This is a genomic window from Pseudomonas sp. ok272, from assembly GCF_900109995.1.
GTDB lineage: Bacteria > Pseudomonadota > Gammaproteobacteria > Pseudomonadales > Pseudomonadaceae > Aquipseudomonas.
Genome location: NZ_FOCB01000003.1, coordinates 57,376 through 169,985, shown reverse-complemented (window position 1 = coordinate 169,985; position 112,610 = coordinate 57,376). Strand labels below are relative to the sequence as shown.

Below are 112,610 nucleotides of genomic sequence, written 5' to 3'. Positions count from 1 at the left end.
AGTTGGGCTCGTGGAAAGAACGCACCGACCTTGAGCAGGAACTCAACAAGTGGATCCGCCAGTACGTGGCCGACCAGGAAAACCCCAGCGCTGAAGTGCGTGGCCGACGTCCGTTGCGCTCGGCCAAGATCGTGGTCAGCGATGTCGACGGCGAGCCGGGTTGGTACAGCGTCAGCCTGAGCGTGCGTCCGCACTTCAAGTACATGGGCGCCGATTTCACCTTGTCGCTGGTCGGCAAGCTGGACAAAGAGTGATCAGAGGCTGAGCCATGAGCGGATACGGCAGCCTGTTCGAACGCCTCAATGGCGAGGCCGGCAAACGGGCCGGCAGCCGCCGCGAGGCGAGTGCCATGGCGTCCGTGGCGAGCCATCTGGCGAAGATGCTCAGCACCCGTGCGGGCAGCGTGCAAACGCTGTCCGACTACGGCCTGCCGGACCTCAACGATCTGCGCTTGAGCCTGCACGACGCCCTGAACCAGGCACGCGGGGCGATCGAGGACTTCATCGAAGCCTACGAGCCGCGCCTGAGCGGGGTACGTGTGGTTGCCCTGCCGCGGGACCGCGATCACCTGCGGCTGGCATTCAGCATCGAAGGCCTGCTGGAGGTGGACGGCCTCAAGCGCTCGGTCAGCTTTACCGCGCTCCTGGACGGCAGTGGCCAGGTCCAGGTGGGCCAGGAAACATGAACACACCCACGCGCCACCTTGATCGTCAAACCCCCAGACAGGTAACCGTCGGTGTCCTTTAATCATTACTACCAAAGCGAACTCACGGCGTTGCGCCAGTCCGGCCGCCGTTTTGCCGAGCGTAATCCGGCGTTGGCGCCGTTCCTGGGGCAGGCGGGACGGGACCCGGATGTGGAGCGCCTGCTGGAAGGCTTTGCCTTCCTCACCGGGCGCCTGCGGCAGAAACTCGACGACGAATTGCCCGAACTCACCCACTCGTTGATGCACTTGCTCTGGCCGAACTACATGCGTCCGCTGCCGGCGTTCAGCATCTTGCAGTTCGAGCCGTTGCAGACGGTCGGGCCGGCGCTGGCGGTGCCCCGCGATACCGAGGTCGAGAGTCTGCCCATCGAAGGGGTGGGTTGTCGTTTTCGTACCTGCTACCCGATCCAGGTCCAGGCGTTGGCGCCGAGCGCGCTGACGTATTCCGTCACGGGCGAGGGCGCGTTGCTGACCTTGCGCTTGCACATGACCGGTGCCGGCCACCTCGGTGAGCTGGACCTCACGAGCCTGCGTGTGCACCTGGCCGGCGAACGCTACATCAGCCAGATGCTGTACCTGTGCCTGCTGCGGCATCTGGCGGGCATCGAACTGGTGCCGCTCGATGCCGACGGCAACCCGCTCCAGGGCCCGGACGATGCGCCGCTGACCTTGCGCCTGCCCGGCGAGCGCGTGCAGCCGGTGGGCTTTGCCGAAGACGAGGCCTTGATTCCCTACCCGCTCAACACCTTCCGCGGGTATCGCTACCTGCAGGAGTATTTCGCCTTCCAGGACAAGTTCCTGTTCGTCGACATCAACGGCCTCGACCGCCTCGACACACTGCCCCAGGCGGCCCTCAAACAGGCGCATGGCCTGGAGCTGCGGTTCGATATCCGCCACGCGGGCATCCAGCGACTGCGCCCGACGCTGGACAACATCAAGCTGCACTGCACGCCCATCGCCAACCTGTTCGCCCATGACGCCTTGCCGATTCGCCTGGACGGCAAGCAGGACGAATACCTGTTGCTGCCGGCCGGGCACGAGTTGAAAAACTGCGCGGTGTTTTCGATCCAGAGTGTCACCGGCTGGTCGTCCAGCAAGACCGGGTATCAAGCCTATGTGCCGTTCGAATCCTTCGAGCACGATGCCAGTTTCGATGTGTCGCAAAGCCGGCCCCACTACAGTGTTCGCCAGCGCCCGTCGCTGTTGCACGAAGGCCTGGACACCTACCTGGGCTTCGACCTGCGCCCGCAGACCGCTCACGAAACCCTGTCGATCGAGCTGGTGTGCACCAACCAGAACCTGCCACGTCGCCTGCAGTTGGGCGATATCTGTCTGGCCAGCGAGAAGACCCCCAGTGGCCTGCGCTTTCGCAACATCACCGCGGTGACGGCCAGCTACGCGCCGCCGATCAACCGCGACTTCCTGTGGAAGTTGATCAGCAACATGTCGCTGAACTACCTGTCGCTGGCCAACGTCGAGGCGTTGAAGGTGATCCTCGAAACCTACGACCTGCCGCGCTACTACGACCAGAGCGCGGAGAAAGTCAGCAAGCGCCTGCTGGGAGGACTCAAGGCGATCCAGCACCAGCACGTCGATCGGCTGCACCACGGCTTGCCCGTGCGCGGGTTGCGCACCGAGTTGACCATCGACCCGCAAGGCTACATCGGCGAGGGCGATCTCTTCGTGTTCGCCTCGGTGCTCAACGAGTTTTTCGCCTTGTACGCCAGTCTCAATTCGTACCACGAGCTACGCGTCAAAAGCACAGAGGGAGAGGAGTACCAATGGACGCCACGCATGGGTCAACAACCGCTGCTTTGAGTGCATTGACCCGCGGCATCCGTGAGTACTCGCTGTTTCAGGCGGTGTTGCGGGTGTTGGATCAACTGCGCGAGGCGCACCCCGGCCTCAGCGAAGAAGCACTCTACGATCAGCTGGAGTTCGTGGCCAACCCGAGCCTGGGATTCCCCGGCAGCGACGTGGACCGCGTGGAGTTCTTCCACGAGCACGGGCAGTTGCGCGCGCGCTTGCGCTTCAACCTGATTGGCCTGGTGGGCGCCGGTTCGCCGCTGCCGGCGTTCTATGGCGAACAGGCCCTTGGCGACCATGACGGGGGGAACCCGACGCGCGATTTCCTGGACCTGTTCCATGACCGCCTGCACCGCCTGATGCTGCCGGTGTGGCGCAAATACCGCTTCCACGCGAGCTTCCGGGTCGGGGCCCTCGATCCGTTCTCGTCACAGTTGTTCGCGTTGATCGGCCTGGGCGGCGATGACATCCGCAGCGCCGGCGATCTGAACTGGAAACGCCTGCTGCCCTACCTCGGCCTGCTGAGCCTGCGGGCACACTCGGCGGCCTTGATCGAGGCCGTGCTGCGTTACTACTTCAAGCACGCCGAGCTGACCATCGAGCAGTGCGTCGAGCGTCGCGTCGCGATCCAGGACGACCAGCTCAATGGCCTGGGCCGCGCCAACCATCGCCTGGGCGACAACCTGGTGCTGGGCGACCGCGTGCGTGATCGCAGCGGCAAGTTCCGCATTCACATCCGTCAACTCGACTGGCAGCGCTTTCACGAATTCCTGCCCATCGGCCCCGGCTACCAACCGTTGTGCGCGCTGGTGCGCTTCACCCAGCGTGACCCCCTCGACTACGACATTCGCCTGGTGCTGCGCCAGGAGCAAATCCATGAACTGCGCCCGGGCGAGCACAACGCCTGCCGCCTCGGCTGGACCAGTTGGCTGGGCCGCGAGCACGCCGATGGCGTGGTCACCCTGGGCAGTCACCGCATTAAGGACCTGAACCGATGATCCACGTAGACCTGCAACAACTGATCCAGGCGTTGGATGCGCCAACCCGCCGCGACCTGGAAGGCTCGGCCGAACGCTGCGTCGCCCGTGGCGGCAGCAAGGTGCTGGTGGAAGACCTGTTGCTGGGCTTGCTGGAGCGTGCGCAAGGCCTGCTCACCCGGGCCCTGCAAGACGCCGACGTCGACGCCGGCCAACTGCGAGCCGCGCTGCAAACCCAGGCCGAGCACAGCGCGTCGTGCAACCCGGTGTTTGCCCCGGAACTGGTGCAGTGGCTGCAAGACGCCCTGTTGGTCGCCAACCTGGAACTGCGCCGCAGTGACGTCGAGCAGGGTGCCTTGATCCTGGCGTTGCTGCGCAACCCCCTGCGCTATGCCGGCAGCCGCTATCAACCGCTGCTGGCGCGGCTGAACATCGAGCGGCTGAAAGACTTTGCCCTGTCGCAGCACCCCGAGACTGCGGGCGGCAACCCCGCGGCGCCCGGTGAATCGCTGTTGCAGCGCTTTACCCACGACCTGACCCAACAAGCCCGGGACGGCCGGCTGGACCCGGTCCTGTGCCGGGATGAGGCGCTGCGGCAGATGATCGATATCCTCGCTCGGCGGCGCAAGAACAACCCGATCGTGGTGGGCGAGGCGGGCGTGGGCAAAACCGCGGTGGTCGAGGGCCTGGCCTTGCGCATCGTCGCCGGTGAAGTGCCCGAGGTGCTCCAGGGCGTTGAACTGTTGTCGCTGGACATGGGCCTGCTGCAAGCCGGCGCCAGTATCAAGGGCGAGTTCGAACGGCGGCTCAAAGGGGTGATCGATGAAGTCAAAGCCGCGCCCCGGCCGATCATCCTGTTTATCGACGAAGCCCATACGCTGATCGGTGCCGGCGGCAACGCGGGGGGCTCGGACGCCGCCAACCTGCTCAAGCCGGCCCTGGCGCGGGGTGAACTGCGCACCATCGCGGCCACCACCTGGGCCGAGTACAAGAAATACTTCGAGAAAGACCCGGCCCTGGCCCGACGTTTCCAGCCGGTGCAATTGCACGAGCCCAGCGTCGACGAGGCGGTGACCATCCTGCGGGGCTTGGCGCCGGTCTACGAGAAGAGCCACGGCATCTACCTGCGCGATGACGCCGTGGTCGCCGCTGCCGAGCTGTCGGCGCGTTACCTGTCCGGTCGGCAACTGCCGGACAAGGCGGTGGATGTCCTCGACACCGCCTGCGCCCGAGTACGCATCAGCCTCGCCGCCGCCCCGCAACGCCTGGAGCGCCTGCGGGCCGAGCTGGCCGAAGGTGATCGCCAGCGCCAGGCGCTGCGTCGCGATGGCGAGGCGGGGCTGGCGATTGATCGCCCGGCCCTCGACGCCCTGGAAGCCCGACTGTTGAGCGCGGAAGACGAACAACAGCACCTGCACGCCCTATGGGTCGCGCAAAGGACCGAGGCCGAGCACCTGCTGGACCTGCGCCAGCAGGTGGCCAAGGCGCGTGCCGCGTCGGGCGACACGCTCGCGGCCTTGGAGCGCCAGCTCAATGACAGCCATCAGCGCCTGACCGCCGCGCAACGCCAGGAGCGCCTGGTGAGTTTCGAGGTCTGCCCACGGCTGGTGGCCGAAGTGATCAGCGCCTGGACCGGCGTGCCGGTGGCGCAGTTGGCCCGGGAACACAGTGCCCGAGTGACGAGCTTCGCCAGTGACTTGCGCCAGCGCATCCGAGGCCAGGAGCAGGCGATCCACGCCCTGGATCGTTCGATGCGCGCGACTGCCGCCGGCTTGAACCAGCCCGATGCGCCCGTGGGCGTGTTCCTGTTGGTCGGCCCCAGCGGCGTGGGCAAGACCGAGACCGCCCTGGTCCTGGCCGACTTGCTGTATGGCGGCGAGCGCTTTATCACCACGATCAACATGTCCGAGTTCCAGGAGAAGCACACCGTCTCACGCCTGATCGGTGCCCCGCCGGGCTACGTGGGCTACGGCGAGGGCGGCATGCTCACCGAAGCCGTGCGGCAAAAGCCGTACTCGGTGGTGCTGCTCGATGAAGTGGAAAAAGCCGACCCGGACGTGCTCAATCTGTTCTATCAAATCTTCGACAAGGGCGTGGCCAACGACGGCGAAGGGCGTGAGATCGACTTTCGCAACACGCTGATCCTGATGACGTCCAACCTGGGCAGCGAACGGATCGACGCGCTCTGCGCCAACGGTGCGCGTCCCACCGCGCAGGACCTGGAACAGGCGATCCGCCCGAAACTCACGGCGCATTTCAAGCCCGCGCTGCTGGCGCGCATGCGGGTGGTGCCGTACTACCCGGTCAGCGGCCCGGTCCTGCGCGAGCTGGTCGAGATCAAACTGGACCGCCTGGGCGAACGCCTGGCGCGTCGTCAATTGGCGTTCAGCTACAGCGCGCACCTGGTCGACTACCTGACCGCGCGTTGCACCCAAAGCGACAGTGGCGCGCGGCTCATCGACCACTTGCTGGAGCAGCATGTGTTGCCGCGGGTGGTCGATCGCCTGCTGGACGCCATGGCCGGCGGCACCGTTCTCACCAGTGTGCACGCGACGCTCGACGACAGCGCCGGTGTGACCTGCGAGTTTGCCTGAGATGCCCGATATGTTCGTCGGCATCGCGCAACCGCTGCGCTATGCACAGACCCTGCTGAAGCACTACGCCAACCTGTCGCGAGCGACCGATGGCGCGCTGCTGTTGAATGACTTCATGCGTGCCGCGACCGAGCTCAGTGGTTGTGTGCTGGGCCAGTTGTACGTGCTCGATGCCAGCCATACGCGCCTGGCGCTGATTGCCGAGTGCGAGCAGGGCAGCCTGACCGGCCGCGAGGCCAGTAGCCTGCCGGTCGACTACAACGCGGAGCAATTGCTGCAGTTTGCCCTGTGCCAGAACCGTGTGCTGTCCCTCACGGGGCTCGATGACAGCGTGCATGAAAGCCACTTTCTGCCGGTGCGCGCCAGGCCCTGGCAGTCGTTGCTGTGCGTGCCGCTGCTGGGCCGGCAACAGGCCGTGGCGGGGCTGTTGGTGTGTGCCAGCCACGAGCATGTCGAGTTGCAGGGCTATGCCGACTCATTGGCACCACTGGGGGCGTTTGCGCTCGGGCACTGGCACCTGCTGCAGCATCAGCGCTGGGCCGTCGCGGATCCCGCGCCCGCGCCCCAGACCGCGTCGCAGGCCATCGGCTACGGGCTGATCGGCAACAGCGCGGCGATGCGCCAGGCCTGTCAACTGATCGACCGGGTGCTGCACAGCCCCTACACCGTGTTGTTGTGTGGCGAGACGGGCACCGGCAAGGAAGTGGTGGCGCGGGCCATTCATGACTGTGGCCCGCGTCGCGCGCAGGCATTCATCGTGCAGAACTGCGCGGCGCTGCCCGAGCACCTGCTGGAGAGCGAGCTGTTTGGCTATCGCAAGGGCGCCTTCACCGGCGCGGACCGCGACCGCGCCGGGCTGTTCGATGCGGCCCATGGCGGCACCTTGCTGCTCGACGAAATTGGCGACATGCCGCTGTCCCTGCAAGCCAAGCTGTTGCGCGTCCTGCAAGAGGGCGAGATCCGCCCGCTGGGCTGCAACGACAGCCACACGATCGACGTGCGAATCCTCGCGGCCACCCACCGTGACCTGGCGAAGCTGGTCAGCGAAGGCAAATTCCGTGAAGACCTGTACTACCGCCTCGCGCAGTTCCCGGTCGAGCTGCCGGCCTTGCGTGACCGTGACGGCGACATCCCGCAACTGGCCCGGCACTTCGCCGACAAGGCCTGCGCCTTCTTGCAACGCGAGGCGCTGCGCTGGTCGCCCGCGACCCTCGATCACCTGGCCGGCTATGCCTTCCCCGGCAACGTGCGCGAGCTCAAGGGCCTGGTGGAGCGGGCGGTGTTGTTGTGTGACGGCGGCGAGTTGCTACCCGAGCACTTTGCCCTGCGCGGCCCCGTCGTGGCGCCCGCCGACACCTCAAGCTTGCGCAAGCGTCTGGAGCAGGTTGAACGCGGATTGCTCCTCGATTGCCTGCGCAAGAACCACGGCAACCAGACCCTCACCGCCCGTGAACTGGGCTTGCCGCGCCGCACCCTGCTGTATCGCCTCGGGCGCCTGAAGATTCACCGCAGCGACTGTCATGACTAACCCCCTCGATCCCATTCCTCACCCTGGAGACCCCCTGATGCCTGTTCGTTCCTGGCCCGTCGTGGCGCTGGCCCTGGCCGTTGTACTCGGCCTGAGTGGTTGCACCGGCAACTACCGCTTCAACGACACCACCTATCGCCCGCTGGGTGACCCGCAAGCGGCCCATCGCGGCAAGTGAGCGCAAGGAGCGACACGATGGAACTGGTTCTAGAGATACACCACGCCCCGCAATTCATTGCCCCCGGGGCCTGGCAAAAAACCTTCAGGCAGGCCGGTGGCGTGATTGGCAGGGGAGAGGATTGCGACTGGGTCATCCCCGACCAACAGCGCCACCTGTCCAAGCATCACGCCCGGGTCAGCTATCAGGACGGCGGGTTTTTCCTCACGGACATCAGCAGCAACGGCATCGTGCTGGGTGACACGGCGGTGCGCCTGAGCAAGGGCCAGCCGCAACGCATCGAGCACGGCAGCCGCTACCGCCTGGGCGCCTTCGAAGTCCATGCGCGACTGGTGCGCGAGCCGGCCACCTTGCACGATCAGGCGCAGCGCCTGCCGGCCGTTGGCAGCGGCATTCCCGACGATGTCTTCATCGAGCTGGATCCGCTCAAGGTGCTCGATCGGCAAGAACGACTCGGCACCTATTTCGATGACCTCGATAGCCCCCACGGGCCCGTCCCGTCGCGGGCCGACTACGCCCGCGTCGACCTGGAACATCTGCAGTTGCCGGAGCTGACCGACCCTTCCCCAGTCAAGCCGGCGACTCATCAGCGCGAAGACTTCTGGGCGCGTTTCGGTGCGGCCCTGGGCGTGGACCTCTGCGAACTGGATCACGAGCGCCGCGAGGCCCTGGCGATCCAGGCCGCCGCGGTGCTCAAGGAACAGTCCCGGCTGTTCGCCACCCTTAACCTCGACCCCCAAGGATGATGCCCATGCCTGGCTGCAACCTCGTCTCCCTCAAGTGGCTGGCCGCGTTCGCCGCGGCGCTGACGCTGGCCGGCTGCACCTCGCTGTCGCCGTACTCGACGCTGACCAAGCTCAACCTCACGCTGACGGCCAGTGATCAGCTCAACCCGGACCTCAATGGCCGGCCGTCGCCGATTGTCGTGCGGCTGATCGAACTCAAGCACCCGGTGGCCTTCGAGAACGCTGACTTCTTCAGCCTCTACGAGCGCGCCAAACACAACCTGGCCCCGGACCTGGTGGCCAGTGAAGAGCTGGAGCTGCGCCCCGGCGAGCGCGTCGAACTCAAACTCAGCGTCGATGGCGGTAGCCGCTACGTTGGGGTCCTCGCGGCCTATCGCGACCTGTCGGACGCCCAATGGCGCCAGGTGATCGCCTTGACCCCGGGCCGCGTGACCGACGCCTGGCTGACCCTGGACCGGGCCGCCATCACCCATCAGCACGCACGGCTGACCGAGAGGGACGACTGACCATGAACGCGCACAAAGTCATCTGGCAGGAAGGCATGTTGCTGCGCCCGCAGCACTTCCAGCACCACGACCGCTACTACCACAACCAGATGAACACCCGCACCCGGCTGCTGGGCAGTTACGCCTGGGGGTTCCTGGAGCTGGACATCGACCCGCAGTTTCTCAGCATGGGCAAGCTGATGCTGAGCCAGGCCTCGGGGGTGTTGCCGGATGGCAGCCTGTTCGAACTGGGCAGCCACACTGAACCGCTGGTCCTGGACGTGCCCCGTGGTACCGCCAACACACCGGTCTACCTGGCGTTGCCGCTGGTCACCGGTGACCATGTCGAGGCCCGGCGGGCGGACCAGGCGGATGTCCTGGCGCGCTACACGGTCTACGAAACACAGGTCAGCGACTCCAATGCCGGCGAGGGCTCCAGCAGCCCGGTCAGTTGCGCGCGTCCCAACTTGCGCTTGATGTTGGGCGAGCAACCGGGCGATCAGGTCTACGTGAAGCTCAAAGTCTGCCAGATCCTGGAACTCACCTCCGACGGCGCGATCAGCCTCGACCCTGACTTCGCCCCCAGCTTCATCCATGCCCACGCGTCGCCGTATGTGCTGTCGTGCCTCAAGGAAGTCATCGGCTTGCTCGGCCACCGGGCCGATGCCATTGCCGAGCGCATTGGCGCCACCGGCACGGCGGGCGGCACGCAGGTGGGTGATTTCATGATGCTGCAAATGATCAACCGCACGGAGTTGGTCCTGCGCCACTACCTGAGTCTGGCGCAGGTGCACCCCGAGACGTTGTACCTCACGTTGTTGGCGATGCTCGGTGAACTGGCGACATTTGCCCGCGACAGCAAGCGCCCGCGCCTGGACAGCTACTACCAGCACAGTGACCAGGGCGCGAGCTTTCGCGCGTTGATGGAGGCTATTCGTCAGGTGTTGTCGATGGTGCTCGAACAGCACGCCATCGAACTGGAGCTGCAAGCGCGCCAGTACGGAATCATCGTCGCGCCGCTGCACGATCACTCGCTGCTGGGCTCGGCCTCGTTCGTGTTGGCGGCGAGCGCTCACGGCGACGCCAGTGAACTGCGCCAGCGCCTGCCGGCGCACCTCAAGGTCGGCCCGGTGGAACAGATCCGTCAACTGGTCAACTTGCACCTGCCGGGCATCCGGGTCCAGCCCTTGCCCGTGGTGCCCCGGCAGATCCCGTTCCACGCCAACAAGACCTATTTCATTCTCGAACTGGGTCCCGACGACGTGGCGCAACTGGAGCGTTCCGGCGGTTTTGCCTTCCACGTATCCGGTGAGTTCGACGGGCTTGAACTGCAATTCTGGGCTATCAGGAACTGATCGACATGCACACGCAAACACCGCATCTCCAAGACGAAATGACCGTCCTGGTGGGCCTCAATGGCGAGGGCCCCCCCACGCAGCCGTTGACCGACGGCGCGGCCCCGCCCCGTATCGAACAGCTCGAAGCGCGGATGATCCACGCGGCCCAGCGACGCCCGGCCGAGACCTTCAACCTGAGCCTCAACCCCCTGGTCGGCGCCGCCTCGGGGCTGCTGTCGGAAGTGGTGCGGCTCAAGCACGGTGCCGCGAGTGAAAACGTGCAGGCGCTCAACCAGCGGCTGGGCAACGACCTGGACACGTTCGTCACCTGCGCCGAGCGCGCCGGTGTCGACAATAGCCTGGTCATGAGCGCGCGCTACGTGTTGTGCACCGTGCTCGACGAGGCGGTGGTCACCACCCCATGGGGCAAGGAAAGCCAATGGTCGCAGATGAGCCTGCTCAGCCGCTTCCACCGCGAGACGTTCGGCGGGGAGAAGTTTTTCCGGGTGCTGACCCGGCTGTCCAAGGACCCGGTCAAGCACCTGACGATGCTGGAGTTGATGTACCTGTGCCTGGCCCTCGGCTTCGAAGGCAAATACCGGGTGCAGGTCCGCGGCCTGCTGGAGCTTGAGCAACTGCGCGACGCGCTGTACCGGCTGATCCGGCAACAGCGTGGCGACGTGCCGCGGGAGCTGTCGCCCCGCTGGCAGGGCTTGCGTGCCGAACCTCGCGCCCCGGTACGCATCGTGCCGTGGTGGATGGTCGCGTTGTTCACCGGCGTCAGCCTGGGGGTGATGTATTCGGGGTTCGCCTGGGTACTGGGGCAGCAGCGCGAGGCGGTCTTGCAGCCGTACCTGGCGCTGGAGCCCGTTGTCGAGTCGTCATACAGCAAGGAAGTGAAATGAAGCAGGTGTTGAGCAAAATCGGCGCGTTCCTGTGCAAAACCTGGGTGTGGAGCCTGTGCCTGGTGCTCGCCCTGGCGCTGTGGGTGTGGTTCGTCGGGCCGCTCCTGGCGGTCGACGACTACAAGTTCTGGGCCGACGCGAGCGCGCGCGGGCTGAGCATCAGTGTGCTGTTCCTGCTCTGGGGGCTGGGCATGGTGTTTGCCAGTTGGCGCAGCGGCGTGCGCAAGCAGGCGTTGCAAGACAGCGAAAACGGCCAGGCGCGGGTGGAGCGCGACGCGCTGATCGAGCACACCGACAAGCGCCTGCGCGACCGCTTCAAGGCGGCGCTGCGGACCTTGAAAACCGCCAGCCTGTACCGTGGCCGCAACGAGCGTTGGCGCAGCGAGCTGCCCTGGTACTTGCTCGTCGGCCCACCCGAGAGCGGCAAGACCAGCCTGCTCGAACACTCGGGGCTGGAGTTCCCGATCAATCAGCGCGACCCGCAGGCGCCTCAGGCCACCCGCGATTGCGACTGGTACTTCACCGACCACGGGGTGTTGCTCGACACCGCCGGGCGTTACCTGACCCAACCGGACACCAACGTGGATCGCAGTGGCTGGGGCACCTTGCTCGAACTGCTGCACCAACGGCGCCGGACTCGGCCGTTGAACGGTGTGCTGGTCACGCTGCCGGTGGAGCGCCTGCTCTCGGCCGACGCCTCGGGGCTCGATAGCCTGGCCTTGCAGGTCCGCGCGCGCTTGCAGGAAGTGCATCAGCGCTTGCACGTCGACCTGCCGGTCTACCTGGTCCTGAGCAAGGCCGATGAGCTGCCGGGGTTTGCGGCGTTCTTCGAGCAACTGACCCGCGAGGAATGCGAGCAAGTGCTGGGCGCCAGCTTCGACAAGGCGCAGCGCGGCGCCAATGTCGAGCGGGTCCGCGATGAATTCCAGGCGCTGCTGCGCCGTCTCGACAGCCAGGTGCTCATGCGCCTGCATCAGGAACGTGATCCCCAGGACCGTGGGCGCATCCTCGACTTCCCGCAGCAGATGGCGCAGATCGGCGCGCCGCTGTGCCAATTCGTCGACAAAGCCTTCAGCGGCAACCGCTACCAGCGGGCCAGCCAGTTGCGCGGTTTCTACCTGACCAGCGCGGCACCGCCGAGTACCGCCCCTGACCAGGAGACCGCCGAGCCGCTGGCGGGCCAGAGCGGCGCACGGCCAAGGTTTATCCATCACCTGCTCGACCGGGTGATTTTTCCCGAGGCCAACCTGGTCGGCCTGGATACCCGCGAACGCCGGCGGATTCATTGGGGCCAGCGCACGGTGTACGTCGGCGCGCTGGCGGTCGTCGCGGCGGGCGGCGGACTGTGGGCGACGGGCTTTTCCGCCAACCATGAGCGCCTGGAGCAGGTGCGCAACCTGGCGCATACCTGGCGCCAGCAACGCGCGCAATTGAGCGACCAGGACGACGCACTGGCGGCGCTCAACGTGCTGGACACGCGCTACGCGGCGACCCAGGTGTTCCCGGCCGCCGGCAATGTGCCGTGGTTCGAGCGCACGGGCCTGGATCAAGGCCGCGCGAGCCAGCAGGCCGTCACCCAGGCCTACCAGCATGAACTGCGCAGCCAGCTGTTGCCGCGGATCAGCCAACTGCTTGAGGCTCAGACCCGCAGCCACCTGGGCGAGCGCGAACCCTTGCTCAACAGCCTGCGCGCCTACCTGATGTTGAACCTTGAAGCGCGTCGCGATCGCGCATGGCTCAAGGATTGGGTCGCCCAGGACTGGTCCCGCCGATACGCCGGCAATACGGCGGTGCAGGATGGCTTGGTTGCTCACCTGGAACGCCTGCTGGCCTTGCCCTTTGTCGAACCGCTGAACGAATCGCTGGTGACCCAGGCCCGCCAGGCGCTGCGCAACGAGTCCCTGGCCGGCGTGGTCTATCGCATGCTGCGCGAACAGGCTCGCGACTTGCCGGCGTACCGCTTCAGCCAGCACCTGGGTCCGCAGGCCCACTTGCTGGTGGGCACCGACTACGTGATTCCGGGGTTCTACACCCAGCGCGGCTACCAGCAGTACTTTGCGGTGCAGAGTCCGCTGCTGGTCACGCAGATCCTGCGCGACAACTGGGTGCTGGGCGAGGGCGCCACCTTGAGCGGCATGGACATGCGTCGGCTGCTGGTCGAGCTGGAGCAACTGTACCTGCGCGACTACGCCGACCATTGGGGCGAAGCGGTTGGCCGGGTGGCCTTGCAGCCGATCAACGATATCGGCGAAGGCGCGGAGCAACTCGCCGGCCTGACCTCGGCCCACTCGCCGGTGCTGCAACTGCTGGTGCAAGTGCGGGACAACACGCGCTTTACCTCGGTCATCGACAGCGTCAGCGACGTGGCCGGTGGTGTGGCCGGCAAGGCGGGTGTGGCCGGGGAACTCGCCAGCGCGGTGGCCGGTAAAGCCAACGAGGCCCTGGCCAGCCAACTGCCGGACACCGCCAAGCAGGCGGTACAACGGCGCTTCGAGCCCCTGCACCAACTGCTCGATGCCCAAGGCGGACCGGCTGCCGACCTGATCCCGGCCCTGAACGCGCTGAACGACCTGCACCTGCAACTGGCCAGCCTGGCGCGGGCCAGCGCCCCGGAACAGGCCGCTTATGAGTTGGCCAAGGGCCGCATGAACGGCCAGCGTGACGCCCTGAGCGCCTTGCGCACCACCTCGGGCCGGTTGCCGCGCCCGGTCAGTGCCTGGTTCAACGGCCTGGCGCATGACACCTGGCGCTTGACCCTCAACGATGCCTACCGCTACCTCGACCAGCGTTACCAGAGCGAGCTGTACAGCTTCTATCGCAAGGCGATCAACACCCGCTATCCGTTCAGTGCCCACAGCTCCAGCGACGTCGCCCTCAATGACTTCCGCGAGTTCTTCAAGGCCCAGGGCGTGGTCGAGCGCTTTTATGACAGCTACCTGCGCACCTTCGTCAGCGGCGTGCCGGGCAACTATCGGGCGCGCAGCATCGACGGCCAGAGCCTGCCGATCTCCCGGGCCTACCTCGACCAGATGAGCACCGCCCATGTCATCCGCCAGAGCTTCTTCGCCGAAACCCCGGGCGAGCCCCAGGTGCGCTTCACCCTGGCGCCCTACACCCTGGACCCGGCGGTCAGCCGTGCCGAGTTGCGCTTTGGCGACAACACCCTGGAGTACCGTCACGGCCCGATTGTGCCGGTGACCTACACCTGGCCCAACGAAGCCCACGACGGGCGCGCCAGCCTGGTGCTGGAAAGGACCGCCGAGCGTCCGATCGGGATCGAGAAGCACACCGGGCCGTGGTCACTGTTCCGGCTGTTTGACCTGATGCCGCGCGAATACCTCAAGGGGCGCGACGTGCTGGTGCTCAAGGCCGACCTGGGTGGCCTGCGCGCCAACTACCTGCTGACCAGCCAGCGCATGCCCAACCCGTTCGACATGGGCGTGTTGCGCACCTTCCGCCTGCCGGTGCAGCTCTGATGCCGTGGCGCAGCGCGGCGCGGACCGATCCGGGCAAGGTGCGGCCGCGCAACGAAGATGCCTTCCTCGACACCCCGCAGCACGGTGTGTGGGTGGTCGCGGACGGCATGGGCGGCTATCAGGGGGGAGATATCGCCAGCCGGTTGATCGTCGACAGCCTGGCGCAGTTGCCGGGCGACGAAGGTTTTGACCAGCGCCTGGAGAAACTGCGCCAGTGCCTGCACTGGCTCAATCGCCGCCTGGGCCAGGAACTGACCGTGAGCACCGGGCGCGCGGACGGCATCATGGGCAGTACGGTGGTGGCGTTGTTGGTCGAGCAGCAGCGTGCGGCGTGTGTCTGGGCCGGCGATAGCCGCTGCTACCTGTGGCGTGGGCAGCGCCTGTACCAACTGTCGCGGGACCATTCGTTGATGCAGCAACTGATCGACGAGCACCACCTGAGCGCCGAGCAGGCCCGCGCCCATCCACAAGCGGGAGCGTTGACCCGGGCGGTGGGGGCGAGCGCCCAGTTGACCCTGGAGGTGTTGGAGCTGACGGTGCATCCCGGCGATGTGTTTTTGCTGTGCAGCGACGGCTTGTACCGCGGCCTGAGCCGCGATGCGTTGGGCGCGGCCTTGGCTCAACCGTCGCCGCACCTGGCCGTGCAACGCTTGTTCGAGGGTGCGCTGCGCGGCCCGGCGCCAGACAACCTGACGGCCGTGGTGATTCACCGATGACGGCGCCGCCGGCCGGCCTGGATGAGCTGCCGCAGGTGCTGGTGGGACGCTACCGTATCGAGCGTCTGTTGGGCGCCGGCGGCATGGGAAGGGTGTATTGCGCCCGGGACCTGTTGCACGAGCAGTTCGGCGATCCGGATCCCTACATCGCCTTGAAACTGCTCAGCGAACCGTACGCCGAGGCGCCGGACGCCAGCGCCTTGCTCTTCAGCGAATTCGCCCTGACCCGGCACGTGCACCACCCCAACGTGCTGCGCCTGCACAGCTTTGAAGTGGACACCGAGTGCCGGCGCGCCTTCATGAGCATGGAACTGATGCGCGGGCTGGGCCTGGACCAACTGCTGTGCGAACGGCCGTTGGGGCTGCCGTGGCGGGAACTGCGTGACATCGCCCTGCCGCTGCTCGATGCCCTGGACCATGTCCACCGCCGTCGCGTGCTGCACGGCGACGTGAAACCGAGCAACGTGATGCTCACCGAAGACGGCGTGCGCCTGTTCGACTTCGGCCTGGCCCAGGCCGAAGCGGGTGTGCTCCCCGGGTTGGCACACCTGAGCCGCACGCGCTTCAACGCCTGGACACCCGGCTACGCCGCCCCGGAACTGCTCGACGGCGGCCCATTGAGCGTGCGGGCCGATCTCTATGCGGTGGCGTGCGTGATCTACGAATTGGCGGACGGTCAACACCCGTGGCGCCGCCTGCCGGCCAACCAGGTTCGCGACCTACGCCCGCCGCTTGAACTGAGCGTCCCCCGGCAACTGCCCAAGCGCTGCTGGCCAGCGTTGCGCTGCGCCCTGGCGTTCGACCCGGCGGCCCGCGACATCACGCTGGGGCAGTTGCGTGAGGTGTTGGCAGACGCGGGGACGTCGTGGCGCAAGCGTGGGCGCTAACCGGTTCGTGGAGGTGACTTGGTAGTCATCGTGCGTAAAAAGCGGCTTATCTTCTTCTAACAATGGGCAACAGTGGCATTCATGTTTGAACTCGATACACTGCGCCGGCGTTCATTTTTTCCATTGGGGCTCGAGCATGAAATTTCGTTTTCTTCTGTGGATGCTGGGCTGGCTGATGCGCAAGGCCAGCCGCACCAACCCGGCGTTTCAACAGCAACTGGGCGACAAGGACCTGGTGTTCCAACTGCAGACGCAGGACGGCAAAGTGGCGCGCCACTTCATCGTCAAGGACCAGCGCATCACCAGCCAATCCGGGGTCTACGCCGAACCGGCGTTCACCATCGCCTTCAAGGACGCCGCCTATGCCTTCGACACGATGCAGGCCAAGAACAAGCAACTGGCGTTCATGACCGGGATCCAGGACAAGTCGATCCAGATCAAGGGCAACCCGGCGCTGGTGATGTGGTTCCAGGGCCTGACCAAGTACCTGAAGCCGCGCAAGGCCAAGCCCAAGGCGTGAGGGAGCGCCTCAATCCCCGTAGGAGCGAGGCTTGCCCGCGAAGAGGCCGTATCAGTCGACCGTGATGTGTCTGGCACGGCGCTTTCGCGGGCAAGCCTTAATGCCAGTCAGTTAAGCGAAAACCACGTGGGAGCGAGCCTACTCGCGATTGTCTTTTAGTCGTGGGTGAACTGCGACGCCAGTTCGCGCAAGAGTACTTTACCGGTTGCCGAAGGGGATTCTTCACCGGCGCAGGTGTGTCTCTTCAGTCCTCTGATTGAGGCGGTTCGCCGGTGTCCAGAGGCTGTGCCGTGTAGGTCTTATAGATGCGCTGGACTTCGGGGTCATCCAGGCTCTCGTATCTGATGCCTTCCTTGTCCAGGCCATCCAGGCCACTGATGCCGCTGATGGTCTGCGGCCACTCGTCACGACTGGAGATGCCGACGATGAACGGTCTCAGGTAGTGATCGAGACGCTGTTCGCGAGGCTCTCGGATCTCTTCGCTGAGGGCCCGTAGGTAGTCGTCCTTGTTTGTCTTCGACCAGTCGATGGCGAACTTGGCGCGATAGCAGAGTTCCATGAAGACCAGCAGGATCGTGCGTCCGTTACCGTCAAGGAAGGGGTGTGCGAACGCCAACTGGCCCATCACTGCGCCAGGATGGTCCCTGAAGCGCTTCTTGTCCGCGGCGAGCTTGAGCGCATGGTCGACAGACAGCTTGATGGCGTTCGGGTGTTCGAAGACAGTGCTTCTAGGGTCATCGTTCGAGCCCTTGAAGACCGCCAGGTGCGGTACAAGCTCGTGCCGATCTTTGCCTGCCCAGTGATAAAAGCCACTGAATAGAATTTCGTGGACGCTGAGCACTGCCTTGTAGTCGAGTGGCTTCTTTTTCGCCAAATAAGCCAGCGCATCTTCAATGCTCAATTCGAACGAGAGATGTTCTGACTCTTTTACTTCATTGGGGTCTTTGAGTTGCAGTGAGTTTTGTAGATATCCCGCTGTTTCAAAGTCGCCGAATGGATCGAACGTCATGCGCTACGGTTCTGTGAGCGTCTTTCCTGAAGGTAGCGCCCTTGCAGCACCAGGGTCTCAAGCTTGCTCAGGACACCTTTTTTCTTGAGGTTGACGAGCAACTGCTCGACGCCATCCAACTCAACGACATCCCCCGCCATGCGAGTAATGGTCACCGCCATACGGCTCATGTCGTCAGGGTCCGCAGTGACCATGTGATCTTTGGCAAGCTGGCGAACTTGACGTGCAACACTGACAGCAGCTGTTTGGGTCATTGCAAAGCCCTCTGTTTGCAGGCAAATCATAGCAGGGCACCCGTTTGTTGTCCTTGTGGGTTGGTCAAGGGAGCGGCAGCGGGAGCACGTCGGACTCATCGCGAGCCTGCTCGCGATTGCCGTTTAAGCGTGGGTGAACTGCGACGCCAGTTCGCGCAAGAGCACTTCGGCTTCCAGTACTTTGCCGACGACGTCTTCGGCTTTGTCGCGGCTCAGGCCCAGGCGCTCGAACAGGTCGTCGGGGATGCTCTGGTCGGGGCCGGAGCCGATGCCGCGGGCGCGCAGCAGGCGCACGGCCAGGCACACCAGGTTCGCGTATTCGGCGTAGTCGCCGTCGTAGGCCGGGTCGTGCTGGAAGCGCAGGGCGGTGGACAGTTCTTCCGGCATGTCCCAATGGCGCATCAACCACGCGCCGATCTGTTCGCGGCTGATGCCCAGCAGGTGCTGTTCGACGTAGCTGTGGCACAGGTGCGGGTTGACCTCCAGGTGACGGCAGATCAGCGAGAAGTGCGGCGGGAAGACGTGGGCCAGTAGCAGGTAGCCAAAGTTGTGCAGCAGGCCGGCCAGGTAGGTCAGGCCGGCTTCCGGGCGCTGGGCGCGGGGCATGGCGCGGGTCAGGCCTTCGATGACGGCCGCGGTGTAGATCGACTGCTGCCAGTACGGCGTGGCCTGTTGCGGGTGGTCCTTGGGCAGGCTCAGGGTTTTACCCAGGGCCAGGCCCAGCGCCAGGTTGATCACCAGGTCAAAGCCGAGCACGCGCACGATGGCGTCTTCCACCGAGCGGATCTTGCCCGGCGAGGCGTAGTAGGGTGATGCCGCCCAGCTCACGACTTGCGCGGCCAGTGCAGGATCGGTCTCGACCACGCTGGTGATGTCATCGATGGTGGCGTTGGGGTCGACCCGCAGCGTGATGATCTTCTGCGCGGTTTCGGCCAGCGGCGGGATTTCGATGGTGGCTTCCAGGCGTTGCTGGATGCGTCGCGCGGTGAAGGCCTGCACGGCTTGGGTGATTTCCTTGCGGTCATCGTCCGGGCGGTCGAGGTTGGGGCGGATGCGGCTCAGGGCCTCGCCGAAGTTCGCGGCGCTGGCCTTGCTCAGCATGCCCTTGAAGGCTTCGCGGGTGATTTCCAGGAGCACGTTGGGCTCGTCGGAGTTGATCAGCAGCAAGGGTTGTTGCAGCAGGCTTTCTTCATACAGGCACGGTGAGCTGGTGAGCGCCGGCAGGCCGGGCAGCAGGCTCAGGCTGTGTTTGCCGAGCATCTTTTCCAGGCGCTCGGTGGAGACCGCCGTGAGGCGTCGGCCGGTGAGTTCGGCGAGGCGGTTGAGGTCCAGCAGTTGGCTCTGTGGGAACAGCACCATGAGTGCGCCAATGGCGTCGTCGAGCAACACCGCCTGAACCTTGCGCTCGGCGTTGAGGCCGGGGTGGTCAAGGATTTCGGTATAGCTGATGCCAAGCTTGCCGAGCAGCAGCCGGATAGCAGAAGGGGTGTGCGGGGCTTCCGTGGCGTGGGCAACTTCAGTCATGGTCTGCATCCGGTTTCCTACAATGACCGGGAGTATAACCAGCTTGCCTACGCCTTTGGTCGATTAACTGAGAGGCATTTCACACTTGACCGTATTGCTGGCCATGGCGCAACCAGCGGTCGAGCAGTGGGCTGACGTGGTCCGGCCAGTGCTCCAGCAGGGCCTGGGCCGCGTCGCGCACGGCGGGCAACAGGTCGGCATCGCGCATCAGGTCAGCGACCTTGAATTGCAGCAGGCCGGTCTGCCGGGTGCCGAGCATTTCGCCGGGGCCGCGCAGTTCCAGGTCTTTCTCGGCGATCACAAAGCCGTCGTTGGTCTCGCGCATGATGCCCAGGCGCTGGCGACCGATCTGTGACAGGGGCGGGTGGTAGAGCAGCACGCAGTGGCTGGCGGCGCTGCCCCGGCCGACCCGGCCCCGCAGTTGGTGCAGTTGGGCCAGGCCCAGGCGCTCGGGGTTTTCGATGATCATCAAGCTGGCATTGGGCACGTCGACGCCGACTTCGATCACGGTGGTGGCGACGAGCAGTTGCAGGTTGCCGGCCTTGAACTCAGCCATCACCGCGGCTTTCTCGACCGGTTTCATGCGGCCGTGGATCAAGCCCACTTTCAACTCGCCGAGGGCGGCGGTGAGGTCTTGGTAGGTGGTCTCGGCGGCCTGGCAGGTGAGTTCCTCCGACTCTTCGATCAGCGTGCACACCCAGTAGGCCTGGCGCCCTTCGGCGCAGGCGGCGCGCACCCGTTCGATGACTTCGACCCGCCGCGTGTCGGTGACCAGCACGGTGTTGACCGGGGTCCGGCCGGGCGGCAGTTCGTCGAGGATCGAGGTGTCGAGGTCGGCGTAGGCGCTCATGGCCAGGGTCCGCGGGATCGGTGTCGCCGTCATGATCAACTGGTGCGGGCACATCCGCCCGCCCATGCCTTTCTGGCGCAGGGCCAGGCGTTGCTGGACGCCGAAGCGGTGCTGTTCGTCGATGATCACCAGCGCCAGGTTCTTGAACTGCACTTCGTCCTGGAACAGCGCGTGGGTGCCGACCACCATCGGCGTGCCGCTGGCGATCTGTTCGAGGGCGGCGACGCGGTGCTTGCCCTTGAGCTTGCCGGCCAGCCAGGCGACTTCCAGGCCCAGGGGTTCGAGCCAGCGCTTGAAGGTGATGAAGTGCTGTTCGGCGAGGATTTCGGTGGGCGCCATCAGGGCCACTTGGTAGCCCGCTTCCAGGGCTTGCAGGGCCGCGAGGGCAGCGACCACGGTCTTGCCGGCGCCGACGTCGCCCTGGATCAGACGCAACATGGGTTCGTGCTGGCTCAGGTCGTAGGCGATTTCATTGCCCACCCGTTGCTGCGCGCCGGTCGGTGGGAAGCCCAGGTTGGCCAGGTATAGCGCGGGCAGTCGGCTGGCCTTGGGCATGGCCGGGGCGCGCAAGGACCGCATGCTCTCGCGCAGGCGTTGCTGCGACAGCTGATGGGTCAGCAGCTCTTCAAAGGCCAGGCGGTGCTGCGCCCAGTGATGACCGAGGGCGAGTTCGTCGACGTCGGCATCGGCGGGCGGGTGGTGCAGGTAGCGAATGGCGTCGTCCAGCGGCGCCAGTTGGTAGTCGCGCGCCAGTTCCTTGGGCAGCCAGTCGGGCAGGCTGCTGGGGCCGAGCAGGGCCAGGGTCTGCATGCACAGTTGGCGCAGGCGTTGCTGGGTCAGGCCCTCGGTGAGCGGGTAGACCGGGGTCAGGGTTTCATCCACCGGTGGCGGCTCGTCGCCGGTGATGGCGCGGTACTCTGGGTGGTAGATCTCCAGTCCCGAGGCGCCAGGCCGCGCTTCGCCGTAGCAGCGAATGCGCGTGCCACGCTTGAGGCCTTCTTTCTGCGCGTTGCTGAAGTGGTAGAAGCGCAGGCTCAAGCCGCCCGTGCCGTCCTGCAGGCGCACCACCAGGCTGCGCCGTCGGCCCATGACCACGTCGGCGCCGCTGACGGTGCCTTCGATCACCGCGTCCTGGCCCGGGCGCAGATGGCCGATCGGCACCACGCGGGTGCGATCCTGGTAACGCAGCGGCAGGTGGAACAAGACGTCCTGGAGGTTCTCCAGGCCGACCTTGGCCAGCTTTTCGGCCATGGCCTCGCCGACACCCTTGAGTGCCGTGACCGGCACGTGCGACAGCTCAGTCATGACGAACGCTTAACCTTCCGGGGTGGTCGGTTTGCTCACCGAGCACAGGCGGATCGAGTCGGCGAGGATTTCGATTGCCTTGGGCCGTGGGAAGCTGGCGCGCCAGGCGATGGCCACGGTGCGGAAGGGCACCGGTGGCGTCAATGGCCGCACTTCGAGCACGCCGGGGGCGTAGTGGTGGCTGTCGACGGCCGACAGCGGCAGGATCGAAATCCCCAGGCCCGAGGCGACCATGTGGCGAATGGTTTCCAGCGAGCTGGACTCGACCGTGGTGTGCTTGGCGCCGTCGCCGCCCTTGGCCAGGGTCGGGCAGGCTTCGAGTACCTGGTCGCGGAAGCAATGGCCTTCGCCCAGCAGCAACAGGCTCTTGTCGTTGAGCTGGCTGGCGTCGATGGTGGCTTTCTGGGTCCAGGGGTGCTGGGCCGGCATCAGCACGTAGAACGGCTCGTCGTAGAGCGGCAGGGTCAGCACGTCGGCTTCATGGAACGGCAGGGCGATGATGATCGCGTCCAGCTCGCCGTTGCGCAGTTTGTCGCGCAGGACGTGGGTGAAGTTTTCTTCGATGTACAACGGCATCTGCGGGGCAACCCGGTGCAGTTGCGGGATCAGGTGCGGGAACAGGTACGGGCCGACGGTGTAGATCGCGCCGACCTTGAGTGGGGCGGTCAGTTGGTTCTTGCCGGCCTGGGCCAGCTCACGGATGCTTTGGGCCTGCTCCAGGACCTTCTGGGCCTGGGCGACGATGCCTTCGCCGACCGGGGTCACGCGCACCGCGCTTTTGCTGCGCTCGAAAATCAGCACACCGAGTTCGTCTTCAAGTTTCTTCACACCCACCGACAAGGTCGGCTGGCTGACGTGGCAGCGCTCGGCCGCGTGGCCGAAGTGCTGTTCTTGGGCGAGGGTAACGATGTAGCGTAATTCTGTGAGGGTCATAGCGGGCGTCCATGAGGTTACGGCCAAGCATAACGGCTGCAATCGATAGACGCACGTTATCAGACTGAGTGCGTTGGGTGACACCAGGCAATGTGTATGCGGTTGGCAGGTGGGGCGAAGGCCTTGTGTTCAGCGCTGATCATTTATGTGGGAGCGAGCCCGGCTTGCCGGCGAAGGCGGAGAGTCAGCAACAAGGATGTTGCCTGACATGTCCTTTTCGCGAGCAGGCTCGCTCCCACAAGGGATTCACGTGGTGTTTAGCGCCGGCGTTTTTCCAGTGAGTACACAAACGGTGCAACGATCTCGACCGAGCCGTTGTTCAACAGGTCAGCCGGTGGCTTGGGCAGGGGCTGGGCGCGGCGGATCATTTCCAGGGTGGCCCGGTCCAGATCGGCATTGCCCGAGCGTCCTACCAGCTCGAACGACAGCACCTGGCCTTCGGCATCGACCACGAAGCGCAGACGGTTCAAGCCTTCCTTGCCACGTGCCTGGGCGCCCGGAGGGTACTTTTTGTACTTCTGCAGGTGCGCCAGCAATGTGCCTTGCCAGTTGACCTTGGCGGCATTCTGCGCGGGGCTCGGGCCAGGTGCCGGTTGCGCCGATTTGACCGGCGGCGTGTTGCTCGGCGGGGTCTCGGAAGGCGGTTCCTCGGAAGGTTTTTCCTTCGGCAACTCGGGCTTTTTCTCTAGCGGTTTGGGCGGTTGCGGCTTGGGCTTGGGTTTGACTGGCTTGGGCACCGAGAGGGTCGGCTTGGGTGCTTCGGCAAGTTTGGGTAACGGCAGTTCTTCTACCGGTGCCGGTGGTTGTGGTGGCGTTATCACCTTCGGCGGTGCCGGGGTCGGAGGGGCCGGGATCGGCGCCAACTCGACCAGCATCGCCATCGGCGGCAACTCGACAGGGGGCGAGGACTTCCAGTTGAGCGCGAGGATTACCGCGACCGCATGGACGCCCAGTACCACTGCCAGGCTACCGCCGTAACGCGTCAGCTTTTGGCGCGTCGTGATCATTTCTTGGCTGCCGTCTCAAGTCCCACCAGGCCGACTTTCAGGTAGCCGGCGGCACGCAACGCATCCATGACGTGCATCAGGTCGCCGTAGTCCACGCCTTTGTCGGCCTGGAAGAAGATGGTGGTGTCTTTCTTGCCCTGGGTGCGTGCATCGAGGGTCGCGCCGAGGGTCTCGGCTTTGACTTCGTCTTCGCCCAGGTACAGGCGCTGGTCAGCCTTGACGCTGAGGAACACCGGCTTTTCTGGCCGCGGCGCCGGCTTGGCGGTCGAGGCGGGCAGGTCAACCTTGATGTCCACGGTGGCCAGCGGGGCCGCCACCATGAAGATGATCAGCAGCACCAGCATCACGTCGATGAACGGCGTGACGTTGATTTCGTGGTTCTCGGCCAGATCGTCGTCTGCGCCTTCCTTTAAATGCAAGCCCATGGCGGATTACCCTACCTTGACCATGTGCGGTTGCGTGATGCGCTCGCTCGGCAGGTGATCGAGGTCGCGGCTGACCAGCAGCAGGACTTCGGCCGACGCGTCGGAAACCTGGGCCTTGTAGCCGGCGATGGAGCGGGCGAAGACGTTGTAGATGACCACGGCTGGAATCGCGGCCACCAGGCCCAGGGCGGTAGCGAGCAGGGCTTCGGCGATGCCGGGGGCGACGACGGCGAGGTTGGTGGTCTGGGTCTTGGCGATGCCGATGAAGCTGTTCATGATGCCCCACACGGTGCCGAACAGGCCGACGAACGGTGCGGTGGAGCCGATGGTCGCCAGCACACCGGTGCCGCTGCTCATGTTGCGACCGCACGCGGCGACCAGGCGCTCAAGGCGGAAGCTGACGCGTTCCTTGATGCCTTCTTTTTCACGGCTGTTGGCCGACAGGCGCATCTCTTCCAGGGCGTCGTGGACCAGCAGGTTGGCCAGGGTGCCTTGCTGGGTCGCCGTGGTGCTGGCTTCCTTCAGGGTCGTGGCTTTCTTCAGGTGGGCGATTTCACCCCGCAGGCGACGCTTGGCGCCCATCAGCTCAAGGCCCTTGGCGATCCAGATGGTCCAGGTAATGATCGAGGCGATGGCCAGGCCGATCATCACGATCTTCACGATGATGTCGGCGTTCTGGTACATGCCCCACGGCGACAGGTCGTGGGCCATGCCCAGGGTGTTGTCGGCTTCCAGCACTTCGGGTGGGTCAATCGAGTCTTGCACCGCCAGGGCCGGGTCGGCGGTAACCGGGGTAACGACCGGCGTGCCCTGCGCGACGTTGCCAGGGGCGGCATTGACGGCGGGTGCGCTGACCGATGCGGCTGGCGTGGCGCCGGTGGTGGGCTCATCGGCAAAGGCGGCGCACGGTGCCAGCAGCAGGCCGAACAGCAGGGCCGCCGTCGCGGCCAGGGAGCGGGCCGGGCGGACAGACAGGATTGACGAAGCGCAGAGTAGGTTAGGTTTCATGCTGGCCGGACCTGAGAAAAAAGAGGGTTAATGTCCTTCCAGGCCTCGTGGGCCGAGAACAAAAGTGGCGGGCATTATTGCAAGTAATTCTTGTTAACAGAAGCAATTGCATTGGTTTTTTTCCGACATGGCTAGCCGCTCGTCCACTGTGGCGGCTAGTCTGTGCCTTTCTGACGAGGGGATTTTGATGTCTTGGCCTTCTGTTTTAATCGCCGGTTGTGGCGATGTTGGCGGCCGTCTGGCCACTCAACTGTTGTCCCTGGGCTGGGAAGTCCATGGTCTGCGCCGTGACATTTCGCGCTTGCCCGAGGGGGTGATCGGGGTGGCCGGCGACCTGTTCAATGACGAGTGCCCCGCCACCTGGCCAATCGGCGGCGTGGACTACCTGGTGTACTGCGCGGCGGCCACCGATCACGATGAGGCCGGGTACCGTGCCGCGTATGTCCAGGGGTTGAAGAATGTCCTGGAGTGGTTGAACGACTACGGCCAGGCGCCCAAGCGCCTGCTGTTTGTCTCCAGCAGCAGTGTCTACGAGCAGCAAGGTGGCGAATGGGTGGATGAAACCTCGCCGGCGAAAGCGTCTGCGTATTCCGGGCGGGTGATGCTGGAAGCCGAGCAGGTGGCGCTCAAGAGTGGTATCCCGGCCAGCGTGGTGCGCTTGACCGGCATTTATGGCCCGGGCCGCGAGTGGCTGCTGACCCAGGTGCGCCAGGGCTATCGCGTGGCGATCGATCCACCGCTGTATGGCAACCGGATTCACGCTGACGATGCGGCCGGCCTGCTGGCGTTCTTGCTCAAGGCGGATGACCAGGGTGCTGTGCTTGAGGATTGCTACCTCGGCGTCGACGATGCACCGGCACCGCTGGCCGATGTGGTGGGCTGGCTGCGTGAGTACCTGGGCGTGACCGAGTGGGCCGAGGATGCCAGCGTGCGTCGCACAGGCAGCAAGCGTTGCAGCAATGCCCGGGCGAAGGCACTGGGCTGGGAGCCGCGCTACCCGAGTTATCGCGAGGGGTATGCGGCGATTCTTGAGGGGCGCTGCTGACTTCAAGGGCTACCCCTCTTCCCACAGGAGGAGGGGCGTTAGATCACTGCTTTTCCAGCGTCCACTGGCGATTGCCGGGGGAGAACGATGGCACTTCATCCGCCTGGGCGCTGTTGACGGCCTGGAAGATCTCCAACTCTTTGCCCTTGCGGGTGAAGATCCACGGATTGCCCTGGCCGTTGAGTTGCAACCAGACGGTATCGTTGCCGCCGCTCATTGACGCGCAATCGCCCGCCAGGCATAGGGCGTAGCGGTCAGCGCCGGGCAGGCCCTGAACGGCGCCATCGGCCTGGAACTGCACGGTGCTGCCTTCGCCCGGGCCATTGACGATTTTCCAGCCACCGCCCAGGTAGGCGGAATACAGGGCGCGCTCGAAGCTGGCACCCAGGGGTGCACCTTCGGGCGCGGGGTCTTTGGCACGGTCAAAGGCCTGCTCGGGCTCGTTGTCGTTGGCCACTTGCAGCAGTTGTTTGCCGTCGCGTTTCAAATCGGTGCCGGAGCTGCCGTAGATCTCGACTTTCCAGGTGCCGGACTGTTCGCCCAGGACCTTGCCTTCTACGGTTTCAAAACCATTGGTGTAGCGCGCTTGACCTGCGCGGGTGTTGACGTCCCATTCCAGGTTCGGGCCGTTGGCTTGCAGGGCTTCACGCAGGGGAACGCCTTTGGCGGCTGTATCGATTGCTGCCTGGTTGATCCAGGTGCCGCTGATGTCGCGGTCGGCAGGGTCGCTGGCACAACCACCCAGGAACACTGCGAGCAACGAGAGAGCGAGCGCTTTGCGCATGGGGGGAATCCTTTGGAAGCGGAGTCGGCGCAACCTGGCAGGTTGCGCCGCGCGTGTTACTCGAGGACCAGGATGGCGTCCATTTCAACCTGCGAACCCTTTGGCAGGGCGGCCACGCCGATGGCGGCGCGTGCTGGGTAAGGCTGCTCGAAGTAAGTGCCCATGATCTCGTTGACCTTGGCGAAGTGGCTCAGGTCGGTGAGGAAGATGTTCAGCTTGACGATGTCCTTGAACGAACCGCCTGCAGCCTCGGCTACCGACTTGAGGTTCTCGAACACCTGGATGGTCTGGGCTTCGAAGCCTTCAACCAGTTCCATGGTCTTTGGGTCGAGTGGGATCTGGCCGGACATGTAGACGGTGTTGCCCGCCTTGATTGCCTGGGAGTAGGTGCCGATGGCGGCCGGGGCTTTGTCGCTGGTGATAACGGTCTTGGTCATTGATGACTCCTTGTAATAATCGTTGGGCTAGGTGATGAGTTATGCACGCATGCGGGTGATGCGGATCACTCCGGTCAGGGCGCGCAGTTTCTTGATCACGCGGGCCAGGTGCACGCGGTCATGCACGCTGACCACCAGTTGGACCACGCTGATGCGACCGTCGCGTTCGTCCATGCTGATTTTTTCGATGTTGCCGTCGGCGGCGTTGACGCTGCTGGCCAGCAGGGCAATCAGGCCGCGCTGGTGTTCCAGTTCGACGCGCAGTTCGACATTAAATTCGCCGGTCACATCCTTGGCCCAGGAGAGCTGGATGCATTTTTCCGGGTTGTGGCGGATTTCGCTGATGTTGCGGCAGTTGTCCAGGTGCACGACCATGCCCTTGCCCGCCGACAGGTGGCCGACAATCGGGTCACCGGGGATCGGCGTGCAGCACTTGGCGTAGCTGAGCACCAGGCCTTCGGTGCCACGAATGGCCAGCGGGCCTTCGGCGCTGGGCAGTTGTTCGCCTTCGCCGAGCAGGCGGCGCGCCACCACGTAGGCCATGCGGTTGCCCAGGCCAATGTCTTCGAGCAGGTCCTCGATCAGTTCGAGGCGGTATTCGGCGAGCATGGCCTTGATGCGCTCGGCCGGGACTTTTTCCAGGGAACTGTCGAAACCATTGAGTACCTTGTTCAGCAGGCGTTCGCCCAGGCTGATGGACTCGGAGCGACGCTGCAGTTTCAGCGCGTGGCGAATGTGGGTGCGGGCCTTGCCGGTGACCACGAAGTTGAGCCACGCCGGGTTCGGCCGGGCGCCCGGGGCGCTGACGATCTCGACGGTGGAGCCACTTTGCAGCGGTTCGGACAGCGGGGCCAGGCGCCGGTTGATCCGGCAAGCGATGCAGCTGTTGCCGACGTCGGTGTGTACCGCGTAGGCGAAATCGACCGCCGTGGAGCCTTTGGGCAGCTCCATGATCCGGCCCTTGGGCGTGAACACGTAGACCTCGTCCGGGAACAGGTCGATCTTCACGCTTTCGATGAATTCCAGCGAGTTGCCGGCGCGTTGCTGCATCTCCAGCACGCCCTTGACCCATTGGCGGGCGCGGGCATGGGTGCCTTTTGGCTGCTCGTCGCCACTGGATTTGTACAGCCAGTGCGCGGCAATGCCGTTGTTGGCCATCTCTTCCATTTCACGGGTACGGATCTGGATCTCGATCGGTACGCCGTGCATGCCGAACAGCGTGGTGTGCAGCGACTGATAGCCGTTGGCCTTGGGGATCGCGATGTAATCCTTGAAGCGCCCCGGCAACGGTTTGTACAAATTATGTACAGCGCCCAGCACGCGGTAGCAGGTATCGACCTTGTCGACGATGATCCGGAACGCATAGACGTCCATGATCTCGTTGAAGGCCCGACGCTTGCCGCGCATTTTCTTGTAGATGCCGTAGAGGTGCTTCTGCCGGCCGCTGACTTCGCCCTGGATGCCGTCGATCGCGAGGCAGTGGCTCAGCGACTCTTCGATTTTGTTGACGATTTCCTTGCGGTTGCCCCGGGCGCGCTTGACGGCCTGGTAGATCCGCGCGGACCGCATCGGGTGCATGGCCTTGAAGCCCAGGTCTTCGAACTCGATACGAATCGCGTGCATGCCCAGCCGGTTGGCGATGGGTGCGTAGATTTCCAGGGTTTCCTTGGCGATGCGCCGGCGCTTTTCGCCGGACAGCACTTCCAGCGTGCGCATGTTGTGCAGGCGGTCGGCCAGCTTGACCAGGATCACGCGAATGTCGCGGGCCATGGCCATGGCCATCTTCTGGAAGTTTTCGGCTTGGGCTTCGGCCTTGGTCTCGAAGTTCATCTGGGTCAACTTGCTGACCCCGTCGACCAGTTCGGCCACGGTTTCGCCGAACTGCGCTTGCAGCGCTTCCTTGGCAATCCCGGTGTCTTCGATCACGTCATGCAGCATCGCCGCCATCAGGCTCTGATGGTCCATGTGCATGTCGGCAAGAATGTTTGCAACCGCCAGCGGGTGCGTGACGTACGCTTCGCCGCTGCGGCGGCGTTGGCCGTCGTGGGCTTGTTCGGCGTAGAAGTACGCTCGGCGGACCAGGTTGACCTGGTCGGTGCCGAGGTAGGCCGATAAGCGATCGGCGAGGGCGTCTATGCTCGGCATGATGACTCCTGCCGATGGCTGTGACCCCGCGCCGTGCTACGTCGACCAGGCATAGACTTAGACGGCCTCGTTGGACTCGTCCTCGAACGCTGCGAACAGCGGTTCGTCTTCGACGATCTCGGCGTTGGCGATGAACTCGTAGCTCATCAGGCCTTCAGCGATTTCGCGCAGGGCAACAACGGTAGGCTTGTCGTTTTCCCACTGGACCAGTGGCTCTTTGCCGCCGGTGGCCAGTTGACGGGCACGCTTGGTAGAGAGCATGACCAGCTCAAAGCGGTTTTCCACGTGTTCTAGGCAGTCTTCAACGGTTACGCGGGCCATGGTATTCCTCGGAGCGAATGCAATATGCGCGCTGCCCGGTTGGGCGAGCGGACTCAACAGTTTAAAAAATCACCAGCGATTAGGGAAGCGCTGATTTTTTAACCAAGCCCTTCAACGCGCTACAAGTGCCAATGTAAGGCCCTTGCAGCGGTTTTGGGAAGTGCTGTTTCAGCCCAGCAACTCGGCCAGTAATTTACCGTATTGCTGTTGTTGGCGTTTTTGATGCAACTGATTGGCGCGGAAAATCGCCTTCAGGTCGTCCAGCGCGTGGGCGAAATTGTCGTTGATGATCAGGTAATCGTAGTCGACGTAGTGGCTCATTTCGCTGACGGCCTCACGCATCCGGCCTTCGATCACGGCGTCACTGTCCTGGCCACGGTTGGTCAGGCGCTGGTGCAAGGCTTGCAGGGACGGCGGCAGGATGAAGACCGAGCGCGCCTGGGGCATCAGCTTGCGTACCTGATCGGCGCCTTGCCAGTCGATTTCCAGGATCAGGTCGTGGCCTTCGTCCAGGGTCTGCTGCAAGTGGCTTTGCGAGGTGCCGTAGAGGTTGCCGAAGACTTCGGCGCGCTCCAGGAAATCCCCGTGTTCGATCATCTTCACGAACTCGCTGCGTTCGACAAAGTGATAGTTCACGCCGTTCACTTCACCTGGGCGCATGGCGCGGGTGGTGTGGGAGACCGAGACGCGGATCTGTGGGTTGGCGTCGGTCAGGGCCTTGACCAGGCTGCTTTTGCCCGCGCCTGAAGGCGCGGAAATGATGTAGAGGGTGCCGGTGCTGTGGGTCATGTCGGGGTAGCCTTACTCAATGTTCTGCACTTGTTCGCGCATTTGTTCGATCAACACTTTGAGGTTGACCGCCGCCTGGGTGCTGCGCGGGTCGAAGGCTTTGGAGCCCAGTGTGTTGGCTTCGCGGTTGAGCTCTTGCATCAGGAAGTCCAGGCGCCGTCCGGCAGCGCCGCCAGACTTGAGCACGCGCCGTACTTCGATGATGTGAGTGCTCAGGCGGTCCAGTTCTTCGGCAACGTCGCTTTTTTGCGCGAGCATGACCATTTCCTGTTCCAGGCGCTGCGGGTCGAGTTCGGCCTGCATGTCGGCGAAACGATCGAGCACCTTCTGGCGCTGGGTGGCGAGCATCTGCGGGACCAGTTCACGCACGGTCGCCACGTCCTGTTCAATGCTGGTGAGGCGCTCGTTGATCAGGCGGGCCAGTTCCGCGCCTTCACGCTCACGACCGGCCTTGAGTTCCTTGAGACCCTGGTTGAACAGGGCCAGTGCCTCGGCATTCAGCGCTTGCGGGTCGCTGGCGTCCGCCACCAGCACGCCAGGCCAGGCCAGCACTTCCAACGGATTCAGCGCGGCAGGGTTGTTGATCAGGCTGGCGATGGTTTCGGCCGCGGCGACCAGTTGCGCGGCGCGTTCGCGGTCGACTTGCAGCGCTTTGCCGGTGGTTTCCTCGGTAAAGCGCAGCGTGCATTCGAGCTTGCCGCGCGATACGCCCTGGCGCAGCGCTTCGCGCACGTTGCCTTCGAGGTCGCGGAAGGATTCCGGCAGGCGCAGGTGCGGTTCCAGGTAGCGGCTGTTGACCGAGCGCAGTTCCCAGCTCAGGGTGCCCTGGCTGCCGGCTTTCTCGACACGGGCGAAGGCGGTCATGCTGTGCACCATGGAGGTACCTCGCGATTGGCCGGCGCCGAACCTGTGGGTTCAACGGACCGGTCTGATGGATGGAAGCCCGCGGGCTGACAAGGCGCAGGATTGTAGCGCAGTGCAGCGGATGCTCCCAAACGGCGCGTGTGACAAAGCGCTGCTGTTCGTCGTGCCGCCCGGTCCAGAGCGCTCGCCTGGGCCCCGGGTTTTTTAGAAGTGCCCAGGCGTGCCCGCTCGCCTTATAATGCTCGGCAGTTTTCCGTCCTCCGTACAGGTGTTCCTCTATGAAACGTCCAAGTGGTCGCGCTGCCGATCAGCTGCGCTCGATCCGCATCACCCGCAACTACACCAAACACGCCGAGGGATCTGTACTGGTCGAGTTTGGTGATACCAAGGTGATTTGCACCGTCAGCGTCGAGAACGGTGTGCCGCGTTTCCTCAAGGGCCAGGGCCAGGGCTGGTTGACCGCCGAGTACGGCATGCTGCCGCGCGCCACCGGCGAGCGTAACCAGCGTGAAGCCAGCCGTGGCAAGCAGGGTGGTCGCACCCTGGAGATCCAGCGCCTGATCGGTCGCTCCCTGCGCGCAGCCCTGGACATGTCCAAGCTGGGCGACGTCACCCTGTACGTCGACTGCGACGTGATCCAGGCCGACGGCGGGACGCGCACCGCGTCCATCACGGGCGCCATGGTGGCGTTGGTCGATGCCTTGAAAGTCATCAAGAAGCGCGGCGGCTTGAAAGGCGGCGATCCGCTCAAGCAAATGATTGCGGCCGTTTCGGTCGGCATGTACCAGGGCGAGCCGGTGTTGGACCTCGACTACCTGGAAGACTCCGCTGCCGAGACCGACCTGAACGTGGTCATGACCAGCACGGGCGGGTTCATCGAAGTGCAGGGCACCGCCGAAGGCGCACCGTTCCAGCCTGAAGAGCTGACGGCCATGCTGGAGCTGGCCAAGAAAGGCATGAGCGAAATCTTCGCGCTGCAAACGGCTGCACTGGCTGACTGAGTCGCTTGATCAATCAGCGTGCACAAAAAAGCCGACGGTGACGTCGGCTTTTTTGCATCCACGAAACGACGCTTAGATGGTCAGCGTCCAGTCGTAGTCGACGATCAGCGGTGCGTGTTGCGAGAACCGCGGCTGGCGTGGCAGGCGTGCGCTACGGACAAAGCGGCGCAGGCCCGGGGTCAGCAACTGGTAGTCGAAACGCCAGCCCAGGTTGAGCATCTCAGCCTGTTCGTTATCGGGCCACCAGCTGTACTGGTCACCTTCACGGCTGACTTCACGCAGGGCATCGACATACCCCATGTTGCCGACAATCTCGTCCATCCAGGCACGCTCAGGTGCCAGGAAGCCCGGGGATTGCTGGCTGTCGCGCCAGTTCTTGATATCCAGCTTCTGTTGCGCCACGTACAGCGAGCCACAGTAAATGTACTCGCGACGTTTGCGTCGCTGTTTATCCAGATAACGGGCGAAATCGTCCATTAGCTTGAACTTCTGGTTCAAGTCTTCATCGCCGTTCATCCCGGATGGGAGTAGCAAGGTCGCGATGCTGACCTTATCGAAATCGGCTTGCAGGTAGCGCCCGTAGCGGTCGGCCGTCTCGAAACCAAGACCGCTGATGACAGCCTTCGGTTGCAACCGCGAATACAAAGCCACACCACCTTGGGTGGGTACTTCGGCATCGCAGGCATAAAGGAAGTAGCCATCCAGTTGGAAGGCTGGATCGTCCAGTTCAAAGGCGGAGGCGCGGGTGTCCTGCAGGCAGATGACGTCGGCATTCTGTGCTTGCAGCCAACTGAGCAAACCGCGCTCGACTGCAGCCTGAATACCATTAACGTTCACACTGATGATCCGCATAAATGGCCCCAAAAATCGCGTGCGTGTATGATACACGGCGTCTACCTAATTAGCTAAATCCGTGGTATCTGGGGTTTTTTCATGCAAGCGTATCAGCGCGATTTCATTCGTTTTGCCATCGATCGCGGCGTTTTGCGCTTCGGTGAGTTCACCCTGAAGTCCGGGCGTACCAGCCCGTATTTCTTCAATGCCGGCCTGTTCAACTCCGGCTCTGCCCTGGCGCAACTGGGGCGTTTCTACGCTGCCGCCATTGCCCAGAGCGGCATTTCCTTCGACGTCTTGTTTGGCCCAGCCTACAAGGGCATCCCTTTGGCGGCGACCACGGCCGTGGCCCTGGCCGAGCATCATGACCGCGATCTGCCCTGGTGTTTCAACCGCAAGGAAGCCAAGGCCCATGGCGAAGGTGGCAGCCTGGTGGGCGCGCCGTTGACCGGTGAAGTGCTGATCATCGACGACGTGATCACTGCCGGCACGGCGATCCGTGAGGTGATGCAGATCATCGCTTCCCAGGACGGCGCCAAGGCCGCTGGCGTGCTGATTGCCCTGAACCGCCAGGAGCGTGGCAACGGCGAGTTGTCGGCGATCCAGGAAGTCGAGCGTGACTTTGGCATTCCCGTGATCAGCATTGTTTCGCTGAACCAGGTGCTGGAGTTCCTGGCGGACGACCCACAGCTCAAGCAGCATTTGCCAGCGGTTGAAGCCTATCGCGCGCAGTTTGGCGTGTAACACCGACTGGCGTAGGAGCGAGGCTTGCCCGCGAAGAGGTTGCCACATTCAACATTCTTGTTGGTAGGCAGATCGTTTTCGCGGGCAAGCCTCGCTCCTACGGGGATCGTCGGCAAAAAAAGACCCCGCTCAGCCAGGCTGAGCGGGGTCTTTTCGTAGGCGCCGGGGTTTATGGACGCTTGCGATTGCTGATCAGGGTGCCCACACCGGTGTCGGTGAAGATTTCCAGCAGGATGGCATTGGGGACGCGACCGTCGATGATCAACGAGCTGCCCACGCCGCCTTGCACGGCTTCCAGGGCGCAGCGGATCTTGGGCAGCATGCCACCGTAGATGGTGCCGTCGGCGATCAGTTCGTCGACCTGCTGGGTGGTCAGGCCGGTCAGGACAGTGCCCGACTTGTCCATCAGGCCGGCGATGTTGGTCAGCAGCATCAGCTTCTCGGCTTTCAGCGCTTCAGCGACCTTGCCGGCCACCAGGTCGGCGTTGATGTTGTACGACTCGCCGTTGGCCCCGACGCCGATCGGCGCGATCACTGGGATGAAATCGCCCTTGACCAGCAGGTTCAGCAGGTCGGTGTTGATCCCGACCACTTCGCCCACCTGGCCGATGTCGATGATTTCCGGTTGGGTCATGTCCGGCGTCTGGCGGGTGACGGTGAGTTTCTTCGCGCGAATCAGTTGCGCGTCCTTGCCGGTCAGGCCAATGGCACTGCCGCCGTGACTGTTGATCAGGTTGACGATGCTTTTGTTCACCTGGCCGCCGAGGACCATTTCCACCACGTCCATGGTCTGCGCGTCAGTCACGCGCATGCCGTCGATGAAGTGGCTTTCGATGGACAGGCGCTTGAGCAGGTCGCCGATCTGCGGGCCGCCGCCGTGAACGACCACCGGGTTGATGCCCACGGCCTTCATCAGCACGATGTCGCGGGCGAAGCCGGTTTTCAGCTCCTCGCTTTCCATCGCGTTGCCGCCGTATTTGATCACCAGCGTCTTGCCGACATAGCGGCGAATGTAAGGCAGCGCTTCGGACAGGACCTTGGCGGTGTTGGCGGCGGCTTCGCGTTCGATGGTCATTCAGGACTCCGGCGCTTCAAAAAGGCGCTTGAAAAAAGTCAAAACGGTAGTGGGATGTCAGGTGCAACACGTTTGAGCTGGGCGTGGAACACATCCTTGATGCGCTGCAGCTCGGCCTCGTTGTCGGCTTCGAAGCGCAGCACCAGCACCGGTGTGGTGTTGGACGCGCGAACCAGGCCCCAGCCCTGCGCATAGTCGACGCGCACGCCGTCAATGGTGGTCAGGTCGGCCCCGGCGCCCCATTGGGCGTCGTGCAGTGCATCAATGATGCTGAATTTGCTCTCTTCGGTCACATGGATATTGATTTCCGGCGTGCAAACGTCGTCCGGGAACGTCTCGAACAGGGCCTGGGCGCTGGCGGGCTCCTTGCTCAGGATCTCCAGCAGGCGCGCGGCGCTGTAGATGCCGTCGTCGAAACCGAACCAGCGCTCCTTGAAGAAGATGTGCCCGCTCATCTCGCCGGCCAACAGGGCGCCGGTCTGTTTCATTTTCTTCTTGATCAGCGAGTGGCCGGTCTTCCACATCAGTGGTTGGCCGCCATATGCCTTGATCAGCGGAGTCAGGCGCCGGGTGCATTTGACGTCGAAGATGATCTGCGCCTCGGGGTTGCGTGCCAGCACGTCCCGGGCGAACAGCATCAGCAGGCGGTCAGGGAAGACGATCTCGCCGGTGTTGGTCACCACGCCGACGCGGTCGCCATCGCCGTCGAAGGCCAGGCCCAGGTCGGCGTTGGTTTCCTTGACCTTGGCAATCAGGTCGACCAGGTTTTCCGGCTTGCCGGGGTCCGGGTGATGGTTGGGGAAGTGGCCATCGACGTCGCAGAACAGCGGGATGACTTCGCAGTTCAGCGCTTCGATCAGCTGTGGCGCGATCACGCCGGCAGCGCCGTTGCCGCAGTCGACCACGACCTTGAGGCGACGGGCGAGCTGGATGCCCTGGACGATTTCGTCGCGGTAGCGTTCGAGGATCTCTACCCGGGTGACGCTGCCCTGGCCGCGGCTCAGGTCGTTGCTCTTCAGGCGCTGGTGCAGGGCCAGGATCTGTTCGTTGGCCAGGGTGTCGCCGGCGATGACGATCTTGAAGCCGTTGTAGTCCGACGGGTTGTGGCTGCCGGTGAGCATCACCCCGGACGTGCCGGCCAGGACGTTGGCGGCGTAATACAACGCCGGCGTCGGTACGAGGCCAACGTCGCTGACGTGGCAGCCGCTGTCGGCCAGGCCTTGGATCAGTTGCTCGACAAGTTCCGGACCCGACAGGCGGCCGTCCCGGCCAACGCTGATGTTCGGTTCGCCCTGGGCCAGGGTCTGGGCGCCAATCGCGCGGCCGATCCAGTAGGCGGTTTCAGCGGTCAGGGTTTTGGGCACGACGCCACGAATGTCGTAGGCGCGAAAAATACTGTCGGGGAACGCGGGGGCAATGTCGCGGGTCACTGGGGTTGCTCCAACTGATGGCGTCTGTGCGGGGTTCATCCTGGAACGCAAAGCCGTTTGCCGGGGCTGGGCGGGGTGCCGGGCCCTGGCAGGGTGAAATCAGTGGCTGCCGGAATGACCGAAGCCGCCGGTGCCGCGCTGGGTTTCGTCGAACTCGTCGACCAGCTCGAAATGGGCCTGCACCACAGGCACCAGAACCAGTTGGGCCAGGCGTTCGCCGACTTCGATCTTGAATGCGTTCTGGCCACGGTTCCAGCACGACACCATCAGCGGGCCCTGGTAGTCGGAGTCGATCAGGCCCACCAGGTTGCCCAGCACGATGCCGTGCTTATGGCCCAGGCCCGAGCGCGGCAGGATCAGGGCTGCCAGGCCCGGGTCGCCGATGTAGACCGACAGGCCGGTGGGGATCAGCAGGGTTTCGCCCGGCTGGATGATGGTGTCCTGCTCCAGCATGGCGCGCAGGTCGAGGCCGGCGGAGCCCGGGGTGGCGTACTGGGGCAGCGGGAACTCACTGCCGATGCGTGGGTCGAGGATCTTGGCTTGCAAAGCGTGCATACGAGTTAAACCTGGTTCAGTCGTTCGGCGATAAAAGTGATCAGCTGGCGGGCGATTTTGCCTTTGCTGGTCTGGGCGAAAAGTGTGGCGTGCAACTGGCGGTCGATCACGCTGCAGGCGTTTTCCTCGCTGTTGAAGCCAATGCTCGGATTGGCCACGTCGTTGGCGACGATCAGGTCGAGGTTCTTGTCCTTGAGCTTGCGCGCGGCGTAATCGAGCAGGTGTTCGGTCTCGGCGGCGAAACCGACACTGAACGGACGGTCGGGGCGAGTGGCAATGGTGGCCAGAATGTCTGGGTTGCGTACCATTTGCAGGAGCAAGCCGTCGCCGTTCGTAGGGTCTTTCTTGAGTTTTTGTGGGGCGACGACTTCCGGGCGGTAGTCAGCGACCGCCGCGGAGGCGATGAACAGGTCGCAGGGGATCGCCGCTTCGCAGGCCGCGAGCATGTCGCGCGCGCTGACCACGTCGATGCGGGTGACCCGGTCCGGCGTCGGCAGGTGCACGGGGCCGGTGATCAGGGTCACGCGGGCGCCGGCTTCAACGGCGGCCTCGGCCAGGGCAAAGCCCATTTTCCCGGAGCTGTGGTTGGTGATGTAGCGCACCGGGTCGATGTTTTCCTGGGTCGGACCGGCGGTGATCAACACGTGCTTGCCGGTCAGCACCTGGCGCTGGAAGCAGTCGGCGGCGCACAGGACCAGGTCGTCGGCCTCCATCATGCGTCCCATGCCCACATCACCGCAGGCCTGGCTGCCGGATGCCGGGCCGAAGACCTTGAAGTCGCGGTCCTTGAGCAACTGGGTGTTGGCCTGGGTGGCAGGATCGCGCCACATGGCCTGGTTCATGGCCGGGGCCAGCGCCACGGTGGCGTCGGTGGCCAGCACCAGGGTGGTCAGCAAGTCGTTGGCGATGCCTTGGGCCAGACGGGCGATCAGGTCGGCAGTGGCCGGTGCGATCAGTACCAGGTCGGCCCATTTGGCCAGTTCGATGTGGCCCATGGCGGCTTCGGCGGCCGGGTCCAGCAGGTCCAGGTGCACCGGGTGCCCGGAGAGTGCCTGCATGGTCAGCGGGGTAATGAACTCGCTGCCGCCACGGGTCATGACCACGCGCACTTCGGCGCCCTGGTCGATCAGGCGGCGAACCAGTTCGGCGCTCTTGTAGGCAGCGATGCCGCCGCCGACGCCCAGAACGATGCGTTTCCGATACAGCCGCTGCATAGGTCTGCCTTTCATTTCGTTGATGACTGCATGGCGAAACCCCCTCCCCAGGGAACAATCGCCCGCAAAAAAGATGGGCTACGATATCACAGCGACCGCTACGGAACAGCGGCGCCCACACACATGGAGGTGCTATGAGCATTCGCAATTGGCCGGCGGCGGAGCGCCCGCGGGAGAAGCTTCTGGAGCAGGGTCCGGCGAGTCTGTCGGATGCCGAATTGCTGGCGATCTTCCTGCGCACCGGCGTGGCCGGCATGAGCGCGGTGGACCTGGCGCGACACCTGCTGCAGCAGTTTGGCAGCCTGCGCACCTTGTTTGAGGCGGACCAGCAGGCATTCGCCAGTCAGTTTGGCCTGGGGCCGGCGAAGTTTGCCCAACTGCAGGCGGTGCTGGAAATGGCGCGTCGGCACTTGGCCGAAAGCCTGCGTCGCGACTCGGTGCTCAAGAGCCCGATCGAGGTCCGCAACTACCTCAAGGCGATGCTGCGCCATGAGCTGCATGAGGTGTTTGGCTGCCTGTTCCTGGATTCGCGGCACCGGGTGCTGGCCTTCGAGTTGCTGTTTCACGGCTCCATCGACACGACCGTTGTCCACCCGCGCCAAGTGGTCAGGCGGGCGCTGGCACACAACGCAGCGGCCTTGATCCTGTGTCACAACCATCCGTCAGGTAATCCCGAGCCCAGCCAGGCCGACCGGGCGCTGACCAAGCGCCTGCAAGAGGCGCTGGAGTTGATTGATGTGCGCGTACTCGACCACTTCATCATCGGCGAGGGGGATCCGCTGTCCCTCGCCGAGTACGGGTGGATCTAGTGTCCTGTCTTGGAAATACGTTACCTTTTTGACGAGCATCTGTTGCTGCCAGGCAAGGCGCCGCGACGAGTCATAGCAGGGCTATGGCGAGGAGTGGCAACGCAGCATGGCGGCGACAGGTGCCGTCAAAAGGGAACAGCTTATTTCCGAGACAGGACACTAGGGGATTACTTGAAGTTGACCTTCGAGTAGTCCTGGCGTCCAAACGGGCTGACCGCATAACCCTGCACGTCTTTGCGCGTCAGGGTGAAGGCTGTCGGGTGGGCCAGGGGCAGCCACAGCGCCTGCTGCTGGATCTGTGCCTGCGCCTGTTCGTAGAGCTTGCTGCGCACGCCTTGCTCGGTGGTGGTCTTGCCCGCGCTGATCAGCTTGTCCAGGGCCTGGTCGCAGTAGCGCGCGAAGTTGGTGCCGGACTTGACCGCCGCGCAGGAGAACTGCGGGGTGAGGAAGTTATCCGGATCGCCGTTGTCGCCGGCCCAGCCCATGAACAGCAGGTCGTGCTCGCCGGCCTTGGCGCGGCGAATCAGTTCGCCCCATTCGATCACGCGGATTTCGGCCTGGATGCCGATCTCGGCCAGGTCGGCCTGCAACAACTGCGCGCCCAGGCTCGGGTTGGGGTTGAGCAGGCTGCCGGAAGGACGGGTCCAAATGGTGGTCTTGAAGCCATCCTTGAGGCCGGCCTTGGCCAGCAGCGTGCGGGCCTTGCCCAGGTCCCTCGGGTAGCCCGGCAGGTCCTTGGCGTAGCTCCAGGTGTTGGGCGGATACGGTCCATTGGCGGCCTGGGCGGTGCCTTCGAACACGGCCTTGAGGTAGCTGTCCTTGTCGAATGCCAGGTTGATGGCCTGGCGCACTTCTGGCTTGTCCAGCGGCGGGTGGGTGCTGTTGATGGCGACGAAGGCGGTCATGAACGCAGGCGTGCTCTGCACCTTGAGGGTCGGCTCCGACGCGGCGGCCTGGACGTCCAGCGGCTTGGGCGACAGGGCGATCTGGCACTCGTTGCGCCGCAGTTTCTGCAAGCGCACGTTGGCGTCGGGGGTGATCGCGAAGATCAGGGTGTCCACTGCGGGTTTGCCGGCGAAGTAGTCGCGGTTGGCCTTGTAGCGAATCGAGGCGTCTTTCTGGAAGCGCCCGAAGACAAACGGCCCGCTGCCGATGGGCTGGCTGTTGAGCTTTTCGGGCGTCCCGGCCTTCATCAACTGGTTGGCGTATTCGGCGGAGTAGATCGAGGCGAAGCCCATGCTCAGGGTCGCCAGGAACGTCGAGTCGGCGTGGTCCAGGGTGAAGCGCACGGTCAACGGGTCAAGTGCGTCGATTCTCTTGATCAGTGCAGGCAATTGCATCGATTGAGCGTGCGGGAAGCCACTTTGTGCGACGGTGTGCCAGGGGTTGGCCGGGTCGAGCATGCGCTCGAAGCTGAACTTCACGTCCTCGGCGGTCAACTCGCGGGTCGGGCTGAAGTAGTCGGTGCGGTGGAATTTCACCTGGGGGTGAAGCTTGAACACATAGCTCAGGCCATCCGGCGAGACGTCCCAGCTGTCGGCCAGGCTGGGCACGACCTTGCCGCTCGCGGTATCGAAGTCCACCAGGCGGTTCATCAGCACATCGGCGGACGCGTTGGTGGTGGTCAGCGAGTTGTACTGGACGACATCGAACCCTTCCGGGCTGGCCTCGGTGCAAACGCTCAGAGCGACGGCCATGGCCTGCGAGCTCAACAAGAGTGGGGCGAGCAACAGCGGTAGGACAGCGAGGCGCATGGGTGGATTCCTTTGCCGATCGGAGGCTCATCTGCGAGTGCAGTCTGGAAAAGGCTTACCCTAGTGGCCCTGATTGCAAATGACTATCCCAATTTACCCTCCAGTCGGCATTTTTTGCCTGGTGGGACGTTCCGCGCCGCACGAATCGGCGTAGAGTGGCGTGGGCAAATCGATCGAGCGCAGGTCTCAGTCGAAGCTCTGCGACGAGCGGTCGCTGCCATTGACAGCCTTTGTCCATGGCATCTGGCGCCGTAAATCCGGGGTTTTTGAAAAGTCTGTTCACACCGATAGTTGTTGCTATTGAGTCTTTCTGGTATAAAGCAGCGCTCTTTTCTAGGGGCCCGGTTCCTTCACTGTAGGTGTAGCCGGTAAGACCCTTAAAGAAACGCGGCGCCTGGCGCCAAATGACTGAGAGATTAAGCGGCCAACCCATGCCGGGTTGGGCATGTGGTTTTAGAGGGCTGAGGCATGTCGAGAGTCTGTCAAGTTACCGGTAAGGGTCCGGTGACTGGGAATAACATTTCCCACGCAAACAACAAAACCCGTCGTCGTTTCCTGCCGAACCTGCAGCATCACCGCTTCTGGGTTGAAGAAGAGAAACGTTTTGTACGTCTGCGCGTATCTGCCAAAGGCATGCGTATCATCGACAAGCGTGGCATCACTGTCGTGCTGGCCGAAATCCGCAAAGCTGGCAAGATCTAAGGGAGCTTTATCATGCGTGAATTGATTCGTTTGATCTCGAGCGCCGGTACTGGTCACTTCTACACTACCGACAAGAACAAGCGTACTACCCCGGACAAAATCGAGATCAAGAAATTTGATCCGGTTGTTCGTAAGCACGTGATCTACAAGGAAGGCAAAATCAAGTAATTGATTTTTCCTCCAAGAAAAAGGCCCGTATCGCGAGATACGGGCCTTTTTCGTTGGTCCCGGGAAAAGTTCGGCGCTTCAGCCGCACTGGATGCTGACAATGATGTTGTCGGCATTGGTCAGCAGGCTGATTCGACGCGGGACGCGCTTGCGGTCTGATGCATGGCGGGGCCCGGTAACCCGGACGGGAGCACCATTGGCCAGGGCGCGCACCTCTTGCAGCAACTGAGGGGTATACCGTTGGCCAACGGTGTATTGAGCGATCGTGATGTCGCATTGATCTGGGGTGTCAGGCATGTTGCCTCCTTGCAGTACGTGGGATAAGAACCCTATGCCAGGCAGGCTAAATCCATTTCGATTGAGCGAAATACCCGGCATGGCGGGTTCGATAGTCCTCCCGCGTGCGACACCCCGTGCGGTACATATCTACTACTTTTGCTCGAACGCCACGTAGACCTTGCGGCACGGCTCCAGCACTTCCCAGGTGCCCTTGAAGCCGGCCGGGATCACGAAGCGGTCGCCGGCCCGTAGGGTCTTGGCGTTGCCTTCGCTGTCACGCAGCACCGAAACGCCTTTGAGGATTTCGCAATACTCGTGCTCGCTGAAGCTGACGGTCCACTGCCCAACTTCGGCTTCCCACTCACCGGCATTGAGCTGCCCGCAAGGGCTGGCGTAGTGGTTGTAGAGCGTTTGCTCGGGATCGCCCTGGAGGACTTTGGCAGGGTCCGGGCGGTAGCGTTCAGGTTCTGTCGTGGCTTGGCTGAAGTCGACGACGTCGTGGATGTTCATTGTTGTTATCCCCCATGATTACGGCGTGAGTGGCTGAAAAGTGCCGAGTCTATGTTTATTAAAATGCACATCGCAAGGTCGTTTAGCGACCTTGTGTCAAATATATTGAAACTTCATAGGCGGCTGGTTTAGGGTGGCGGCTGCCGTGGGCCGATTTGCTGGCTGGCCGGGCAGAATTTATGACGGTGCCTGCCTAGATTGCGTGGCGCTCGTATTCAATAAGAGGAGGACACTCGTATGACCACCCTGACTCGTGCCGACTGGGAACAACGCGCCCGCGACCTGAAAATCGAAGGCCGTGCCTACATCAATGGCGAATACACCGATGCCGTTTCTGGCGCGACTTTCGAGTGCATTAGCCCGGTCGATGGCCGTCTGCTGGGCAAGATTGCCAGCTGTGACGCCGCCGATGCCCAGCGTGCCGTGGACAACGCCCGCGCGACGTTCAATTCCGGCGCCTGGTCGCGCCTGGCCCCGGCCAAGCGCAAGGCCACCATGATTCGTTTCGCCGGCCTGCTCAACCAGCACGCCGAAGAGCTGGCCCTGCTTGAAACCCTGGACATGGGCAAGCCGATCAGCGACTCCCTGTACATCGACATTCCAGGTGCAGCCCAGGCGCTGAGCTGGAGCGGCGAAGCCATCGACAAGATCTACGACGAAGTGGCAGCGACCCCGCACGACCAACTGGGTCTGGTGACCCGTGAGCCAGTGGGTGTGGTTGGCGCGATCGTGCCGTGGAACTTCCCCCTGATGATGGCCTGCTGGAAACTGGGGCCGGCGCTGTCGACCGGTAACTCGGTGATCCTCAAGCCGTCCGAAAAATCCCCGCTGACCGCCATCCGCATTGCCGAACTGGCCGTTGAAGCCGGTATCCCCAAAGGCGTGCTGAACGTGCTGCCGGGCTACGGTCACACCGTGGGCAAGGCCCTGGCCCTGCACAACGATGTCGACACCCTGGTGTTCACCGGTTCGACCAAGATTGCCAAGCAATTGCTGATCTACTCCGGCGAGTCGAACATGAAGCGCGTCTGGCTCGAAGCCGGCGGCAAGAGCCCGAACATCGTGTTCGCCGATGCCCCGGACCTGCAAGCCGCTGCTGAATCGGCTGCCAGCGCCATCGCGTTCAACCAGGGCGAGGTCTGCACCGCAGGTTCGCGTCTGTTGGTCGAGCGTTCGATCAAGGACACGTTCCTGCCAATGGTGATCGAGGCCCTGAAAACCTGGAAGCCGGGCAACCCGCTGGACCCAGCGACCACCGTGGGTGCGTTGGTCGATACCCAGCAGATGAACACCGTGCTGTCGTACATCGAAGCCGGCCACGCCGACGGCGCCAAGCTGGTGGCGGGTGGCAAGCGCATCCTCGAGGAAACCGGTGGCACCTACGTGGAGCCGACGATTTTCGACGGCGTGAGCAATGCCATGCGGATCGCCCAGGAAGAAATCTTTGGCCCAGTGCTGTCGGTTATCGCCTTCGACACCGCCGAGGAAGCGGTCCAGATCGCCAACGACACGCCGTATGGCCTGGCCGCTGCGGTATGGACCAACGACATCTCCAAGGCACACCTGACCGCCAAGGCCCTGCGCGCCGGTAGCGTGTGGGTCAACCAGTACGATGGCGGCGACATGACCGCTCCGTTTGGTGGCTTCAAACAGTCGGGTAACGGCCGCGACAAGTCGCTGCACGCGTTCGACAAGTACACCGAGCTGAAGGCGACCTGGATCAAGCTGTAAGCCCTATCAAGCCCCGGTCAGCCGGGGCTTGATGCAGATCCCTGTGGGAGCGAGCCTGCTCGCGAAGGCGGTATAACAGCCAACAGTCATGTTGGATGGGATGGCCTCTTCGCGAGCAGACTCGCTCCCACATTGCTTTGTGCCACCGATAAAAATATCCACTGGAGCGTGGAACATGCGTTGGGCAACCTATTTTGCCGTCCTGGCATCTGTCCTGAGTGTCGGCCTGGCGCTGGGCGTCAGCATGCCGTTGGTGTCGTTTCGCCTGGAAAGCTGGGGTTACGGCTCGTTTGCCATTGGGGTAATGGCCGCCATGCCGGCCATTGGCGTATTGCTGGGCGCCAAGGTCTCCAGCCACCTGGCGGCGCGCCTGGGCACGGCCAATCTGATGCGCCTGTGCCTGTGGGCCGGGGCGATCTCCATCGGCTTGCTGGCGCTGTTGCCCAGCTACCCGGTCTGGCTGGTGTTGCGCCTGATGATCGGGGTCATCCTGACCATCATCTTCATCCTCGGTGAAAGCTGGATCAACCAGTTGGTGGTCGAGCAATGGCGTGGCCGCCTGGTGGCGTTGTATGGCTGCACGTATGCCCTGAGCCAGCTGTCCGGGCCGTTGCTGCTGGGCGTGTTGGGCACCGACAACGATATCGGCTTCTGGGTCGGTGTGGCGTTGCTGGTGAGCGCACCCTTGCTGCTCCTGGGGCGTACCGGTGCGCCCAGCAGTGAAGCCATGAGCGTGACGTTAAGCGACTTGCTGGCCTTTTGCCGTGGCCTGCCGGCGATTGCCTGGGCGGTGTCGTTGTTCGCGGCCTTCGAGGCAATGATCCTGACCCTGCTGCCGGTGTACTGCCTGCAACAGGGGTTCACCACGGACATTGCCCTGGCGATGGTCAGCACCGTGGTGGTCGGTGATGCCCTGTTGCAACTGCCAATCGGCGCGCTGGCGGACTATGTGTCGCGACGTACCTTGTTTTCCGGGTGTGCGGTGATCCTGATGCTGTCCAGTCTGGCGATCCCGCTGCTGCTCGATACCGTACTGATCTGGCCGCTGTGGGTGCTGTTCGGCGCCAGCGCCGGGGGCCTGTTCACCTTGTCGTTGATCTTGATCGGCGAGCGCTACCGCGACGATGCACTGGTCCGGGCCAACGCCCACATCGCGCAACTGTGGGGCATCGGTTGCCTGATCGGGCCATTGGCCGCCGGTGCCGGCAGCCAATGGATCAGCGGGCATGCCTTGCCGCTGTTGATGGCGGCGGGGGCGTTTGGCCTGGTGCTGTTGTTGATGCGCCAGGGCGCGTTCGGGGAGGCGCAAGCGGCGTGAGCCGTCTCGGGCCGTGGCGCAAGGTTGCGGCGCGACGCTGGGATCTATAACCGTTGTAAGACGTGGTGATGACGGTATGTCAGGTGATATGAAACAGGCTGTAAGAGGCCACAGTGTTTTACGGAATGACTGATCACTCGCGATCCTGATTCCTACAGATTGAACCTACATAGTCAGCAAAGATGTGGCTGGCATGCGGCGCAGGGGAGGGCGGTTTTCCTCCTGTCTATCTTCGCCTTCCATGCCCTGATGTTTTCAGCCATTTATAGGTAGTTGATTATGAAAAAGTTTATCTGTGTGAGTGTTTTGACTGCAGTGTTAGCGCCGCTGGCCGTGCAGGCCTCCAGTGTTGATCTAAGCGTTACCGGCACGATTATCCCGACCTCATGCCTGCCGTCCTTTGCCGGGGGCAACCGTGTCGACCTGGGGCGGATTTCGATCTCAAGCCTGAGTCCCATTGCACAAACCGATCTACCGCAACGGGCGATCAGCCTGCATATCGCCTGTGACGCTCCCGCCCCGGTGGAGATAGCGGTGACCGACAACCGTAACGCCAGCAAGGTGCCGGGGCTGATCTTCAACGGGCGCAGCGGCAGCGAACTTTATTATGGCCTGGGTAGCACCCAGGGTATCGGCATCGGCGGTTTCGGCCTGCTCAGTGGCCAGCCGATGACCGATGGCCAGACACGCGTCTTGCTGATGCGCACGCCGGCCGATCCAACGTGGCGGGGTTCGGTCAATGGCCTGGTGGGCAATGCGCCGACGTCCTATTCCTGGGGCCAAAGCGTGGCGGCGGGTCCTATCGCCGCGCGCTTGCACAGCTTCCCCATGAACGTGGTCGCGGCGATTCGCCCAACGGATGACTTGCCACCGACCACCGACGAGTTCGATCTCGACGGCTCGGTCACCTTCGATGTGTATTACCTCTGACTCTCCTGATGGTGTGACGGGACCGGCTTGAACGGACCCTGATCGCTCAGGTTTCCATTGCGTCATGGGCGTCGATACGGCGTGGAGAAACGCCTGGTCGATGCCTTTCGGAGGTTGTCATGGATTTCCCAATGGGTTTACCGGCGCTGGGCGCCGCGGTCTCGCTGTGCCTGTCGTTCCTGGGGGCGAGTGCCCACGCGGCCGGGATGGTCCCTGAAACACCGGTGGTGGTGGTCGACGAAGGCCGGGGCGAGGCAACGCTGAACGTGAAGAACTCGGACGATCAGCCGGCGTTGCTGTACAGCGCCATTGAGCACATCGCCGAGGACGATGAGCCGTTGTTGGTGCTCAACCCGCCGGTGGCGCGGGTCGAGCCGGGCCAGAGCCAGCAGGTTCGCTTCATCCTGCGCAGCGCCAGCCCGCTGATCACCGAGCGACTCAAACGCGTGGTGTTCGAAGGCATCAAACCGGTGCAAAGCGCCGACGGTGCCCGGATCAGTCTGGGGGTGCGGCAGAACATTCCGGTGATCCTGCGCCCCGCCAACCTGCCCGTGGAGCGCATGCCGTGGCAGCGCCTGGTCTGGACGGCCCAAGGCAAGCAGGTGCGCGTGAGCAATCCCAGCCCCTACGTGGTGAGGCTGGCGAAGTCGGTCAACCTGATTCCCGGTGGCGTGGTGCTGGACCTGGGGCGCACGTACGTCCTGCCCGGTGAAGTGCTGGTGCTCGATACGCCGTCGATCCTGGGGACGCATGTGCGCTTGTTTCCGGCGACCACCTACGGGTTTGCGGTGGACAGCTACGATGCGCCGCTGAGTTTGCAGTAGTGGACCGTAGTCACCGTTGGTGCTGGGCCTGGGGGGGTGTCCTGTGGGTGAGCGCACTCGGCGCCTGCTTTGGGGAGACTGCGACCGAGTTCGACCGCGCGGTGCTCGAAGCGCGTGGGATCAGTCCGGCGATTGCCGAGCATTTTCGTGGCGCCGCGCGTTTCCCGGCCGGGCCAAGTCGTGTCTCGGTGAGTGTGAACGGCGTGCCGTCGGGGCAAGTGCTGGCGACCTTCGATCAGGAGGGGCAATTGTGCCTGGACGCCGAGTTGCTCGATCAGGCGCGGTTGATCGTGCTCCCTGACCTGTCACGTCGGGCCGACAGTCGGCACTGTTTGCCGGTCGCCGAAGGACTGCCCGGGAGCACGGTAGAACTCGATCCGGGCCAGCAGCAGGTGCGTTTGCGCGTACCCACGGATCGCTTGCTCGGCTCGGCAGCCGTCCAGCGCAACTGGGCCACGGGGGGGCGGGCGGGGCTGTTGAATTACGATGCGCTGGTGATGAACAGCACGGCTTTCGGGCAGTCCAGCCAGTATCGCGGCCTCGGCACTGAGCTGGGATTCAATGCCGGTGACTGGGTGGTGCGCAGTCGCCAGAACTATACCTCGTTCCAGGGGGTCGAGCGTTTCGAGACGCTGTACACCCAGGCGTCAAGGACCTGGGAGGCGTATGGGGCCAACGTCCAGCTGGGACAGCTCAACCTGCAATCGTCGCTGTTCGCCGGGGAGCCCTTCCTCGGTGTGCAACTGGTCCCCGAGACGGCCCTGGTGCAGCCGGACGACCAAGGCTCTGGTGGCGAGCCGCAGGTGCAAGGATTGGCCTATTCCTCGGCGCGGGTCGAGGTGCGCCAGAGTGGCGTGGTGATCCACACCGTGCTGGTGCCTCCCGGGCCATTCACCCTGCGTGACCTGCCCCTGCTCAGCCATCGGCTGGACCTTGAGGTCAGCGTCTTTGAAGAGGGCGGTGAGCAGCGCGAGTTTCGTGTCCCGGCGGCCAATCTACGGCCCGTCAGCCTGGGGGCGCCGCTGGGTTATGGGCTGGCGGCGGGCAAGGTCCGGCGATTGGCCGGTGATGAGCGTGATGCACCGTCGTTCTTTGCCCTCGGCAAGGACTGGCAATGGACGGCAGCGACCCGGGCCAATACCGGGTTGATGGGCGCGGGCGGGTATCAATCCCTGGGCTTGGGCATTGAGCAGGCGCTGGCGCGCAACACACGGCTGAGCGTTCAGCAGCTCAGCTCGCGCACCGAACACGCCGGGCAGGGCAGTGAGCGGCAAGCGATGTTGAGTACGGTGCTCGGCCCAGCCGTGTTCGTCAGCCTGACTGCCGGGCAACGCAGCCAAGGCTTTCGACACTTGGCCGATCTCGATCTGGAGTCGATGTCCGATGATCTGATCCGGCGGGCCGAGCGTCAGTGGGGGGCCTCGCTGAGCCATGCCGATGCGCAATGGGGTTCGTCGACCGCGACGTTTACCCGCTATGCCACGAAGGCCGGGCAGGCGCGGACACGCCTGGGCCTCTCATGGTCACGCCGGTTCAGCGACGCCACGCTGGGCCTCAGCGTGCAGCACGACAGCCAGGAAGACGCCCGTGGGACGGGGGTTTATGCCAGTCTCAGCCTGCCCTTGGGGCGCAATCGCAGCCTGAGTGTGTACGGCCGTCACGACGGATCGCGTGGATTGCGCACCGGTGGCCGCTACACCGAACAGATCAGCGAGACCCTGGGGTACAGCCTCAGCGCCGACCGCCTCGACGATGGTCAGACCGATGTCCATGGCCGGCTCAGCGCCTTGCCCCGCTACACCAGCCTGGATGTGGGTTATTCACGTCGAGGTGATGGCGCCAGCAGTCACGACCTGACGCTGCGGGGCGGTCTGGCGGTGCATGAGGCGGGCGTGACGCCTTCGCCCTATCCGTTGCGTGACACCTTCGGCTTGCTCAAGGCCGGCGATGGCGCCGGGATCAAGATCAGCACCCCGCCGGGCCCGGTCTGGACTGATGCTGGCGGTCGAGCGGTGGCGGCCAGTTTGCCGGCCTACCAGACCAGCCGGATAGAACTCGACACCGTCAGCCTGCCGCGCAACGTTGACGTGCTCAACGGTTATCAACAGGTCGAGGCGGGAAGGGGGGCGGTGCCGCGTTTCGATTTCAGCGTGGGGGTGGTGCGCCGGCTGATGTTGATGGTCCGTACAGCGGCCGGCGAACCCGTGCCCAAGGGCGTGTTGGTGTATGACCAGCACAACGCGTACCTGACCACGGTGGTGGATGCCGGCTTGGTGTACCTGGCGGATGCGCCTAGCGTCGTGCGATTGCAGGTGATGCTGGCGGATCGTCCCTGTCACCTTGAGTTGGACACCACCGCGCTTGGCGAGACGCACACGGCCTACGACACCGTCGAGGTGGTCTGCCAGGTGGCGTGAGCCTTCACGGCGTGTCCTGGGTGTCGGCCAGCAACTGGGTGGCCGCCGCCCCGACCTTGCGCACGGCCTCCTCGATCTGCGCCGTCGGCTTGGCCGAGTAGTTCATGCGCAGGCAGTTGCGGTACTTGCCCGAGGCCGAAAACATGCTGCCCACGGCAATCTGGACGCCCTGATCGAGCAGCACACGATTGAGCTTGAGGGTGTCGAAGCTCGACGGCAGCTCGATCCACAGCATGAAGCTGCCTTGGGGGCGGCTGGCGCGGGTGCCGGCGGGGAAGTAGCGGCTGACCCAGTCGAGCATCAGGTCGCGATTGCGCTGGTATTGCGCGCGCATCCTCCGCAAATGGGGCTCGAAGTGCCCACCCTTGAGGAATTCGGCGATCGCGATTTGCGGCTGTGGCGCGGTGGACCCGGTGCTGATGTATTTCATGTGCAGCACCCGCTCCAGATAGCGCCCGGGTGCAACCCAGCCGATGCGCAGGCCGGGCGCCAGGGTCTTGGAGAACGAACTGCACAGCAGCACGCGGCCGTCTTCGTCGAAGGACTTGATGGTGCGCGGTCGCGGGTAGGTGTAGGCCAGCTCGCCATACACATCGTCTTCGATGATCGCCACGTCAAACCGTTGTGCGAGTGTCAACAGCGCACGTTTGCGTGACTCCGGCATGATGTAGCCCAGCGGGTTGTTACACGTCGGGGTCAACTGTATGGCCTTGATCGGCCATTGCTCCAGGGCCAGTTCCAGCGCTTCGAGACTGATCCCGGTGAGCGGGTCGGTGGGGATCTCCAGCGCTTTCATCCCCAGCCCTTTGAGGGTCTGCATGGCGCCGTGGAAGCTCGGCGAGTCCACGGCGACGATGTCGCCCGGCTCGCAGATCGCTCGGATACTGGCCGACAGCGCTTCGTGGCAGCCGGTGGTGATCACCAGGTCATTGGCACTCAACTGGCTGCCGGAGTCCAGCAGCAGGCGGGCGATCTGTTCGCGCAACTCCAGGGTGCCGTAGATGTTGTCGTAATACAGGCCGGGCATGTCCTGCCGCCGGCTGATGCGCGCCAGGCTGCGCAGCAAGGGCTTCATGGTCGGGGTGGTCACGTCCGGCATGCCGCGCCCCAGTTGCACGACGTCCTTGCGCGGCACGGCGCGGATCAGTTCCAGCACCTGGTCCCACTGGGAGATATCCACCGGACGCTGGGCGGGTCGCCCCACGGCCGGCAGTTCCGGCAGCTCGCGGCCGACGGGCACGAAGTAGCCGGACTTGGGCTTTGGCCGCGCCAGCCCGCTGTCTTCGAGCAGCCGATAAGCCTGCTGCACGGTGCTCAGGCTGACGCCGTGCTCGACACTCAACGCCCGCACCGACGGCAGCCGGTCACCGGGGCGGTAGAAGCCTTGCTCGATGCGCGTGCCGAGCAGTTCGGCAAGGTTGACGTAGAGCGTCATGGGGCAGCCTCGGTGGGGGAAGTCGGGTGGAGCAGTACAGATCAGGCCAAAAACCGCGATTCAGTCGCTAAAATCGAAAATCTGTATGGAGTTAATACAGGTTGATTGAATCTGTAACGGTTTTGCCTGCCCGCGCATCATGAAATCTCTGGCTACCCAAGTAAACAGGAGCATTGAAAATGAACGGCTTGAGCGACGTGCGGCTGACGTTACACCGTCAGGAACTGGAGGCGGGATGCGACTACGGCAGGCGCGCGGCGAGTCTGCGCAACGCCCCGTCCTGCCTCGGCCGCTGGGGCCTGTTCTGGCATCGTCTGCACACACGCAAGGTCTTGCTCGAGCTGTCGCCGGAGCAGTTGCGCGATGTCGGGTTGAATCGTGAACAGGCGCGGGAGGAGGGGCTCAAGCCGTTTTGGCGGATCTGATGGTGGGGTGAGCGCCTAAACCCTTCGCCGGCCAGGCCTTCAGATCAACTCTTTCATCCGATGCCACAACATCCCCAGCGCCAGCAGCGGCGAGCGCAGGTGCTTGCCGCCCGGGAAGGTCATGTGTGGCACGTTGGCGAACAGGTCGAAACCGCCGCCTTGCTGGCCGCTGATGGCTTCGGCCAGCAGCTTGCCGGCCAGGTGGGTGGCATTCACCCCGTGGCCGGAATAGGCCTGGGCGTAATACACGTTCGGCTGGTCCGCGAGTCGACCGATCTGCGGCAGGCGATTGGCGCCGATCCCGATCATCCCGCCCCACTGATAGTCGATCTTGACGCCGACCAGTTGCGGGAACACCTCCAGCATCTTTGGTCGCATATAGGCGCCGATGTCGGCTGGATCGCGTCCGGAGTAGTGGCAAGCGCCGCCAAACAGCAAGCGTCGATCCGCCGAGAGCCGGTAGTAATCCAGCGCCACCCGCTGGTCGCAGACCGCCATGTTTTGCGGGAGCAGGGCGTGGGCCTGCGCTTCGCTCAAGGGCTCGGTGGCAATGATATAGCTGCCGGCAGGCAGGACTTTGCCGCTGAGTTCGGGGTTCAGGTGGTTGAGGTAGGCGTTGCAGCCCAGCACCAGGGTCTTGGCGCGGACCGTGCCTTGCGCGGTGTGGACCTTGACCTCTGGGCCGTAGTCGATGCGGGTCACGGCCGATTGCTCGAACAACTGCACGCCCAGTTGCTGCGCGGCGGCGGCCTCGCCCAGGGCCAGGTTCAGCGGGTGAAGGTGCCCGGAACCCATGTCGATCAGGCCACCGACATAGCGGTTGGAGCCCACCACGCTGTGCATTTCGTCAGCTTGCAGCAGCCGGGTTTCGTGGCGATAACCCAGCTCGCGCAACTCGGCGGCGTCCTCGGCGAAACCTTCCAGGTCGCGTGGCTTGTTGGCCAGGTCGCAATAGCCCCAGGTCAGGTCGCAGGGGATCTGGAACTGCTCCACACGCTGGCGCACGATCTCCACCGCTTCCAGGCCCATGAGCTTGAGTTGGCGCACACCGTCGGTGCCGATCACGTTGCTGAACTGGTCCACGCCATGGCCGACCCCGCGAATCAGCTGCCCGCCGTTGCGTCCGCTGGCGCCCCAGCCGATCTTGTGGGCTTCGAGCAGCACCACGCTCAGGCCGCGCTGGGCCAGTTCGATGGCGGTGTTGAGCCCGGAGAAGCCACCGCCGACCACGCACACGTCGGCCCGCAACTCGCCTTGCAGCGCGGGAAGGACCGGCTGCGGCAGGCTGCTGGCGGCGTAGTAGGAAGCGGTGTGGTCGCTCTGGGCGGGCGGCTGGACACGGGCTGTCATGGGCAATCCTGAAGGCTGGGGTGTTGAGTAAATTTTACGGAGCATAAGCCGGACCTTCCGGCGCGGGCAACACTGGTCGCCTGTTGCTGTCTGGTTCGCGGGGTTTAAGGCACAATCGTGGCCATTCCTCTTACCGGTATTCGTTTCGATGAGTTGCAACCGTCAGACCGTACGCACGTTGCGCCAGCAAATCCCCTCGTTCGAGTGCGTACCAGGCTGCCACGACTGCTGTGGGCCGGTGACCACCTCGCCGGAAGAAATGTCGCGCCTGCCGCGCAAGACCCGCGCCGAACAGGACGCCGCCATGGACGAGCTCAACTGCGTCCACCTGGGCCCCGACGGTTGCACCGTGTATGAAGAGCGGCCGCTGATCTGCCGCCTGTTCGGCACCACCAAGACCCTGCCGTGCCCCAATGGCCGGGGGCCGGTGGAGTTGATCCACCCGCAGGTCGAGGCGCAGGTGTTCGAGTACATGGCATCGAACCGGCAGGTCCTGGTTTAACGCGTCGATGGGGTCGCGAGCAGGCTCGCGCCCACCCGCAACACCCTACCTGTGGGAGCGAGCCTGCTCGCGAATGAGGCCACAGCAGGCACCGCCACTCTCAATCCGGAATCGGCAGGCTCAAGCTCTCCTTCACCTCTTCCATCACGATGTAGCTCTTGGATTCGCGCACATGGGGCAGCTTGAGCAGGATATCGCCCAGCAGCTTGCGGTATGACGCCATCTCGGAAATCCGCGCCTTCACCAGGTAGTCGAAATCCCCCGACACCAGGTGACACTCCAGCACGTGCGGCAACTTCAGCACCGCGCGGCGGAACTCTTCAAAGGTATCGCCGGACTTGTAGTCCAGGCTGATCTCGACGAACACCAGCAGGCTGCCCTTGAGGTGCTGCGGATTGAGCCGGGCGTTGTAGCCCATGATGATCCCTTCGCGCTCCAGGCGCCGCACCCGCTCGGTGCAGGGCGTGGTGGACAGGCCGACCTTTTCCCCCAACTCCGTGAATGAAATCCGCCCGTCCGCCTGGAGGATGCGCAGGATGTTGCGGTCGATCTTGTCCAGCTCACGTTTGGTCTGAGTGTTGGTGCGCATAGGGGATGCTCCTCCGTGAAAAGGGGTTTTGCCGAGAATTGTCGCCAAATATAGGTGCTTATATAGTGAAAAGCACTGGCTAATCTTTCTTACACTGCGCCCATCTGTGCTCTGAACAACAAACGTCAGCGGTGAAGCCGCGATGAGGGATTAAAAATGCGCGTTCTGGTCTTGGGTAGCGGCGTAATCGGTACCGCCAGTGCCTACTATTTGGCTCGGGCCGGCTTTGAAGTGACCGTCGTCGACCGTCAACCAGCCGCTGCCATGGAAACCAGCTTTGCCAACGCCGGGCAAGTCTCGCCGGGCTATGCCTCGCCGTGGGCCGCACCGGGCGTGCCGCTCAAGGCCATCAAGTGGCTGTTGCAGCGCCATGCGCCGCTGGCGATCAAGGCCACCGCCGACATCGATCAATACCTGTGGATGGCGCAGATGCTGCGCAACTGCACCGCCAGCCGCTACGCGGTGAACAAAGAGCGCATGGTCCGCCTGTCCGAGTACAGCCGTGACTGCCTCGACGAATTGCGCGCCGAAACCGGCATTGCCTACGAAGGCCGCATGCTGGGGACGACCCAACTGTTCCGGACCCAGGCGCAACTCGATGGCGCGGCCAAGGACATCGCCGTACTCAAGGAGTCCGGTGTACCGTTCGAGCTGCTCGACCGCGCCGGCATTGCCCGCGTCGAACCGGCCCTGGCCAACGTTACCGACATCCTCGCCGGTGCCCTGCGCCTGCCGAACGACCAGACTGGCGACTGCCAGATCTTCACCACGCGCCTGGCCGAAATGGCCGTGAAACTGGGCGTGGAGTTCCGCTTCGAGCAAGACATCCAACGTCTCGACTATGCCGGTGACCGGGTCAACGGTGTGTGGATCGACGGCAAGCTGGAAACCGCCGACCGCTACGTCATGGCGCTCGGCAGCTACTCGCCGCAGTTGCTCAAGCCGCTGGGCATCAAGGCCCCGGTCTACCCGCTCAAGGGTTACTCGCTGACCGTGCCGATCACCAACCCGGCGATGGCCCCGACCTCGACCATTCTCGACGAGACCTACAAGGTCGCGATCACCCGTTTCGACAACCGCATCCGTGTCGGCGGCATGGCCGAGATCGCCGGTTTTGACCTGTCGCTGAACCCGCGCCGGCGCGAAACGCTGGAGATGATCGTCAACGATCTTTATCCTCAGGGCGGCGATCTGGCGCAAGCCAGCTTCTGGACCGGCCTGCGTCCCACCACCCCGGACGGCACCCCGATTGTCGGCGCCACCCCGTTCAAGAACCTGTTCCTGAACACCGGTCATGGCACGCTCGGCTGGACCATGGCGTGTGGCTCCGGTCGCTTGCTGGCGGACCTGATGGCCAAGAAAACCCCGCAGATCAGCGCCGAAGGCCTCGATATTTCCCGTTACGGCAACACTACCCAGGAGTCCGCAAAACATGTCAATCCAGCGCCAGCTCACCAATGAGCGTTTGAGCCAGGTCGTCGTTCACGGCGGTACTGTGTACCTGGCAGGGCAAGTCGGCGATGACATGAGCGCCGGGATTGAACAGCAGACCCGCGAAACCCTCGCCAATATCGAGCGTTTGCTGGACCTGGCCGGTACCGACAAGGAACACCTGCTGTCGGTGACGATCTACCTCAGGGACATCGACGCCGACTTCGAAGGCATGAACGCGGTGTGGGACACGTGGCTGCCAAAAGGTGTCGCCCCGACCCGCGCGACCGTCGAGTCGAAGCTGTGCGAACCGGAAATCCTGGTTGAGCTGTCGGTCGTGGCAGCCCTGCCTTAACAACGATCCCTCTCCCGGTGCTGCGGGTGGTTAACCCCGCCAGCCAGTGCCGGTTTTTTCTTCCCCCAAGCCCGCCCAGAAGGCTGCCGTCATGCGTCCTGCTCGTGCCCTGATCGATCTTCAAGCCCTGCGTCACAACTATCAACTGGCCCGAGAAGTCTCGGGGGCTCGCGCCCTCGCGGTGATCAAGGCCGATGCCTATGGGCATGGCGCGGTGCGCTGTGCCATGGCGCTGGAGTCCGAGGCGGATGGTTTCGCCGTGGCCTGCATCGAAGAGGCCCTGGAGCTGCGGGCGGCGGGCATTCGTGCGCCGGTGCTGCTGCTGGAAGGCTTCTTCGAGGCGGATGAGCTGGCGTTGATTGTCGAGCACGACTTGTGGTGCGTGGTGCACTCGCTGTGGCAGCTCGAAGCGATCGAGAAAGCGCCGCTGAGCAAGCCGATCACGGTCTGGCTCAAGCTGGACTCGGGCATGCACCGGGTCGGCCTGCACCCGGCGGACTATCAGGCGGCGTATCAGCGCCTGCTGGCCTGCGGCAAGGTCGCGAAGATCGTGCTGATGAGCCACTTTGCCCGTGCCGACGAATTGCACAGCACCAGTGCCATCGAGCAGGTCGCGGTGTTCGAAGCCGCCCGCAAAGGGTTGTCGGCGCAAGTCAGCCTGCGCAACTCGCCGGCATTGCTCGGTTGGCCGCAGGTGCCCAGTGATTGGGTGCGTCCGGGCATCATGCTGTACGGCGCGACCCCGTTCGAAGAAGCCAACGCCGTCGCCGCTCGCTTGCAGCCGGTGATGACCCTGGAATCGAAAGTCATCAGCGTGCGTGAACTGCCGGCTGGCGAGCCGGTGGGCTATGGCGCCAAATTCATCACCCCACGGCCAATGCGCATTGGCGTGGTCGCCATGGGGTATGCCGACGGTTACCCGCGCCAGGCCCCGACCGGCACGCCGGTGCTGGTGGCCGGGCAGCGCAGCCAACTGGTGGGCCGGGTATCGATGGACATGCTGTGCATCGACTTGACCGACATACCGCACGCCGGCCTGGGTTCGACGGTCGAGTTGTGGGGCAAAAACATCCTGGCCAGTGACATCGCCGCTGCGGCAGACACGATTCCTTACCAGATTTTCTGCAACCTCAAGCGAGTGCCACGGCTCTACAACGAGGGCTGATAGGCCGCAGGCGTGCCAGCAAGCCGCCCGGGTTTGCGGCACCGGGGGGCTCAAGTGTTGTAAATACTGAACGCTGTCGCCATGATAACGCTCACTATCGACACCACTTGAATCCTGGGAGGCTAATGCATTGGACGTCGGCGAACGACTGCAATCGATCCGTAAACTCAAAGGTCTGTCCCAGCGTGAGCTCGCCAAACGCGCGGGTGTCACCAACAGCACCATTTCCATGATCGAGAAAAACAGTGTCAGCCCCTCCATCAGTTCGCTGAGGAAGGTGCTTGGCGGCATTCCCATGTCCATGGTCGAGTTCTTTTCCGAGGAGATCCTCCAGGAGAACCCGACGCAAATTGTCTATAAAGCCAACGAACTGATTGATATCTCTGACGGCGCCGTGACCATGAAATTGGTCGGCAAGGCCCATCCGAGCCGCACCATCGCCTTCCTCAATGAGATCTACCCGCCGGGCGCCGATACCGGCGAAGAGATGCTCACCCACGAGGGCGAAGAAACCGGGATCCTGCTTGAAGGGCGATTGGAACTGGTGGTCGGGCTGGAGACATTCGTCCTCGAAGCCGGTGACAGCTACTATTTTGAAAGCACTAAGCCCCATCGCTTCCGTAACCCGTTTGATGCCCCGGCGCGGCTAATCAGCGCAGCGACCCCGGCGAATTTTTAATAAAAAAGGCGCCCGGCAAGACTTTGCGAGGTGCCCGAGCGGTATTTTCGCCATCACTCAATACCCCTTGGAGTTTAGGGTTGTTTCCGTGTGGCGGGCTAACCGCTATACTTGCGCCCGCCTGCGAACCGTGGCCGTGGGCGTGACTAGCCACCATTGAGGGTGAACGCGTGAACCTAATTATGAAAATGCTGGCCGTACCAGCAACCGTATTGGCCCTGTGGGCTACCAGCGCCCAGGCGACGACGTCCGACGATATCGCTAAACGCCTTGAACCCGTTGGTAAGGTTTGCGTTCAGGGTGAGGAATGCAAGGGCATGGACGTCGTTGCTTCGGCAGGTGGCGGTGGCGCGAAAACCCCTGATGAGGTGATTGCCAAACACTGTAACGCTTGCCATGGTACTGGCCTGCTGGGCGCACCGAAAATCGGTGACAGCGCGGCCTGGAAAGACCGTGCCGATCACCAGGGCGGTTTGTCCGGCCTGCTGGCCAAGGCGATCACTGGCCTGAACGCCATGCCGCCAAAAGGCACCTGCTCCGACTGCTCGGATGACGAGTTGAAGGGTGCGATCGAGAAGATGTCCGGCTTGAAATAAGCGCACATCTGCAGCGAAAAAGCCGCTTTCGAGCGGCTTTTTTGTACCTGAAATTTGACCTCAAGGCTGGTCATGACCGGCAAGACCCGGCAAGCTCGACCTATCGCCATTGATGGCTGGGTCGGGAGAAGTCTGATGATGCAGTCCGTTTCAATCGAGCAAGCCGTCGATGACGTGCTCGCCCGTTTGCCCGCGCATATTCACCTCGGCATGCCGCTGGGGCTGGGCAAGCCCAATCGCTTCGTCAACGCGCTCTACCGGCGTATCGCCCAGTTGCCCGAGCGCCAATTGACGGTGTACACCGCCTTGAGCTTGGGGCGCCCTGCGCTGGGCGATGGCCTGCAGCGGCGCTTTCTTGAGCCGTTCATCGAACGTGTGTTCGGCGATTACCCGGAACTGGACTACCTCGCTGACCTGCATCGCGACCGTTTGCCGCCCAACATTCATATCGAACAATTCTTCATGCAGCCGGGCAGCCTGCTGCACAGCGAGTCCGCCCAGCAGGACTACGTCTGCAGCAACTACAGCCACGCTGCCCGGGATATCAACGCCGCCGGCTTGAACCTGGTGGCGCAACTGGTGGCCCATGATCCCCTGCAGCCCGAGCGACTGAGCCTGAGCTGCAACCCGGACATCACCCTCGATCTGCTGCCGATGATCGCCAAGCGCCGGGCCGCCGGGGACACCATCCTGCTGCTCGGCCAGGTCCACCGCGACCTGCCGTACATGCCCGGTGACGCGCAAGTGGAGCGTGGGATCTTTGACCTGCTGATCGACGAGCAGGAGACCCGCACGCTGTTCTCCACGCCGAACATGCCGGTCGGCCTGCAGGATCACTTCATTGGCCTGCATGCCAGCACCCTGGTGCGCGACGGGGGCACCCTGCAAATCGGCATTGGCGCCATGGGCGATGCGTTGACGGCCGCCTTGCTCGCCCGCCAGGCCGACAACGACGGCTATCGCGCGTTGCTGACCGACCTCGACGTGCACCAGTGGGCCCCGCTGATCAGCCGTGAAGGCGGTGTGGCGCCCTTCGCCAAGGGGCTTTATGGCTGCAGCGAAATGTTCGTCAACGGCCTGCTGGCGCTGTCCGATGCCGGGATCGTGCGCCGCAAGGTCTACCCCAGCGTCGAGCTGCAGCAGCAGGCCAACGCCGGTACGCTGGACGAAGCGGCCCGCCAGGACGGGGTGTCGGTGCACGGCGGATTCTTCCTCGGGCCGCGCAGTTTCTACCAGCGTCTAAGGGATTTGCCCCACGCAAAACTCGCTGAATTCAACATGACCGCCATCAGCTACATCAACGAGCTGTATGGCCAGGAAGCGCTCAAGCGCTTGCAGCGCCTGGATGCGCGGTTTATCAACAGCGCGTTCACCGTGACCCTGATGGGGGCCGGGGTGGCGGATCAGCTGGAAGACGGCCGCGTGCTCAGCGGGGTGGGCGGGCAATACAATTTTGTGGTCCAGGGCCATGCGCTGGAGGGCGCGCGTTCGATTCTGATCCTGCGCAGTTGGCGTGAGTCGGGAGGGGATGTCAGTTCCAACATCGTCTGGGCATACGGTCACTGCACCATTCCCAGGCACCTGCGCGACATCGTGGTCACCGAGTACGGCATTGCCGACCTGCGGGGCAAGACCGATGCCAAGGTGATCGAGGCGTTGCTCAACATCAGTGACTCGCGCTTCCAGCCAGGCTTGATCGAGCAGGCGCAGAAGGCCGGCAAGCTGGCGAAGGATTTCGCCCTTGATCCGCGCTTTGCCGACAACACGCCCCAGCGTCTGCAGGGGATTGCCGCCCGTCATCGGCCGTTGTTCCCGGAGTATCCGCTGGGCAGTGATTTCACCCCGCAGGAGCGGGATATATTGCGCGCACTGAACTGGCTCAAGAGCAAGTTCAAGCTCAGCGAGATCCTGGAATTGGGCAAGGCTGCGCTGGACGCGCCGGAGCCGTCCGACTACCTGGCGCATCTTGAGCGGATGAAGCTGACCAAGCCCGACGGCCTGAAAGAAGAGCTGTACCAGCGGTTGTTGCTGGCAGGCTTGAAGGCCACCACGCAGTAACGACGGGCACAAGGCACCTGTGGGATCGGGCTTGCTCGCGATGAGGCCAAAACATCCGACATCGCTGTCGACTGTTCTACCGCCTTCGCGAGCAAGCCCGCTCCCACAGGGGCTGCGGTGTTCTTGCGTCTTGTACTTACTCGATAAAGGTTACAACGCCGCCCGCCAGGGATTTGACCCGGGCCAGGGATTCAACGCGGTAGCCTTGCGCGTCCAGTTCGGCGCGGCCGCCCTGGAACGACTTCTCGATTACGATGCCCAGGCCGGCGACGGTTGCGCCGGCTTGCTTGATGATCGAGATCAGCGCTTGCGAAGCCTTACCGTTGGCCAGGAAGTCGTCGATGATCAGCACGCGGTCGCTGCTGGTCAGGTGGCGCGGGGAGATGGCCACGGTGCTTTCGGTCTGCTTGGTGAACGAGTAGACGGTCGCCGACAGCAGGTTTTCCGTCAGGGTCAGGGACTGGTGCTTGCGGGCAAAAATCACCGGCACGCCCAGGTTCAGGCCCGTCATGATCGCCGGCGCAATGCCCGAGGCCTCGATGGTGACGATCTTGGTGATGCCCGAGTCCTTGAACAGCGCGGCGAACTCGTCGCCGATCAGCTTCATCAGGGCGGGATCGATCTGGTGGTTGAGAAAGGCATCGACCTTCAGGACGTGATCGGAAAGCACGATGCCTTCTTCGCGGATTTTCTTGTGCAGTGCTTCCATGAAGCGTTCCTCTACTGGCGCCTGTGCGCCGAAGGTCATTTTAAAAGGGGTCAATTCTAGCGCTTTAGCATCGCGCGTATATCCGCCAATGCCGTGTTGCCACGCACGGCTTTGACTTCGGTGGGGGTATCGTCGTTGCCTTCCCAGGCCAGGTCGTCCGGTGGCAGTTCATCGAGGAACCGGCTCGGGGAGCAGTCGATGATTTCGCCGTATTGCTTGCGCTTGGCCGCAAAGGTGAACGCCAATGTCTGACGCGCGCGGGTAATCCCGACGTAGGCCAGGCGTCGCTCTTCTTCGATGGTGTCGGCTTCGATGCTGGAGCGGTGGGGGAGGATTTCCTCTTCCATGCCCATGATGAACACGTAGGGGAATTCCAGGCCCTTGGACGCATGCAAGGTCATCATCTGCACGCCCTCGGCGCCGTCTTCCTCTTCCTGCTGGCGTTCGAGCATGTCGCGCAGCACCAGTTTGCCGATGGCATCTTCGACAGTCATTTCGCCGTCTTCGTCTTTTTCCAGGGTGTTCTTCAACGCCTCGATCAGGAACCACACGTTACCCATGCGGTAGTCGGCGGCCTTGTCGCTGGAGCTGTTGGTGCGCAGCCAGTTTTCGTAGTCGATGTCCATGACCATGCTGCGCAGGGCCGAGATCGGGTCTTCGCCGGCGCACTGTTCGCGCACCCGGTCCATGAAGCGCTTGAAGCGCGACAGGCGGTCGGTGAAGCGGCTGTCCAGGTGTTCGCCCAGGCCGATTTCGTCGGTGGCGGCGTACATCGAGATCTTGCGTTCGGTGGCGTAGTTGCCGAGCTTTTCCAGGGTGGTTGAGCCGATTTCCCGGCGGGGCACGTTGATCACCCGCAAGAAGGCGTTGTCGTCATCCGGGTTCACGATCAGGCGGAAGTAGGCCATCAGGTCTTTGACTTCCTGGCGCCCGAAAAAGCTGTTGCCGCCCGACAGGCGATAGGGCACCTGGTGATGCTGCAACTTCAGCTCGATCAGCTTGGCCTGGTAGTTGCCGCGATAGAGGATCGCGAAGTCGCTGTAGGGGCGGTCGGTGCGCAAGTGCAGGCTGAGGATTTCCACGGCCACGCGCTCGGCTTCGGCGTCTTCGTTGCGGCAACGGATCACGCGGATTTCATCGCCGTGGCCCATCTCGCTCCACAGTTGCTTTTCGAACTCGTGGGGGTTGTTGGAGATCAGTACGTTGGCGCAGCGCAGGATACGGCTGGTGGAGCGATAGTTTTGCTCCAGCATCACCACTTTGAGGGACGGATAGTCGTCCTTGAGCAGCATCAGGTTTTCCGGGCGGGCGCCGCGCCAGGCGTAGATCGACTGGTCGTCATCACCGACCACGGTGAACTGGTTGCGTGTGCCGATCAGCAGCTTCACCAGCAGGTACTGGCTGGCGTTGGTGTCCTGGTATTCATCCACCAGCAGGTAGCGGACCTTGTTCTGCCACTTTTCGAGGATGTCGGGGTGTTCCTGGAACAGCTTCACCGGCTGCAGGATCAGGTCGTCGAAGTCCACGGCGTTGAACGCCTTGAGCGTGCGCTGGTAGTGGGTGTAGACGATGGCGGCGGTCTGCTCCTTGGGGTTGCGGGCGTTTTCCAGGGCCTCGGGCGGCAGTACCAGGTCGTTCTTCCAGGCGCCGATCATGTTCTTGATCTCGTCGACACCGTCGTCGCCCGCGTATTCCTTTTGCATGATGTCGGTCATCAAGGCTTTGACGTCGGTCTCGTCGAAGATCGAGAAACCGGGTTTATAGCCCAGCCGTCCATGCTCCTTGCGGATGATGTTCAGCCCCAGGTTGTGGAAGGTGCAGACCGTCAGGCCACGGCCTTCGCCGCCCTTGAGCAGGGTACCGACCCGCTCCTTCATCTCGCGGGCGGCCTTGTTGGTGAAGGTCATGGCGACGATGTACTGGGCGCGGATGCCGCAGTTCTGGATCAGGTGGGCAATTTTGCGGGTGATCACGCTGGTCTTGCCGGAGCCGGCACCGGCGAGCACCAAAAGAGGGCCGCCGACATAGCTCACGGCTTCTTGCTGCCGGGGATTGAGTCGGGACATGACGGTAAAAGGAGTCGTTTGCGAAAAGGGCGGGCATTTTAACAGGATGCGCAGATTCTGCCGCCTCTCTCCGACTTGTGACGTACCACGCGATCTAAATTTGCCGGTTTTGCTACTTTCCCTCAGGATGCGAGCTTAACGTGCATCTAAAGTTTGATTTAGAGCGGTATAAGATAGCGTTTGATAATCAATGTCATCGGTCATTGTTTACCTGCGCGACATAATGGCCCGCCGCCAACATCCTTTTGCAGAGTCTAGGGAGCTAGCTTGTCTACGCCTGTCGAACCCTTGCGTTTGCTGCTACTGGCGCCTGAGCCAGCGTGGGCAGCGTTGTTGCGCGAGTGTCTGGCTCCACTGGGGGGCTCGGCCGTGCTGATCAGTGCACCGACCTGGGAGTCGGTGAGTAGTCTATTTCGTGATGATCGCAACGCGGTGCTGCTGACGGTTCCAGCCCTTCAACCGGAGCCGGGGCGCTGCAGCCTGCCGACCGTCTTGTTACTGGAGCACGAACCGCAGACGCCGCCGGACGGTATCAGCGACTGGTTGATCCGCGACGGATTGAACGCCGATACCCTGCGTCGCTGCCTGCGCCATGTGCGTGAACGCGGTGTGCTGGAAAATACCTTGCGCAGCCTGGCCGAGCAGGACCCGCTGACGGGGATTGCCAACCGCCAGGGTTTCCAGACCTTACTGGCGGCGCGCCTGGCGGAAAACGAAGGCCGTGGCCTGGCGTTGGGGCACCTGGACCTGGACAACTTTCGCCACGCCAACGACGCACTCGGCCACCAGGCCGGTGACCGCTTGATCCTGCAGGTCGTGGCGCGGCTCAAGAGCCAGTTGGAGGCCTGTGATCAACTGGCCCGCCTGGGCAGCGACGAGTTCGCCTTGCTCATCGACACGCGCCGCGCGCCGCAACGCGCCGAGTGGATGGCCGAGCGCATTACCGAGGCGTTGTCCGAGCCCTACTGGGTAGACGGTGAAAGCCTGTTGATCGGCTCCAGCCTGGGCATTGCCCACGCCCGTGCCCAGGCCGGTGCCGATCCGCTGATGTGGCACGCGCACATCGCCATGCAACAGGCCAAGAGCACGCAGGGCTGCACCTTTCATATCTTCAACGAGCGCATCAACCGCAACGCACGCAGCATGGCCGACCTGGAAAGCGAGTTGCGCCGCGCCCTGCGCCGCGATGAGCTGGAGCTGCATTACCAGCCGCGGTTGAACCTGGAAGATGGCCAGATCCTCGGCCTCGAAGCCCTGGTGCGTTGGCGTCATGCCGAGCGTGGGCTGTTGCCGCCCAGTGAGTTCGTGCCGTTGGCCGAGCAGAGTGGCTTGATTGTGCCGCTGGGCTACTGGGTGATCTCCCGCGCCCTGCGTGACATGCAGGCGCTGCGTGAACGGGGCATACCGGCGTTGCACATGGCAATCAACCTGTCGTTCCGCCAGTTCCAGGACAGCCAGTTGTTGTCGACGCTCAGCCGCCTGATTGTCGAGCGCGGTGTCGAGGCGCAGTGGTTGGAGTTCGAACTGACGGAAACTGCGGTCATGCGCCGCAGCGACCTGGTCAAGCAGACCATGGATGCCTTGGGCCGCCTGGGCGTGCGCTTTTCGCTGGATGACTTCGGCACCGGCTTTTCATCGTTCGTGCACCTCAACAGCCTGCCGATCACCTTGCTCAAGATCGACAAAAGCTTTGTCGGCGGCATGGAACAGCGCGAAGAGAACCGCAAGCTGGTGCATGCCATGATCAACCTGGCCCACAACCTTCACCTGGAAGTGGTCGCCGAGGGCGTGGAGACCCCTGAGCAGATGGCGTTACTGCGCGGGTTTGGTTGCGATCAGGTGCAGGGTTACTTGATCAGCAAGCCGTTGCCTCTGGTGGAGTTGGTTGAGTACCTGACGTTCGGCAGCAACCCACAACTGCGATTGGGCGTCGTCAGCTAGCGGCGCCCAGCGGTGGGCGCCGATCAAGCCTGGGTGGCCTCGAATGTCGGCCGCGCAGGCGCTCGCTGGATCATCCGCTTCATCTTCCATTCAAAGGCCAGGGTCAGGCTCACGGCCGCACAGGCCAGGCCCAATGCCAGCCCCCACCATACGCCCGTCGGTCCCCAGTTCAGGTTGAAGGCCATCCACCACGCGGCGGGTGCGCCGATCAGCCAGTAACAACCCAGGCCGACGAGGAAGGTGGTCTTGGCGTCTTTCAGGCCACGGATGCAACCCATGGCGATGGTCTGCACACCGTCGAACAACTCAAACCAGGCCGCCACGGCCAGCAGGCTGACCGCCAGGCGGATGACCTCGGCGAATGCCGGGTCGTTGTGGTCCAGGAACAATCCCACCAACTGATTGGGCAGTAGCCAGAACACCATGGCAAACCCCAGCATCGATACCGCGCCAAAGACAATCCCGACCCGCCCGGCCAGGCGCGCATCCAGCAATTGCCCGGCGCCGTAGTGCTGGCCGATGCGCATGGTGATGGCATAGGACAACCCCGCAGGCACCATGAACGCCACGGACACGATCTGCAGGGCGACCTGGTGGGCGCCCAATTGCGTACTGCCCATGGTGCCCATGCACAGCGCCGCGAATGCGAACAAGCCGACTTCCACCGCGTAGGTGCCACCAATCGGCAGGCCCAGGCGCCAGAGCTCGCGCAGGTACGGGACGTTGAGGCGCGACAGGCCGCTACGCAACGGATAAGCGTTGTAGGCCGGGTGCCGGCGGATATGCCAGGCCAGGGCCAGCGCCATGCAGTTGGCGACGATGGCGGTGACCAGGCCAATGCCCACCAGGCCCAGCTTCGGCAGGCCGAACATCCCCGTGATCAGCGCGTAGTTGAGCAAGAAGTTGGCGACGGTGCCGACCAGGCTGATGACCATCACCGGCGTCGGCCGGCCAATGGCACTGGTGAACCCACGCAAGGCCATGAACGTCAGGTAGCCGGGCAGGGCGAGCGGCAAGACCAGCAGGAACTGGCCGGCCATCTGCACGTTGCTTTCGGTCTGGCCGAACAGCAGCAACACGGGCTTGAGGTTCCACAGCAGCACGGCCGCCACCAGGGCCATCAGCCACGCCAGCCACAACCCGGCCTGGGTCAGACGGGTGGCGCCCTCGATGTCGCCGGCGCCCTTGCGAATCGCCACCAGGGTCCCGACCGCGGCAATCACGCCGATGCAGAAAATCGACACGAAGGTGTAGCTCGCCGCCCCCAGGCCGCCCCCGGCCAGCGCCTCGGGGCTGATCCTGGCCATCATCAGGGTGTCGGTGAGGACCATCAGCATGTGCGCCAACTGCGAGGCGATCAGCGGCCCGGCCAGCCGCAGGATGGCCCAGAGTTCGGTACGCGCTGGATGCTGCATGATCATCACGCTCCTTTCGTCGAAAAATGTGCAAGCAAGCGATTCTCGGCGCTCTCAGGCAATTGCACAAAGGGATAAAAACGATTGCTCGCATGATTAAAACTCATGCTATGGGGATTCTGGTACGGTTTGCCAATTGCGCTATAGGAATTTTCCCGATGTCTCGTCGTCTTCCTCCCCTTTATGCCCTTCGTGCTTTCGAGGCGGCGGCACGGCATAGCTCCTTTACCCGTGCTGCCGAGGAATTATCGATCACCCAGAGCGCCGTGAGCCGCCATGTCCGCACCCTGGAGGACCACTTCGCCTGTCGGTTGTTCCTGCGCAACGGCCGCAACCTGCAATTGAGCGAAGCCGCCCGGCTGTTGTTGCCCGGGGTGCGTGAAGGTTTTTCGGCCCTGGAGCGGGCCTGCAATACCTTGCGCGCCGAAGATGACATCTTGCGCATGAAGGCGCCGTCGACCCTGACCATGCGCTGGCTGCTGGCCCGGCTCAGCCGTTTTCGGCATCTACAGCCTGGCAACGAAGTGCAATTGACCAGTGCCTGGATGGACGTCGACTCGGTGGACTTCAATCACGAACCCTTCGACTGTGCAGTGCTGTTGAGCAACGGGCGGTTCCCGCCGGACTGGGAGGCCAGCTACCTGTTCCCGGAGCTGCTGATCCCGGTGGGCGCTCCCGACGTGCTCAATGACCAGCCCTGGGATGTCCAGCGGCTGGTCAGCACTGAACTGCTGCACCCCACGCCTGACCGCCGCGACTGGCGCAGTTGGTTGGAGTGCATGGGCTTGTCCGACCAGGTGTCGCTCAAGGGCGGGCAGGTGTTCGACACCCTGGAGCTGGGGATGATTGCCGCCGCCCGTGGCTATGGCGTGTCGATGGGCGATTTGCTGATGGTGGCCGAGGATGTGGCCCAGGGCCGCTTGAGCCTGCCCTGGCCGACCGCGGTTGCCAGCGGTTTGAATTACTACCTGGTGTGGCCGAAAACCCGTCCAGGCGGCGAACGTCTGCGCCGCCTGAGCGACTTCCTGCAGGGCGAGGTGCAGGCCATGGAGTTGCCGGATGTGGCGCACCTGGGCTGAGGGGTGCCAGGGTCACTGATTCGACGGCCGATATTGCAGCGCTTCGGCCAGGTGTTGGCGATTGATGCACTCGACCTGCTCAAGGTCCGCTAGGGTGCGGGCAACCTTGAGCAGTCGATGGGCGGCCCGCAGTGACAGGGTGAGCCGTTCGCAGGCGCTTTCCAGCCAGTGTTCGTCGGCGCTGGATAACTGGCAGTGTCGCCGCAGCCCCGGCAGATCGAGGAAGGCATTGGCGCAGCCCTGGCGTTGGTGTTGCCGCTCCCGTGCCTCGGCGACCCACGTCGCGGCGCAGGCGGTGTCGTCGCCGGTCTTGGGCGTAGGGCTCAACGCCGTGGGTTCCCGGGCAACGGTCAAGTGCAGGTCGATGCGGTCGAGCAGCGGCCCCGACAGTTTGTTGCGGTAGCGCTGGATCATGTCCGGCGAGCAGCTACAGCGCCCGCTCGGCTCGCCAAGATAGCCGCAGGGACAGGGATTCATCGCGGCCACCAGCTGAAAGCGCGCCGGGAAACGCACGCGGTCCCGGGCCCGGGAGATCACGATGCAGCCTGACTCCAGGGGCTCCCTGAGAACCTCCAGCACCTTGCGATCAAACTCTGGAAGCTCGTCCAGAAACAGCACGCCATGGTGGGCGAGGGTGATCTCACCGGGCTGCGGTTTTGAGCCACCACCCACCAGCGCCGGGCCGGACGCCGAGTGGTGGGGCTGCCTGAACGGGCGCTGTGGCCAATGGGTGAGCGACACGCAACTGGCGACCGATTGAATCGCCGCGACCTCCAGCGCTTCGTGCTCGGCCAGCGGCGGCAACAATCCCGGCAAGCGGCTGGCCAGCAGGGTCTTGCCGGTGCCGGGTGGTCCGCTGAACAGCAGGTTATGGGCGCCGGCTGCGGCAATCAGCAGGGCGCGCTTGGCAGCGAGTTGTCCCTGCACTTCGTTCAAGTCGGGGTAGGGTTTGATGGCGTAGAGCAGACCGTCGCACACGTAGGGCTCGATAGGCGTGTGACCGTTGAAGTGCGCGACGGCCTGCAGCAGGTGATCCACCGCAATCACCTTCAACCCCGACGCCAGGCACGCCTCTTCGGCATTCGCCCGCGGTACCAGCAGGGTGCGCCCGGCCGCGCGCGCCGCCAGGGCGGCGGGCAATACCCCGCGAACCGCTCGCACTTCGCCGGACAAGGCCAACTCCCCCAGGCACTCCACCTCATCGAGCGTCAGCGTCGGTACCTGGACGCTGGCCGACAAGATGCCCAAGGCAATCGCCAGGTCGAACCGCCCGCCGTCCTTGGGCAGGTCGGCGGGGGCGAGGTTCAAGGTGATGCGTCGTGCCGGGAACTGCAGCCCGGAATTGATGATCGCGCTGCGTACCCGATCCTTGCTTTCCTTCACCGCTGCTTCGGGCAGCCCGACCATCGTCAGCGATGGCAAGCCGTTGGCCAGATGGACTTCGACCGTGACGGCGGGCGCCTCGACGCCCACCTGGGCGCGGCTGTGGACAATGGCCAGGGACATGATCATTCCTTGAAGTGACGGGAACCGCTTCCTGCGGTTCTTCAAGGGTAGTCGCGATACAGGGATCGAGGAGGCGACAGCGCAGGCAAACTTTCGCGGGATGTTGCGAGGGTGCAGTGTCATCAGCATGCTGAAGCGTGAACAGAAAGATATAGCCGCAGTGAAGTTTAAATTCAGACCATATTTGGGCTATGGTCGGCGACATCAAGCGCGATGCTTGTTGTTGTGCATGGAGCCAAAACTCAGAGAGTTCCCACACAGCTTTCCGATCAGCCCTGATGCCAGCGCTCTGGGTGTTCTTGGCTACCAGCAACTGCTGATCGCCCCCTATCGTATCGTTTTCGAGATTGTCGAAGATCGAAAAGAAGTCGCCGTGTATCTCGTATTACGGCAAAACCAGAGCCTTGAACCAGCGCTGATTCGCTACTGCCTGGTCGCTCCGATTCTCTAGGGTACGCCGCACAAGCCGATTGAATAGAGCGCTGTGGCTTAAGCCACCGGCGGATTCAGCCGTGCTTCCAGCTCCGCGACCTTCGCCTCAAGACTCTCCAGGCGTGCCCGAGTGCGCGCCAGCACGACCATCTGGCTGTCGAATTCTTCCCGGCTGACCAGGTCCAGCTTGCTGAAGCCGCTTTGCAGCAGGGCCTTGAACTGGCTTTCGATTTCGCTTTTCGGCAGCGGGGTTTCACCGCTGAACAGGCGGGAGGCGTGGCCGCTCAGGGCGTCGAGGAGGTCTTTGGGCGCGAGCATGGTGAGGGTCCTTAAATCAGTGGCCGGCAGTGTATCACGCAGTCTCGGTCGTCCATGGCATCGGCGTGGACGCACGTTTTTCGCGCATTTGCCCGGGCGCGGGCGCACCGTTGTTGTGCGTATCCACCGTGGGGATTGGCCATCGGTGCCGACGACGGCGAGCAAGAGATTGAATTCAGGGGATTTTCACGAGATGGCAAGCTTTCTGCTAAGACCAGAGTGGCCCATGCACTGATGCAGTCGCTGTGACGAATGCAGTGCGGCGCACGAAGTGGGAAGAGTTTCGTCAGCGCGGTCCGCTGACGTTGCCGACGACGCGTTACAAAGCCAGGCACTGCGCTTAGACTTGAGCCGGGTTTGTTTTCCTGGGGCAAGTCCACCAATTCGGGAGAGAGTTTTCATGAAGCTAGTCACTGCCATCATCAAGCCGTTCAAACTGGATGACGTACGCGAGTCGTTGTCCGAGATCGGCGTGCAGGGCATTACCGTCACTGAGGTCAAAGGCTTCGGTCGGCAGAAGGGTCACACCGAGCTGTATCGCGGCGCGGAATACGTGGTCGATTTCCTGCCCAAGGTGAAGATTGATGTCGCCATTGACGACAAGGATCTTGATCGGGTTATCGAGGCGATAACCAAGGCGGCCAACACCGGCAAGATCGGTGACGGCAAGATCTTCGTGGTCAATCTGGAACAGGCTATTCGCATCCGTACCGGCGAAACCGATACCGACGCAATCTAAGCCGCCAAACCCCAACGCCCCAGGAGAAAACAATATGACTCTGCGTAAATTCGCAGGGCTAGGCGCCCTGTTGTCCATCGTAATGCCAGGCCTGGCCCTGGCGGCAGATCCGGTGGCGCCTCCAGTCCTCAATTCCGGCGATACCGCCTGGATGCTGACGTCCACCGCCCTTGTCCTGTTCATGACCATTCCGGGTCTGGCGCTGTTCTACGGCGGCATGGTTCGTTCCAAAAATATTCTCTCGGTGATGATGCAGTGCTTCGCCATTACCGGCCTGATCTCGATCCTGTGGTTCGTCTATGGCTACAGCCTGGCGTTCGACACCACGGGCATGGAAGCGGGCGTCGTCAATTTCAACTCGTTTGTCGGCGGCTTGTCCAAGTTGTTCCTGGCGGGCGTGACGCCAGCGAGCATTACCGGTCCTGCGGCGTTGTTTCCTGAGGCGGTGTTCGTCACCTTCCAGATGACGTTTGCCATCATTACTCCGGCGCTGATCGTCGGGGCTTTCGCCGAGCGGATGAAGTTCTCCGCGATGCTGATCTTCATGGGCATCTGGTTCACCCTGGTCTACGCACCGATTGCCCACATGGTCTGGGGTGGCCCGGGTTCGCTGTTGGGCGACTGGGGCGTGCTCGACTTCGCCGGCGGCACCGTGGTGCACATCAACGCCGGTATCGCCGGCCTGGTTTGCTGCCTGGTGTTGGGCAAGCGCAAAGGTTATCCCTCCACGCCAATGGCCCCGCACAACCTGGGTTACACCCTGATGGGCGCGGCAATGCTGTGGATCGGCTGGTTCGGGTTCAACGCCGGTTCCGCGGCGGCCGCCAACGGCACGGCCGGCATGGCGATGCTGGTCACTCAGATCGCAACCGCAGCAGCGGCGCTGGGCTGGATGTTTGCCGAGTGGCTGACCCACGGCAAACCGAGTGCCCTGGGGATTGCCTCGGGTGTCGTCGCAGGGTTGGTGGCCATTACCCCGGCTGCGGGCACCGTGGGCCCGATGGGCGCCCTGGTCATCGGCCTGTCCGCAGGTGTGGTGTGCTTCTTCTGCGCCACCAGCCTGAAACGTAAACTCGGTTACGACGACTCCCTCGATGCCTTTGGCGTACACGGTATCGGCGGTATTCTCGGCGCGATCCTGACGGGGGTGTTTGCCGCTCCGGCGCTGGGTGGCTTCGGCACCGTGACCGATGTTGCGGCGCAAGTCTGGATTCAATGCAAAGGTGTTGGTTTCACCGTGATCTACACGGCGATCGTCACCTTCGTCATTCTCAAGGTGCTGGATGCCGTCATGGGTCTGCGCGTGACTGAAGAAGAAGAGGCGGTGGGCCTGGACTTGGCACAGCACAACGAGCGCGGCTACAACCTCTAACGACGCGCAAAAAAATCGCCCGGCTTGCCGGGCTTTTTTTCGCCTGGGATTTGGCACGTAGCCAGCGGCTGAAAGGATTTTTCATACGCCGAAAGTCGTCTTTACGGCGAGTGTTTTTGTGACGCCAATGGCTTACAGCATTGCAGGAATATTAGGCTCTTTGTTTTTTCCCAGAGCACGCTAGAATGCGCCCGAATGTGCGCGGAACTGTTCGCGGGCAACCGACGTTGATTAGCCTGCAGGCAAGGCCCCGAGGCGTTCATCCGGTCATGGACGAGTGGTTCGCCGGCCTGTCCGGGCTCAAGTGGCTCTGCTGCATTTTGGCGGCGGCAACCTGGGCGTCGTCGACCCTCGACGAGAGCGTCGATCCGGCGGTATGTCGTGCCATCGAACGGTTTTTCAATCGGCTGAGCCCACAAGGTTCGGCCGGTGATGAGCATGGCGACGAAGGCCTGGACCACCTCCCGGAGCACTTCAAGGCCGGTTTGCTAGGCTGTCGGTGGGGTTTGCCCCTGACGGCGGGCCGATTGGTGTTAGGTGGTTGGCAAGGTATTTATCTGGACGAGTAGCGTGATCATGGCGGTGCTCGTAAAGTCCTCGGCACTGAACACGGTGACGGGGCATGAACCGCTGGTTACCAGTGGACGTTGAATTTTTTCCGGCAGTCGTCGACAGACGACGAAGCTGGGCTATAACTAATCTGCTTTTCGCAAGTCATGAGGTAGAACATGAGCGACGATGATCTGGAAAACGACGACCTCGAAGTAGGCGACGAAGACGAGGCCGAAGAAGGTCTTGAAGCAGCAGCCGAAGACGCTGCTGACGACGATGGCGGTGACGATGCGCCGGCCCCGACTGCCAAAGGCAAGGCCAAGGCGGCGGTGTCGGTAGACGAACTGCCCAGCGTTGAAGCCAAGAATAAAGAGCGCGATGCGCTGGCGCGCGCGATGGAAGAGTTCCTGGCCAAAGGCGGCAAGGTTCAGGAAGTCGAGGCCAACGTGGTGGCGGATCCGCCAAAGAAGCCTGATAACAAGTACGGTAGCCGGCCTATCTAAGGGCCCGCGCTGTGGTTGCTGGAAAAGCCCGCCGTCGCTGCGGGCTTTTTCATGGGTGGAGCAAAGCGCTCAGGCCCGATACAAACGCTGTGGGAGCGAGCCTGCTCGCGATGGCGGTGGGTCAGCCGACATCAATTCTGAAGGTTATGCCCTGATCGCGAGCAGGCTCGCTCCCACAAGGTCGGCGTGTCATTCCTGATCACCACCGCGCCAACAGCCCGGGCAACTCGGTCAGGCTGCGGATCTCGGCATCGGGGGCCTTGTCCGCTTCCCACGGCTTGCCCGCCGGGTTGAACCAGATCGCCCGCAACCCCGCCTGCTGTGCACCGGCAATGTCATCCCCCGGATGGTCGCCGATATGCACCGCCGAGCCAGCGGTGGCTCCGCCGCGTTGCAGGGCTTCATGGAACAATCGCGCGTCGGGCTTGGCGATGCCGATATCTTCGGCGCACACGGCAAACGTGAAGTAGTCCGCCAGCCCCAACCGACGCACATCGGCATTGCCGTTGGTGACCACGCCCAAGGCATAGCGGTTGCGCAGGATCTCCAGGGTCGGCTGTACCTCGGGGAAGACGTGCAGTTGATGGCGGGCATGCAGGAAGACTTCAAACGCCTGGTCGGCCAACGCCATCGCGTGTTCTTGCGCGTAGCCGGCCTCGATCAGGGCGTGGAACAGCACGCGGCGGCGCAAGGCGCTGATGCGATGTTTCAACTGGGGCTCGCGGTCCAGCACCCGCTCGCGAATCGCCCACAAGTGTTCGATGGGCAGCGCACCCAGGGCGGGGGTGTGTTCACCCAGCCACTGGCGCAGCACCGCCTCGGCACTGGCAATCACCGGGGCGGTGTCCCACAGGGTGTCGTCGAGGTCGAAGGTGATCAGGCGGATGGTCATTGCTCATTGTCCTTGATGCGTTTGGCCCGTGGGTGGGCGCTGTCGTAGACCGAGGCCAGGTGCTGGAAGTCCAGGTGGGTGTAGATCTGCGTGGTCTTGATGTCCGCGTGGCCGAGCAGTTCCTGCACGGCACGCAAGTCCTGGGACGACTCCAGCAAGTGGCTGGCGAAGGAGTGACGCAGCATGTGGGGATGCAGGTTCTGCCCCAGCTCGCGCTCGCCGACGACCTTGACCCGGGTCTGCACCGCGCGGGCGCCCATGCGCTTGCCCTTCTGGCTGACGAACACCGCGTCGTCCATCGGGTTGGCGCTCGCACGTAGCGGCAACCACAGCGCCAGGGCTTCACGGGCTTTTTTACCAATGGGCAGCACGCGGGTCTTGCTGCCCTTGCCGAGGACTTGCACCAGGCCATCGGCCAGGTCCAGTTGCTCAAGGTTGAGCCCGGTCAACTCGGACAGGCGCAAGCCGGAAGAATAGAACAGTTCGAGAATCGCCTGGTCGCGGCGGGCCACGAAGTCGTCCTCCACGGCGCCATCGAGCAGTTGCAGGGCGCGGTCGGTGTCGAGGGTCTTGGGCAGGCGGCGTTCGCCCTTGGGGGGGGCCAGGCCGTTGGCCGGGTCGTGGTCGCACACGCCTTCGCGGATCAGGTAGTGGTAGAGCCCGCGTACGGCCGAGAGCAGGCGGGCCAGGCTGCGCGAGGACTGGCCTTGGGCGTGCAGGCGGGCGATCAGGCCGCGCAGGCGCTGGATGTCCAGGCCGGCCCAGCTTTCAATCTGCTGTTTGTTGCAGTGCGCCAGGACCTTGTTCAGGTCTCGGCGGTAGGCGGCCAGAGTGTGGGGCGACACCTGGCGCTCACTGCGCAAGTGCTCGCAGTAGGCGTCCAGTTGCCGTTCCATGGTCAGCGCACCGAGCGCAGCGTGGTGTTGACCCGTGGCAGCACGCGCCCCATGACTTCGGCGATGTAGCTGAGGAACAGTGTGCCGACCGAGCTTTTGTAGTGCTGCGGATCACGGCTGGCGATGGCCAGGACGCCATGCAGGCCTTGATGGCTGAGGGTGACCAGGGCGGTGGAACCGATCTGCTTGCGCTGTTCTTCGCCAAACAGGAAGTCCAGTTCGTGCTCGCGCAGGCTGCCGCTGACGCCTTTTTCTTCCGAGAGCAGGCCGCCAATGGCCTTGTGTGCCTCGCTGCTGCTGACCCAGCGACCCACCGGCAAAGGCTCGTCGCTGAACAGGATCAGGCTGACAAAGGGCACCTGGAAGTCCTGGCGCAGGCTGTCTTCGACGTTCATGACCACGTCGTCCAGGCTATTGGCATCCATCAGGGCAAGGATCAGGCGGCGGGTCTTGTCGAACAGCCGGTCGTTGTCGCGGGCGACATCCATCAGCTGTGAGAGGCGGTGGCGCATCTCGATGTTGCGCTCGCGCAGGATATTCATCTGCCGCTCCACCAGCGACACGGTGTCGCCGCGCTGGTGCGGAATGCGCAGGGCCGGAAGCAGTTCCTGGTGCTCGACGAAGAAATCCGGATGAGCCTCCAGGTACGCGGCAACCGCCGCCGCCTCCAGGCTTTCGGAAGGGGATTCGTCGGGCTGTGGGGCTGGAACCTGGGGCTGATCAGTCATGGATTTGGCTCTCTCAAAGACGCACTTGTCCTTCGTATACACGCACTGCCGGGCCGGTCATCAGCACAGGTGTGCCAGGGCCCGCCCATTCAATGGACAAGCGCCCGCCGGGCAGGTCGATCAATAGCGGCGAATCCATCCACCCCTGGCTGATCGCGGCCACCGCTGCGGCGCAGGCGCCGGTACCGCAGGCCTGGGTTTCCCCGGCCCCGCGTTCCCAGACGCGCAGCTGTGCACGGTTGCGGTCGATCACCTGGAGGAAACCGACGTTGACCCGCGCCGGAAAGCGCGGGTGGTGTTCGATCTTCGGCCCCAACTCATGCACCCGCGCGGTGTTGACGTCATCGACCCGCAGCACGGCATGGGGGTTGCCCATGGACACGGCGGCCAGTTCGACGGCCTGGCCGTCGACGTCAACCGTGTAGTGGTTGGCCTGGACGTCCGCCTGGAACGGAATGTCGGCGGGCACCAGGCGCGGCGCACCCATGTTGACGGTGATCTGGCCGTCATTGCGCACGTCGAGTTCAATGACGCCGCTCTTGGTTTCAACCCGGATCAGCCGCTTGGTGGTCAGGCGCTTGTCCAGCACGAAGCGCGCGAAGCAGCGCGCACCGTTGCCGCATTGCTCCACTTCCGAACCGTCGGAGTTGAAGATGCGGTAGCGGAAGTCCACGTCCGGGTTGCTCGGTGCCTCGACAATCAGTAACTGATCGAAGCCGATGCCGGTGTGCCGGTCGCCCCATTGTTTGGCGTGCTTGGGCAGGATATGCGCATGCTGGCTGACCAGGTCGAGGACCATGAAGTCGTTGCCCAGGCCGTGCATCTTGGTAAAACGCAGCAACATGGGATCACTCCGCCAGCAGGCTTTCGCCAGCAAACAACTCGGCGACCGTCTCGCGGCGACGCACTTCAAACGCCTGATCACCGTCCACCAGCACTTCAGCGGCACGGCCGCGGGTGTTGTAGTTGGAACTCATGACAAACCCGTAGGCACCGGCCGAATGCACGGCCAGCAGGTCGCCTTCTTCCAGGGCCAGCGCGCGATCCTTGGCCAGGAAGTCCCCGGTCTCGCAGATCGGGCCCACGACATCGTAGGCGCGGGGCGCGGTATCGCGCGGATGCACGGCGGTGACGTTCATCCAGGCCTGGTACAGCGCCGGACGAATCAGGTCGTTCATGGCCGCATCGACGATGGCGAAATCCTTGTGCTCGGTGTGCTTGAGGTACTCGACCTGGGTCAGCAGCACGCCGGCGTTGGCGACGATGAAGCGGCCCGGCTCGAACACCAGGGCCAGGTCGCGGCCGTCACAGCGCTCACGTACGGCCTTGATGTAGTCGGCCACCAGCGGCGGCTCTTCATCGCGATAACGCACGCCGACGCCGCCGCCGAGGTCGATATGGCGCAGGTAGATGCCACATTCGCCAAGGCGGTCGATCAAGCCCAGCAGGCGATCGAGGGCATCGAGGAACGGTGGCAGGCTGGTCAGTTGCGAGCCGATGTGGCAATCGACACCGAGGATTTCCAGGTTGGGCAACTGCGCGGCACGGATGTACACGTCTTCGGCGTCCGCGATGGCAATGCCGAACTTGTTCTCTTTAAGGCCGGTGGAGATGTACGGGTGGGTGCCGGCGTCGACGTCCGGGTTCACGCGCAGCGAGATCGGTGCGCGAACGCCCAGCTCGGCGGCGACCACTTGCAGGCGCTCCAGCTCATCGGTGGACTCGACGTTGAAGCAGTGCACGCCGACTTGCAGGGCGCGACGCATGTCTTCGCGGGTCTTGCCGACGCCGGAGAATACGATCTTGTCGGCCTGGCCACCGGCGGCCAGGACACGTTCCAGCTCACCGCCGGAGACGATGTCGAAACCTGCGCCCAGGCGTGCCAGGACATTCAGCACCGCCAGGTTGGAGTTGGCTTTGACCGCGAAGCAGACCAGGTGCGGCGTGCCGGCCAACGCATCGGCGTAGGCCAGGTACTGGGCCTCGATGTGGGCGCGGGAGTAGACATAGGTAGGCGTGCCAAAGCGTTCGGCGATGGCGGACAAGGCAACACCTTCCGCGAACAGCTCCCCGTCACGGTAGTTAAAAGCGTCCATGATCGTCCCTTAGTAGGTGCTGGTGCTGTTCGTGGTGTCGTGCTGGTGCGCTTTGGACTGCGACGACGTGGCCTGATCCTCGGGGGATTTGCTGTCATCGGGCAGGTACAGCGGACCTTTTTGACCACAGGCCGTAACAAGGCAAGCAACCGCGACGAGCGCAGCAAGGGAAGAGATCAGGCGCTTCATGGCGAAATCCTTGAAAATGCGTTAATTGCGCCGGAGTATACCCGGCCACCCAACGGCTTGCCTATGCGACGGACCACCCGTCTGGCGGGCCTGTGCCAGTCGCCTGTGATCAAGTGGCCAGTGCGCGAAGGTTTTTGCGACCCGACCCGGTGCTTGGTCGGTATCCTTTGCAATCACCGGGGCTCGCCCGTATCTTGCGGCGCTTGAGCGTAAGCAGACACTTTTTGAGGTTGCCACAATGAGTTTGACTGAAGCCCGTTTCCACGACCTGGTCGATGCGACCCAGCAAACGCTGGAAGATATTTTCGACGAGAGTGGCCTGGATGTAGACCTGGAAAGCTCGGCCGGTGTGCTCACCGTCAAGTTCGAAGGCGGTAGCCAGTTGATCTTCAGTCGCCAGGAGCCATTGCGCCAGCTGTGGCTGGCGGCGGTGTCCGGTGGGTTCCACTTCGACTACGACGCCGAAAGCGAGCGCTGGATGTGCGACAAGAGCGAAGAGCAGTTGGGCGAGATGCTTGAGCGCATCGTCTGGGAGCAGGCCGGCACCAAGCTCGATTTCGAGGGCCTGTGATTTCGTGACTCAGTCCACGCCTGTTCGCCCGCCCAAGCCGCTGTTCAGCAATGTCAGCACTGCCGTGCCATCACCGTGCACCAATGTGTGCCGGCTGGATGAGCACAAAGTCTGCCTGGGCTGCTTTCGGCATGTCGAAGACATCCGCGAATGGCGTTCGGCTGACGATGAGCGCCGGCGGGTGATTTGCGCGCAGGCCCAGGGGCGCAAAACGCCTCCGGGATGACAGGTTGTCGTGGACCGACTTGTATATTTTTTGAGCTGTGATAGTGTCCGGATACGCCTCAACCCACCGAGGCGCGTGAAAACCCCGCCTATTTTTGGCGGGGTTTTGCTTTTTCCGTGCAGAAGAAAGGAGTCTGCCTGAATCATGACCACACCTTCCATCACCCTTACCCGCCTTGACGTGCAGCGTCTGGAGCGTTTGATCGACAGCCTGGACGACTCGTTACCGGGCGTGATCGCGCTGCAAACCGAACTGGATCGTGCCGACACGCTGGTCGGTCACGATGAAGTGCCTGCTGATGTCGTGACGATGAACTCGCGTGTGCATTGCCGTGAAGAAAGCAGTGGCAAGGACTATCACCTGACCCTGGTTTACCCCAAGCACGCCAACGCCGACGAAGGCAAGATCTCGGTGCTTGCGCCGGTTGGCAGCGCCTTGCTTGGCTTGCAGGTTGGCCAGCACATCGACTGGCCAGCCCCGGGTGGCAAGACCCTGAAGCTGACCTTGCTGGAAGTCGAGGAACAGCCGGCCAATGGCGGCGTGTTTCCTGAATGAGTGGTCCTCAGGCCTGTTCGAGCGCCGTGTTCAACGCACGCTCCAGGTCTGCCTTGTAGCGCAGGTACAGATTGCATGAACCCTGGCCATCACCGAGCAGGCCCGACAGGTCCAGATCGGTGATGTAGCAGCGGTAATGCAGCGCCTCCCGGCGTTGCCCGACAATCTCCTGCGCCACGGCGGCAAACAACTGGTCGCCGTATTCCAGCTCGCTGAACTCCCGTTGATTGCAATACAGGCTGACCTGCACCTTGCCGGGTGCGGCTCTGCCGACGATCGCCTGGACGTCGAAGAACGGCTTTTCCAGCGGGGTCTGCGGTGACGGCCGTTGCTCCACCCGCCGGGCGCGCCCGCCGCCCGAGGGCAGCAACTGGTGATAGCGGGTTTCCAGCGGGATCACGGGCTGCGTGGCGTCCATGGGCAGCAAGGCATCGCGCCGGAAGAGGATCGATTGCAGGAAGCGCTGGAGCGGCACCAGCAGGCTTTGCTCATCGTGATAGGGCTGGCATTGCTGCCACAGCACGTTGAACTCATCCAGCACATACAGCTCGGCGTACGTATCGATGATGCGGTAGAACACCTGGATGCAGTCCGGCTGGCCCATGGGCAGGATCAGCCCCAGGTCATGCTCTTCGAGTGCCATCGGGTCCAGGTGCAGCGGGCTGTAGCCGGTCTGCTCGCGGCCCAGGTAATCGAGCAGTGCCGGCAGGTTGGCGAGCGCTACATGATTGACCTTGCCGGGGATCAGTTCCAGCACGTGGTAATGCTGCTGGACCTGGATCAGGTAGCGGTGATTGAGCTGGCTGAGCAGCAGGTTCTGCGCGGTATCGACAATCGCCTCGACCCGTTGGGCGATGAACTGGGCGCGGTTGTGGCAGAAGCAACGTACTCGCAAGCGCGGTTGCTGCGGGCCGCTGGGCAGGCTGTTGAGGTAATCGCGCAGGCAGTCGAGCAGGGCGTGGGCGCCGTCATAGCGGTTGACCAGCACCTCGTTCCAGCTGTTGAGCGTGACCTGGTCCAGGGTCAGCACCAGGTTTTCACGCACCCCGGCGTAACTCAGTGAGTCGGTGCGCTCGGTGGTCATCAGGATGTTCAGGTCGCGGTGATGCTTGAGCGGGTCGAGGCCCACGTTCACCAGGATCAGCACCTCGCTCGGCACGCTGGCGCGCAGCAACTGGTCTTCGCTGACACTGCTCAGGGGCAGGGCGATGGTCTGTTGCAGGCTGCCCAGCAGGTTGAACAGTTCGAACTCGCTCAGATCGCTTTCGCCTGGGTGCAGCGCCAGGCGGGTGCTGCTGTCGATGACGCCGTTGCGGTGGCACCAGGTCAGCAGTTCCAGCAGCTCGCGGCTGCGCTTGATCGGCGCGAAGTGTTCCCACTCCAGCTTGCCCAGGCTGCCGTTGTACAACCCCCAATGGTTCGTTCCAGGCTCTTTGCGGTTCGCCGACTGGACCAGGGTCAAGGTGTCTTCGGCCAGGTCCGGGGCAATGCCGGGGTTGATGAATTCGATCTTGTCGGCCTTGCGCTCGAAGGCGGCGTAGAGGCGGCGCCCCAGTACGTTGAGGTCACGCTTGTTGATCAGGCTGACGCTTTGTTCGGTGCGGGCGAACTGGGTGAGGAAGCGATAGCTGTAGTTAAGCTCGCTGACCAGCGCACGGCGTTCGGCACTGACCTGGCGGACTTTCCATTGGCTGCGGCTGTCGAGCATCGCCAGTTGCCGATGGTCCCAACCCCATTCCTGGGCCAGGCGCTCGAGCAACTGGCGCTGCCAACTGCTGGTCCGCTGGCCACCGGTGAGCTTGCGGTTGACCTTGAGGTACAGGGCGCGTCGTACCAGCTCCAGGCGATCGGGTTCGCCCCGGGCCGTGAGGTATTCCTCGATACGCCGGTAGACCACGATGTACGGGTCCAGCTCATCGGGGTCCAGGCGATTGGCGAACACCGCCTGCTTGAAGCGCAGGCTCAGGCATTCGACGTGGGGATGTTCGCTGGCGTAGACCTCGGTCAGCAGCAGCTTGAGCACGGACTTGTACGGCGACTCGATGCCCTTGAACAGTTGCCAGAGCCCGGCGCCGATGAACTCGCCGGGGGGGATGTGCGCCAGGTGACCGAGGTCCAGGGTTTCGTCGGCACGAATAAAACGCTTGGACAACAACGTGTGGATGTACCGCTCGTAGCCCGCTTCTTCGTACACCGGCACCAGCCACCAGATCGGTGTGCGCCCGGCGAGCCAGATGGCGGTGCGATAGAACTCGTCCAGCAGCAGATAATGCTGGGTGGTGCCGCAATCCTCGGAGCTGAGTTGGTTGTCGCGTTCGCCACGGACAAAGCGCAGCGGATCGATCAGGAAAAAATGCGCCTCGGCGCCCTGGCTCGCGGCCCAGGCTTCCAGCAGCTGGCATTTTTTACGCAGCTCGGCCAGCGCGCTTTCGCCCAGGTCCGGGGCGTGGCAGACCCACACGTCCATGTCGCTCTGGTCCGCTTGGGCCAGGGTGCCAAGGCTGCCCATCAGGAACAGGCCGTGAATCGGTCGCGGCGGGTTGCCGTGGCGTGGTTTGTAGGAGAAGGAGCGCGTCAGGCGCTGGGCTTCGGCCAGCGTCGCGGTGTCCGGCTCGAAGTTCGATACCCCGGCCGGGGTGCTACCCGAAACGTAACCGGGCAACAGGGGATGGTTGACGTGGAAGAACAACGGCAACAGCGTCAGCACCCCTTGCTGGCGGGGTGACAAACCCTCCATGGCCCGGGCCAGGCGTGCATCGTTGAGTTTGAGAAAGCGTGCGCGCAACTGGTTGAGAACCTTGCGGTCGATTCCTTCGTCCAGGTCGGGGCGGATTTCATGGGTGCGGGTCATGTCAGCTCAAGCCGGCTCGCAGTGAACGAACGTGAAAAGTCTCGTGGCGCCGGCCAGTCTACAGCCTTGCGTGGGGGACTTTTAAGCTGAATGTTGGTTTCTGGCGTCAAATTTCTATCGGCGGGCGACAGTCTGCCCACGTAAACCCCTGGCTGGGGTTTACGTGGGTGATAACAGAAGGTGTTACGCGGCTTCTTCGACGGACAGGATAGTCAGCAGGGTCTGCACGTTTTGTGCGGCATCGCGTCCCAGGCTGGTCAGGTAACCGCCGTCGGGCTGATCGATCAGTTCTTTCTCATACAGGCGTTGCGCAGCGGCAATGGCTTTCGGGGCAGCGGTCTGATGAATTTTCAGGCCTTCCTGGGAACTGTCCAGGTTGAAGAGTGCAAGGATTTCCAGTTCGGCAACCAGCTCAGGGGTAAGCGACATAAGGACTCCAGACTTTCTAGGAATAGACGATAGCGCCCCTAAGGTGAACGTACTCGAGCGAGCTGTCCAGTGTTGCCTTGGGGCTTTTCGTCGCAGGAGCAGGTCCGCTTATTTCTTTTGTGCAGGTAACTCTGGCAGGGCGCGCAACGCGGCTTCGTACCACTGGGTATCGAACGCACGGTCTTCTTCGAGCAGCGCATCGATCTCAACGGCCAGGACATGGGCCATCAGGTTGAGAATCTCTTCACGCTCATAACCGACCAGGGTCAGTTTGTTGAAGGTGGCCTTGGCCGCCGGCGGGTTGTCGCTTTCGATCTGGTTCTCGATCGCTTCGATCAAGGTGTTCTCGGCGAATTCTTCTTCGTCGCTATCGATATCGGTGGGCTCGCTCATGGCAGGCTCCTTAAGGAAAGGCGCCAGTTTACCTGCATTCAGTCGGGTGATGCTGCTGGCAAGAGCGGCCCCGACGATCTATAACAAACGCTCGCCAACCCCTGCACGGCCCGGAGGCATGTGTGATGCTCAAGCTCTATGGTTTCCCCGTCAGCAACTACTACAACATGGTCAAGCACGCGCTACTGGAAAAGGGCCTGCCCTTTGAGGAGGTGCCGTTCTATGCCGGCCAAAGCCCTGAAGCCCTGGCGATCAGCCCGCGTGGCAAGGTGCCGGTGCTGGGTGTCGAGCAAGGCTTTATCAACGAAACCAGCGTGATCCTGCAGTACATCGAAGACACTCAGCCAGGCACTGCGCTGCTGCCCAAGACGCCGTTCGAGCGCGCCCAGGTGCTAGCGCTGGCCAAGGAAATCGAGCTGTACATCGAGTTGCCGGCCCGGGCGTGCTTCGCCGAGGCATTTTTCGGCATGCAGGTGCCGGAGACGATCAAGGAAAAGGCCAAGGCCGAGTTGATACAGGGCTTCGCGTCCCTGGGCCGGCATGCCAAGTTCGCGCCGTACGTGGCGGGGGCCAGCCTGAGCGTGGCGGACTTGTACTTCCTGTACAGCATCAGCGTGGCGTGTGGGGTCGGCAAGAAACTGTTTGGCCTGGACCTGTTGGCAGAGCTGCCGGCGGCCAGGGCATTGCTGGAGCAGTTGGAGCAGACACCGCATGCCCAGCGTATCGCGGCCGACAAGGACGCGGCGATGCCAGCGTTCCTGGCGATGGTGGCGAGTAAGAAGTAAGTCCTGTAGCGATCTTGAGTCAGCGTTCGCGAGCAGGCTCGCTCCCACAAGGATTGTGATCACCCTGTGGGAGCGAGCCTGCTCGCGAAGCTTCTAGCACTTAGCGGCTGGCGAGCAACGCCTGGCCGCGAACCACGGCGGCCTTGACCTGGGCGGGTGCGGTGCCGCCGATATGATTACGGGCATTGACCGAGCCTTCGAGGGTCAGCACGGCAAACACGTCCTGCTCGATCTGGTCGCTGAACCTGCGCAACTCCTCCAGGCTCATCTCGGCCAAGTCCTTGCCGCTTTCCACGCCGTACTTCACGGCATGGCCAACGATCTCGTGGCAGTCGCGGAACGGCAGGCCACGGCGCACCAGGTAGTCCGCCAGGTCCGTTGCCGTGGAGAAACCGCGCAGGGCCGCTTCACGCATGATGGCGTGCTTGGGCTTGATCGCCGGGATCATGTCGGCAAAGGCCCGCAGCGAGTCGCGCAAGGTATCGGCGGCGTCGAACAGCGGTTCCTTGTCTTCCTGGTTGTCCTTGTTGTAGGCCAGCGGCTGGCCTTTCATCAGGGTCAGCAGGCCCATGAGCGCGCCGAATACCCGGCCGCTTTTACCGCGGACCAGTTCCGGGACGTCGGGGTTTTTCTTTTGCGGCATGATCGAACTGCCTGTGCAGAAGCGATCAGGCAGGTCGATGAACTGGAACTGGGCGCTGGTCCACAGCACCAATTCTTCGGAGAAGCGCGACAAGTGCATCATCGCGATGCTGGCGGCCGAGCAGAATTCGATGGCGAAGTCACGATCCGAGACGTTATCCAGCGAGTTGCCACCCACGGCATCGAAACCCAGCAGTTCGGCGGTGTATTCGCGGTCGATCGGGTAGGTGGTGCCGGCCAGTGCGGCGCTGCCCAGTGGCATGCGGTTGGTGCGCTTGCGGCAGTCGACCAGGCGCTCATAGTCGCGGCTGAGCATTTCGAACCAGGCCAGCATGTGATGACCGAAGGTCACCGGCTGCGCGGTTTGCAGGTGGGTGAAGCCGGGCATGATGGTGCCGGATTCGCGCTCTGCCTGTTCCAGCAGGCCTTTTTGCAGGCGGGTGATTTCGCCCAGGATCAGGTCGATCTCATCGCGCAGCCACAGACGGATGTCCGTCGCGACCTGGTCGTTACGGCTGCGGCCAGTGTGCAGCTTCTTGCCGGTGACGCCGATGCGGTCGGTCAGACGCGCCTCGATGTTCATGTGCACGTCTTCCAGGTCGATGCGCCAGTCGAAGGTGCCGGCCTCGATTTCGCCCTGGATGGTGTTCAGGCCATCGATGATGCTGTCGCGTTCGGCATCGGTCAGCACGCCGACCTTGGCCAGCATGGTGGCGTGGGCGATGGACCCCATGATGTCGTGGCGATACAGGCGCTGGTCGAAAGTGACGGAGGCGGTGAAGCGGGCGACGAAGGCGTCGACGGGTTCACTGAAGCGGCCGCCCCAGGACTGATTGGTCTTGTCAGTGCTCATGAATTCGCTCGTGATCGGCTGGAAGAAAGATGGCGTAAAAACCTGTCGCGGATAATAACAGGGTTGCCAATCGTGTCGGTGACGCCGGTCACTAGGTTTTTTTCGATTGGGCGCACCCTGCTCAGTGGCTTGCGGGTGCGATTGCATAACGATATTTGTCAAATGAGCACTTTTGACGCTGCAAACGTCTACAGTTGGACATAAGGGCCCGCGCCATTGCCCAAACCTGACGTGCTGCGCAGAGCGTGGAGCACGCTATCGAAGAAGGGGAAACGTATTTGGTGACCCACAACCCCTGCCGTGATGCCGCGAGACGGCGGGTTTACGGTACGACCTGGCAGGCGCCGATAAATATTGCAGTCCGACGTGCGGCACTTTTTGGCGACCACGCTAGTCTTAGCGTGGATCGCTGTGACGGACGTCACTACACCTGTCTACGCTATCCTTGTGCGAGACTCACGCAGGAATCCAGCGCAATATGAATGTCCTGATCGTTGATGATGAACCCCAAGCCCGCGAGCGCCTGAGCCGTATGGTCGGCGAACTCGAGGGGTACACTGTCCTGGAGCCCAGCGCCACCAATGGCGATGAGGCGCTGACCCTGATCGACAGCCTCAAGCCCGACATCGTGCTGCTCGACATCCGCATGCCCGGTCTGGATGGGCTGCAAGCCGCCGCCAAGTTGTGCGAGCGCGAAACGCCGCCCGCCGTGGTGTTTTGCGCGGCCCAGGATGAATTTGCCATAGATACCTTGCAGGCCAGCGGCGTGGGTTACCTGGTCAAGCCGGTGCGTGCAGAGTTGCTGCTCGACGCCTTGAAAAAGGCCGAGCGTCCCAATCGAGTGCAACTGGCGGCGCTGACCCGTCCGGCGGCTGAAAGCGGCAATGGGCCGCGCAGCCATATCAGCGCCCGCACCCGCAAAGGTATCGAACTGATTCCGCTGGCCCAGGTGGTCTACTTCATTGCCGACCACAAATACGTCACCCTGCGCCACGAGGGCGGCGAGGTCCTGCTGGACGAGCCGCTCAAGGCCCTCGAAGACGAATTTGGCGACCGCTTTGTGCGCATCCATCGCAACGCGCTAGTGGCTCGCGAGCGTATCGAACGCCTGCAGCGTACGCCGCTGGGGCATTTCCAACTGTTTCTCAAAGGCCTGAACGGCGACGCATTGATCGTCAGCCGCCGTCATGTCGCGGGCGTGCGCAAGATGATGCAACAGCTTTAGCGCGCGACTCGTACGCAGGTTCAACAGCCTTTTTCGGGTGTGTGAGGCCAGGGAGGCCAGGCTGTTTCTGATACAAGTCAAAGCGGATTTGGCTGAGCTGTTATTATCCGCCGTATCTATTCAGTACGGATTGATCCATGTCCCCTCGCGAAATCCGCATCGCTACCCGCAAAAGTGCCCTGGCCCTGTGGCAGGCCGAATACGTCAAAGCTCGTCTGGAGCAGGCCCATCCGGGACTGATCGTGACGCTGGTGCCCATGGTCAGTCGTGGCGACAAGCTGCTGGACTCGCCACTGTCGAAAATTGGTGGCAAGGGCCTGTTCGTCAAAGAACTGGAAACCGCGCTGCTGGAAAACGAAGCTGACATCGCCGTGCACTCGATGAAAGACGTGCCCATGGACTTCCCTGAAGGCCTGGGGCTGTTTTGCATCTGCGAGCGCGAAGACCCGCGTGACGCATTTGTCTCCAATACCTACGCCAGCCTGGATGCGTTGCCCCAAGGCAGCGTGGTCGGGACGTCCAGCCTGCGCCGTCAGGCACAGTTGTTGACGCGTCGCCCGGACCTGCAGATCCGCTTCCTGCGGGGCAACGTCAACACGCGCCTGGCCAAGCTCGATGCTGGTGAGTACGACGCGATTATCCTGGCGGCTGCCGGCTTGATCCGCCTGGGCTTCGAAGATCGCATCAGTTCATCGATCAGTGTCGACGACAGCCTGCCGGCCGGAGGCCAGGGCGCGGTCGGCATCGAATGCCGCACCGCCGACAGCGAAATCCACGCCCTGTTGGCCCCCCTGCATCACCAGGACACCGCGACGCGAGTCATCGCCGAGCGGGCGCTGAACAAACACTTGAATGGCGGCTGCCAGGTGCCCATCGCGTGCTATGCCGTGCTTGAGGGCGAACAGATCTGGCTGCGTGGCCTGGTGGGCGATCCCAAGGGTGGCCTGTTGCTCAGTGCCCAGGCCCGGGCGCCACGTAGCGACGCCGAGGCGCTGGGCGTCAGTGTGGCCGAAGATCTGTTGCGCCAGGGTGCCGACGATATCCTGAAGGCGGTCTATGGCGAGGCGGGTCACGAGTGACCGGCTGGCGCCTGCTGCTGACGCGTCCTGCGGACGATTCGGCAGCCTTGGCCAGGTTTCTGGCCGAGCAGGGGGTTTTCAGCGCCAGCTTGCCGCTTCTGGAAATAGCGCCGCTGCCGGTCACTGACGCCATGCGCCAAGTGATTCGAAGTCTGGATCGCTACTGTGCGGTCATCGTGGTCAGCAAGCCGGCCGCGCGCATTGGCCTGGAGCTGGTTGAGCAGCACGGGTCGCCGTCCCCGCCGCTGAAGTGGTTCAGCGTGGGCGCGGCAACCGCACGGGTGCTCCAGGACCACGGGTTGGATGTGAGCTTCCCGGTGGACGGCGATGACAGCGAGGCCTTGCTGGCGCTGACGTCGTTGCACGAGGCCATCGCACGACCTGATGCGCGGGTGTTGATCCTGCGCGGCGAAGGGGGGCGGGGACTGCTGGCTGAGCGTTTGCGCGAGCAAGGTGCTAGTGTCGACTATCTTGAAGTCTACCGTCGTGACCTGCCGCCGTATGCTGACGCGGTCTTGTCCGAGCGAATTGAATCGGAACGCCTGAACGGCCTGGTGGTCAGCAGTGGACAGGGTTTTGAGCACTTGCGCCAATTGGCGGGTGCTGCCTGGCCGGTGCTAGCGCAGTTGCCCTTGTTTGTTCCGAGCCCCCGGGTGGCCGAGCTGGCGCGAGCGGCAGGCGCCCAAACCATTGTGGATTGTCGTGGCGCCAGTGCCGCGGCCTTGCTAACGGCGTTGCGGGAAACCCGGCCCGTTCTCTAATGCAAAGGATGGATACGTGAGCGAAACAGCCTTGCCTAAAGAAGACGTCCAGCCTGCGCCAGATGCGCCGGTTGACACCGTAAGTCACCCAGCGCCGCGCCGTGGCAACGGTCTGGCGATCCTGGCGTTGTTGGTGGGCGCCGCGGGCGTTGCCGTCGGTGGTTGGGGTGTCTGGCAGGTACGCACCCTGCAGGCGAACAACCAGCAACAGCTGGGGCAACTGCAGGCGCTGAGCGATCAGGCGCAAAGCCTCAAGCTCAATGAACAGCGCGTAACGGCGCAGTTGGAGCAACTACCAACGGCACAAGACCTGGAGGACCGTCGACGCCTGGTGGCCCAATTGCAGGGCGACCAGCAGCGCCTGAATCAGCGCCTGGAAACCGTGTTGGGCGCCAGCCGCAAGGACTGGCGCCTGGCCGAGGCCGAGCACTTGTTGCGTCTGGCCAGCCTGCGCCTGTCGGCCTTGCAGGACGTCAGCAGCGCCCAGGCGCTGGTGCAGGGGGCGGACGAGATTCTGCGCGAGCAAAACGATCCGGGTTCCTTTGCCGCCCGGGAACAGATCGCCAAAAGCCTGGCCGCCTTGCGCAGTACCGAACAACCGGATCGCACCGGATTGTTCCTCCAGTTGGGCGCGCTGCGTGATCAGGTGGCCGAGCTCACCGAACTGGCCCCCGAGTTTCATGCCGGCGGCGAGTCTCTGTCGGCCCTGACGGCCGATGGCGATGGAGCCAGTCGTTGGTCGCTCTGGTGGGAGCAGATCTCGCGCTACTTCCGAGTCGACTTCAATGCCGACAAACACATTCGTCCATTGCTGGCCGGGCAGAGCCTGACCCAGGTGCGCCTGGCGCTGAGCCTGGCGCTTGAGCAGGCGCAATGGGCCGCGCTGAATGGCCAGGCGCCGGTGTACACCCAGGCGTTGACCGAGGCCCGCGATGTGCTCAAGGGCAGCTTCAACCAGGACAACCCGCAAAGCAAAGTCATGCTTGAGCAACTGGCCGAACTGGCCAAGCAGCCGGTCACCGTGCTCACGCCTGACCTGGCCACCACCTTGAGCACCGTGCAAGGCTATCTGGAGCGACGTAACGTCAATGCCGAGGAGTCGGTGAAGCCTGCCGCCAAGGCGGCTGCCGGTGGTGCAGAGGAGACCCGCCCATGAAGCGGCTCTACGTCATCCTGTTCCTGGCCATTGCGCTTGCCGGCGCCCTGGGGCTAGCCATCGCCCAGCACTCGGGCTACGTGCTGATCGCGTACAAGACCTTTCGCTACGAATCGAGCCTGTGGGCGACCCTGCTGCTGGTCGCGGTGATCTGGCTGGTGCTGTGGGGGATCAAGGCCTTGATCGAGTTGGTGGCAGCGTCCACGGGGGTGGTCAATCCATGGTCCAGCCGTAATCGCAGCCGACGCGTTCAAGTGGCCATCGAGCATGGGCAACTGGACCTGGCCGAAGGTCGCTGGGCCAGCGCCCAGCGTCATCTGCAGCGTGCCGCCGAAGCCGAGCGCCAACCGTTGCTCTACTACCTTGGCGCGGCTCGGGCGGCGAATGAGCAGGGGCATTACGAGCAATGCGACAACCTGCTGGAGCGGGCGCTGGAGCGTCAACCGCAGGCCGAGCTGGCCATAGCCTTGAGCCACGCGCAATTGCAGACCGACCGCGGTGACACCGACGGTGCACTGGCGACGCTGCAAGTCATGCACGAACGCCACCCGCGCAATGTCCAGGTGTTGCGCCAGTTGCAGCGTCTGTATCAGCAGCGGGGTGACTGGTCCTCGGTGATCCGCTTGCTCCCCGAGCTGCGCAAGGACAAGGTGTTGCCCGCCAGCGAACTGGCTGAACTGGAGCGTCGCGCCTGGGGCGAGAACCTTACGCTGGCGGCCCATCGTGAGGAGGATGCCGTCGTGGGCTTGCAGTCGCTCAACCGCGCCTGGCAGCAATTGACGGCAGCACAGCGCCACGAGCCCCAACTGGTACTGGCCTACGCAGAACAGTTGCGCCAGCTCGGTGCCGAGGTCGAGGCGGAGGAAGTCCTGCGCGCTGCGCTGAAACGTCAATACGATAGCCACCTGGCGCGACTGTACGGCTTGCTGCGCGCAAACGATCCGGCGCGACAACTGCAAACCGCCGAAGGCTGGCTGAAGAACCATCCCGATGATCCAAGCCTGCTGCTGACGTTGGGCCGGTTGTGCTTGCAATCCAGCCTCTGGGGCAAGGCGCGTGATTACCTGGAAAGCAGCCTGCGAGTACAGCGCAACCCCGAGGCCTGCGCCGAACTTGCCCGCTTGCTGGCGCAATTGGGCGATACCGAGCGCAGCAATCAACTCTTCCAGGAGGGGCTTGGCCTGCTGGATGAGCGCCTGTTGGCGTCTCCACTGCCCGTACCGGTACGGGCATAGCAAGCTCAATCCCAGGGGCACCTCAAGCGGTGTCCCTGTCGTTTAAAACGTTGAAAACGTTAGCCTGTTTAGTGTGGTGGGCATTGTCTTACAGATGGTTACACGTGGTCGCGTATTGTCTGTCGGGAATTCCCTACACCACTGGCGAAGTCTCTGCGCCGGCCTGCCTTGAAAGGCCGCAACCGTTTCCTCTACCGTAACTGCCTGTCTCTTCTGTTACGGATAAGCCATGTTTTTGGCCTGCTCACGATCCCTGTTTTTCATGGCTTTCCTCGCAGGAGCCATGGCCTTGGGCGCTTCGTACTACCTGGAGTACGCCATCGGGCTCAAACCTTGCGGGCTGTGTCTGTTGCAGCGATTGTTCTTGCTGCTGTACACGCTGGTTTGCATGGTTGCCGCCTTGCATGGGCCCGAGCGCAAGGGCTGCGTCATCTATTGGCTGTCGAGCCTGGTCTGCGCCATTGCAGGCGTGGCCACGGCGTGGCGCCAGGTGTTGTTGCAGGGCGATCCGGTCGAGCAACTGCTGGCGTGTTGGCCGGGTGAGCAACAAGACTTCGCGAACATGCCCTGGCTGTGTGTGCTCAAGCAGCTATTTGACGGCAATGTCGACTGCGCGCAGGTCACCTGGTCGCTGTTTGACCTGAGTATCCCGGAGTGGAGCTTGCTGTTCTTTGTCGCGACCATGATCCTGGGTGTCTATCAGACCTTTCGGCTGACCTATTGCGCTTTTCAGGCACCATCCAGCGGCGAGTCGTCGCACCAGGAGATGGGAGCCGATTAAACACTTGTATGAACTTTCTCTCCTGCGTACCTTGAAGCTGTTGGCGTGCGAGCATAATCTGGCCCGCACGTGTTATTTGGATTCATGTTGTATCGATGATGCTTTGCCTGAGCAAAAACTTGGTTTCAAGTCTTGCGGCAAGTGCGATCAGCATTACCCATAAGGGAAGAGAGATCACCATGCTCGAAAGTTGTCAGAATGCTCAGGAACGCTGGGGTGGGGTGCATCTGCTGATCGATCGTTGGTTGCAGGAACGTCACGAACTGGTTCGAGCCTTTGATGCTCTCGGGGCCAAGCCTGAAGCACTGGGGGAAAACCGCCAGCGCTTGCAGGAGTTCTGTGGCGTGTTGGTCGACTATGTCTCCGCCGGCCACTTCGAGATCTACGAACAACTCACTGGCGAGGCCAAGGCGTTCAACGACAAGCGTGGGCTGGAGCTGGCCGAAACCATTTACCCACGTATCGACGTCATCACCGAGAAGCTGTTGGCGTTCAACGATCTGTGCGATGCCGGCAAGTGTGTCGCCGACAAGTTCAAGGAGCTGGGTGGCTTGCTGCACGAGCGCTTCGAGCTGGAAGATTGCCTGATCGAAGTGTTGCACACGGCACACAAGCAAGAAGAGGCCGTGGCACAGGCTTGAGTCTTGAGCGATCACGAACGCCAAAACGGTGCGCATTGCGCACCGTTTTTCGTTTGGCTCACTTGATCAGCCGGCGACGCCCAGCAGTTCGACTTCAAACACCAGGGGGGTGAAGGGGGCAATCAGGTCGCCTGCACCGTCGGCGCCATAGGCTTGTGCCGATGGAATCACCAGCCGCCATTTCGCACCGACTGGCATCTGTTGCAACGCACTGCGCCAGCCGCTGATCACGCTGTCGAGACTGAACCACTGTGCCTGCTCGTTCTGATCGAACACCGTGCCATCGGCAAGCCTGCCCGTGTAGCGAACCTGCACCTTGCCATTGGGCCCGGCCTTGGCGCCGGTGCCGGGCGCCAGTTCGGTCAACAGGATGCCATCAGCCAGTTCACGAACGCCGGGCCGGGACTTCTCGGCGGCCAGGAACCGCTGTTCTTTTTGCAGGGCAACTTCGGTTTGAGGCACGGCAGGTTGCTCGGCAATCCGGGCTTCGTGATCGGCCAGGATCTGCTCGATCTGCGGGTCCTTCAACGCCAGCGGCTTGCCCTGGTAAGCCTGTTGCAGACCTTCGAGCAGCGCCTGGATCTGCAAGTCGGGAACCTCCTGGCGCAGACGCTCACCCAGGCTTGCCCCCAGGCTGTACGCAAGATCATGGGCTTCATTTTGCGGGGTCTTTTCAGCGCCATGGGCCATCGAGAACATCACGCACAAGGGTAAAAAAAGATAACGCGACATGGGCGTTCTCCAGCCTGAGATGGGCCCGATTATGCCAGTCGGAATGCCTTGGCCGGTGAACTGCTTTGATCGGTGCGCCGAACATTTGTGGTTGGGTGCAACGCATGGCAATCGATACTGTCAACATGCCCTAGCGGCAGTAGCAGCAGAGGTCTAGTATGAGCCGCACTCACGTCAGCCAGGAGGTAAACCATGTCGGCGAAAAAGAAGCCTGTAAATACTCCGTTGCACTTACTCCAACAACTCTCGGGCAGCCTGCTCGAGCACTTGGAAACCGCTTGCTCGCAAGCCTTGGCTGATGCTGAAAAACTGCTTGCCAAGTTGGAGAAACAACGCGGTAAAGCGCAGGAAAAACTGCACAAGTCTCGTACCAAATTGCAGGACGCCGCGGCGTCCGGCAAAGCCAAGGCTCAGTCCAAGGCCAAGGGTGCGGTCCAGGACCTTGAAGACGTACTTGATGCACTCAAGGATCGTCAGTCCGAAACACGTAATTACATTCTGCAGCTCAAGCGCGATGCCCAGGAAAGCCTGAAACTGGCCCAGGGTGTTGGTCGCGTGAAGGAAGCCGTTGGCAAGGCACTGAGCCTGCGTTCGGCGAAGCCCGCCGCAACGACGGCGGCGAAGAAGCCGGCGGCCAAACCCGTGGCCGCCAAGCCAGCGGTAAAAGCAGCCGCCAAGCCTGCCGCCAAGGCACCGGTCAAATCGGTAGCCAAGCCAGCGGCCAAGCCCGCGGTAAAAACGGCTGCGGCGAAACCGGCAGCCAAGCCAGTCGCCAGACCGGTAGCCGCTAAAGCTGCTGCCAAGCCGGTGGCAAAAACTGCCGCGAAGCCGGTTGCCAAAGCGGCGGCCGCCAAGCCTGCTGCCAAGCCCGCAGCCACGAAAACTGCAGCCGCCAAACCGGCCGCTAAACCAGCGGCCAAGCCTGCTGCGAAACCTGCCGTTGCCAAGGCACCCGCCAAAGCACCGGCCAAGGCGGTTGCCAAACCAGCGGTCAAGCCAGCGGCGAAACCGGCTGCCAAGCCAGCGTCTGCCAGTGCTGCAAAACCTGCGGTGAAACCGGTTGCCGCCAAGCCTGCGGCTAAACCAGCGGTCAAAAAGCCGGTCGCGGCTAAACCCGCGCCTGCCAAGCCTGCTGTTGCAAAGCCTGCAGCCGCACCCGTGGCGGCCAAGCCGGCAGCCGTTGCGCCAGCACCCGCAGCAAGCACCCCGGCCGCTTCGCCTGCCCCGGCGATTGCCAGCACCCCGACCAGCGCTTCCTAAGGCCCGGTCATCGCGGCGCGCAGCTGATGCAGCGCGTCGCGGTCCAGGTTGGCGGCGCTCGCCGCCAATCCTTCTAGCCAGGCGGCCAGGTCTTGCGCTTGCCCCAGTGGCCAGGCGTGTGTCGACATTTGCAGGCGCAGCAATAGCTGTCGCTCAGCCTCCAGTTCCAGTGCCTTGACTTGCGTTCGCAAGGTCGCGAGATCCGCGTCCGATGCCGCGGCCATTTTCCATTGCCGGCGCAATTGTCGCAGCGGCTCCACGACATCGGTTGACCAGGGTCCGGCCACCTCTCGAAGTTGTTGCAGGCGATGCGCCGTGCATTCGACCCCGCGCTGCCCCAGCCAGCCAGCACACAACAGCAGGCATACGTTAGCCCCCGCGGCCTGCAATGCCAGGCAGGCGTGTTCCACGCCCGGACGGGCGTAGGTCGTGAGGGAAAAGCTCCACAGGTCAGAGGACATAGTGCTACTCGCGCCAGTTGCGAGCGAAGCTGGTAGACTCCGCCGCCATTATGATTCGACTTCAGAACCTGACTTTACAGCGTGGCCCGCAACGTCTGCTAGAAGACGCCGAGCTGACCCTGCATGCCGGCCACAAAGCCGGCCTCATCGGTGCCAACGGCGCCGGCAAATCGAGCCTGTTTGCCTTGCTTCTGGGTGAACTGCACCCCGACTCGGGTGACTGCTTCTTGCCGGCTGACTGGCGCATCGCCCACATGCGCCAGGAGATCGACACCCTCGATCGCATTGCCGTCGACTACGTGCTCGATGGCGACCTGCGCCTGCGTGAGGTGCAACGCGACCTTGCCGCCGCCGAAGCGGCCCATGACGGCAGTGCCCAGGCTCGCCTGCACTCGGAACTCGACAGCGCCGACGGCTACACCGCCGACGCTCGCGCCCGCAAGTTGCTCGCGGGGCTGGGGTTCACCAACGATCAGATGGATCGCCCGGTCGCGGACTTCTCCGGTGGCTGGCGGATGCGCCTGAACCTGGCGCAGGCATTGATGTGCCCGTCCGACCTGTTGCTGCTCGATGAACCCACCAACCACTTGGACCTGGACGCCATCATCTGGCTGGAAGAGTGGCTCAAGAGTTACCCGGGCACCTTGTTGCTGATTTCCCACGACCGTGACTTCCTCGACGCCGTGGTCGATCACGTGGCGCACGTCGATCAGCGCAAGATCACCCTGTATCGCGGCGGCTACTCGGCGTTCGAGCGGGCGCGTGCCGAACGTCTGGCCCAGCAGCAGCAAGCCTACGAGAAGCAGCAGGCGCAACGTGCGCACATGGAAAGCTACATCGCCCGCTTCAAGGCCCAGGCCACGAAGGCCCGCCAGGCCCAGAGCCGGATCAAGGCGCTGGAGCGGATGGAAGAGTTGTCGGCCGCCCACGTCGATTCGCCGTTCGACTTCGTGTTCCGTGAGTCGACGAAAATCTCCAGCCCATTGATCGACTTGTCCGATGCCCGCCTGGGTTATGGCGACAAGACCATCCTGGAGAAGGTCAAGCTGCAACTGACTCCCGGCGCCCGCATCGGCCTGCTGGGCCCCAATGGTGCAGGCAAGTCGACCCTGATCAAGAACCTCTCGGGTGAGTTGGAGCCGCTGGCCGGTCGCCTGACCCGTGGCGAGAACACCGTGGTGGGCTACTTTGCCCAACATCAGTTGGACTCCCTGGATTCCAAGGCCAGCCCGCTGTTGCACTTGCAACGCCTGGCGCCAAGCGAGCGCGAACAGACCCTGCGCGACTTCCTCGGTGGTTTCGACTTCCGTGGCGCGCGGATCGACGAGCCGGTGCTGAACTTCTCCGGGGGCGAAAAAGCCCGCCTGGCGCTGGCATTGATCGCCTGGGGCCGGCCGAACCTGTTGCTGCTCGACGAACCGACCAACCACCTGGACCTGGAAATGCGCCTGGCACTGACCATGGCCCTGCAGGAGTTCAGTGGCGCGGTGTTGGTGGTCTCTCACGATCGTCATTTGCTCAAGAGCACCACCGATAACTTCTTCCTGGTTGCCGATGGCAAGGTCGAAGAGTTCGATGGTGACCTGGAGGACTACGCCCGCTGGCTGGTGGAGTATCGCCAGCGCAACGCGCCGGTCAACAACTCGCCGGTCAACCCGGACAAGACCGACAAGAAAGCCCAGCGCCAGGCCGCTGCTGCTTTGCGTCAGCAATTGGCCCCGCACAAGCGCGAAGCCGACAAGCTGGAAGCCGAACTGGGCAAGCTGCACGAAAAGCTGGCCAAGATCGACACCGGCTTGGGCGACAGCGACATCTACGAACCGGCGCGCAAAAATGAACTGCGCGACCTGTTGGCCGAGCAGGCCAAGCTCAAGGTGCGTGAAGCCGAGCTGGAGGAGGCGTGGATGGAAGCCCTGGAGCTGTTGGAAGGCATGCAGGCGGAGCTGGAGGCGCTGTCTTGATGGAGGCCTTCAAGCTGCCGCTACCGGCCGAGTGGGTCGAGCCGGTCTGGCTCGGTGTACAGATCTTGCTGATCCTGCTGGCTGGCTACCTGACGCAGCGTTTCGTGGCCAAAGGGCTGACCCGTCTTGGCGAGCGCTATCCGTTCCCGCCGCAGTTGCTGATGCCACTGCGCGGGGGGCTGCGCTGGCTGATCATGGGCAGCGCCTTGATCTTCGTGCTGGAGCGCCTGGGGGTTTCGGCGACGGTACTGTGGACGGCCCTGTCCGGGTTTGTCGCGGTAGCGGCCGTGGCATTCTTCGCCATGTGGAGCGTGCTGTCGAACCTGCTGTGCGCGATCCTGATCTTCACCGTCGGGCCGTTCCGCATCGGTGACGTGGTCGAGTTGGTGGACACGCTCGACAAGCCCGGGGTCAAGGGCCGGGTGGTGGCGATCAACCTGCTCTACACCACGCTGATCGAAGCCGAAGAACTCGGTACCGGCAGCGCCATGGTGCAAGTGCCCAACAGCCTGTTCTTCCAGCGCTCGGTGCGACGTTGGCGCGGCAGCGATGTGTTCCCCTCCAGCGGCTTCGAAAAGTAGCCAGACGCCCAGCGACGTTGCGCGACAGCGGCAGATCCCGAGAAAAATCGGTGGTCAAGCGCGAGCCGGCGAATTAGCTTAGGCGTCTGTCACGAGTCTTTGTCGAGGTGTGCGATGGTGCTTGAAACATGGTTGGCCTTTTTTGCCGCCTGTTGGGTGATCAGTCTTTCCCCGGGAGCGGGTGCCATTGCCTCGATGTCCAGCGGCCTGCGCTACGGCTTCTGGCGTGGCTACTGGAACGCCCTGGGCCTGCAATTGGGCCTGGCGCTGCAGATTGCGATTGTCGCGGCGGGGGTCGGGGCGATTCTCGCGGCCTCGGCCACCGCGTTCTATGCCATCAAGTGGTTTGGCGTGGCGTACCTGGTGTACCTCGCCGTCAAGCAATGGCAGGCCTTGCCCAGCAACCTGGAAGACGATGCCGCGGTGCGGCCAATCGGCAAGCCGATGGCACTGGTGTTCCGGGGGTTTCTGGTGAACATCAGCAACCCCAAGGCGCTGGTGTTCATGTTGGCGGTGCTGCCGCAGTTCATTGACCCGCATGCGCCGCTGGTGGCGCAGTACCTGATTCTGGGGGCGACCATGATCTGCGTCGACCTGGTGGTGATGGCCGGCTACACAGGGTTGGCGTCCAAGGTGTTGCGCCTGCTGCGCACGCCCAAGCAGCAGAAGCGCATGAATCGCACCTTTGCCGGTTTGTTCATCGGTGCTGCCGCGTTCATGGCGACGCTACGCAGGGCCGCGATGTAAGCCGCTACCGGCCACTGAAGAAGGCGACCCGAAAGGGTCGCCTTCTTCGTTTGTGGGCATTGGTAACGAAGGGAGGGCGCGACAAAGCTTGAGCTGAAGGCGTCGGATGTGAACAATGTGTTACTTCTTATTTCCATTTGAGATTCATTCATGACTGCCCCGTCCCGTTTCCTGGCCTGGCTGGTCCTTCCGTTGTTGGCGCTGTGCAGTTCCAATCTGCTGGCCGGCACCGTGGAAGGCGCTCCTCAAGCCCTGCATGTGCTCGACTACATCGGTGCCGACTACCCGGCCACGGTCGAGGCGGGGCAGGTGATCGATGCCGGTGAGTACCAGGAGCAACTGGAATTCCTGAAGGCGCTGCAAGGCGTGCTCGCGGCATTGCCGGCCAAGCCACAGAAGGCTGAGCTGGAGCAGGGCGTGTTGGCGTTGCAGCAGGCCGTCAGCGAGCGCCAGGATGGCGCCAGTGTAGCCCGCCAGGCGCGGCAGTTGGGGGCGAAGCTGGCGGTGGCCTATGAGATCAGCCAGACGCCGGTCATCACCCCGGACCCATTGCGCGGTGCTCCGCTGTACGCCCAGCACTGTTCGGTGTGCCACGGCACCACGGGCGTTGGCGATGGCCCCGCAGGCGTGGGCCTGACCCCCGCCCCGGCGAACCTGCGTGATGGCGCGCGCCAGGCGCATTTGAGCCTCTATGCGATCTACAGCACCCTTGGGCAGGGCATTGAAGGCACGGACATGCCGGCGTTTGCCGATCAGCTCGACGAGCGCCAGCGTTGGGACCTGGCCACCTACATCGCCAGCTTCAGCGCCGACCCGGCGGCAACCCAAGGCGCCAAGACCTACAACCTCGCCGACCTGGCGCGCCAAACCCCGGCACAAGTGCTGGAGGCTGAAGGCCCCGAGGCCGAGGCCGCCTTCCGTGCCCAGCGGGCCCAGCCACCTCAGGTCAAGCGTGCCCCGGGGCAATTGCTCGACTATACCGCCGCGACCCTGGACAAGAGCCTCGCGGCCTACCGCGCCGGCGAGCACGACCAGGCCTATGACCTGTCGGTGGCCGCGTACCTGGAAGGTTTCGAGCTGGTCGAAAGCTCCCTGGACAACGTCGACGCCAAGGTGCGCAAGGACACGGAAAAATCCCTGATGGCCTACCGTCAGTCGTTGCAGGACGGCTTGCCGGTCGAACAGGCCGAGCAGCGCCTGGAGGCGGCCAAGGCCCAGTTGAAAGCATCAGCCGCGCTGTTGGGCAACGATGGCCTGAGCTGGTCCCTGAGCTACCTCTCCGGCCTGTTGATCCTGCTGCGCGAGGGGCTGGAGGCGATTCTGGTGCTGGCCGCGATCCTCGCGTTCCTGCGCAACACTGGCCAGCAATCGGCGGTGCGCGGTGTCAACGTCGGCTGGGGCCTGGCGTTGCTGGCGGGGCTGGGGACCTGGGCGCTGGCGGCGTATGTGATCGATGTCAGCGGGTCTCAGCGTGAACTGCTGGAGGGGGCGACGGCACTGTTTGCCAGCGTCATGGTGCTGTGGCTCGGGGTATGGATGCACGATCGCCGCCACGCGGCCGCCTGGCAGGACTACATCAAGAGCAGCCTGGTGGGCGGCGGCGGACGTTTCGGGTTTGCGACCCTGGCGTTCTTCTCGGTGTATCGCGAGTTGTTTGAAGTGATCCTGTTCTACGAAACCCTGTGGTTGCAGGCCGGTCCTGCCGGGCACAACGCGGTATTGGCCGGTGGCGCCACGGCGCTGGTGTTGCTGGTGGGCCTGGCCTGGGTGATTTTGCGTGGCTCGGCCAAGTTGCCGCTGGCACTGTTCTTCGGCATCAATGCGGCGTTGCTGTGTGCGTTGTCGGTGGTGTTTGCCGGGCATGGCGTCAAAGCCCTGCAGGAGGCGGGGATCTTTGGCACCCGTCCCGTACCGTTCTTTGACTTCGACTGGCTGGGGATCCACGCGGATGCCTACTCGCTCGGCGCGCAGGCGGTGGCGATCATTGCGATTGTCGTGTTGTACAGCCGCAGTCGTTTGGCCGAGAAGCGGCGGGTGGCGGTTTCCTAACGCGTTCGCTGCGCTCACAATCGCGGGCAGGCTTACTCCCACGGGCATTGAGTGCCCCCCTGTGGGAGCGAGCCTGCTCGCGAAGTGTTTGATTGAGGGAAATGAAGATGCGTGTCTGGATCGATGCCGACGCCTGCCCCCGGGCCGCGAAGGATCTGGTGGTGAAGTTTGCCCTCAAGCGTCAGTTCGAGGTAGTGCTGGTAGCGGGTCAGCCGCAGATCAAGCCCGGCCTGGCCCTGGTCAAGTTGATCGTGGTGCCCAGTGGCCCGGATGCGGCCGATGACTACCTGGTGGAACACGCCGTGCCGGGTGAGTTGGTGATTTGCAGCGATGTGCCGCTGGCTGACCGGCTGGTGAAGAAGGGCGTTGCCGCGCTGGACCCGCGAGGCAAGGAGTTCGATGCACAGAACATGGGCGATCGCCTGGCGGTGCGTAACCTGTTCACCGAGCTGCGGGAACAAGGGCAGGCCGGCGGTGGGCCCGCGCCTTTCAGCGAGCGGGACAAGCAGGCATTTGCCAATGCGCTGGACCGGATCCTGACCCGGTTGTCGCGCCAGTCCTGAGCCTGGCACTGCGCCGCTATCGCGAGCAGGCTCGCTCCCTCAGGGGATTGAACTTGGGCGCAGGTGTTGAGTTCGCAGGAAACCATTGTGGGAGCGAGCCTGCTCGCGAAGACGGCGGCCCATTCAACAGGGATGTCGCCTGATCCACCGCTATCGCGAATAGGCTCGCTCCCACAAAGTCCGATCGGTGGTGTCAGGCCTGATGGTCGTGGGTCAGTTCCAGCACCCGATCCACCAGCTTGTTGATCCCCGACGCCACGTCGCCGATCGATTGCGCGAGCATGTAGGCCGGGGTGCTGACCAGTTTGCGTGCCTTGTCTTCGATGATGTCGGTCACGGCACAGTCCACGTGGGTGGCGCCCATTTTGCTCATGGCGGCCGCCGTGTCGCTGTCATTGCCGATGGTGCAGGTGACGCCCGGCCCGTAGATCTTCGCGGCCAGGGCCGGGGAGATGCAGATCAGGCCCACTGGCTTGCCCGCTTCGGCAAAGGCTTCGGCCAGGGCCAGGACCTCTGGCTGCACGGTGCAGCCGGCACCTTCGACGGCAAAGTTGGACAGGTTCTTGGCGGCGCCAAACCCTCCGGGCACGATCAGCGCGTCGAAGTCCTCGACGTTGGCTTCGCGCAGGTCCTGCACCTGGCCGCGGGCAATGCGCGCCGATTCGACCAGCACGTTGCGTGATTCAGGCATTTCTTCGCCGGTCAGGTGGTTGACCACATGCATTTGCGCGATGTCGGGGGCAAAGCACTGGACCTGCGCCCCACGCTGGTCCAGGCGTAGCAGGGTGATCACGCTTTCATGGATCTCGGCGCCGTCATAGACGCCACAGCCGGAAAGTATCACTGCAACTTTTTTGCTCATGGGCTCTTCTCCAGGTTCATGGCGCTAAATGTCCCCTAATTTGTCACCTGTTGCCATAGGGATATTGGCTCGCCAGGCCTAATCTTTTACGAATCATTATGATCAGGCCGCGCCATGAACCTCATCCTGTTTGCCGTGCCGTTTTTCCTGGTGCTGATTGCCATTGAATGCCTGGCGGACCGTTGGCGCGGGGTCAGTCATTATCGGCTCGCAGACTCGATCAACAGCCTCAGCGCGGGGGTGCTTTCGACCACCACCGGCCTGCTGACAAAAGGACTGGGGTTGGTGACCTACGGCTTTGCGCTCGAACACCTGGCGGTGTTCGAGTTGTCGGCAGACAGTCTGTGGGTCTGGGCGCTGGCCTTTGTGCTGTATGACTTTTGTTACTACTGGCTGCATCGCCTGGGGCATGAGCGCAACATCCTGTGGGCGGCGCACCTGGTGCACCATCAAAGCGAGGAATACAACCTCTCCACGGCCCTGCGCCAGACCAGCACCGGTTTTCTGCTGGGCTGGATCTTCTACCTGCCGATGGCGGTGCTGGGGGTGCCGCTACTGGTGTTCGTCGGGGTGGCGGCAATGAACCTGCTGTACCAGTTCTGGGTGCATACCCAGCACATCCCCAAGCTTGGCTGGTTCGAGTGGTTCTTCGTGACCCCGTCCAACCACCGGGCGCATCACGCCCAGAACGCGCTGTACATGGATCGCAACTACGGCGGGGTGTTCATCCTCTGGGATCGTTTGTTTGGCTCGTTTCAGGAAGAGGATGACAACGAGCCGGTGGTGTTCGGCGTGACCACGCCACTGGCCAGTTGGAACCCGTTGTGGGCCAACGTGCAGTTCTATGCCCAGTTATGGGCTGATGCACGGCGGGCGGAGCGAGGGTGGGACAAGCTGCGGATCTGGTTCATGCGTACCGGCTGGCGCCCGGCGGACGTGGCGCGCAAATACCCGATGGACAAGCCGGACCTGAGCCGCTTTCGCAAGTTCGAAGTGCCCCTGGACGGCCGCGTGCAACGGTATGTTGCGCTGCAGTTCTGCGGGTATGTCGCGCTGGGTAGCTATTTGATGGGCGTTGAGTCGCAACTGCCGACCGCGGCCCTGGTGCTGGGCTGGGGGGCTATGGCGTGGGGGCTGTTCGTGCTGGGCATGACCCTGGAAAATCGTGCGCTGGCCCTGAGGCTGGAGTGGCTGCGACTGGCCTCGAACCTGCCGCTGATGGGCCTGGCGCCGCTGGTCGGATTGTGGCCGGCCAGCCTGCCGGCCTGGATTGCGCTGGTGGCCTACAGCCTGCTGAGTGTCGTGGCGCTTTACCGCTGTAAAGATCGCTTCACTCGACGGGCGTCTTAGTCTCGCTGGCTTGCTGGGCCTTCAAGGCGGCCTGTTCGTCGGCGTAGACCTGCTTGGCCAGGCGGGCATTCTTGAAGCGCCGGCGTAGCCACAGGAGCAAGCCAATGACCAGCAGGGCGCCGAGTACCCACAACTCGTACTTCTTGACGCTGCCCAGCATGCCTTCGAGCACCGCGCCGAAGTGATAGGCCGCCGCCGCCAGGGCAGTGGCCCAGATCGCAGCGCCGATGCCGTTGAGAATCAGGTAGCGTCCTGGCGGGTAGCCGGACAGGCCGATGGCCACGGGCATCACCGTGCGCAGGCCATAGACGAAGCGAAAGCTCAGGACCCAGATATCCGGGTGCTTGCGAATGTGCTCCAGTGCCCGGTCACCCATCAACTGCCAGCGTGGTTTGCGTGCCAGCAATTTGCGCCCGTGCTTACGTCCCAGGAAGTACCACAGCTGATCACCGGCATAGCTGCCGCAGAACGCCACGACCACCACCAGGTTGATATCCATGTATCCGCGAAACGCCAGGAAGCCCGCGAGCACCAAAATGGTTTCGCCTTCGAAGAACGTGCCAAGGAAAAGGGCAAAGTAACCAAAGTCATTCAGAAGTTGCTGGAGCATTGTCTGGGTGCTGGCGAAATGAACGCGCAGCCTAACGCTTCGGGCCCCTAGAGGAAAGTATCCAAATGTGTCTCGACGTGAACAATTCCTACAAGGACAATGGAATGCGACTACCTGTCGCAGGGCTGAGCATAACTGTCATGTGTTCGTCATAATGGCCGCTTATAACTGTCACGCTCGCCCGCCAGCACGGGCTCTGGAGTCTGCCGTGAGCTTTACCCCCGCCAATCGTTTGTTTCCCGCCACCCGCCTGCGTCGCAACCGACGCGATGAGTTTTCCCGGCGCCTGGTGCGTGAACACGTCCTGACCACCAATGACCTGATTCTGCCGGTGTTCGTGCTCGACGGTGAGAATCGTCGCGAAGCCGTGGCCTCGATGCCGGGCGTCGAACGCCTGACCATCGACCTGCTGCTTGAAGAAGCCGCACAGTGGGTCGAATTGGGTATCCCGGCGGTCGCGCTGTTCCCGGTGACCCCGACCGAACTCAAGTCCCTGGACGCCGCCGAGGCGTGGAACCCGGACGGCATCGCCCAGCGCGCCACCCGCGCCCTGCGTGCCCGTTTCCCGGAGTTGGGGGTGATCACTGACGTTGCCCTGGACCCGTTCACCACCCACGGCCAGGACGGGATCCTGGATGAAGACGGCTATGTGCAGAACGACATCACGGTCGACGCGCTGGTCAAGCAAGCCTTGTCCCATGCCGCTGCCGGCGCCCAGGTGGTGGCCCCATCCGACATGATGGACGGTCGCATCCAGGCCATCCGCGAGGCACTGGAGCTGGCCGATCACGTCAATGTGCGGATCATGGCTTACTCGGCCAAGTACGCCAGTGCCTACTACGGTCCGTTCCGTGACGCAGTCGGTTCGGCGCTGAACCTGGGCAAGGCGAACAAGGCGTCCTATCAAATGGACCCGGCCAACGGCAACGAAGCCCTGCATGAAGTGGCCAGTGACTTGTCAGAAGGCGCAGACATGGTCATGGTCAAGCCAGGCATGCCGTACCTGGATATTCTTTATCGGGTCAAAGAAGAATTTAAAGTGCCAACCTTTGTCTATCAGGTTAGCGGTGAATACGCCATGCACATGGCGGCGATCCAGAATGGCTGGTTGAGCGAAGGGGTGATCCTTGAGTCCCTGACCGCTTTTAAACGTGCCGGCGCCGATGGCATCCTCACTTACTTTGCCGTACGTGCCGCTCAATTGTTACGAGAGCAAAAATAGCCCTCCCAGGAACATTCGATGAATACCGAAGGACTCACTGAAGTTGCCGTAAAAGAAGCCCAGCCCGTGGTCGAGCCAGTCGTCGAGACCCCGCCGGAAATGGAGCCTGCGCCTGCTCCGCCCGCGGCAGTGGCCGAGGCGGCACCGGCGGCACCGGCGATTGCGATTCCCGGCCTGGATGAAAGCAGCCTGTATATCCATCGCGAGCTGTCGCAACTGCAGTTCAATATCCGCGTGCTGGAACAGGCGCTGGATGAGTCCTATCCATTGCTGGAACGCCTGAAGTTCCTGCTGATCTTCTCCAGCAACCTGGATGAGTTCTTCGAGATTCGCGTCGCCGGGCTCAAGAAGCAGATCACCTTCGCCCGTGAACAAGCCGGGGCCGATGGCCTGCAACCGCACCAAGCCCTGGCGCGCATCAGCGAGCTGGTGCATGGCCATGTCGATCGTCAATACGCGATCCTCAACGACATCCTGTTGCCGGAGCTGGAAAAGCACCAGGTACGCTTCATCCGCCGGCGCCACTGGAACACCAAGATCAAGACCTGGGTGCGCCGCTATTTCCGCGACGAGATCGCCCCGATCATCACCCCGATCGGCCTTGATCCGACGCACCCGTTCCCGTTGTTGGTGAACAAGAGCCTGAACTTCATCGTCGAGCTTGAGGGCATCGATGCCTTCGGGCGTGATTCGGGCCTGGCGATCATCCCGGCGCCTCGCCTGCTGCCGCGCGTGATCAAGCTGCCGGAAGAAGTCGGCGGCACGGGCGACAACTATGTATTCCTGTCGTCGATGATCCACGCCCACGCCGATGACCTGTTCCAGGGCATGAAGGTCAAGGGCTGCTACCAGTTCCGCCTGACCCGCAACGCCGATCTAGCACTGGACTCCGAAGACGTCGAAGACCTGGCGCGTGCCTTGCGCGGTGAGCTGTTCTCCCGGCGTTACGGCGATGCGGTGCGCCTGGAAGTGGCCGACACGTGCCCCAAGCACTTGTCCGATTACTTGCTCAAGCAGTTCAGCTTGAGCGAGACCGAGGTGTACCAGGTCAATGGCCCGGTCAACCTGACGCGCCTGTTCAGCATCACCAGCCTGGACAGTCACCCGGAGCTGCAATACACCCCGTTCACCCCACAGATCCCGAAACTGCTGCAAAACAGCGAGAACATCTTCAGCGTGGTCAGCAAGCAGGACATTCTCTTGCTGCACCCGTTCGAGTCGTTCACCCCGGTCGTCGACCTGCTGCGCCAGGCCGCCAAGGACCCGCATGTACTGGCGGTCCGGCAAACCCTGTACCGCAGCGGCGCCAACTCGGAAATCGTCGACGCCTTGGTGGATGCGGCGAGAAACGGCAAGGAAGTCACCGTGGTGATCGAGTTGCGCGCGCGCTTCGACGAAGAGTCCAACCTGCAACTGGCCAGCCGCCTGCAAGCGGCCGGCGCGGTGGTGATCTATGGCGTGGTGGGCTTCAAGACCCACGCCAAGATGATGCTGATCCTGCGCCGCGAGGCGGGCGAGATTGTCCGTTACGCGCACTTGGGCACGGGTAACTACCACGCGGGTAACGCCCGCCTGTACACCGACTACAGCCTGCTGACCTCCGACGACGCGTTGTGCGAAGACGTCGGCAAACTGTTCAGCCAGTTGATCGGCATGGGCAAGACGTTGCGCATGAAGAAGTTGCTGCATGCGCCGTTTACCCTGAAGAAGGGCATGCTCGACATGATTGCCCGCGAAACCCAGTTCGCCCTCGACGGCAAGCCGGCGCACATCATCGCCAAGTTCAACTCGCTGACCGATCCGAAGATCATCCGCGCGCTGTACAAGGCCAGCCAGTCAGGGGTGCGTATCGACCTGGTGGTACGCGGCATGTGCTGCCTGCGTCCGGGGATCGCCGGGGTGTCCCATAACATCCACGTGCGCTCGATCGTCGGCCGCTTCCTGGAGCACACGCGGGTGTTCTACTTCCTCAATGGCGGGGAGGAGCAGATGTTCCTGTCCAGCGCCGACTGGATGGAGCGCAACCTCGACAAGCGTGTCGAGACCTGCTTCCCGGTGGAAGGCAAGAAGCTGATTACCCGGGTCAAGAAGGAGCTGGAGCTGTACCTGACCGACAACACCCACAGTTGGAGCCTGCAGTCGGACGGTCGTTACATCCGCAACACACCAACCGGCAACCAGAACCCGCGCAGTGCCCAGGCGACGTTGCTGGAGCGATTGGGGAGCCCGATTCTTACCGTGAGTTGAGGCGGGGGGCTTTCATCACTCATCCCTGTGGGAGCGAGCCTGCTCGCGAAGGTGGAGCGCCAGGTGACAGTGATGTCGATCTGGCAGCCCCTTTCGCGAGCAGGCTCGCTCCCACAGTGGTTTCAGGGTGTTCCTCAACGTACGTTGAGGGTGAACCCGACCCGCGTCAGCCACTCGGCTTCCTGCGCGAAGTCGGCCTGGGTCAACTGGTTCTCATCCAGCCAGTTCAGCGGGAACTGCACGTCCAGGCTGTCACGGCTGGCGTGCAGCGTAACCTGGGGCATTTGCTGGGTGCCGCGGATGTGATGGAACAGAATCGCAAAGCGCAGCAGTACGCACAGGCGAATCAGCTTGATGCCTTCATCGCCGAACTCGGCGAACTTGTCCTTGGGGATGTTACGGCGATGGCCGCGCACCAATAGCGCGAGCATCAATTGGTCTTCACGGGAGAAACCGGCCAGGTCCGAGTGTTCGATCAGGTAGGCGCCGTGCTTGTGGTAATGGTAGTGGGCGATGTCCAGCCCCACTTCATGCACCTTGGCGGCCCAGCCCAGCAATTCGCGCCAGACACCCCCATCGAGCTTCCAATCTGCCGCGACCTGGTCGAAGGCATGCAACGCCTTGCGCTCGACGCGTGCGGCTTGTTCCAGGTCAACGTGATAGCGCTCCATCAGCGAGCCCAGGGTGCGCTCGCGGACGTCTTCGTGGTGGTGGCGGCCCAGCAGGTCGTAGAGCACGCCTTCACGCAGGGCGCCATCGCAGTGATCCATGCGTTGCAGTTCCAGCGCGTCGAAGATCGCTTCGAGAATCGCCAGGCCGGCGGGGAAGATCGCGCGGCGGTCCGGCTTGATGCCTTCGAAGTCGATCTTCTCGGCGTCGCCCAGCTTGAACAGCTTGCGCTTGAGCCAGGCCAGCCCGTCAGCATTGACCTCGCCGTTGCCATGGCCGCCGGCTTTGAGCGCCAGGCCGATGGCGCGGATAGTGCCGGAGGAGCCGATGGCTTCATCCCAGGTCAGGCGGTGCAGGGCGTGCTCGATGCTCATGATCTCCAGCCGCGCCGCCGTGTAGGCCTGGGCGTAGCGGGCCGGGGTGATCTTGCCGTCCTTGAAATAGCGCTGGGTGTAGCTCACGCAACCCATTTGCAGGCTCTCGCGCAGCAAGGGCTCGAAGCGCTGGCCAATGATGAACTCGGTGCTGCCGCCGCCAATGTCGGCCACCAGGCGCTTGCCTGGGGTGTCGGCGAGGGTGTGGGAGACGCCCAGGTAGATCAGGCGCGCCTCTTCACGGCCGGAAATGACTTCGACCGGGTGGCCAAGGATCTCTTCGGCGCGGCGGATGAACTCGCCACGGTTGCGGGCCTCGCGCAGGGCGTTGGTGCCCACGATCCGCACGGCTCCCAAGGGCATGCCGTTGATCAGTTGGGCGAAGCGCTTGAGGCAGTCGAGCCCACGCTGGATGGACTCCTCGCTCAGTCGACGCTCTTCGTCGATGCCGGCGGCCAACTGAACCTTTTCACCCAGCCGTTCGAGAATCCGGATCTCGTTGTGGTGGGCCTTGGCCACAACCATGTGAAAGCTGTTCGAGCCCAGGTCTATGGCAGCGATCAGGGACAGGTTCTTGGCTTGGGAATCGGGCATGGTTGAGAGGTCTCGGTCGATAACTCGACCATCGTGCCACGATCAACCGCTGCCGCCAACGCGCAGCGTGAGCTATACCCAAACTCATGGGTCTCCATAGCGAGACTCAATCATCTGTAGCTTCCTGAACAAGGGAAGGGCGGCTATGATGGGCCACGTTTTTTTGCTTACAAACCTGGAGACTTCCATGAGCGAACATATTAAACACGTCACCGATGCGAGCTTCGAAGCAGAAGTCTTGAAGGCTGAAGGCCCTGTATTGGTGGACTACTGGGCTGAGTGGTGTGGCCCGTGCAAGATGATCGCTCCGGTTCTGGACGAAATCGCCAATACCTACCATGGCAAGCTGACGGTAGCCAAGCTGAACATCGACGAAAACCAGGAAATGCCGGCCAAGCACGGCGTGCGTGGTATTCCGACCCTGATGCTGTTCAAGAACGGCAACGTCGAAGCCACCAAGGTTGGTGCGCTGTCGAAGTCGCAACTGACCGCCTTCCTCGACGCTCACCTCTAAGCGTCGCGACAGGTGTCAGCCAAAAAGCCCCGCAAATAGCGGGGCTTTTTCGTTATTAAGGGCTAGACGCTCAAAAACTCAGGTGTTACATTCGGCCCCGCACTGGTTTCTCCACTGCCCCCTACTAGCCGTCGCCGACGCACTCCTTTTCGAATAAGTACGCGATCCTGTCGCCTTCTCTGCGGCGCGGCCTCATTAAGCCAAAAGCTTAATTTCCCCCCCTCCATAAATGATTACGTCATTCCTATATGAATCTGACTGAACTCAAGCAAAAGCCGATTACCGAACTGCTCGAATTGGCCGAACAGATGGGCATAGAAAATATGGCCCGTTCGCGCAAGCAGGACGTGATTTTCTCCCTGCTGAAAAAGCACGCGAAAAGCGGCGAGGAAATCTCCGGTGATGGCGTGCTGGAGATCCTCCAGGACGGCTTCGGCTTCCTGCGCTCTGCAGACGCTTCCTATCTCGCCGGCCCAGACGATATCTACGTCTCGCCGAGCCAGATCCGTCGCTTCAACTTGCGCACCGGTGACACCATCGTTGGCAAGATCCGCCCGCCAAAAGAAGGCGAGCGTTACTTCGCACTGCTCAAGGTCGATACGATCAACTACGATCGTCCCGAGAACGCGAAGAACAAGATTCTCTTCGAGAACCTGACCCCGCTGTTCCCGACCGTGCGCATGAAGATGGAAGCCGGCAACGGTTCCACCGAAGACTTGACCGGTCGTGTCATCGACCTGTGCGCCCCGATCGGCAAGGGCCAGCGCGGCCTGATCGTTGCTCCGCCAAAAGCGGGCAAGACGATCATGCTGCAAAACATCGCGGCCAACATTGCCCGCAACAACCCTGAAGTTCATCTGATCGTGCTGCTGATCGACGAGCGTCCGGAAGAAGTGACCGAAATGCAGCGCACCGTGCGCGGCGAAGTGGTTGCCTCGACATTCGACGAGCCGCCAACCCGCCACGTGCAGGTTGCCGAGATGGTCATCGAGAAGGCCAAGCGCCTGGTTGAGCACAAGAAAGACGTGGTCATCCTGCTCGACTCGATCACCCGTCTGGCCCGTGCCTACAACACCGTGATCCCGAGCTCCGGCAAGGTATTGACCGGTGGTGTCGATGCCCATGCCCTGGAGAAACCGAAGCGTTTCTTCGGTGCTGCACGGAACATCGAAGAAGGCGGTTCGCTGACCATCATCGCCACCGCGCTGGTTGAAACCGGCTCGAAGATGGATGAAGTGATCTACGAAGAGTTCAAGGGCACCGGCAACATGGAGCTGCCGCTGGACCGCAAGATCGCTGAAAAGCGCGTCTTCCCTGCGATCAACATCAACCGCTCCGGCACCCGCCGTGAAGAGTTGCTGACCGCCGACGACGAGCTGCAGCGTATGTGGATCCTGCGCAAGCTGCTGCATCCTATGGATGAAGTCGCTGCCATTGAGTTCCTGGTCGACAAGCTGAAACAGACCAAGACCAACGATGAGTTCTTCCTGTCGATGAAACGCAAGTAAGTCGACAAGGCTCAACAAGAAGCCGGGGAAACCCGGCTTTTTGCTGCGTGATGATTCACCGACCTTCTTCAAGACCCAAGTTCGGCGCTAAACTCATGCCCCCGAACGCCACGGCCAAACGAGGCTCACCCATGCAGTATCGCGACTTGCGCGACTTTATCAGTGGCCTGGAACAGCGCGGCGAACTCAAGCGCATCCAGGTTCCGGTGTCTCCAGTGCTGGAAATGACCGAGGTCTGCGACCGCACCCTGCGGGCCAAGGGCCCGGCGCTGCTGTTCGAGAACCCCACCGGCTATGACATCCCGGTACTGGGCAACCTGTTCGGCACCCCCGAGCGCGTGGCGTTGGGAATGGGCGCCGAAGCCGTCAGCGAATTGCGCGAGATCGGCAAGCTGCTGGCGTTCCTCAAGGAACCAGAGCCGCCCAAAGGGTTGAAGGACGCGTGGTCCAAGCTGCCGATCTTCCGCAAGATCATCGCCATGGCGCCGAAAGTCGTCAAGGATGCGGTCTGCCAGGAAGTGGTCATCGAAGGCGACGACGTCGACCTGGCCATGCTCCCGGTGCAGACGTGCTGGCCTGGCGATGTCGGCCCACTGATTACGTGGGGCCTGACCGTCACCAAGGGGCCGAACAAGGACCGCCAGAACCTGGGCATCTATCGTCAACAGGTGATTGGCCGCAACAAGGTCATCATGCGCTGGTTGAGTCACCGTGGCGGCGCGCTGGATTACCGCGAGTGGTGCGAGAAGCACCCGGGCCAGCCATTTCCGGTGTCCGTGGCCCTGGGCGCGGACCCGGCAACCATCCTCGGTGCGGTCACGCCGGTGCCCGACAGCCTGTCCGAGTACGCCTTTGCCGGCCTCTTGCGCGGCAACCGCACCGAGCTGGTGAAATGCCGTGGCAATGACCTGCAAGTACCGGCCACTGCCGAGATCATCCTTGAAGGGGTGATCCATCCCGGCGAAATGGCCGACGAAGGGCCGTACGGCGACCACACCGGTTACTACAACGAAGTCGACAGCTTCCCGGTGTTCACCGTCGAACGCATCACCCATCGCATCAAGCCGATTTACCACAGCACCTACACCGGCCGTCCACCCGATGAGCCGGCGATCCTCGGGGTGGCGCTCAACGAAGTGTTCGTGCCGATCCTGCAGAAGCAGTTCCCGGAGATCACCGACTTCTACCTGCCGCCCGAGGGCTGCTCGTATCGCATGGCGATTGTGACGATCAAGAAGCAGTACCCTGGCCATGCCAAGCGCGTAATGCTCGGGGTGTGGTCGTTTTTGCGACAGTTCATGTACACCAAGTTCGTTATCGTCACCGACGACGACATCAACGCTCGCGACTGGAACGACGTGGTCTGGGCCATCACCACGCGCATGGACCCCAAGCGCGACACAGTGATGATCGACAACACGCCGATCGACTACCTGGACTTCGCCTCGCCGGTTTCCGGGCTGGGGTCGAAGATGGGCCTCGATGCCACCCATAAGTGGCCCGGTGAAACCACCCGCGAGTGGGGTCGGGTGATCGTCAAGGACGAGGCGGTGACTCGCCGGATCGATGCCATCTGGAATCAGTTAGGAATAGATTGATGCGTGTGACCTTGCAGCCGTCAGGAGCAGTGCTTGAGATACTGCCCGGCGAGCGGATTCTCGATGGAGCGCGGCGCCTGGGCTATGAATGCCCGCAGAGCTGCCGCAATGGCAACTGCCACGTGTGCGCGGCGTTGCTGGTGGAAGGGCGGGTCGAGCAGGCCGGCGATGTGCGTGAGCGCGGCGAGTTCTACACTTGCATAGCAGAGCCACTGCAAGACTGCATTGTCTTGTGGGATGGCGTCCTTGCGCTGGGAGAGTTGCCGGTGCGCAGCGTGTCGTGTCAGGTCATTGAGTGTGTGGACGTCGGCGGCGACACCTGGCGAGTGCGCTTGCGCACGCCGGCCGGCAAGCCACCGCGCTATCACGCCGGGCAGTACTTGATGATCGAGCGCGAGAATGGCGAGAAGTCGGCCTTCTCGCTGGCCTCGGCGCCCCATTCCGGTCGTGACCTGGAGATCCACGTGCTGGCCCGTGAAGCCAGCGCGACCAGCCTGATCGAGCAGTTGCAGCGCAATCCCATGGTGCGGGTCGAGTTGCCCTTCGGCGATACCCACCTGGCCGAGCTGCCGGACGGACCGCTGGTGCTGATCGCGGCCGGGACCGGCATGGGACAGATCCACAGCCTGCTGGAACATTGCCGGGCCAAGG

At 63.0% G+C, this 112,610-nt stretch carries 108 protein-coding genes and 3 pseudogenes (2 of these 111 only partly in view); 66 read left to right on the top strand and 45 right to left on the bottom strand.

Annotated features, from left to right (window positions below; genetic code table 11):
* The 15 genes and pseudogenes from tssC to BMW74_RS06365 form a co-directional block, all read left to right on the top strand.
* Positions 1-254 carry the 3' portion of a type VI secretion system contractile sheath large subunit gene (gene tssC, locus BMW74_RS06435; RefSeq protein WP_093415283.1) on the top strand. The gene continues 1,222 nt to the left of window position 1, outside the view, so 254 of the gene's 1,476 nt are visible here — the last part of the coding sequence; its start codon lies beyond the left edge, outside the window; its stop codon occupies positions 252-254.
* Between the two features lie 14 nt (positions 255-268).
* The gene (gene tssE / locus BMW74_RS06430) at positions 269-685 is read left to right on the top strand and encodes a type VI secretion system baseplate subunit TssE (protein WP_093415280.1); all 417 of its coding nucleotides are present in this window, start codon (positions 269-271) and stop codon (positions 683-685) included.
* A 51-nt stretch (positions 686-736) separates the two neighbouring features.
* The gene (gene tssF / locus BMW74_RS06425; protein ID WP_093415277.1) at positions 737-2,524 is read left to right on the top strand and encodes a type VI secretion system baseplate subunit TssF; all 1,788 of its coding nucleotides are present in this window, start codon (positions 737-739) and stop codon (positions 2,522-2,524) included.
* Positions 2,488-3,510 (top strand): type VI secretion system baseplate subunit TssG, encoded by a 1,023-nt coding sequence (tssG, locus tag BMW74_RS06420; protein WP_093415274.1) that lies wholly within the window; start codon positions 2,488-2,490, stop codon positions 3,508-3,510. Before tssF ends, tssG begins: the two co-directional genes overlap by 37 nt.
* Entirely contained in the window at positions 3,507-6,083 is a 2,577-nt protein-coding gene (tssH, locus tag BMW74_RS06415; RefSeq protein WP_093415271.1) for a type VI secretion system ATPase TssH, read from the top strand. The genes tssG and tssH overlap by 4 nt, the downstream gene beginning before the upstream one ends.
* Positions 6,084-6,093: 10 nt before the next feature.
* The gene (locus BMW74_RS06410; protein WP_093415269.1) at positions 6,094-7,611 is read left to right on the top strand and encodes a sigma-54 interaction domain-containing protein; all 1,518 of its coding nucleotides are present in this window, start codon (positions 6,094-6,096) and stop codon (positions 7,609-7,611) included.
* A 37-nt stretch (positions 7,612-7,648) separates the two neighbouring features.
* On the top strand, positions 7,649-7,789 hold the full coding sequence (locus BMW74_RS06405; RefSeq protein ID WP_093415266.1) for a type VI secretion protein: 141 nt from the start codon (positions 7,649-7,651) through the stop codon (positions 7,787-7,789).
* A 17-nt stretch (positions 7,790-7,806) separates the two neighbouring features.
* Positions 7,807-8,535, top strand: a complete 729-nt coding sequence (tagH, locus tag BMW74_RS06400; RefSeq protein WP_093415263.1) for a type VI secretion system-associated FHA domain protein TagH — start codon at positions 7,807-7,809, stop codon at positions 8,533-8,535.
* 5 nt (positions 8,536-8,540) lie between these two features.
* The gene (tssJ, locus tag BMW74_RS06395; RefSeq protein ID WP_093415260.1) at positions 8,541-9,041 is read left to right on the top strand and encodes a type VI secretion system lipoprotein TssJ; all 501 of its coding nucleotides are present in this window, start codon (positions 8,541-8,543) and stop codon (positions 9,039-9,041) included.
* A 2-nt stretch (positions 9,042-9,043) separates the two neighbouring features.
* A complete protein-coding gene (gene tssK, locus BMW74_RS06390) occupies positions 9,044-10,375 on the top strand; it encodes a type VI secretion system baseplate subunit TssK (protein ID WP_093415257.1) in 1,332 nt (443 codons plus the stop codon).
* A 5-nt stretch (positions 10,376-10,380) separates the two neighbouring features.
* A complete protein-coding gene (icmH, locus tag BMW74_RS06385; protein ID WP_093415254.1) occupies positions 10,381-11,262 on the top strand; it encodes a type IVB secretion system protein IcmH/DotU in 882 nt (293 codons plus the stop codon).
* The gene (gene tssM / locus BMW74_RS06380) at positions 11,259-14,738 is read left to right on the top strand and encodes a type VI secretion system membrane subunit TssM (RefSeq protein ID WP_093415251.1); all 3,480 of its coding nucleotides are present in this window, start codon (positions 11,259-11,261) and stop codon (positions 14,736-14,738) included. Before icmH ends, tssM begins: the two co-directional genes overlap by 4 nt.
* The gene (locus BMW74_RS06375; RefSeq protein ID WP_093415249.1) at positions 14,738-15,454 is read left to right on the top strand and encodes a PP2C family protein-serine/threonine phosphatase; all 717 of its coding nucleotides are present in this window, start codon (positions 14,738-14,740) and stop codon (positions 15,452-15,454) included. Before tssM ends, BMW74_RS06375 begins: the two co-directional genes overlap by 1 nt.
* Positions 15,448-16,341 (top strand): annotated as a pseudogene (locus BMW74_RS06370) (serine/threonine-protein kinase); the annotation flags it as partial. The gene BMW74_RS06375 and the pseudogene BMW74_RS06370, both read left to right, overlap by 7 nt.
* A 136-nt stretch (positions 16,342-16,477) precedes the next feature.
* Positions 16,478-16,861 carry an SCP2 sterol-binding domain-containing protein gene (locus BMW74_RS06365; protein ID WP_093415243.1) on the top strand — a complete coding sequence of 128 codons (384 nt, stop codon included), beginning with the start codon at positions 16,478-16,480 and terminating at the stop codon, positions 16,859-16,861.
* Positions 16,862-17,105: 244 nt separating this feature from the next.
* On the opposite strand, the gene BMW74_RS06360 is transcribed toward BMW74_RS06365, so the two are convergent.
* The 8 genes from BMW74_RS06360 to exbB form a co-directional block, all read right to left on the bottom strand.
* Positions 17,106-17,870: a Fic/DOC family protein gene (locus tag BMW74_RS06360; protein WP_093415240.1), complete on the bottom strand. Its 765-nt coding sequence runs from the start codon at positions 17,868-17,870 to the stop codon at positions 17,106-17,108.
* Positions 17,867-18,124 (bottom strand): hypothetical protein, encoded by a 258-nt coding sequence (locus BMW74_RS06355; RefSeq protein ID WP_093416064.1) that lies wholly within the window; start codon positions 18,122-18,124, stop codon positions 17,867-17,869. The genes BMW74_RS06360 and BMW74_RS06355 overlap by 4 nt, the downstream gene beginning before the upstream one ends.
* 123 nt (positions 18,125-18,247) lie before the next feature.
* Positions 18,248-19,648, bottom strand: coding sequence for an aminoacyl-tRNA deacylase and HDOD domain-containing protein (locus tag BMW74_RS06350; RefSeq protein WP_093416059.1), 1,401 nt, complete (start codon positions 19,646-19,648; stop codon positions 18,248-18,250).
* 79 nt (positions 19,649-19,727) lie between these two features.
* Entirely contained in the window at positions 19,728-21,803 is a 2,076-nt protein-coding gene (gene recG, locus BMW74_RS06345; RefSeq protein ID WP_093415237.1) for an ATP-dependent DNA helicase RecG, read from the bottom strand.
* A 9-nt stretch (positions 21,804-21,812) separates the two neighbouring features.
* Entirely contained in the window at positions 21,813-22,736 is a 924-nt protein-coding gene (locus BMW74_RS06340; RefSeq protein ID WP_093415234.1) for a hydrogen peroxide-inducible genes activator, read from the bottom strand.
* Positions 22,737-22,993: 257 nt separating this feature from the next.
* Positions 22,994-23,743: a TonB family protein gene (locus BMW74_RS06335; protein WP_093415232.1), complete on the bottom strand. Its 750-nt coding sequence runs from the start codon at positions 23,741-23,743 to the stop codon at positions 22,994-22,996.
* Positions 23,740-24,168, bottom strand: coding sequence for a TonB system transport protein ExbD (exbD, locus tag BMW74_RS06330; protein ID WP_093415230.1), 429 nt, complete (start codon positions 24,166-24,168; stop codon positions 23,740-23,742). Before exbD ends, BMW74_RS06335 begins: the two co-directional genes overlap by 4 nt.
* Positions 24,169-24,174: 6 nt before the next feature.
* A complete protein-coding gene (exbB, locus tag BMW74_RS06325; RefSeq protein WP_093415228.1) occupies positions 24,175-25,176 on the bottom strand; it encodes a tonB-system energizer ExbB in 1,002 nt (333 codons plus the stop codon).
* A gap of 187 nt (positions 25,177-25,363) precedes the next feature.
* Between exbB and BMW74_RS06320 the strand changes: the two genes are divergently transcribed.
* Entirely contained in the window at positions 25,364-26,221 is an 858-nt protein-coding gene (locus BMW74_RS06320; RefSeq protein WP_093415226.1) for an SDR family oxidoreductase, read from the top strand.
* A gap of 43 nt (positions 26,222-26,264) precedes the next feature.
* Here the strand turns inward: BMW74_RS06320 and BMW74_RS06315 are convergent, their stop codons facing one another.
* From BMW74_RS06315 to BMW74_RS06290, 6 genes are all read right to left on the bottom strand, one after another.
* Positions 26,265-27,005: a hypothetical protein gene (locus BMW74_RS06315; protein ID WP_093415224.1), complete on the bottom strand. Its 741-nt coding sequence runs from the start codon at positions 27,003-27,005 to the stop codon at positions 26,265-26,267.
* A gap of 56 nt (positions 27,006-27,061) precedes the next feature.
* Entirely contained in the window at positions 27,062-27,442 is a 381-nt protein-coding gene (locus BMW74_RS06310; RefSeq protein WP_093415222.1) for a RidA family protein, read from the bottom strand.
* Between the two features lie 39 nt (positions 27,443-27,481).
* Complete coding sequence (gene spoT, locus BMW74_RS06305; protein WP_093415219.1) at positions 27,482-29,587, bottom strand: bifunctional GTP diphosphokinase/guanosine-3',5'-bis pyrophosphate 3'-pyrophosphohydrolase; 2,106 nt, start codon at positions 29,585-29,587, stop codon at positions 27,482-27,484.
* A 57-nt stretch (positions 29,588-29,644) separates the two neighbouring features.
* Positions 29,645-29,908 (bottom strand): DNA-directed RNA polymerase subunit omega, encoded by a 264-nt coding sequence (gene rpoZ, locus BMW74_RS06300; RefSeq protein ID WP_003177259.1) that lies wholly within the window; start codon positions 29,906-29,908, stop codon positions 29,645-29,647.
* A 168-nt stretch (positions 29,909-30,076) separates the two neighbouring features.
* Positions 30,077-30,697, bottom strand: coding sequence for a guanylate kinase (gmk, locus tag BMW74_RS06295; RefSeq protein ID WP_093415217.1), 621 nt, complete (start codon positions 30,695-30,697; stop codon positions 30,077-30,079).
* A 12-nt stretch (positions 30,698-30,709) separates the two neighbouring features.
* Positions 30,710-31,573, bottom strand: a complete 864-nt coding sequence (locus BMW74_RS06290) for a YicC/YloC family endoribonuclease (RefSeq protein ID WP_093415214.1) — start codon at positions 31,571-31,573, stop codon at positions 30,710-30,712.
* A gap of 266 nt (positions 31,574-31,839) precedes the next feature.
* Between BMW74_RS06290 and rph the strand changes: the two genes are divergently transcribed.
* Positions 31,840-32,562, top strand: a complete 723-nt coding sequence (gene rph, locus BMW74_RS06285) for a ribonuclease PH (RefSeq protein ID WP_093415211.1) — start codon at positions 31,840-31,842, stop codon at positions 32,560-32,562.
* 72 nt (positions 32,563-32,634) lie between these two features.
* On the opposite strand, the gene BMW74_RS06280 is transcribed toward rph, so the two are convergent.
* Complete coding sequence (locus BMW74_RS06280) at positions 32,635-33,414, bottom strand: exodeoxyribonuclease III (RefSeq protein WP_093415208.1); 780 nt, start codon at positions 33,412-33,414, stop codon at positions 32,635-32,637.
* Positions 33,415-33,495: 81 nt separating this feature from the next.
* Between BMW74_RS06280 and pyrE the strand changes: the two genes are divergently transcribed.
* A complete protein-coding gene (gene pyrE / locus BMW74_RS06275; protein WP_093415206.1) occupies positions 33,496-34,140 on the top strand; it encodes an orotate phosphoribosyltransferase in 645 nt (214 codons plus the stop codon).
* A 169-nt stretch (positions 34,141-34,309) separates the two neighbouring features.
* On the opposite strand, the gene argB is transcribed toward pyrE, so the two are convergent.
* From argB to coaBC, 4 genes and pseudogenes are all read right to left on the bottom strand, one after another.
* Positions 34,310-35,215 carry an acetylglutamate kinase gene (argB, locus tag BMW74_RS06270; protein WP_093415203.1) on the bottom strand — a complete coding sequence of 302 codons (906 nt, stop codon included), beginning with the start codon at positions 35,213-35,215 and terminating at the stop codon, positions 34,310-34,312.
* A 38-nt stretch (positions 35,216-35,253) separates the two neighbouring features.
* Positions 35,254-36,630, bottom strand: a pseudogene (locus BMW74_RS06265) (phosphomannomutase/phosphoglucomutase); the annotation flags it as partial.
* 114 nt (positions 36,631-36,744) lie between these two features.
* Positions 36,745-37,200 (bottom strand): dUTP diphosphatase, encoded by a 456-nt coding sequence (gene dut / locus BMW74_RS06260; RefSeq protein ID WP_093415197.1) that lies wholly within the window; start codon positions 37,198-37,200, stop codon positions 36,745-36,747.
* Positions 37,201-37,205: 5 nt separating this feature from the next.
* Positions 37,206-38,414, bottom strand: a complete 1,209-nt coding sequence (coaBC, locus tag BMW74_RS06255) for a bifunctional phosphopantothenoylcysteine decarboxylase/phosphopantothenate--cysteine ligase CoaBC (RefSeq protein WP_093415194.1) — start codon at positions 38,412-38,414, stop codon at positions 37,206-37,208.
* Positions 38,415-38,548: 134 nt separating this feature from the next.
* Here coaBC and radC point away from each other — a divergent pair, with 134 nt between their 5' ends.
* Positions 38,549-39,223: a RadC family protein gene (gene radC / locus BMW74_RS06250; protein ID WP_093415191.1), complete on the top strand. Its 675-nt coding sequence runs from the start codon at positions 38,549-38,551 to the stop codon at positions 39,221-39,223.
* A 167-nt stretch (positions 39,224-39,390) separates the two neighbouring features.
* Here radC and BMW74_RS06245 read toward each other — a convergent pair whose 3' ends face one another.
* Positions 39,391-40,977 (bottom strand): ABC transporter substrate-binding protein, encoded by a 1,587-nt coding sequence (locus BMW74_RS06245; RefSeq protein WP_093415189.1) that lies wholly within the window; start codon positions 40,975-40,977, stop codon positions 39,391-39,393.
* A 468-nt stretch (positions 40,978-41,445) separates the two neighbouring features.
* On the opposite strand from BMW74_RS06245, the gene rpmB reads away from it, so the two are divergent.
* Positions 41,446-41,679: a 50S ribosomal protein L28 gene (gene rpmB, locus BMW74_RS06240; protein ID WP_007894701.1), complete on the top strand. Its 234-nt coding sequence runs from the start codon at positions 41,446-41,448 to the stop codon at positions 41,677-41,679.
* A gap of 12 nt (positions 41,680-41,691) precedes the next feature.
* Positions 41,692-41,847: a 50S ribosomal protein L33 gene (gene rpmG / locus BMW74_RS06235; protein WP_007894709.1), complete on the top strand. Its 156-nt coding sequence runs from the start codon at positions 41,692-41,694 to the stop codon at positions 41,845-41,847.
* Between the two features lie 78 nt (positions 41,848-41,925).
* Here the strand turns inward: rpmG and BMW74_RS06230 are convergent, their stop codons facing one another.
* On the bottom strand, positions 41,926-42,144 hold the full coding sequence (locus BMW74_RS06230) for a peptidase inhibitor (protein WP_093415186.1): 219 nt from the start codon (positions 42,142-42,144) through the stop codon (positions 41,926-41,928).
* Positions 42,145-42,276: 132 nt separating this feature from the next.
* Positions 42,277-42,636 (bottom strand): cupin domain-containing protein, encoded by a 360-nt coding sequence (locus BMW74_RS06225; protein WP_093415183.1) that lies wholly within the window; start codon positions 42,634-42,636, stop codon positions 42,277-42,279.
* 237 nt (positions 42,637-42,873) lie between these two features.
* Here BMW74_RS06225 and BMW74_RS06220 point away from each other — a divergent pair, with 237 nt between their 5' ends.
* The 5 genes from BMW74_RS06220 to BMW74_RS06200 all read left to right on the top strand — a co-directional run bounded on the left by BMW74_RS06220 (position 42,874) and on the right by BMW74_RS06200 (position 49,856).
* Entirely contained in the window at positions 42,874-44,367 is a 1,494-nt protein-coding gene (locus tag BMW74_RS06220; protein WP_093415179.1) for an aldehyde dehydrogenase, read from the top strand.
* Positions 44,368-44,542: 175 nt separating this feature from the next.
* Complete coding sequence (locus BMW74_RS06215) at positions 44,543-45,685, top strand: MFS transporter (RefSeq protein ID WP_093415173.1); 1,143 nt, start codon at positions 44,543-44,545, stop codon at positions 45,683-45,685.
* A gap of 297 nt (positions 45,686-45,982) precedes the next feature.
* Complete coding sequence (locus BMW74_RS06210; RefSeq protein ID WP_256562544.1) at positions 45,983-46,615, top strand: DUF1120 domain-containing protein; 633 nt, start codon at positions 45,983-45,985, stop codon at positions 46,613-46,615.
* Positions 46,616-46,734: 119 nt separating this feature from the next.
* Positions 46,735-47,439, top strand: coding sequence for a fimbria/pilus chaperone family protein (locus tag BMW74_RS06205; protein ID WP_256562537.1), 705 nt, complete (start codon positions 46,735-46,737; stop codon positions 47,437-47,439).
* A gap of 47 nt (positions 47,440-47,486) precedes the next feature.
* The gene (locus BMW74_RS06200; RefSeq protein ID WP_256562536.1) at positions 47,487-49,856 is read left to right on the top strand and encodes a fimbria/pilus outer membrane usher protein; all 2,370 of its coding nucleotides are present in this window, start codon (positions 47,487-47,489) and stop codon (positions 49,854-49,856) included.
* A gap of 4 nt (positions 49,857-49,860) precedes the next feature.
* On the opposite strand, the gene BMW74_RS06195 is transcribed toward BMW74_RS06200, so the two are convergent.
* The gene (locus BMW74_RS06195) at positions 49,861-51,291 is read right to left on the bottom strand and encodes an aminotransferase-like domain-containing protein (RefSeq protein ID WP_093415161.1); all 1,431 of its coding nucleotides are present in this window, start codon (positions 51,289-51,291) and stop codon (positions 49,861-49,863) included.
* A 179-nt stretch (positions 51,292-51,470) separates the two neighbouring features.
* Here BMW74_RS06195 and BMW74_RS06190 point away from each other — a divergent pair, with 179 nt between their 5' ends.
* Entirely contained in the window at positions 51,471-51,716 is a 246-nt protein-coding gene (locus BMW74_RS06190) for a DUF1127 domain-containing protein (RefSeq protein WP_093415158.1), read from the top strand.
* 39 nt (positions 51,717-51,755) lie between these two features.
* On the opposite strand, the gene BMW74_RS06185 is transcribed toward BMW74_RS06190, so the two are convergent.
* Entirely contained in the window at positions 51,756-53,066 is a 1,311-nt protein-coding gene (locus tag BMW74_RS06185) for an NAD(P)/FAD-dependent oxidoreductase (protein ID WP_093415155.1), read from the bottom strand.
* A gap of 148 nt (positions 53,067-53,214) precedes the next feature.
* On the opposite strand from BMW74_RS06185, the gene BMW74_RS06180 reads away from it, so the two are divergent.
* Positions 53,215-53,568 (top strand): YkgJ family cysteine cluster protein, encoded by a 354-nt coding sequence (locus tag BMW74_RS06180; protein WP_093415152.1) that lies wholly within the window; start codon positions 53,215-53,217, stop codon positions 53,566-53,568.
* Positions 53,569-53,668: 100 nt separating this feature from the next.
* On the opposite strand, the gene BMW74_RS06175 is transcribed toward BMW74_RS06180, so the two are convergent.
* Positions 53,669-54,157 carry an Lrp/AsnC ligand binding domain-containing protein gene (locus tag BMW74_RS06175; protein WP_003177284.1) on the bottom strand — a complete coding sequence of 163 codons (489 nt, stop codon included), beginning with the start codon at positions 54,155-54,157 and terminating at the stop codon, positions 53,669-53,671.
* A 156-nt stretch (positions 54,158-54,313) separates the two neighbouring features.
* Between BMW74_RS06175 and dadA the strand changes: the two genes are divergently transcribed.
* The 6 genes from dadA (at position 54,314) to BMW74_RS06145 (ending at position 60,441) form a co-directional block, all read left to right on the top strand.
* A complete protein-coding gene (gene dadA, locus BMW74_RS06170; RefSeq protein WP_093415149.1) occupies positions 54,314-55,618 on the top strand; it encodes a D-amino acid dehydrogenase in 1,305 nt (434 codons plus the stop codon).
* Complete coding sequence (locus BMW74_RS06165) at positions 55,590-55,943, top strand: RidA family protein (RefSeq protein ID WP_093415146.1); 354 nt, start codon at positions 55,590-55,592, stop codon at positions 55,941-55,943. Before dadA ends, BMW74_RS06165 begins: the two co-directional genes overlap by 29 nt.
* Before the next feature lie 91 nt (positions 55,944-56,034).
* A complete protein-coding gene (alr, locus tag BMW74_RS06160; RefSeq protein ID WP_093415143.1) occupies positions 56,035-57,108 on the top strand; it encodes an alanine racemase in 1,074 nt (357 codons plus the stop codon).
* A gap of 130 nt (positions 57,109-57,238) precedes the next feature.
* Positions 57,239-57,787, top strand: coding sequence for a cupin domain-containing protein (locus tag BMW74_RS06155; protein WP_093415140.1), 549 nt, complete (start codon positions 57,239-57,241; stop codon positions 57,785-57,787).
* A gap of 182 nt (positions 57,788-57,969) precedes the next feature.
* Positions 57,970-58,383, top strand: a complete 414-nt coding sequence (locus BMW74_RS06150; protein ID WP_093415138.1) for a c-type cytochrome — start codon at positions 57,970-57,972, stop codon at positions 58,381-58,383.
* 135 nt (positions 58,384-58,518) lie between these two features.
* Positions 58,519-60,441, top strand: a complete 1,923-nt coding sequence (locus BMW74_RS06145) for an acetyl-CoA hydrolase/transferase C-terminal domain-containing protein (protein WP_093415136.1) — start codon at positions 58,519-58,521, stop codon at positions 60,439-60,441.
* Between the two features lie 136 nt (positions 60,442-60,577).
* On the opposite strand, the gene BMW74_RS06140 is transcribed toward BMW74_RS06145, so the two are convergent.
* Positions 60,578-61,150 (bottom strand): xanthine phosphoribosyltransferase, encoded by a 573-nt coding sequence (locus BMW74_RS06140; RefSeq protein WP_093415133.1) that lies wholly within the window; start codon positions 61,148-61,150, stop codon positions 60,578-60,580.
* A gap of 56 nt (positions 61,151-61,206) precedes the next feature.
* Positions 61,207-63,216 carry a DNA helicase Rep gene (gene rep / locus BMW74_RS06135; protein WP_093415130.1) on the bottom strand — a complete coding sequence of 670 codons (2,010 nt, stop codon included), beginning with the start codon at positions 63,214-63,216 and terminating at the stop codon, positions 61,207-61,209.
* 267 nt (positions 63,217-63,483) lie between these two features.
* Here rep and BMW74_RS06130 point away from each other — a divergent pair, with 267 nt between their 5' ends.
* Complete coding sequence (locus BMW74_RS06130; RefSeq protein WP_093415127.1) at positions 63,484-65,157, top strand: putative bifunctional diguanylate cyclase/phosphodiesterase; 1,674 nt, start codon at positions 63,484-63,486, stop codon at positions 65,155-65,157.
* A gap of 23 nt (positions 65,158-65,180) precedes the next feature.
* Here BMW74_RS06130 and BMW74_RS06125 read toward each other — a convergent pair whose 3' ends face one another.
* Positions 65,181-66,578 carry a NorM family multidrug efflux MATE transporter gene (locus BMW74_RS06125; protein WP_093415124.1) on the bottom strand — a complete coding sequence of 466 codons (1,398 nt, stop codon included), beginning with the start codon at positions 66,576-66,578 and terminating at the stop codon, positions 65,181-65,183.
* Between the two features lie 152 nt (positions 66,579-66,730).
* Between BMW74_RS06125 and BMW74_RS06120 the strand changes: the two genes are divergently transcribed.
* Positions 66,731-67,651: a LysR substrate-binding domain-containing protein gene (locus BMW74_RS06120; protein ID WP_093415121.1), complete on the top strand. Its 921-nt coding sequence runs from the start codon at positions 66,731-66,733 to the stop codon at positions 67,649-67,651.
* 12 nt (positions 67,652-67,663) lie between these two features.
* Here BMW74_RS06120 and BMW74_RS06115 read toward each other — a convergent pair whose 3' ends face one another.
* Positions 67,664-69,157: a YifB family Mg chelatase-like AAA ATPase gene (locus BMW74_RS06115; RefSeq protein ID WP_093416054.1), complete on the bottom strand. Its 1,494-nt coding sequence runs from the start codon at positions 69,155-69,157 to the stop codon at positions 67,664-67,666.
* A 127-nt stretch (positions 69,158-69,284) separates the two neighbouring features.
* Between BMW74_RS06115 and BMW74_RS06110 the strand changes: the two genes are divergently transcribed.
* Positions 69,285-69,608 carry a hypothetical protein gene (locus BMW74_RS06110; protein ID WP_139208373.1) on the top strand — a complete coding sequence of 108 codons (324 nt, stop codon included), beginning with the start codon at positions 69,285-69,287 and terminating at the stop codon, positions 69,606-69,608.
* 38 nt (positions 69,609-69,646) lie between these two features.
* Here the strand turns inward: BMW74_RS06110 and BMW74_RS06105 are convergent, their stop codons facing one another.
* Positions 69,647-69,907, bottom strand: a complete 261-nt coding sequence (locus BMW74_RS06105) for an accessory factor UbiK family protein (protein ID WP_093415115.1) — start codon at positions 69,905-69,907, stop codon at positions 69,647-69,649.
* A 400-nt stretch (positions 69,908-70,307) separates the two neighbouring features.
* Here BMW74_RS06105 and glnK point away from each other — a divergent pair, with 400 nt between their 5' ends.
* The 4 genes from glnK (at position 70,308) to sutA (ending at position 73,073) form a co-directional block, all read left to right on the top strand.
* Positions 70,308-70,646 (top strand): P-II family nitrogen regulator, encoded by a 339-nt coding sequence (gene glnK, locus BMW74_RS06100; RefSeq protein WP_002555808.1) that lies wholly within the window; start codon positions 70,308-70,310, stop codon positions 70,644-70,646.
* A 34-nt stretch (positions 70,647-70,680) separates the two neighbouring features.
* Entirely contained in the window at positions 70,681-72,018 is a 1,338-nt protein-coding gene (locus BMW74_RS06095; protein ID WP_093415112.1) for an ammonium transporter, read from the top strand.
* 185 nt (positions 72,019-72,203) lie between these two features.
* Positions 72,204-72,587 (top strand): YjbQ family protein, encoded by a 384-nt coding sequence (locus BMW74_RS06090; RefSeq protein WP_093415109.1) that lies wholly within the window; start codon positions 72,204-72,206, stop codon positions 72,585-72,587.
* Positions 72,588-72,746: 159 nt separating this feature from the next.
* The gene (gene sutA, locus BMW74_RS06085) at positions 72,747-73,073 is read left to right on the top strand and encodes a transcriptional regulator SutA (RefSeq protein WP_093415107.1); all 327 of its coding nucleotides are present in this window, start codon (positions 72,747-72,749) and stop codon (positions 73,071-73,073) included.
* 199 nt (positions 73,074-73,272) lie between these two features.
* On the opposite strand, the gene BMW74_RS06080 is transcribed toward sutA, so the two are convergent.
* The 6 genes from BMW74_RS06080 to BMW74_RS06055 are packed head-to-tail and all read right to left on the bottom strand — an operon-like array spanning position 73,273 to position 77,874.
* A complete protein-coding gene (locus BMW74_RS06080; RefSeq protein ID WP_093415105.1) occupies positions 73,273-73,965 on the bottom strand; it encodes an HAD family hydrolase in 693 nt (230 codons plus the stop codon).
* A complete protein-coding gene (gene xerC, locus BMW74_RS06075; protein ID WP_093415103.1) occupies positions 73,962-74,861 on the bottom strand; it encodes a tyrosine recombinase XerC in 900 nt (299 codons plus the stop codon). Before xerC ends, BMW74_RS06080 begins: the two co-directional genes overlap by 4 nt.
* Before the next feature lie 2 nt (positions 74,862-74,863).
* The gene (locus tag BMW74_RS06070) at positions 74,864-75,589 is read right to left on the bottom strand and encodes a DUF484 family protein (protein WP_093415100.1); all 726 of its coding nucleotides are present in this window, start codon (positions 75,587-75,589) and stop codon (positions 74,864-74,866) included.
* A gap of 13 nt (positions 75,590-75,602) precedes the next feature.
* Entirely contained in the window at positions 75,603-76,433 is an 831-nt protein-coding gene (dapF, locus tag BMW74_RS06065; protein ID WP_093415097.1) for a diaminopimelate epimerase, read from the bottom strand.
* Positions 76,434-76,437: 4 nt separating this feature from the next.
* The gene (lysA, locus tag BMW74_RS06060; protein WP_093415094.1) at positions 76,438-77,685 is read right to left on the bottom strand and encodes a diaminopimelate decarboxylase; all 1,248 of its coding nucleotides are present in this window, start codon (positions 77,683-77,685) and stop codon (positions 76,438-76,440) included.
* 9 nt (positions 77,686-77,694) lie between these two features.
* Complete coding sequence (locus tag BMW74_RS06055) at positions 77,695-77,874, bottom strand: LPS translocon maturation chaperone LptM (RefSeq protein ID WP_093415090.1); 180 nt, start codon at positions 77,872-77,874, stop codon at positions 77,695-77,697.
* 238 nt (positions 77,875-78,112) lie between these two features.
* On the opposite strand from BMW74_RS06055, the gene cyaY reads away from it, so the two are divergent.
* The 3 genes from cyaY (at position 78,113) to rnk (ending at position 79,226) form a co-directional block, all read left to right on the top strand.
* A complete protein-coding gene (gene cyaY, locus BMW74_RS06050; protein WP_093415087.1) occupies positions 78,113-78,445 on the top strand; it encodes an iron donor protein CyaY in 333 nt (110 codons plus the stop codon).
* A gap of 4 nt (positions 78,446-78,449) precedes the next feature.
* On the top strand, positions 78,450-78,671 hold the full coding sequence (locus BMW74_RS06045; RefSeq protein ID WP_093415084.1) for a DUF1289 domain-containing protein: 222 nt from the start codon (positions 78,450-78,452) through the stop codon (positions 78,669-78,671).
* A 144-nt stretch (positions 78,672-78,815) separates the two neighbouring features.
* Positions 78,816-79,226 carry a nucleoside diphosphate kinase regulator gene (rnk, locus tag BMW74_RS06040; RefSeq protein ID WP_093415081.1) on the top strand — a complete coding sequence of 137 codons (411 nt, stop codon included), beginning with the start codon at positions 78,816-78,818 and terminating at the stop codon, positions 79,224-79,226.
* Positions 79,227-79,233: 7 nt separating this feature from the next.
* On the opposite strand, the gene BMW74_RS06035 is transcribed toward rnk, so the two are convergent.
* The 3 genes from BMW74_RS06035 to BMW74_RS06025 form a co-directional block, all read right to left on the bottom strand.
* On the bottom strand, positions 79,234-82,077 hold the full coding sequence (locus BMW74_RS06035; RefSeq protein ID WP_093415078.1) for a class I adenylate cyclase: 2,844 nt from the start codon (positions 82,075-82,077) through the stop codon (positions 79,234-79,236).
* 183 nt (positions 82,078-82,260) lie between these two features.
* A complete protein-coding gene (locus BMW74_RS06030; protein ID WP_093415075.1) occupies positions 82,261-82,506 on the bottom strand; it encodes a TIGR02647 family protein in 246 nt (81 codons plus the stop codon).
* A 108-nt stretch (positions 82,507-82,614) separates the two neighbouring features.
* Positions 82,615-82,899: a hypothetical protein gene (locus tag BMW74_RS06025; protein ID WP_093415072.1), complete on the bottom strand. Its 285-nt coding sequence runs from the start codon at positions 82,897-82,899 to the stop codon at positions 82,615-82,617.
* A 125-nt stretch (positions 82,900-83,024) separates the two neighbouring features.
* Between BMW74_RS06025 and BMW74_RS06020 the strand changes: the two genes are divergently transcribed.
* A complete protein-coding gene (locus tag BMW74_RS06020; protein WP_093415068.1) occupies positions 83,025-83,684 on the top strand; it encodes a glutathione S-transferase family protein in 660 nt (219 codons plus the stop codon).
* A gap of 100 nt (positions 83,685-83,784) precedes the next feature.
* Here the strand turns inward: BMW74_RS06020 and argH are convergent, their stop codons facing one another.
* Entirely contained in the window at positions 83,785-85,179 is a 1,395-nt protein-coding gene (gene argH / locus BMW74_RS06015) for an argininosuccinate lyase (RefSeq protein ID WP_093415065.1), read from the bottom strand.
* A 242-nt stretch (positions 85,180-85,421) separates the two neighbouring features.
* Between argH and BMW74_RS25680 the strand changes: the two are divergent.
* The 8 genes and pseudogenes from BMW74_RS25680 to rsd form a co-directional block, all read left to right on the top strand.
* Positions 85,422-85,661 (top strand): annotated as a pseudogene (locus BMW74_RS25680) (sensor histidine kinase); the annotation flags it as partial.
* Positions 85,658-86,404: a LytR/AlgR family response regulator transcription factor gene (locus BMW74_RS06005; RefSeq protein WP_093415061.1), complete on the top strand. Its 747-nt coding sequence runs from the start codon at positions 85,658-85,660 to the stop codon at positions 86,402-86,404. The pseudogene BMW74_RS25680 and the gene BMW74_RS06005, both read left to right, overlap by 4 nt.
* 137 nt (positions 86,405-86,541) lie before the next feature.
* Positions 86,542-87,483, top strand: coding sequence for a hydroxymethylbilane synthase (gene hemC / locus BMW74_RS06000; RefSeq protein WP_093415058.1), 942 nt, complete (start codon positions 86,542-86,544; stop codon positions 87,481-87,483).
* Positions 87,480-88,244 (top strand): uroporphyrinogen-III synthase, encoded by a 765-nt coding sequence (locus BMW74_RS05995; protein ID WP_093415055.1) that lies wholly within the window; start codon positions 87,480-87,482, stop codon positions 88,242-88,244. Before hemC ends, BMW74_RS05995 begins: the two co-directional genes overlap by 4 nt.
* 16 nt (positions 88,245-88,260) lie before the next feature.
* Positions 88,261-89,400 (top strand): uroporphyrinogen-III C-methyltransferase, encoded by a 1,140-nt coding sequence (locus BMW74_RS05990; RefSeq protein WP_093415052.1) that lies wholly within the window; start codon positions 88,261-88,263, stop codon positions 89,398-89,400.
* Positions 89,397-90,635, top strand: coding sequence for a heme biosynthesis protein HemY (locus BMW74_RS05985; protein ID WP_093415048.1), 1,239 nt, complete (start codon positions 89,397-89,399; stop codon positions 90,633-90,635). The genes BMW74_RS05990 and BMW74_RS05985 overlap by 4 nt, the downstream gene beginning before the upstream one ends.
* A gap of 229 nt (positions 90,636-90,864) precedes the next feature.
* A complete protein-coding gene (locus BMW74_RS05980) occupies positions 90,865-91,416 on the top strand; it encodes a disulfide bond formation protein B (protein WP_093415045.1) in 552 nt (183 codons plus the stop codon).
* Positions 91,417-91,595: 179 nt separating this feature from the next.
* Positions 91,596-92,057, top strand: a complete 462-nt coding sequence (gene rsd / locus BMW74_RS05975) for a sigma D regulator (protein ID WP_093415042.1) — start codon at positions 91,596-91,598, stop codon at positions 92,055-92,057.
* 66 nt (positions 92,058-92,123) lie between these two features.
* On the opposite strand, the gene BMW74_RS05970 is transcribed toward rsd, so the two are convergent.
* Complete coding sequence (locus BMW74_RS05970; protein WP_093415040.1) at positions 92,124-92,789, bottom strand: FKBP-type peptidyl-prolyl cis-trans isomerase; 666 nt, start codon at positions 92,787-92,789, stop codon at positions 92,124-92,126.
* A 192-nt stretch (positions 92,790-92,981) separates the two neighbouring features.
* Here BMW74_RS05970 and BMW74_RS05965 point away from each other — a divergent pair, with 192 nt between their 5' ends.
* On the top strand, positions 92,982-94,049 hold the full coding sequence (locus BMW74_RS05965; RefSeq protein ID WP_093415037.1) for an AlgP family protein: 1,068 nt from the start codon (positions 92,982-92,984) through the stop codon (positions 94,047-94,049).
* Here the strand turns inward: BMW74_RS05965 and BMW74_RS05960 are convergent.
* Positions 94,046-94,510 carry a TIGR02444 family protein gene (locus tag BMW74_RS05960; protein WP_093415034.1) on the bottom strand — a complete coding sequence of 155 codons (465 nt, stop codon included), beginning with the start codon at positions 94,508-94,510 and terminating at the stop codon, positions 94,046-94,048. The genes BMW74_RS05965 and BMW74_RS05960 overlap by 4 nt on opposite strands.
* Positions 94,511-94,560: 50 nt before the next feature.
* Here BMW74_RS05960 and BMW74_RS05955 point away from each other — a divergent pair, with 50 nt between their 5' ends.
* The 5 genes from BMW74_RS05955 to BMW74_RS05935 all read left to right on the top strand — a co-directional run bounded on the left by BMW74_RS05955 (position 94,561) and on the right by BMW74_RS05935 (position 100,411).
* Entirely contained in the window at positions 94,561-96,471 is a 1,911-nt protein-coding gene (locus tag BMW74_RS05955; protein WP_093415031.1) for an ATP-binding cassette domain-containing protein, read from the top strand.
* Positions 96,471-97,052, top strand: a complete 582-nt coding sequence (locus BMW74_RS05950; RefSeq protein ID WP_093415029.1) for a mechanosensitive ion channel family protein — start codon at positions 96,471-96,473, stop codon at positions 97,050-97,052. The genes BMW74_RS05955 and BMW74_RS05950 overlap by 1 nt, the downstream gene beginning before the upstream one ends.
* A 114-nt stretch (positions 97,053-97,166) precedes the next feature.
* The gene (locus tag BMW74_RS05945; protein ID WP_093415027.1) at positions 97,167-97,799 is read left to right on the top strand and encodes a LysE family transporter; all 633 of its coding nucleotides are present in this window, start codon (positions 97,167-97,169) and stop codon (positions 97,797-97,799) included.
* Positions 97,800-97,949: 150 nt separating this feature from the next.
* Positions 97,950-99,848, top strand: a complete 1,899-nt coding sequence (locus tag BMW74_RS05940; protein WP_093415025.1) for an FTR1 family protein — start codon at positions 97,950-97,952, stop codon at positions 99,846-99,848.
* A gap of 107 nt (positions 99,849-99,955) precedes the next feature.
* Positions 99,956-100,411: a YaiI/YqxD family protein gene (locus tag BMW74_RS05935; protein ID WP_093416049.1), complete on the top strand. Its 456-nt coding sequence runs from the start codon at positions 99,956-99,958 to the stop codon at positions 100,409-100,411.
* Between the two features lie 193 nt (positions 100,412-100,604).
* Here BMW74_RS05935 and elbB read toward each other — a convergent pair whose 3' ends face one another.
* Positions 100,605-101,273, bottom strand: coding sequence for an isoprenoid biosynthesis glyoxalase ElbB (gene elbB, locus BMW74_RS05930; protein ID WP_093415022.1), 669 nt, complete (start codon positions 101,271-101,273; stop codon positions 100,605-100,607).
* A 114-nt stretch (positions 101,274-101,387) separates the two neighbouring features.
* Here elbB and BMW74_RS05925 point away from each other — a divergent pair, with 114 nt between their 5' ends.
* Positions 101,388-102,623, top strand: a complete 1,236-nt coding sequence (locus BMW74_RS05925) for a sterol desaturase family protein (RefSeq protein ID WP_093415019.1) — start codon at positions 101,388-101,390, stop codon at positions 102,621-102,623.
* Here BMW74_RS05925 and BMW74_RS05920 read toward each other — a convergent pair.
* Positions 102,604-103,233 (bottom strand): DedA family protein, encoded by a 630-nt coding sequence (locus BMW74_RS05920; protein ID WP_093415016.1) that lies wholly within the window; start codon positions 103,231-103,233, stop codon positions 102,604-102,606. The genes BMW74_RS05925 and BMW74_RS05920 overlap by 20 nt on opposite strands.
* A 208-nt stretch (positions 103,234-103,441) precedes the next feature.
* On the opposite strand from BMW74_RS05920, the gene hemB reads away from it, so the two are divergent.
* Together hemB and ppk1 are read left to right on the top strand one after the other, a co-directional pair.
* Complete coding sequence (hemB, locus tag BMW74_RS05915) at positions 103,442-104,455, top strand: porphobilinogen synthase (protein ID WP_093415013.1); 1,014 nt, start codon at positions 103,442-103,444, stop codon at positions 104,453-104,455.
* Between the two features lie 18 nt (positions 104,456-104,473).
* A complete protein-coding gene (gene ppk1 / locus BMW74_RS05910) occupies positions 104,474-106,702 on the top strand; it encodes a polyphosphate kinase 1 (RefSeq protein WP_093415011.1) in 2,229 nt (742 codons plus the stop codon).
* Between the two features lie 134 nt (positions 106,703-106,836).
* Here ppk1 and ppx read toward each other — a convergent pair whose 3' ends face one another.
* Positions 106,837-108,339, bottom strand: a complete 1,503-nt coding sequence (gene ppx, locus BMW74_RS05905) for an exopolyphosphatase (RefSeq protein WP_093415008.1) — start codon at positions 108,337-108,339, stop codon at positions 106,837-106,839.
* A gap of 187 nt (positions 108,340-108,526) precedes the next feature.
* On the opposite strand from ppx, the gene trxA reads away from it, so the two are divergent.
* The 4 genes from trxA to BMW74_RS05885 form a co-directional block, all read left to right on the top strand.
* Positions 108,527-108,853, top strand: a complete 327-nt coding sequence (gene trxA / locus BMW74_RS05900) for a thioredoxin TrxA (protein WP_093415005.1) — start codon at positions 108,527-108,529, stop codon at positions 108,851-108,853.
* A 248-nt stretch (positions 108,854-109,101) separates the two neighbouring features.
* On the top strand, positions 109,102-110,361 hold the full coding sequence (gene rho, locus BMW74_RS05895; protein ID WP_019694195.1) for a transcription termination factor Rho: 1,260 nt from the start codon (positions 109,102-109,104) through the stop codon (positions 110,359-110,361).
* Positions 110,362-110,492: 131 nt separating this feature from the next.
* Positions 110,493-111,959, top strand: a complete 1,467-nt coding sequence (gene ubiD, locus BMW74_RS05890; protein WP_093415002.1) for a 4-hydroxy-3-polyprenylbenzoate decarboxylase — start codon at positions 110,493-110,495, stop codon at positions 111,957-111,959.
* Positions 111,959-112,610: the 5' portion of a CDP-6-deoxy-delta-3,4-glucoseen reductase gene (locus BMW74_RS05885; RefSeq protein WP_093414999.1), read on the top strand. It continues 335 nt past the right edge of the window; the window shows 652 of its 987 coding nt (coding positions 1-652); it begins with the start codon at positions 111,959-111,961; its stop codon lies beyond the right edge, outside the window. The genes ubiD and BMW74_RS05885 overlap by 1 nt, the downstream gene beginning before the upstream one ends.

Coding starts and splice junctions, on each gene's coding strand:
- BMW74_RS05955 (WP_093415031.1), top strand. CDS start 94,561: ATGATTCGACTTCAGAACCTGACTTTACAGCGTGGCCCGCAACGTCTG.
- gmk (WP_093415217.1), bottom strand. CDS start 30,697: ATGACCCACAGCACCGGCACCCTCTACATCATTTCCGCGCCTTCAGGC.
- BMW74_RS06145 (WP_093415136.1), top strand. CDS start 58,519: ATGATGCAGTCCGTTTCAATCGAGCAAGCCGTCGATGACGTGCTCGCC.
- BMW74_RS06245 (WP_093415189.1), bottom strand. CDS start 40,977: ATGCGCCTCGCTGTCCTACCGCTGTTGCTCGCCCCACTCTTGTTGAGC.
- rpoZ (WP_003177259.1), bottom strand. CDS start 29,908: ATGGCCCGCGTAACCGTTGAAGACTGCCTAGAACACGTGGAAAACCGC.
- dadA (WP_093415149.1), top strand. CDS start 54,314: ATGCGCGTTCTGGTCTTGGGTAGCGGCGTAATCGGTACCGCCAGTGCC.
- BMW74_RS06180 (WP_093415152.1), top strand. CDS start 53,215: ATGAGTTGCAACCGTCAGACCGTACGCACGTTGCGCCAGCAAATCCCC.
- argH (WP_093415065.1), bottom strand. CDS start 85,179: ATGAGCACTGACAAGACCAATCAGTCCTGGGGCGGCCGCTTCAGTGAA.
- BMW74_RS06105 (WP_093415115.1), bottom strand. CDS start 69,907: ATGCTCGCGCCCAAAGACCTCCTCGACGCCCTGAGCGGCCACGCCTCC.
- BMW74_RS06175 (WP_003177284.1), bottom strand. CDS start 54,157: ATGCGCACCAACACTCAGACCAAACGTGAGCTGGACAAGATCGACCGC.
- BMW74_RS05925 (WP_093415019.1), top strand. CDS start 101,388: ATGAACCTCATCCTGTTTGCCGTGCCGTTTTTCCTGGTGCTGATTGCC.
- rpmG (WP_007894709.1), top strand. CDS start 41,692: ATGCGTGAATTGATTCGTTTGATCTCGAGCGCCGGTACTGGTCACTTC.
- ppk1 (WP_093415011.1), top strand. CDS start 104,474: ATGAATACCGAAGGACTCACTGAAGTTGCCGTAAAAGAAGCCCAGCCC.
- sutA (WP_093415107.1), top strand. CDS start 72,747: ATGAGCGACGATGATCTGGAAAACGACGACCTCGAAGTAGGCGACGAA.
- exbD (WP_093415230.1), bottom strand. CDS start 24,168: ATGGGCTTGCATTTAAAGGAAGGCGCAGACGACGATCTGGCCGAGAAC.
- BMW74_RS05970 (WP_093415040.1), bottom strand. CDS start 92,789: ATGTCGCGTTATCTTTTTTTACCCTTGTGCGTGATGTTCTCGATGGCC.
- BMW74_RS05940 (WP_093415025.1), top strand. CDS start 97,950: ATGACTGCCCCGTCCCGTTTCCTGGCCTGGCTGGTCCTTCCGTTGTTG.
- BMW74_RS06315 (WP_093415224.1), bottom strand. CDS start 27,005: ATGCGCAAAGCGCTCGCTCTCTCGTTGCTCGCAGTGTTCCTGGGTGGT.
- tssM (WP_093415251.1), top strand. CDS start 11,259: ATGAAGCAGGTGTTGAGCAAAATCGGCGCGTTCCTGTGCAAAACCTGG.
- tssH (WP_093415271.1), top strand. CDS start 3,507: ATGATCCACGTAGACCTGCAACAACTGATCCAGGCGTTGGATGCGCCA.
- exbB (WP_093415228.1), bottom strand. CDS start 25,176: ATGAAACCTAACCTACTCTGCGCTTCGTCAATCCTGTCTGTCCGCCCG.
- BMW74_RS05980 (WP_093415045.1), top strand. CDS start 90,865: ATGTTTTTGGCCTGCTCACGATCCCTGTTTTTCATGGCTTTCCTCGCA.
- BMW74_RS06405 (WP_093415266.1), top strand. CDS start 7,649: ATGCCTGTTCGTTCCTGGCCCGTCGTGGCGCTGGCCCTGGCCGTTGTA.
- rsd (WP_093415042.1), top strand. CDS start 91,596: ATGCTCGAAAGTTGTCAGAATGCTCAGGAACGCTGGGGTGGGGTGCAT.
- BMW74_RS06110 (WP_139208373.1), top strand. CDS start 69,285: ATGCTGAAGCGTGAACAGAAAGATATAGCCGCAGTGAAGTTTAAATTC.
- rpmB (WP_007894701.1), top strand. CDS start 41,446: ATGTCGAGAGTCTGTCAAGTTACCGGTAAGGGTCCGGTGACTGGGAAT.
- glnK (WP_002555808.1), top strand. CDS start 70,308: ATGAAGCTAGTCACTGCCATCATCAAGCCGTTCAAACTGGATGACGTA.
- xerC (WP_093415103.1), bottom strand. CDS start 74,861: ATGGAACGGCAACTGGACGCCTACTGCGAGCACTTGCGCAGTGAGCGC.
- BMW74_RS06035 (WP_093415078.1), bottom strand. CDS start 82,077: ATGACCCGCACCCATGAAATCCGCCCCGACCTGGACGAAGGAATCGAC.
- BMW74_RS06350 (WP_093416059.1), bottom strand. CDS start 19,648: ATGACTGAAGTTGCCCACGCCACGGAAGCCCCGCACACCCCTTCTGCT.
- BMW74_RS05985 (WP_093415048.1), top strand. CDS start 89,397: ATGAAGCGGCTCTACGTCATCCTGTTCCTGGCCATTGCGCTTGCCGGC.
- alr (WP_093415143.1), top strand. CDS start 56,035: ATGCGTCCTGCTCGTGCCCTGATCGATCTTCAAGCCCTGCGTCACAAC.
- recG (WP_093415237.1), bottom strand. CDS start 21,803: ATGACTGAGCTGTCGCACGTGCCGGTCACGGCACTCAAGGGTGTCGGC.
- BMW74_RS06335 (WP_093415232.1), bottom strand. CDS start 23,743: ATGATCACGACGCGCCAAAAGCTGACGCGTTACGGCGGTAGCCTGGCA.
- radC (WP_093415191.1), top strand. CDS start 38,549: ATGAGCATTCGCAATTGGCCGGCGGCGGAGCGCCCGCGGGAGAAGCTT.
- BMW74_RS05935 (WP_093416049.1), top strand. CDS start 99,956: ATGCGTGTCTGGATCGATGCCGACGCCTGCCCCCGGGCCGCGAAGGAT.
- BMW74_RS06340 (WP_093415234.1), bottom strand. CDS start 22,736: ATGACCCTCACAGAATTACGCTACATCGTTACCCTCGCCCAAGAACAG.
- ppx (WP_093415008.1), bottom strand. CDS start 108,339: ATGCCCGATTCCCAAGCCAAGAACCTGTCCCTGATCGCTGCCATAGAC.
- BMW74_RS06310 (WP_093415222.1), bottom strand. CDS start 27,442: ATGACCAAGACCGTTATCACCAGCGACAAAGCCCCGGCCGCCATCGGC.
- BMW74_RS06020 (WP_093415068.1), top strand. CDS start 83,025: ATGCTCAAGCTCTATGGTTTCCCCGTCAGCAACTACTACAACATGGTC.
- rph (WP_093415211.1), top strand. CDS start 31,840: ATGAAACGTCCAAGTGGTCGCGCTGCCGATCAGCTGCGCTCGATCCGC.
- tssG (WP_093415274.1), top strand. CDS start 2,488: ATGGACGCCACGCATGGGTCAACAACCGCTGCTTTGAGTGCATTGACC.
- BMW74_RS06165 (WP_093415146.1), top strand. CDS start 55,590: ATGTCAATCCAGCGCCAGCTCACCAATGAGCGTTTGAGCCAGGTCGTC.
- BMW74_RS06150 (WP_093415138.1), top strand. CDS start 57,970: ATGAAAATGCTGGCCGTACCAGCAACCGTATTGGCCCTGTGGGCTACC.
- BMW74_RS06190 (WP_093415158.1), top strand. CDS start 51,471: ATGAACGGCTTGAGCGACGTGCGGCTGACGTTACACCGTCAGGAACTG.
- BMW74_RS06080 (WP_093415105.1), bottom strand. CDS start 73,965: ATGACCATCCGCCTGATCACCTTCGACCTCGACGACACCCTGTGGGAC.
- BMW74_RS06095 (WP_093415112.1), top strand. CDS start 70,681: ATGACTCTGCGTAAATTCGCAGGGCTAGGCGCCCTGTTGTCCATCGTA.
- tssK (WP_093415257.1), top strand. CDS start 9,044: ATGAACGCGCACAAAGTCATCTGGCAGGAAGGCATGTTGCTGCGCCCG.
- BMW74_RS06030 (WP_093415075.1), bottom strand. CDS start 82,506: ATGTCGCTTACCCCTGAGCTGGTTGCCGAACTGGAAATCCTTGCACTC.
- BMW74_RS06410 (WP_093415269.1), top strand. CDS start 6,094: ATGTTCGTCGGCATCGCGCAACCGCTGCGCTATGCACAGACCCTGCTG.
- BMW74_RS06365 (WP_093415243.1), top strand. CDS start 16,478: ATGAAATTTCGTTTTCTTCTGTGGATGCTGGGCTGGCTGATGCGCAAG.
- BMW74_RS06195 (WP_093415161.1), bottom strand. CDS start 51,291: ATGACGCTCTACGTCAACCTTGCCGAACTGCTCGGCACGCGCATCGAG.
- BMW74_RS05950 (WP_093415029.1), top strand. CDS start 96,471: ATGGAGGCCTTCAAGCTGCCGCTACCGGCCGAGTGGGTCGAGCCGGTC.
- BMW74_RS06185 (WP_093415155.1), bottom strand. CDS start 53,066: ATGACAGCCCGTGTCCAGCCGCCCGCCCAGAGCGACCACACCGCTTCC.
- BMW74_RS06125 (WP_093415124.1), bottom strand. CDS start 66,578: ATGATCATGCAGCATCCAGCGCGTACCGAACTCTGGGCCATCCTGCGG.
- BMW74_RS06005 (WP_093415061.1), top strand. CDS start 85,658: ATGAATGTCCTGATCGTTGATGATGAACCCCAAGCCCGCGAGCGCCTG.
- BMW74_RS06215 (WP_093415173.1), top strand. CDS start 44,543: ATGCGTTGGGCAACCTATTTTGCCGTCCTGGCATCTGTCCTGAGTGTC.
- BMW74_RS06375 (WP_093415249.1), top strand. CDS start 14,738: ATGCCGTGGCGCAGCGCGGCGCGGACCGATCCGGGCAAGGTGCGGCCG.
- coaBC (WP_093415194.1), bottom strand. CDS start 38,414: ATGCAGCGGCTGTATCGGAAACGCATCGTTCTGGGCGTCGGCGGCGGC.
- BMW74_RS06205 (WP_256562537.1), top strand. CDS start 46,735: ATGGATTTCCCAATGGGTTTACCGGCGCTGGGCGCCGCGGTCTCGCTG.
- hemC (WP_093415058.1), top strand. CDS start 86,542: ATGTCCCCTCGCGAAATCCGCATCGCTACCCGCAAAAGTGCCCTGGCC.
- pyrE (WP_093415206.1), top strand. CDS start 33,496: ATGCAAGCGTATCAGCGCGATTTCATTCGTTTTGCCATCGATCGCGGC.
- BMW74_RS06355 (WP_093416064.1), bottom strand. CDS start 18,124: ATGACCCAAACAGCTGCTGTCAGTGTTGCACGTCAAGTTCGCCAGCTT.
- BMW74_RS06115 (WP_093416054.1), bottom strand. CDS start 69,157: ATGTCCCTGGCCATTGTCCACAGCCGCGCCCAGGTGGGCGTCGAGGCG.
- BMW74_RS05960 (WP_093415034.1), bottom strand. CDS start 94,510: ATGTCCTCTGACCTGTGGAGCTTTTCCCTCACGACCTACGCCCGTCCG.
- trxA (WP_093415005.1), top strand. CDS start 108,527: ATGAGCGAACATATTAAACACGTCACCGATGCGAGCTTCGAAGCAGAA.
- BMW74_RS06230 (WP_093415186.1), bottom strand. CDS start 42,144: ATGCCTGACACCCCAGATCAATGCGACATCACGATCGCTCAATACACC.
- rho (WP_019694195.1), top strand. CDS start 109,102: ATGAATCTGACTGAACTCAAGCAAAAGCCGATTACCGAACTGCTCGAA.
- rep (WP_093415130.1), bottom strand. CDS start 63,216: ATGTCCCGACTCAATCCCCGGCAGCAAGAAGCCGTGAGCTATGTCGGC.
- elbB (WP_093415022.1), bottom strand. CDS start 101,273: ATGAGCAAAAAAGTTGCAGTGATACTTTCCGGCTGTGGCGTCTATGAC.
- BMW74_RS06220 (WP_093415179.1), top strand. CDS start 42,874: ATGACCACCCTGACTCGTGCCGACTGGGAACAACGCGCCCGCGACCTG.
- tssJ (WP_093415260.1), top strand. CDS start 8,541: ATGCCTGGCTGCAACCTCGTCTCCCTCAAGTGGCTGGCCGCGTTCGCC.
- rnk (WP_093415081.1), top strand. CDS start 78,816: ATGACCACACCTTCCATCACCCTTACCCGCCTTGACGTGCAGCGTCTG.
- BMW74_RS06360 (WP_093415240.1), bottom strand. CDS start 17,870: ATGACGTTCGATCCATTCGGCGACTTTGAAACAGCGGGATATCTACAA.
- tssE (WP_093415280.1), top strand. CDS start 269: ATGAGCGGATACGGCAGCCTGTTCGAACGCCTCAATGGCGAGGCCGGC.
- BMW74_RS06280 (WP_093415208.1), bottom strand. CDS start 33,414: ATGCGGATCATCAGTGTGAACGTTAATGGTATTCAGGCTGCAGTCGAG.
- BMW74_RS05965 (WP_093415037.1), top strand. CDS start 92,982: ATGTCGGCGAAAAAGAAGCCTGTAAATACTCCGTTGCACTTACTCCAA.
- BMW74_RS06225 (WP_093415183.1), bottom strand. CDS start 42,636: ATGAACATCCACGACGTCGTCGACTTCAGCCAAGCCACGACAGAACCT.
- tagH (WP_093415263.1), top strand. CDS start 7,807: ATGGAACTGGTTCTAGAGATACACCACGCCCCGCAATTCATTGCCCCC.
- BMW74_RS06290 (WP_093415214.1), bottom strand. CDS start 31,573: ATGGTGCACAGCATGACCGCCTTCGCCCGTGTCGAGAAAGCCGGCAGC.
- BMW74_RS06025 (WP_093415072.1), bottom strand. CDS start 82,899: ATGAGCGAGCCCACCGATATCGATAGCGACGAAGAAGAATTCGCCGAG.
- dapF (WP_093415097.1), bottom strand. CDS start 76,433: ATGTTGCTGCGTTTTACCAAGATGCACGGCCTGGGCAACGACTTCATG.
- BMW74_RS06120 (WP_093415121.1), top strand. CDS start 66,731: ATGTCTCGTCGTCTTCCTCCCCTTTATGCCCTTCGTGCTTTCGAGGCG.
- argB (WP_093415203.1), bottom strand. CDS start 35,215: ATGACCATCGAACGCGAAGCCGCCGCCAACACCGCCAAGGTCCTGTCC.
- spoT (WP_093415219.1), bottom strand. CDS start 29,587: ATGCCGAGCATAGACGCCCTCGCCGATCGCTTATCGGCCTACCTCGGC.
- BMW74_RS06055 (WP_093415090.1), bottom strand. CDS start 77,874: ATGAAGCGCCTGATCTCTTCCCTTGCTGCGCTCGTCGCGGTTGCTTGC.
- icmH (WP_093415254.1), top strand. CDS start 10,381: ATGCACACGCAAACACCGCATCTCCAAGACGAAATGACCGTCCTGGTG.
- lysA (WP_093415094.1), bottom strand. CDS start 77,685: ATGGACGCTTTTAACTACCGTGACGGGGAGCTGTTCGCGGAAGGTGTT.
- ubiD (WP_093415002.1), top strand. CDS start 110,493: ATGCAGTATCGCGACTTGCGCGACTTTATCAGTGGCCTGGAACAGCGC.
- dut (WP_093415197.1), bottom strand. CDS start 37,200: ATGCACGCTTTGCAAGCCAAGATCCTCGACCCACGCATCGGCAGTGAG.
- BMW74_RS05945 (WP_093415027.1), top strand. CDS start 97,167: ATGGTGCTTGAAACATGGTTGGCCTTTTTTGCCGCCTGTTGGGTGATC.
- BMW74_RS06140 (WP_093415133.1), bottom strand. CDS start 61,150: ATGGAAGCACTGCACAAGAAAATCCGCGAAGAAGGCATCGTGCTTTCC.
- BMW74_RS06090 (WP_093415109.1), top strand. CDS start 72,204: ATGCGCCCGAATGTGCGCGGAACTGTTCGCGGGCAACCGACGTTGATT.
- BMW74_RS06070 (WP_093415100.1), bottom strand. CDS start 75,589: ATGACTGATCAGCCCCAGGTTCCAGCCCCACAGCCCGACGAATCCCCT.
- cyaY (WP_093415087.1), top strand. CDS start 78,113: ATGAGTTTGACTGAAGCCCGTTTCCACGACCTGGTCGATGCGACCCAG.
- BMW74_RS06320 (WP_093415226.1), top strand. CDS start 25,364: ATGTCTTGGCCTTCTGTTTTAATCGCCGGTTGTGGCGATGTTGGCGGC.
- BMW74_RS05920 (WP_093415016.1), bottom strand. CDS start 103,233: ATGCTCCAGCAACTTCTGAATGACTTTGGTTACTTTGCCCTTTTCCTT.